The organism is Kribbella sp. NPDC020701 (genome assembly GCF_055562215.1).
The window spans coordinates 290,992-401,911 of record NZ_JBVHFT010000004.1; the positions used below are offsets into that span (position 1 = coordinate 290,992).

116 protein-coding genes and 1 riboswitch (2 of these 117 running past the window's edge) are annotated in these 110,920 nt (G+C 68.0%); of the genes, 52 read left to right on the forward strand and 64 right to left on the reverse strand.

The genetic code is table 11. The features are described 5' to 3' along the window. Together ACZ3HV_RS11570 and ACZ3HV_RS11575 are read right to left on the reverse strand one after the other, a co-directional pair. Nucleotides 1-550, reverse strand: partial view of an AraC family transcriptional regulator gene (locus ACZ3HV_RS11570; RefSeq protein WP_465683315.1) — the 5' portion only. The gene continues 332 nt to the left of window position 1, outside the view; the window shows 550 of its 882 coding nt (coding positions 1-550); it begins with the start codon at nt 548-550; the stop codon falls past the left edge of the window. Between the two features lie 4 nt (nt 551-554). Then, on the reverse strand, nt 555-875 hold the full coding sequence (locus ACZ3HV_RS11575; RefSeq protein ID WP_465683317.1) for a nuclear transport factor 2 family protein: 321 nt from the start codon (nt 873-875) through the stop codon (nt 555-557). A 79-nt stretch (nt 876-954) separates the two neighbouring features. Between ACZ3HV_RS11575 and ACZ3HV_RS11580 the strand changes: the two genes are divergently transcribed. Continuing rightward, entirely contained in the window at nt 955-1,764 is an 810-nt protein-coding gene (locus tag ACZ3HV_RS11580) for a MerR family transcriptional regulator (RefSeq protein ID WP_465683319.1), read from the forward strand. Nucleotides 1,765-1,766: 2 nt separating this feature from the next. Here the strand turns inward: ACZ3HV_RS11580 and ACZ3HV_RS11585 are convergent, their stop codons facing one another. The 4 genes from ACZ3HV_RS11585 to ACZ3HV_RS11600 are packed head-to-tail and all read right to left on the reverse strand — an operon-like array spanning nt 1,767 to nt 4,366. Next, nucleotides 1,767-2,219, reverse strand: coding sequence for a GNAT family N-acetyltransferase (locus ACZ3HV_RS11585; protein ID WP_465683321.1), 453 nt, complete (start codon nt 2,217-2,219; stop codon nt 1,767-1,769). Continuing rightward, nucleotides 2,209-3,000, reverse strand: coding sequence for an alpha/beta fold hydrolase (locus tag ACZ3HV_RS11590; RefSeq protein ID WP_465683323.1), 792 nt, complete (start codon nt 2,998-3,000; stop codon nt 2,209-2,211). The genes ACZ3HV_RS11585 and ACZ3HV_RS11590 overlap by 11 nt, the downstream gene beginning before the upstream one ends. Beyond that, on the reverse strand, nt 2,997-3,416 hold the full coding sequence (locus ACZ3HV_RS11595; protein WP_465683325.1) for a VOC family protein: 420 nt from the start codon (nt 3,414-3,416) through the stop codon (nt 2,997-2,999). The genes ACZ3HV_RS11590 and ACZ3HV_RS11595 overlap by 4 nt, the downstream gene beginning before the upstream one ends. Before the next feature lie 11 nt (nt 3,417-3,427). Then, nucleotides 3,428-4,366, reverse strand: a complete 939-nt coding sequence (locus ACZ3HV_RS11600) for a helix-turn-helix domain-containing protein (RefSeq protein ID WP_465683327.1) — start codon at nt 4,364-4,366, stop codon at nt 3,428-3,430. A gap of 71 nt (nt 4,367-4,437) precedes the next feature. On the opposite strand from ACZ3HV_RS11600, the gene ACZ3HV_RS11605 reads away from it, so the two are divergent. From ACZ3HV_RS11605 to ACZ3HV_RS11615, 3 genes are all read left to right on the forward strand, one after another. Then, a complete protein-coding gene (locus ACZ3HV_RS11605) occupies nt 4,438-5,433 on the forward strand; it encodes an NAD(P)H-binding protein (RefSeq protein WP_465683329.1) in 996 nt (331 codons plus the stop codon). Between the two features lie 131 nt (nt 5,434-5,564). Next, nucleotides 5,565-6,533, forward strand: a complete 969-nt coding sequence (locus ACZ3HV_RS11610) for an endonuclease/exonuclease/phosphatase family protein (protein ID WP_465683331.1) — start codon at nt 5,565-5,567, stop codon at nt 6,531-6,533. Then, nucleotides 6,530-6,979, forward strand: a complete 450-nt coding sequence (locus ACZ3HV_RS11615) for a DinB family protein (protein WP_465683333.1) — start codon at nt 6,530-6,532, stop codon at nt 6,977-6,979. The genes ACZ3HV_RS11610 and ACZ3HV_RS11615 overlap by 4 nt, the downstream gene beginning before the upstream one ends. On the opposite strand, the gene ACZ3HV_RS11620 is transcribed toward ACZ3HV_RS11615, so the two are convergent. Next, entirely contained in the window at nt 6,976-7,374 is a 399-nt protein-coding gene (locus ACZ3HV_RS11620) for a hypothetical protein (protein WP_465683335.1), read from the reverse strand. The two genes, ACZ3HV_RS11615 and ACZ3HV_RS11620, sit on opposite strands and share 4 nt — an antisense overlap. A 62-nt stretch (nt 7,375-7,436) precedes the next feature. Here ACZ3HV_RS11620 and ACZ3HV_RS11625 point away from each other — a divergent pair, with 62 nt between their 5' ends. The 4 genes from ACZ3HV_RS11625 (at nt 7,437) to ACZ3HV_RS11640 (ending at nt 11,210) form a co-directional block, all read left to right on the forward strand. Next, a complete protein-coding gene (locus tag ACZ3HV_RS11625) occupies nt 7,437-7,880 on the forward strand; it encodes a helix-turn-helix transcriptional regulator (protein ID WP_465683337.1) in 444 nt (147 codons plus the stop codon). 10 nt (nt 7,881-7,890) lie between these two features. Then, complete coding sequence (locus ACZ3HV_RS11630) at nt 7,891-8,301, forward strand: VOC family protein (RefSeq protein WP_360374825.1); 411 nt, start codon at nt 7,891-7,893, stop codon at nt 8,299-8,301. An 80-nt stretch (nt 8,302-8,381) separates the two neighbouring features. Beyond that, a complete protein-coding gene (locus tag ACZ3HV_RS11635) occupies nt 8,382-10,763 on the forward strand; it encodes an ATP-binding cassette domain-containing protein (protein ID WP_465683340.1) in 2,382 nt (793 codons plus the stop codon). Between the two features lie 105 nt (nt 10,764-10,868). Beyond that, nucleotides 10,869-11,210, forward strand: coding sequence for a VOC family protein (locus tag ACZ3HV_RS11640; RefSeq protein ID WP_360374821.1), 342 nt, complete (start codon nt 10,869-10,871; stop codon nt 11,208-11,210). A gap of 140 nt (nt 11,211-11,350) precedes the next feature. On the opposite strand, the gene ACZ3HV_RS11645 is transcribed toward ACZ3HV_RS11640, so the two are convergent. Together ACZ3HV_RS11645 and ACZ3HV_RS11650 are read right to left on the reverse strand one after the other, a co-directional pair. Beyond that, nucleotides 11,351-11,989, reverse strand: a complete 639-nt coding sequence (locus ACZ3HV_RS11645) for a TRM11 family SAM-dependent methyltransferase (protein WP_465683342.1) — start codon at nt 11,987-11,989, stop codon at nt 11,351-11,353. Nucleotides 11,990-12,009: 20 nt separating this feature from the next. Further along, a complete protein-coding gene (locus ACZ3HV_RS11650) occupies nt 12,010-12,729 on the reverse strand; it encodes a VOC family protein (RefSeq protein ID WP_465683344.1) in 720 nt (239 codons plus the stop codon). Between the two features lie 110 nt (nt 12,730-12,839). Here ACZ3HV_RS11650 and ACZ3HV_RS11655 point away from each other — a divergent pair, with 110 nt between their 5' ends. Next, on the forward strand, nt 12,840-13,475 hold the full coding sequence (locus ACZ3HV_RS11655) for an HAD family hydrolase (protein WP_465683346.1): 636 nt from the start codon (nt 12,840-12,842) through the stop codon (nt 13,473-13,475). Nucleotides 13,476-13,485: 10 nt separating this feature from the next. Here the strand turns inward: ACZ3HV_RS11655 and ACZ3HV_RS11660 are convergent, their stop codons facing one another. Continuing rightward, nucleotides 13,486-14,130 carry a maleylpyruvate isomerase mycothiol-dependent enzyme family protein gene (locus tag ACZ3HV_RS11660; RefSeq protein ID WP_465683348.1) on the reverse strand — a complete coding sequence of 215 codons (645 nt, stop codon included), beginning with the start codon at nt 14,128-14,130 and terminating at the stop codon, nt 13,486-13,488. Between the two features lie 96 nt (nt 14,131-14,226). Between ACZ3HV_RS11660 and ACZ3HV_RS11665 the strand changes: the two genes are divergently transcribed. Then, on the forward strand, nt 14,227-15,465 hold the full coding sequence (locus ACZ3HV_RS11665; protein ID WP_465683350.1) for an MFS transporter: 1,239 nt from the start codon (nt 14,227-14,229) through the stop codon (nt 15,463-15,465). Between the two features lie 227 nt (nt 15,466-15,692). Here ACZ3HV_RS11665 and ACZ3HV_RS11670 read toward each other — a convergent pair whose 3' ends face one another. Then, the gene (locus tag ACZ3HV_RS11670) at nt 15,693-16,511 is read right to left on the reverse strand and encodes an LLM class flavin-dependent oxidoreductase (protein ID WP_465683352.1); all 819 of its coding nucleotides are present in this window, start codon (nt 16,509-16,511) and stop codon (nt 15,693-15,695) included. A gap of 457 nt (nt 16,512-16,968) precedes the next feature. Between ACZ3HV_RS11670 and ACZ3HV_RS11675 the strand changes: the two genes are divergently transcribed. Next, nucleotides 16,969-17,691, forward strand: a complete 723-nt coding sequence (locus tag ACZ3HV_RS11675) for a DUF4386 domain-containing protein (protein WP_465683354.1) — start codon at nt 16,969-16,971, stop codon at nt 17,689-17,691. Nucleotides 17,692-17,745: 54 nt separating this feature from the next. Here ACZ3HV_RS11675 and ACZ3HV_RS11680 read toward each other — a convergent pair whose 3' ends face one another. Beyond that, entirely contained in the window at nt 17,746-18,522 is a 777-nt protein-coding gene (locus ACZ3HV_RS11680) for a hypothetical protein (protein WP_465683356.1), read from the reverse strand. Between the two features lie 80 nt (nt 18,523-18,602). On the opposite strand from ACZ3HV_RS11680, the gene ACZ3HV_RS11685 reads away from it, so the two are divergent. Beyond that, the gene (locus ACZ3HV_RS11685; RefSeq protein WP_465683358.1) at nt 18,603-18,791 is read left to right on the forward strand and encodes a hypothetical protein; all 189 of its coding nucleotides are present in this window, start codon (nt 18,603-18,605) and stop codon (nt 18,789-18,791) included. 439 nt (nt 18,792-19,230) lie between these two features. On the opposite strand, the gene ACZ3HV_RS11690 is transcribed toward ACZ3HV_RS11685, so the two are convergent. The 7 genes from ACZ3HV_RS11690 to ACZ3HV_RS11720 form a co-directional block, all read right to left on the reverse strand. Next, on the reverse strand, nt 19,231-19,410 hold the full coding sequence (locus ACZ3HV_RS11690) for a hypothetical protein (RefSeq protein WP_465683360.1): 180 nt from the start codon (nt 19,408-19,410) through the stop codon (nt 19,231-19,233). Nucleotides 19,411-19,576: 166 nt separating this feature from the next. Then, on the reverse strand, nt 19,577-20,371 hold the full coding sequence (locus ACZ3HV_RS11695; protein WP_465683362.1) for a hypothetical protein: 795 nt from the start codon (nt 20,369-20,371) through the stop codon (nt 19,577-19,579). Nucleotides 20,372-20,767: 396 nt separating this feature from the next. Beyond that, nucleotides 20,768-21,886 carry a tyrosine-type recombinase/integrase gene (locus ACZ3HV_RS11700; RefSeq protein ID WP_465683364.1) on the reverse strand — a complete coding sequence of 373 codons (1,119 nt, stop codon included), beginning with the start codon at nt 21,884-21,886 and terminating at the stop codon, nt 20,768-20,770. A 337-nt stretch (nt 21,887-22,223) separates the two neighbouring features. Continuing rightward, entirely contained in the window at nt 22,224-22,577 is a 354-nt protein-coding gene (locus tag ACZ3HV_RS11705) for a helix-turn-helix domain-containing protein (protein WP_465683366.1), read from the reverse strand. Next, on the reverse strand, nt 22,570-23,697 hold the full coding sequence (locus ACZ3HV_RS11710; protein ID WP_465683368.1) for a tyrosine-type recombinase/integrase: 1,128 nt from the start codon (nt 23,695-23,697) through the stop codon (nt 22,570-22,572). The genes ACZ3HV_RS11705 and ACZ3HV_RS11710 overlap by 8 nt, the downstream gene beginning before the upstream one ends. A gap of 246 nt (nt 23,698-23,943) precedes the next feature. Further along, a complete protein-coding gene (locus ACZ3HV_RS11715; RefSeq protein ID WP_465683370.1) occupies nt 23,944-24,591 on the reverse strand; it encodes a DEAD/DEAH box helicase family protein in 648 nt (215 codons plus the stop codon). A 225-nt stretch (nt 24,592-24,816) separates the two neighbouring features. Continuing rightward, nucleotides 24,817-25,599, reverse strand: a complete 783-nt coding sequence (locus tag ACZ3HV_RS11720) for a class I SAM-dependent methyltransferase (RefSeq protein ID WP_465683372.1) — start codon at nt 25,597-25,599, stop codon at nt 24,817-24,819. 292 nt (nt 25,600-25,891) lie between these two features. Here ACZ3HV_RS11720 and ACZ3HV_RS11725 point away from each other — a divergent pair, with 292 nt between their 5' ends. After that, complete coding sequence (locus ACZ3HV_RS11725; protein ID WP_465683374.1) at nt 25,892-26,761, forward strand: phosphotransferase family protein; 870 nt, start codon at nt 25,892-25,894, stop codon at nt 26,759-26,761. A 37-nt stretch (nt 26,762-26,798) separates the two neighbouring features. Here the strand turns inward: ACZ3HV_RS11725 and ACZ3HV_RS11730 are convergent, their stop codons facing one another. Then, nucleotides 26,799-27,455: a GNAT family N-acetyltransferase gene (locus tag ACZ3HV_RS11730; protein WP_465683376.1), complete on the reverse strand. Its 657-nt coding sequence runs from the start codon at nt 27,453-27,455 to the stop codon at nt 26,799-26,801. Between the two features lie 198 nt (nt 27,456-27,653). On the opposite strand from ACZ3HV_RS11730, the gene ACZ3HV_RS11735 reads away from it, so the two are divergent. From ACZ3HV_RS11735 to ACZ3HV_RS11745, 3 genes are read left to right on the forward strand one after another with little or no spacing between them, the layout of a single operon-like run. Beyond that, the gene (locus tag ACZ3HV_RS11735) at nt 27,654-27,977 is read left to right on the forward strand and encodes a YciI family protein (RefSeq protein WP_465683378.1); all 324 of its coding nucleotides are present in this window, start codon (nt 27,654-27,656) and stop codon (nt 27,975-27,977) included. Then, entirely contained in the window at nt 27,974-29,197 is a 1,224-nt protein-coding gene (locus ACZ3HV_RS11740) for an RNA polymerase sigma factor (RefSeq protein WP_465683379.1), read from the forward strand. Before ACZ3HV_RS11735 ends, ACZ3HV_RS11740 begins: the two co-directional genes overlap by 4 nt. 9 nt (nt 29,198-29,206) lie before the next feature. Continuing rightward, complete coding sequence (locus tag ACZ3HV_RS11745; RefSeq protein WP_465683381.1) at nt 29,207-29,668, forward strand: NUDIX domain-containing protein; 462 nt, start codon at nt 29,207-29,209, stop codon at nt 29,666-29,668. On the opposite strand, the gene ACZ3HV_RS11750 is transcribed toward ACZ3HV_RS11745, so the two are convergent. Next, the gene (locus ACZ3HV_RS11750; protein ID WP_465683383.1) at nt 29,660-30,430 is read right to left on the reverse strand and encodes an SAM-dependent methyltransferase; all 771 of its coding nucleotides are present in this window, start codon (nt 30,428-30,430) and stop codon (nt 29,660-29,662) included. The genes ACZ3HV_RS11745 and ACZ3HV_RS11750 overlap by 9 nt on opposite strands. 43 nt (nt 30,431-30,473) lie before the next feature. Continuing rightward, nucleotides 30,474-31,307 carry a phosphotransferase gene (locus ACZ3HV_RS11755; protein WP_465683385.1) on the reverse strand — a complete coding sequence of 278 codons (834 nt, stop codon included), beginning with the start codon at nt 31,305-31,307 and terminating at the stop codon, nt 30,474-30,476. Between the two features lie 71 nt (nt 31,308-31,378). On the opposite strand from ACZ3HV_RS11755, the gene ACZ3HV_RS11760 reads away from it, so the two are divergent. Beyond that, entirely contained in the window at nt 31,379-32,314 is a 936-nt protein-coding gene (locus ACZ3HV_RS11760; RefSeq protein WP_465683387.1) for an aldo/keto reductase, read from the forward strand. A 74-nt stretch (nt 32,315-32,388) separates the two neighbouring features. On the opposite strand, the gene ACZ3HV_RS11765 is transcribed toward ACZ3HV_RS11760, so the two are convergent. Next, nucleotides 32,389-32,898 (reverse strand): cysteine dioxygenase family protein, encoded by a 510-nt coding sequence (locus tag ACZ3HV_RS11765; protein WP_465683389.1) that lies wholly within the window; start codon nt 32,896-32,898, stop codon nt 32,389-32,391. A gap of 74 nt (nt 32,899-32,972) precedes the next feature. Between ACZ3HV_RS11765 and ACZ3HV_RS11770 the strand changes: the two genes are divergently transcribed. Beyond that, the gene (locus ACZ3HV_RS11770) at nt 32,973-33,839 is read left to right on the forward strand and encodes a LysR family transcriptional regulator (protein WP_465683391.1); all 867 of its coding nucleotides are present in this window, start codon (nt 32,973-32,975) and stop codon (nt 33,837-33,839) included. A gap of 61 nt (nt 33,840-33,900) precedes the next feature. Here the strand turns inward: ACZ3HV_RS11770 and ACZ3HV_RS11775 are convergent, their stop codons facing one another. The 4 genes from ACZ3HV_RS11775 to ACZ3HV_RS11790 all read right to left on the reverse strand — a co-directional run bounded on the left by ACZ3HV_RS11775 (nt 33,901) and on the right by ACZ3HV_RS11790 (nt 36,745). Continuing rightward, nucleotides 33,901-34,773, reverse strand: a complete 873-nt coding sequence (locus ACZ3HV_RS11775) for a metallophosphoesterase (RefSeq protein ID WP_465683394.1) — start codon at nt 34,771-34,773, stop codon at nt 33,901-33,903. A gap of 26 nt (nt 34,774-34,799) precedes the next feature. Beyond that, a riboswitch (ZMP/ZTP riboswitch) is annotated at nt 34,800-34,876 on the reverse strand. An 11-nt stretch (nt 34,877-34,887) separates the two neighbouring features. Beyond that, nucleotides 34,888-35,442 (reverse strand): cysteine hydrolase family protein, encoded by a 555-nt coding sequence (locus ACZ3HV_RS11780; RefSeq protein ID WP_465683396.1) that lies wholly within the window; start codon nt 35,440-35,442, stop codon nt 34,888-34,890. Nucleotides 35,443-35,499: 57 nt separating this feature from the next. Further along, nucleotides 35,500-35,802, reverse strand: coding sequence for a DUF1905 domain-containing protein (locus tag ACZ3HV_RS11785; protein WP_465683398.1), 303 nt, complete (start codon nt 35,800-35,802; stop codon nt 35,500-35,502). Further along, nucleotides 35,795-36,745, reverse strand: coding sequence for a helix-turn-helix transcriptional regulator (locus tag ACZ3HV_RS11790; protein ID WP_465683400.1), 951 nt, complete (start codon nt 36,743-36,745; stop codon nt 35,795-35,797). The genes ACZ3HV_RS11785 and ACZ3HV_RS11790 overlap by 8 nt, the downstream gene beginning before the upstream one ends. Nucleotides 36,746-36,800: 55 nt before the next feature. Here ACZ3HV_RS11790 and ACZ3HV_RS11795 point away from each other — a divergent pair, with 55 nt between their 5' ends. Together ACZ3HV_RS11795 and ACZ3HV_RS11800 are read left to right on the forward strand one after the other, a co-directional pair. Next, on the forward strand, nt 36,801-37,358 hold the full coding sequence (locus tag ACZ3HV_RS11795) for a DinB family protein (protein WP_465683402.1): 558 nt from the start codon (nt 36,801-36,803) through the stop codon (nt 37,356-37,358). 74 nt (nt 37,359-37,432) lie between these two features. Next, the gene (locus ACZ3HV_RS11800) at nt 37,433-38,353 is read left to right on the forward strand and encodes a helix-turn-helix transcriptional regulator (RefSeq protein ID WP_465683404.1); all 921 of its coding nucleotides are present in this window, start codon (nt 37,433-37,435) and stop codon (nt 38,351-38,353) included. A gap of 13 nt (nt 38,354-38,366) precedes the next feature. Here the strand turns inward: ACZ3HV_RS11800 and ACZ3HV_RS11805 are convergent, their stop codons facing one another. Further along, nucleotides 38,367-38,801 (reverse strand): GNAT family N-acetyltransferase, encoded by a 435-nt coding sequence (locus ACZ3HV_RS11805; protein ID WP_465683406.1) that lies wholly within the window; start codon nt 38,799-38,801, stop codon nt 38,367-38,369. A 137-nt stretch (nt 38,802-38,938) separates the two neighbouring features. Next, nucleotides 38,939-39,268 carry a hypothetical protein gene (locus ACZ3HV_RS11810; RefSeq protein WP_465683408.1) on the reverse strand — a complete coding sequence of 110 codons (330 nt, stop codon included), beginning with the start codon at nt 39,266-39,268 and terminating at the stop codon, nt 38,939-38,941. Nucleotides 39,269-39,286: 18 nt separating this feature from the next. Here ACZ3HV_RS11810 and ACZ3HV_RS11815 point away from each other — a divergent pair, with 18 nt between their 5' ends. Further along, nucleotides 39,287-39,811, forward strand: a complete 525-nt coding sequence (locus tag ACZ3HV_RS11815; RefSeq protein WP_465683410.1) for an LppU/SCO3897 family protein — start codon at nt 39,287-39,289, stop codon at nt 39,809-39,811. Nucleotides 39,812-39,830: 19 nt separating this feature from the next. On the opposite strand, the gene ACZ3HV_RS11820 is transcribed toward ACZ3HV_RS11815, so the two are convergent. Together ACZ3HV_RS11820 and ACZ3HV_RS11825 are read right to left on the reverse strand one after the other, a co-directional pair. Further along, the gene (locus ACZ3HV_RS11820) at nt 39,831-40,256 is read right to left on the reverse strand and encodes a nucleoside deaminase (protein ID WP_465683412.1); all 426 of its coding nucleotides are present in this window, start codon (nt 40,254-40,256) and stop codon (nt 39,831-39,833) included. Next, nucleotides 40,253-41,101: an LLM class flavin-dependent oxidoreductase gene (locus ACZ3HV_RS11825; RefSeq protein ID WP_465683414.1), complete on the reverse strand. Its 849-nt coding sequence runs from the start codon at nt 41,099-41,101 to the stop codon at nt 40,253-40,255. The genes ACZ3HV_RS11820 and ACZ3HV_RS11825 overlap by 4 nt, the downstream gene beginning before the upstream one ends. A gap of 94 nt (nt 41,102-41,195) precedes the next feature. On the opposite strand from ACZ3HV_RS11825, the gene ACZ3HV_RS11830 reads away from it, so the two are divergent. The 3 genes from ACZ3HV_RS11830 to ACZ3HV_RS11840 are packed head-to-tail and all read left to right on the forward strand — an operon-like array spanning nt 41,196 to nt 43,315. Next, on the forward strand, nt 41,196-41,657 hold the full coding sequence (locus tag ACZ3HV_RS11830; RefSeq protein ID WP_465683416.1) for an Lrp/AsnC family transcriptional regulator: 462 nt from the start codon (nt 41,196-41,198) through the stop codon (nt 41,655-41,657). 18 nt (nt 41,658-41,675) lie between these two features. Further along, nucleotides 41,676-42,512 (forward strand): C40 family peptidase, encoded by an 837-nt coding sequence (locus tag ACZ3HV_RS11835; RefSeq protein ID WP_465683418.1) that lies wholly within the window; start codon nt 41,676-41,678, stop codon nt 42,510-42,512. Beyond that, nucleotides 42,509-43,315 carry an SDR family oxidoreductase gene (locus ACZ3HV_RS11840; RefSeq protein WP_465683420.1) on the forward strand — a complete coding sequence of 269 codons (807 nt, stop codon included), beginning with the start codon at nt 42,509-42,511 and terminating at the stop codon, nt 43,313-43,315. Before ACZ3HV_RS11835 ends, ACZ3HV_RS11840 begins: the two co-directional genes overlap by 4 nt. Here the strand turns inward: ACZ3HV_RS11840 and ACZ3HV_RS11845 are convergent. After that, the gene (locus ACZ3HV_RS11845; RefSeq protein WP_465683422.1) at nt 43,289-43,735 is read right to left on the reverse strand and encodes a MarR family transcriptional regulator; all 447 of its coding nucleotides are present in this window, start codon (nt 43,733-43,735) and stop codon (nt 43,289-43,291) included. The genes ACZ3HV_RS11840 and ACZ3HV_RS11845 overlap by 27 nt on opposite strands. A gap of 68 nt (nt 43,736-43,803) precedes the next feature. On the opposite strand from ACZ3HV_RS11845, the gene ACZ3HV_RS11850 reads away from it, so the two are divergent. Continuing rightward, the gene (locus tag ACZ3HV_RS11850; RefSeq protein ID WP_465683424.1) at nt 43,804-44,607 is read left to right on the forward strand and encodes an alpha/beta fold hydrolase; all 804 of its coding nucleotides are present in this window, start codon (nt 43,804-43,806) and stop codon (nt 44,605-44,607) included. On the opposite strand, the gene ACZ3HV_RS11855 is transcribed toward ACZ3HV_RS11850, so the two are convergent. Together ACZ3HV_RS11855 and ACZ3HV_RS11860 are read right to left on the reverse strand one after the other, a co-directional pair. After that, a complete protein-coding gene (locus ACZ3HV_RS11855; protein ID WP_465683426.1) occupies nt 44,591-45,055 on the reverse strand; it encodes an OsmC family protein in 465 nt (154 codons plus the stop codon). The two genes, ACZ3HV_RS11850 and ACZ3HV_RS11855, sit on opposite strands and share 17 nt — an antisense overlap. A gap of 30 nt (nt 45,056-45,085) precedes the next feature. After that, nucleotides 45,086-45,739 (reverse strand): SDR family oxidoreductase, encoded by a 654-nt coding sequence (locus ACZ3HV_RS11860; RefSeq protein ID WP_465683428.1) that lies wholly within the window; start codon nt 45,737-45,739, stop codon nt 45,086-45,088. Between the two features lie 42 nt (nt 45,740-45,781). Here ACZ3HV_RS11860 and ACZ3HV_RS11865 point away from each other — a divergent pair, with 42 nt between their 5' ends. Then, complete coding sequence (locus ACZ3HV_RS11865; RefSeq protein WP_465683430.1) at nt 45,782-46,564, forward strand: alpha/beta fold hydrolase; 783 nt, start codon at nt 45,782-45,784, stop codon at nt 46,562-46,564. Here the strand turns inward: ACZ3HV_RS11865 and ACZ3HV_RS11870 are convergent. Continuing rightward, nucleotides 46,511-48,442: a propionyl-CoA synthetase gene (locus ACZ3HV_RS11870; RefSeq protein ID WP_465683432.1), complete on the reverse strand. Its 1,932-nt coding sequence runs from the start codon at nt 48,440-48,442 to the stop codon at nt 46,511-46,513. The two genes, ACZ3HV_RS11865 and ACZ3HV_RS11870, sit on opposite strands and share 54 nt — an antisense overlap. A 25-nt stretch (nt 48,443-48,467) precedes the next feature. Between ACZ3HV_RS11870 and ACZ3HV_RS11875 the strand changes: the two genes are divergently transcribed. Next, nucleotides 48,468-49,388: a threonine/serine dehydratase gene (locus ACZ3HV_RS11875; RefSeq protein WP_465683434.1), complete on the forward strand. Its 921-nt coding sequence runs from the start codon at nt 48,468-48,470 to the stop codon at nt 49,386-49,388. Here the strand turns inward: ACZ3HV_RS11875 and ACZ3HV_RS11880 are convergent. Beyond that, nucleotides 49,381-49,995, reverse strand: coding sequence for a rhomboid family intramembrane serine protease (locus ACZ3HV_RS11880; RefSeq protein ID WP_360379616.1), 615 nt, complete (start codon nt 49,993-49,995; stop codon nt 49,381-49,383). The two genes, ACZ3HV_RS11875 and ACZ3HV_RS11880, sit on opposite strands and share 8 nt — an antisense overlap. A gap of 82 nt (nt 49,996-50,077) precedes the next feature. Between ACZ3HV_RS11880 and ACZ3HV_RS11885 the strand changes: the two genes are divergently transcribed. Beyond that, complete coding sequence (locus ACZ3HV_RS11885) at nt 50,078-51,307, forward strand: Cmx/CmrA family chloramphenicol efflux MFS transporter (RefSeq protein ID WP_465683436.1); 1,230 nt, start codon at nt 50,078-50,080, stop codon at nt 51,305-51,307. Here ACZ3HV_RS11885 and ACZ3HV_RS11890 read toward each other — a convergent pair. Next, a complete protein-coding gene (locus tag ACZ3HV_RS11890) occupies nt 51,249-52,661 on the reverse strand; it encodes an APC family permease (RefSeq protein ID WP_465683438.1) in 1,413 nt (470 codons plus the stop codon). The two genes, ACZ3HV_RS11885 and ACZ3HV_RS11890, sit on opposite strands and share 59 nt — an antisense overlap. A 292-nt stretch (nt 52,662-52,953) precedes the next feature. Between ACZ3HV_RS11890 and ACZ3HV_RS11895 the strand changes: the two genes are divergently transcribed. Then, a complete protein-coding gene (locus ACZ3HV_RS11895; RefSeq protein WP_465683440.1) occupies nt 52,954-53,901 on the forward strand; it encodes a transcriptional regulator TrmB in 948 nt (315 codons plus the stop codon). 8 nt (nt 53,902-53,909) lie between these two features. Here ACZ3HV_RS11895 and ACZ3HV_RS11900 read toward each other — a convergent pair whose 3' ends face one another. The 3 genes from ACZ3HV_RS11900 to ACZ3HV_RS11910 form a co-directional block, all read right to left on the reverse strand. After that, a complete protein-coding gene (locus ACZ3HV_RS11900; RefSeq protein WP_465683442.1) occupies nt 53,910-54,569 on the reverse strand; it encodes an HNH endonuclease family protein in 660 nt (219 codons plus the stop codon). A gap of 106 nt (nt 54,570-54,675) precedes the next feature. Further along, on the reverse strand, nt 54,676-55,437 hold the full coding sequence (locus tag ACZ3HV_RS11905) for a YaaA family protein (RefSeq protein WP_465683444.1): 762 nt from the start codon (nt 55,435-55,437) through the stop codon (nt 54,676-54,678). A gap of 115 nt (nt 55,438-55,552) precedes the next feature. Next, a complete protein-coding gene (locus ACZ3HV_RS11910; protein WP_465683446.1) occupies nt 55,553-56,497 on the reverse strand; it encodes an aldo/keto reductase in 945 nt (314 codons plus the stop codon). 34 nt (nt 56,498-56,531) lie between these two features. Between ACZ3HV_RS11910 and pepN the strand changes: the two genes are divergently transcribed. The 3 genes from pepN to ACZ3HV_RS11925 all read left to right on the forward strand — a co-directional run bounded on the left by pepN (nt 56,532) and on the right by ACZ3HV_RS11925 (nt 61,359). Next, nucleotides 56,532-58,988, forward strand: coding sequence for an aminopeptidase N (gene pepN / locus ACZ3HV_RS11915; protein WP_465683448.1), 2,457 nt, complete (start codon nt 56,532-56,534; stop codon nt 58,986-58,988). A 189-nt stretch (nt 58,989-59,177) separates the two neighbouring features. Next, complete coding sequence (sepH, locus tag ACZ3HV_RS11920) at nt 59,178-60,578, forward strand: septation protein SepH (RefSeq protein ID WP_465683450.1); 1,401 nt, start codon at nt 59,178-59,180, stop codon at nt 60,576-60,578. A gap of 367 nt (nt 60,579-60,945) precedes the next feature. After that, entirely contained in the window at nt 60,946-61,359 is a 414-nt protein-coding gene (locus ACZ3HV_RS11925; RefSeq protein WP_465683452.1) for a hypothetical protein, read from the forward strand. Between the two features lie 613 nt (nt 61,360-61,972). Here the strand turns inward: ACZ3HV_RS11925 and ACZ3HV_RS11930 are convergent. Next, nucleotides 61,973-62,359 carry a winged helix-turn-helix transcriptional regulator gene (locus ACZ3HV_RS11930; RefSeq protein ID WP_465683454.1) on the reverse strand — a complete coding sequence of 129 codons (387 nt, stop codon included), beginning with the start codon at nt 62,357-62,359 and terminating at the stop codon, nt 61,973-61,975. Between the two features lie 92 nt (nt 62,360-62,451). Here ACZ3HV_RS11930 and ACZ3HV_RS11935 point away from each other — a divergent pair, with 92 nt between their 5' ends. After that, on the forward strand, nt 62,452-63,366 hold the full coding sequence (locus ACZ3HV_RS11935) for an NmrA family NAD(P)-binding protein (protein WP_465683455.1): 915 nt from the start codon (nt 62,452-62,454) through the stop codon (nt 63,364-63,366). Here the strand turns inward: ACZ3HV_RS11935 and ACZ3HV_RS11940 are convergent. Next, complete coding sequence (locus ACZ3HV_RS11940; protein WP_465683457.1) at nt 63,359-63,919, reverse strand: TetR/AcrR family transcriptional regulator; 561 nt, start codon at nt 63,917-63,919, stop codon at nt 63,359-63,361. The genes ACZ3HV_RS11935 and ACZ3HV_RS11940 overlap by 8 nt on opposite strands. 93 nt (nt 63,920-64,012) lie before the next feature. On the opposite strand from ACZ3HV_RS11940, the gene ACZ3HV_RS11945 reads away from it, so the two are divergent. The 4 genes from ACZ3HV_RS11945 (at nt 64,013) to ACZ3HV_RS11960 (ending at nt 70,377) form a co-directional block, all read left to right on the forward strand. Continuing rightward, complete coding sequence (locus tag ACZ3HV_RS11945) at nt 64,013-64,738, forward strand: MFS transporter (protein WP_465683459.1); 726 nt, start codon at nt 64,013-64,015, stop codon at nt 64,736-64,738. Between the two features lie 213 nt (nt 64,739-64,951). Then, nucleotides 64,952-65,377 carry an MFS transporter gene (locus ACZ3HV_RS11950; protein WP_465683863.1) on the forward strand — a complete coding sequence of 142 codons (426 nt, stop codon included), beginning with the start codon at nt 64,952-64,954 and terminating at the stop codon, nt 65,375-65,377. Nucleotides 65,378-65,453: 76 nt separating this feature from the next. Further along, nucleotides 65,454-69,281, forward strand: a complete 3,828-nt coding sequence (locus ACZ3HV_RS11955) for a discoidin domain-containing protein (protein WP_465683461.1) — start codon at nt 65,454-65,456, stop codon at nt 69,279-69,281. 7 nt (nt 69,282-69,288) lie between these two features. Beyond that, a complete protein-coding gene (locus ACZ3HV_RS11960) occupies nt 69,289-70,377 on the forward strand; it encodes a Gfo/Idh/MocA family protein (protein ID WP_465683463.1) in 1,089 nt (362 codons plus the stop codon). 19 nt (nt 70,378-70,396) lie between these two features. On the opposite strand, the gene ACZ3HV_RS11965 is transcribed toward ACZ3HV_RS11960, so the two are convergent. From ACZ3HV_RS11965 to ACZ3HV_RS12005, 9 genes are all read right to left on the reverse strand, one after another. Then, the gene (locus ACZ3HV_RS11965; protein WP_465683465.1) at nt 70,397-70,954 is read right to left on the reverse strand and encodes a GNAT family N-acetyltransferase; all 558 of its coding nucleotides are present in this window, start codon (nt 70,952-70,954) and stop codon (nt 70,397-70,399) included. Continuing rightward, nucleotides 70,951-72,213 carry an ROK family transcriptional regulator gene (locus ACZ3HV_RS11970; RefSeq protein ID WP_465683467.1) on the reverse strand — a complete coding sequence of 421 codons (1,263 nt, stop codon included), beginning with the start codon at nt 72,211-72,213 and terminating at the stop codon, nt 70,951-70,953. Before ACZ3HV_RS11970 ends, ACZ3HV_RS11965 begins: the two co-directional genes overlap by 4 nt. Before the next feature lie 56 nt (nt 72,214-72,269). Then, the gene (locus ACZ3HV_RS11975; protein WP_360378454.1) at nt 72,270-73,523 is read right to left on the reverse strand and encodes an enolase C-terminal domain-like protein; all 1,254 of its coding nucleotides are present in this window, start codon (nt 73,521-73,523) and stop codon (nt 72,270-72,272) included. Beyond that, nucleotides 73,524-74,399 (reverse strand): NAD-dependent epimerase/dehydratase family protein, encoded by an 876-nt coding sequence (locus tag ACZ3HV_RS11980; protein ID WP_465683470.1) that lies wholly within the window; start codon nt 74,397-74,399, stop codon nt 73,524-73,526. It lies immediately after the preceding gene. Then, complete coding sequence (locus ACZ3HV_RS11985) at nt 74,396-75,289, reverse strand: carbohydrate ABC transporter permease (protein WP_465683472.1); 894 nt, start codon at nt 75,287-75,289, stop codon at nt 74,396-74,398. The genes ACZ3HV_RS11980 and ACZ3HV_RS11985 overlap by 4 nt, the downstream gene beginning before the upstream one ends. Continuing rightward, entirely contained in the window at nt 75,286-76,212 is a 927-nt protein-coding gene (locus ACZ3HV_RS11990) for a carbohydrate ABC transporter permease (RefSeq protein WP_465683474.1), read from the reverse strand. The genes ACZ3HV_RS11985 and ACZ3HV_RS11990 overlap by 4 nt, the downstream gene beginning before the upstream one ends. Before the next feature lie 3 nt (nt 76,213-76,215). Continuing rightward, nucleotides 76,216-77,598 (reverse strand): ABC transporter substrate-binding protein, encoded by a 1,383-nt coding sequence (locus ACZ3HV_RS11995; RefSeq protein ID WP_465683477.1) that lies wholly within the window; start codon nt 77,596-77,598, stop codon nt 76,216-76,218. A gap of 200 nt (nt 77,599-77,798) precedes the next feature. Beyond that, on the reverse strand, nt 77,799-78,617 hold the full coding sequence (locus ACZ3HV_RS12000) for a sulfurtransferase (protein ID WP_465683479.1): 819 nt from the start codon (nt 78,615-78,617) through the stop codon (nt 77,799-77,801). Then, nucleotides 78,614-79,267 (reverse strand): thymidine kinase, encoded by a 654-nt coding sequence (locus ACZ3HV_RS12005; protein ID WP_360378470.1) that lies wholly within the window; start codon nt 79,265-79,267, stop codon nt 78,614-78,616. The genes ACZ3HV_RS12000 and ACZ3HV_RS12005 overlap by 4 nt, the downstream gene beginning before the upstream one ends. A gap of 99 nt (nt 79,268-79,366) precedes the next feature. Between ACZ3HV_RS12005 and ACZ3HV_RS12010 the strand changes: the two genes are divergently transcribed. Then, complete coding sequence (locus ACZ3HV_RS12010; protein ID WP_465683481.1) at nt 79,367-81,022, forward strand: S8 family peptidase; 1,656 nt, start codon at nt 79,367-79,369, stop codon at nt 81,020-81,022. Nucleotides 81,023-81,029: 7 nt separating this feature from the next. Here ACZ3HV_RS12010 and ACZ3HV_RS12015 read toward each other — a convergent pair whose 3' ends face one another. From ACZ3HV_RS12015 to ACZ3HV_RS12040, 6 genes are all read right to left on the reverse strand, one after another. Next, nucleotides 81,030-82,238: an amidohydrolase gene (locus ACZ3HV_RS12015; RefSeq protein WP_465683483.1), complete on the reverse strand. Its 1,209-nt coding sequence runs from the start codon at nt 82,236-82,238 to the stop codon at nt 81,030-81,032. 36 nt (nt 82,239-82,274) lie between these two features. Further along, nucleotides 82,275-83,405, reverse strand: a complete 1,131-nt coding sequence (locus ACZ3HV_RS12020) for an alkaline phosphatase family protein (protein ID WP_465683485.1) — start codon at nt 83,403-83,405, stop codon at nt 82,275-82,277. A gap of 5 nt (nt 83,406-83,410) precedes the next feature. Further along, nucleotides 83,411-84,022, reverse strand: a complete 612-nt coding sequence (locus tag ACZ3HV_RS12025) for a DUF5998 family protein (RefSeq protein WP_465683487.1) — start codon at nt 84,020-84,022, stop codon at nt 83,411-83,413. Between the two features lie 58 nt (nt 84,023-84,080). Beyond that, on the reverse strand, nt 84,081-85,730 hold the full coding sequence (locus ACZ3HV_RS12030) for an FtsX-like permease family protein (protein WP_465683489.1): 1,650 nt from the start codon (nt 85,728-85,730) through the stop codon (nt 84,081-84,083). Next, a complete protein-coding gene (locus tag ACZ3HV_RS12035; protein WP_465683491.1) occupies nt 85,727-86,491 on the reverse strand; it encodes an ABC transporter ATP-binding protein in 765 nt (254 codons plus the stop codon). Before ACZ3HV_RS12035 ends, ACZ3HV_RS12030 begins: the two co-directional genes overlap by 4 nt. A gap of 108 nt (nt 86,492-86,599) precedes the next feature. After that, nucleotides 86,600-87,655, reverse strand: a complete 1,056-nt coding sequence (locus ACZ3HV_RS12040) for a P1 family peptidase (RefSeq protein ID WP_465683494.1) — start codon at nt 87,653-87,655, stop codon at nt 86,600-86,602. A gap of 59 nt (nt 87,656-87,714) precedes the next feature. Here ACZ3HV_RS12040 and ACZ3HV_RS12045 point away from each other — a divergent pair, with 59 nt between their 5' ends. Beyond that, complete coding sequence (locus ACZ3HV_RS12045) at nt 87,715-88,224, forward strand: DUF2087 domain-containing protein (RefSeq protein WP_465683496.1); 510 nt, start codon at nt 87,715-87,717, stop codon at nt 88,222-88,224. Here the strand turns inward: ACZ3HV_RS12045 and ACZ3HV_RS12050 are convergent. Then, nucleotides 88,221-90,923, reverse strand: a complete 2,703-nt coding sequence (locus ACZ3HV_RS12050) for a bifunctional acetate--CoA ligase family protein/GNAT family N-acetyltransferase (protein WP_465683498.1) — start codon at nt 90,921-90,923, stop codon at nt 88,221-88,223. The two genes, ACZ3HV_RS12045 and ACZ3HV_RS12050, sit on opposite strands and share 4 nt — an antisense overlap. Before the next feature lie 36 nt (nt 90,924-90,959). On the opposite strand from ACZ3HV_RS12050, the gene ACZ3HV_RS12055 reads away from it, so the two are divergent. The 4 genes from ACZ3HV_RS12055 (at nt 90,960) to ACZ3HV_RS12070 (ending at nt 95,011) form a co-directional block, all read left to right on the forward strand. Continuing rightward, complete coding sequence (locus ACZ3HV_RS12055; RefSeq protein WP_465683501.1) at nt 90,960-92,012, forward strand: ArsB/NhaD family transporter; 1,053 nt, start codon at nt 90,960-90,962, stop codon at nt 92,010-92,012. A 10-nt stretch (nt 92,013-92,022) separates the two neighbouring features. Then, on the forward strand, nt 92,023-93,732 hold the full coding sequence (locus ACZ3HV_RS12060) for an AMP-binding protein (RefSeq protein ID WP_465683503.1): 1,710 nt from the start codon (nt 92,023-92,025) through the stop codon (nt 93,730-93,732). Nucleotides 93,733-93,759: 27 nt separating this feature from the next. Continuing rightward, a complete protein-coding gene (locus ACZ3HV_RS12065; protein ID WP_465683506.1) occupies nt 93,760-94,527 on the forward strand; it encodes an ABC transporter permease in 768 nt (255 codons plus the stop codon). A 235-nt stretch (nt 94,528-94,762) separates the two neighbouring features. Then, the gene (locus ACZ3HV_RS12070) at nt 94,763-95,011 is read left to right on the forward strand and encodes a DUF2630 family protein (protein ID WP_465683508.1); all 249 of its coding nucleotides are present in this window, start codon (nt 94,763-94,765) and stop codon (nt 95,009-95,011) included. On the opposite strand, the gene ACZ3HV_RS12075 is transcribed toward ACZ3HV_RS12070, so the two are convergent. The 4 genes from ACZ3HV_RS12075 to ACZ3HV_RS12090 are packed head-to-tail and all read right to left on the reverse strand — an operon-like array spanning nt 95,008 to nt 97,775. Beyond that, nucleotides 95,008-95,430 carry a TIGR03667 family PPOX class F420-dependent oxidoreductase gene (locus tag ACZ3HV_RS12075; RefSeq protein WP_465683510.1) on the reverse strand — a complete coding sequence of 141 codons (423 nt, stop codon included), beginning with the start codon at nt 95,428-95,430 and terminating at the stop codon, nt 95,008-95,010. The genes ACZ3HV_RS12070 and ACZ3HV_RS12075 overlap by 4 nt on opposite strands. A gap of 19 nt (nt 95,431-95,449) precedes the next feature. After that, nucleotides 95,450-95,851, reverse strand: a complete 402-nt coding sequence (locus tag ACZ3HV_RS12080) for a CoA-binding protein (RefSeq protein WP_465683512.1) — start codon at nt 95,849-95,851, stop codon at nt 95,450-95,452. 14 nt (nt 95,852-95,865) lie between these two features. Next, the gene (locus ACZ3HV_RS12085; protein WP_465683515.1) at nt 95,866-96,519 is read right to left on the reverse strand and encodes a response regulator; all 654 of its coding nucleotides are present in this window, start codon (nt 96,517-96,519) and stop codon (nt 95,866-95,868) included. Beyond that, a complete protein-coding gene (locus ACZ3HV_RS12090) occupies nt 96,501-97,775 on the reverse strand; it encodes a sensor histidine kinase (protein WP_465683517.1) in 1,275 nt (424 codons plus the stop codon). Before ACZ3HV_RS12090 ends, ACZ3HV_RS12085 begins: the two co-directional genes overlap by 19 nt. A gap of 109 nt (nt 97,776-97,884) precedes the next feature. On the opposite strand from ACZ3HV_RS12090, the gene ACZ3HV_RS12095 reads away from it, so the two are divergent. From ACZ3HV_RS12095 to ACZ3HV_RS12125, 7 genes are all read left to right on the forward strand, one after another. Further along, nucleotides 97,885-98,652 (forward strand): ABC transporter ATP-binding protein, encoded by a 768-nt coding sequence (locus tag ACZ3HV_RS12095; RefSeq protein ID WP_465683519.1) that lies wholly within the window; start codon nt 97,885-97,887, stop codon nt 98,650-98,652. Beyond that, nucleotides 98,652-100,589, forward strand: a complete 1,938-nt coding sequence (locus ACZ3HV_RS12100) for an FtsX-like permease family protein (RefSeq protein WP_465683521.1) — start codon at nt 98,652-98,654, stop codon at nt 100,587-100,589. The genes ACZ3HV_RS12095 and ACZ3HV_RS12100 overlap by 1 nt, the downstream gene beginning before the upstream one ends. Nucleotides 100,590-100,722: 133 nt before the next feature. Next, nucleotides 100,723-103,173 (forward strand): DNA gyrase/topoisomerase IV subunit A, encoded by a 2,451-nt coding sequence (locus tag ACZ3HV_RS12105; protein ID WP_465683524.1) that lies wholly within the window; start codon nt 100,723-100,725, stop codon nt 103,171-103,173. 5 nt (nt 103,174-103,178) lie between these two features. After that, on the forward strand, nt 103,179-103,889 hold the full coding sequence (locus tag ACZ3HV_RS12110) for an LppX_LprAFG lipoprotein (protein ID WP_360375327.1): 711 nt from the start codon (nt 103,179-103,181) through the stop codon (nt 103,887-103,889). Beyond that, nucleotides 103,886-105,583: an MFS transporter gene (locus ACZ3HV_RS12115; protein ID WP_465683527.1), complete on the forward strand. Its 1,698-nt coding sequence runs from the start codon at nt 103,886-103,888 to the stop codon at nt 105,581-105,583. Before ACZ3HV_RS12110 ends, ACZ3HV_RS12115 begins: the two co-directional genes overlap by 4 nt. 45 nt (nt 105,584-105,628) lie before the next feature. After that, on the forward strand, nt 105,629-106,570 hold the full coding sequence (locus ACZ3HV_RS12120; RefSeq protein WP_465683529.1) for a sucrase ferredoxin: 942 nt from the start codon (nt 105,629-105,631) through the stop codon (nt 106,568-106,570). Continuing rightward, nucleotides 106,567-107,064, forward strand: a complete 498-nt coding sequence (locus ACZ3HV_RS12125) for a beta-class carbonic anhydrase (RefSeq protein WP_465683531.1) — start codon at nt 106,567-106,569, stop codon at nt 107,062-107,064. Before ACZ3HV_RS12120 ends, ACZ3HV_RS12125 begins: the two co-directional genes overlap by 4 nt. A gap of 437 nt (nt 107,065-107,501) precedes the next feature. Here ACZ3HV_RS12125 and ACZ3HV_RS12130 read toward each other — a convergent pair whose 3' ends face one another. Further along, the gene (locus tag ACZ3HV_RS12130) at nt 107,502-107,795 is read right to left on the reverse strand and encodes an antibiotic biosynthesis monooxygenase (RefSeq protein WP_360375337.1); all 294 of its coding nucleotides are present in this window, start codon (nt 107,793-107,795) and stop codon (nt 107,502-107,504) included. 60 nt (nt 107,796-107,855) lie between these two features. Between ACZ3HV_RS12130 and ACZ3HV_RS12135 the strand changes: the two genes are divergently transcribed. Further along, nucleotides 107,856-108,497, forward strand: a complete 642-nt coding sequence (locus ACZ3HV_RS12135; RefSeq protein WP_465683534.1) for a TetR/AcrR family transcriptional regulator — start codon at nt 107,856-107,858, stop codon at nt 108,495-108,497. On the opposite strand, the gene ACZ3HV_RS12140 is transcribed toward ACZ3HV_RS12135, so the two are convergent. Further along, entirely contained in the window at nt 108,490-109,233 is a 744-nt protein-coding gene (locus ACZ3HV_RS12140; protein WP_465683536.1) for a carbonic anhydrase, read from the reverse strand. The two genes, ACZ3HV_RS12135 and ACZ3HV_RS12140, sit on opposite strands and share 8 nt — an antisense overlap. Before the next feature lie 57 nt (nt 109,234-109,290). Between ACZ3HV_RS12140 and ACZ3HV_RS12145 the strand changes: the two genes are divergently transcribed. After that, on the forward strand, nt 109,291-110,920 hold the 5' portion of the coding sequence (locus ACZ3HV_RS12145; RefSeq protein ID WP_465683538.1) for an RHS repeat-associated core domain-containing protein. 698 nt of this gene lie beyond the right edge of the window; only the first 1,630 of its 2,328 coding nucleotides appear in the window; its start codon is at nt 109,291-109,293; its stop codon lies beyond the right edge, outside the window.

A 110,920-nucleotide genomic window follows, 5' to 3' on the forward strand; every position in this document is an offset into this window, starting at 1 on the left:
ACAGGCTGCTGTCCGCGAGCCCGATCTCCCGGATGGCGGCGCCCTGCGGACTCCGCAGCAGTCGCCAGAGGATCTCGCGTTCGACGAGTGGCGCGAGTACGCGGGCGTCATCGGGTTCGTCGACCAGGCGCAGCAGACGGATCACGGCGTCGACGAGTTCCTTGGGCGCCTGGCTGATGGTGAGCCCGTGAACGGACGCGCCCGGCGTCTGATCGTCGGCCGACTCCAGGAGGAGCTCGGCGATCCGATCCGGCCGGAGCTCGAGGCCGACACCGAGACACGGCTCCTGTTTCGATGCCTCGACGAAGTGCCCGGTAACCGGGAGATCGACCGATACGACGAGGTAGTCGCCGGCGCCGTACTCGAAGACCTGGTCGCCGACCGCGAGCCGCTTCCGGCCCTGCGCGACGAGCGCGAAGACCGGTGTCGCCAGGGAGGACATCGGCGGAGTGGGCGCGTCGACGATCGACAACAGCAAGCCGTCGACCGCCTGCTCACGCCCAGCCGCGGCAACAATCAGCTCCCGCAACACCGCCAGTGCCTGCTCCACACCCTCAGGCTATGACGAGCCTCCTGATCACGTCGCCCTTGAGGGTGAACGTGAAGTCGAGGTCGACGCTTCCACCGGGGAAGTCGCCCTCGAGGTGATGGGTGGCGACGTAGGTGTTGTCGTCGACTTGCCGGTGGCCGATCAACTCGGTGGTGTAGGTGTACTCGCCGGCTGCGCGACCGAGCCAGTCGCGGATCTCGTCGCGACCGCGGTACGTCTTGCCGTCATCGCTGACCTCCGCGTCGTCGGCGTACCACTGCATGGCGGAGTCGAGGTCGCGTGCGGTGTGGGCGGTCAGGTACTTCGTGATGGTGTCAGGCAACATGCCGACCACGGTGCCGGCTCCTCCGGGGAGAGGGTCAAGGAATTGACTCTCTCGCAGGGGGAGGGTGCACAGTGGCCGGGTGAGTCGGGGACTGACGATCGGTGAGTTCGCGCAGGCGACGCATCTGAGTGTGCGTACGCTGCGGCGGTATCACGAGAGTGGTCTGCTCGAGCCCGCCTCGGTCGATGCGGCGAGCGGGTATCGGTACTACACGACCGAGCAGATTCCGTCGGCTCAGGTGATCCACCGGCTGCGGGAGCTCGACGTACCGCTGGCGGAAGTCGGGAAGATCCTCGCCACCGACGATCCACAGGTCCGCGCGGACATGATCGCCGCCCACCTCGACCGGTTGCAGGCTTCACTTGACCGGACCCGGGCGGCGGTGACTTCACTCCAGCGACTGCTCCGCCCCGATCCCGGCGACCTCGTGGTCGAACTGCGCTCCGAGCCGGCCCGGATGGTTGCCGCGATCACCGATGAGGTGGACCTGGCCGACGTACTGACCTGGTACGACGGCGCCATGGCCGAACTCGACTCCGCCGTGGCCGCTCAGCATCGCCTAGGCCCACCGGGCGGCCTGTACGACAACTCCCTCTTCACTGCGGGCCGCGGCACAGTCCTCGTCTACCACCCTGTCGCCGCCCCACGATCCACCGGCCGGGTCCATCCAGTTGAACTCCCCGCCACCGACCTGGCCGCGACCATCCACCACGGCCCTCATGACGACATCGACGTCACCTACGGCCGCCTCGCGAGCTGGACGCACAACCACACCCTCGCCGTCGCCGGGCCTGTCCACGAGACCTACACCGTGGGACCCCGAGACACGCTGGACCCCGCCGCCTGGCGCACCGAACTAGCCTGGCCCGTCTTCCGCCTCAGCACCTGAACTCACCGATCCGGCCGGGCGGTGTACCCGGTCTTCTCGTGCGGGCTGAATCCACACCGCTCGTAGAACGCGTGCGTGGCCGGAGTCTTGGACCCGGTCATCAGCATCACCTTGTAGCAGCCCGCGTCCCACGCCGCCTGCAAGGTGCCGGCCATGATCTCTTTCCCCAGTCCGGTCCCGCGCCGATCCGCATCCACAACCACGTTCTCGATCAAGGCGTACGGGGCCGCGCCACGGGTGAGGTTGGGAATGAGATTGAGGTACGTCGTCGCGACCACGACCCCGTCGACCTCGAGCACGTACAGGCGCAGCCCCGGCGTCCCGAGGATCTGAGCGAAGACATCCCGCCCGTCCAGCACCACCGGATCCCCAGGATGCAGCTGCCGATACAGCCCCATGACCGCGTCGAAGTCAGCATCTCCAGCCTCGCGGAAGCGGAACACGTCAGTCGACATCGAGGAAGGTGGTGACGGTGTCTTGGACGAGGTTGGTGCGGGTGAGGCCGTTGAAGTGGGTGGTGCCGGGGAAGATGGCTAGTTGGGAGGTGGGGACGCCGGTGAAGTCGCCGTTGACGTCGCCGCCGCGGAGTTGGAGGAAGCGGACGACATGGTCGAGCTTGACCGCGTCGCAGTCGCCGAAGGTCAGCAGGGTGGGAGCGGCGATGCCACGGATGTCGTCGTCGGACCAGCCGGCGGTGCCACGGTCGTAGCCACCCAGCTTGTCGAGCAGGGCCTGCAGGTGCTCGAGATCCGGGTGCGGCGACTTCGCCAGGTACTCCGCTTCCATCGGCGTACCGGCGATCATCTCCACCTTCATCTCACCGACGGCCGCGTTCTCCGGGCGGTCGCCGTCGGGGTGGAACGACACCGACGAGATGACTGCCTTCCGGACCAGCTCCGGATGCTTGATCGTCAGGTACAGCGCAACCGCACCACCGACACTGAACCCGAAGAGATCCACCTGCGGTACGTCGAGATGCCTCAGCAACCCGACCACATCGGACGCCAGCGCGACCGTACCCAACGGCCGGTCGATGTCATTGGTGTAGCCATGCGCCTGGAAGTCGGTCGCGATGACCTGCCGCTTCTCGGACAGACCGGGCAGCAACGCGCCGAACTGCAGGTCGATGTTGAACAACCCGCCGTGCAACAGCAGCAACGGCGTCCCACCCGAGCCGTGGATCTCGTAGTACATGCGGAGTCCGTTGACATCGGCGTACCCGGTTTGCTTGCTCATGCGACCCCCACCAGGAGACAGAAAGGATGTCCGGCTGGGTCGGCCAGGACGTAGAGGGGCTCGGACTCCTCGGACGTTCGGTCCAGGAGGAGCGTGGCACCGAGTTCTTCGGCGCGCTGCCGGTGTCGCTGCAGCTCGTCGACGGACGGGACGGCGTAGTCGATGTGCAACTGCTTCGGTACGCCGGGCTCCGGCCACGTCGACGCCGGCAGCTCATCCACCCGCTGAAACGCGAGCTGCCGACTCCCCGCCTCGTCCACCAGCACCAGCCAGTCAGCGTCATCCTCGACACCATCACCCGGCGGCTCGTCACCCTCGCGATACCGCAACCCCAGAAGTTCCCGGTAGAACTCCGCCAACCCCCGCGCATCCGTAGCATCCAGCGCGGTATGCATCCGCTTCGGGTAGCTCGTCATACCGGCAGAGCCTACGTGGTGTGGAAGGACCTTCTGTAGGTGTCGGGTGGGACGCCGACTACTCGTTTGAACTGGCGGCGGAGGGTGGTGGCGGTGCCCATGCCGGTGGCTATTGCGACGGATTCGATGCTGTTGTCGGTGGCCTCGAGCAACTGTTGGGCGCGGCGGACGCGTTGGGTCAGCAGCCATTGGAGTGGGGTCTGGCCGGTCACCGAGCGGAAGAGCCGGCCGAGGTGGCGGGGACTGGTGTTCGCGTGCCGGGCCAGGTCGGTGACCGTCAGCGGCTGGTCAAGGCGTGCCTGCGCCCAAGCCAGCAGATTCGCGAGCGTGTGGTCACCGCTGACCGGGACCGGCGTGGAGACGAACTGCGCCTGACCGCCGGCCCGATGCGGCGGTACGACGAGGCGCCGCGCGACCGTGTTCGCGATCGTCGCGCCGTGGTCGAGGTGGATGAGGTGCAGACACAGATCGACCGCAGCGGCCTTGCCCGCAGACGTGAGCACGCTCCCGTTGTCCGTGTACAGCACGTCCGGATCGACCTCGGCCTGTGGATAACGCGCGCTCAACGCGGCGGCGTGGCCCCAGTGCGTGGTGGCCCGTCGACCGTCCAGCAGGCCGGCAGCGCCCAGTACGAACGCGCCCGTGCACAGCGACGCAACCCGGGCTCCGGCTTCGTGGGCTGCCCGGACTGCCTCAACCAATGCGGCCGGCGGCGGCTCGTCGACATCGACGCAGGCCGGCACGATCACGGTGTCCGCGCGGGCCAGCCGATCCAAGCCGTCGTCGGGCTCCACCATGAACGGCCCGACCTGGACCGGACCCGGGCCACAGAGCACAACGTCGTACCAGTCCTCGACGGCGTCCAGCGGCGGATTGCCGAGGATCTCGTACGCGATCGCGAACTCGAAGTGGAGCAGGTGCCCGGCGGTGGCCAGCGCGACGGTATGCATGTCCGAAAGTGTACGCATGGTGTCGTTCCGGACTCTCACGATTCCGGTCGATGGACGGCAAGACTCGTCGCATGAACTCAGTGGTGGTTTACGGAGCAACCGGGCACACAGGCCGTTTTGTCGTCGAGGAGCTGCTGCGGCGCGGCTTCCCGACCGTCGTCTCGGGCCGCGACGCGACGACCCTCGAGACCCTGGCTTCCAAGTGGGGAGCGGTGGACGTCCGGCCGGCCGCAGTCGACGATCCGTCGGCGCTCGACCGGGCGCTGCAGAACGCCGCCGCGGTCATCAACTGTGCCGGTCCCTTCGCCTCGACCGCCGACCCGGTGATCGACGCAGCAGGCCGGGTGAGGATCCCGTACGTCGATGTCGCCGCCGAGCTGGAGGCCAACGTGTCGACCTTCGGCCGGCGCAGCGAGTCGCTGATCCTCCCGGCGATGGCCTTCTACGGCGGCCTCGGCGACCTGCTGACGACCGCGGCGCTGGGGGAGCGGACCACCGCCGACGAAGTGCACGTCGCCTACGGCCTGAGCAGCTGGCACCCCACGCCCGGTACTCGCGCCGCCGGACAGGTCTCGCACGACCGCCGGGCCGGACGCCGGGTGAGATTCAGCGGCGGAGCGCTCCAGTACCACGACGACAAGCCGGTCCAGCAGGACTGGATCTTCCCGGCGCCGCTCGGCCCCCGACGCGTGATCGCCGAGTTCACCATGGCCGACGTCATCACCATCCCGAGCCACATCGCCGTACCCGAGGTCCGCACCTACATGACGCTCGAAGCCGCCGGCGACCTGGCCAACGCGGACACACCGGCGCCCGTGGCCACCGATGCACAGGGCCGCTCCGACCAGACCTTCGTCGTCGACGTCCTGGTCCGCACCGGCGACGACGAGCGCCGGGCAACGGCCCGCGGGCAGGACATCTACGCGATCACGGCTCCGCTCGCGGTCGAAGCAGTACGACGGATCCTCGCCGGAGAGACCCGGACGACGGGCGTGGCCTCCGCAGGCGCGTTGTTCGACGCGGCCGACTTCCTGAAGAACCTGCCCCTGGACGTCGACCTGCCATAAGCCGCCTGCTGCCGAAGACTGTGGTCTAGCCAGCAACACGTCAGACTCGTCCTCCACCCGTTTGTTCATGCGAAGCCGGTTTCGATCCGCTGGAAGCCGACATAGCCTGGCCGTGGGTGGGGGGAGTCGACATGCACGTGGGGAATCGAACGTCGTCGCGAGTGCGACGCTACGCCGGGGTTGTGGTGGCCGGTTTGCTGCCGTGGACCTGGTTCCTGCTGCGCGACCAACTCGGCGTCGTGACCGACGTCGTGGCGATCGTGTTGCCGATGCTGGCGTTGGTGACCGCGCTGCTCGTGGGATTCGTCGGTCGGCGACACAAGGCAGCGCTTGCCTTCGCGGTGTCGACGCTGGTGGTCGCGATCGTCGCGACGGTACTGCCGTGGGTTCCAGACGGCGTCGGGACCGTCGACCGGTCGCGCGCCTTCCGGGTCGCGGCGGCGAACATCGGCAGCGGCGAACTCGACGGCGCCGACAACCTGCTCGCGCTCGGCGCCGACGTGCTCGTCGTCTCCGAGATCGGGCCGCCGCTGACCGAGCGACTGTCCCAGTCGTACCCGGTGCACGTGGCCGATTGGGACGGACCTGCGATCGGCATCTTCAGCCGGTGGCCGCTGACCGTGCTCGAGCGGCCGGGGCCGGACCTGCCCGGCTACGTGCTCCGGGTCCAGGCTCCCTCGCAGACCTTCGACCTGATCGCGGTCCATGTGCCGCGTCCGTGGTGGACGTCGGGCGGGTCGTCGTACCGGACAGTCGAGGACAGCGGAGTGCCGTACCAGACGACCGTCGCCGACCACCACCGGCTGATCGAGCAGATCGCGGCCCGGGTCGAACGAGACGACCGTCCGGTAGTAGTCGCCGGCGACTTCAACACCACCGACCGCGGCCGCGACTACCGGCTGCTCACCAACGACCTTGACGACGCGATGCTCGACACCTGGGGCCGGCCGTCACAGATCGGCAGATGGACGACGCTGCTGGTCCGGATCGACCATCTCTTCGTGAAACCGGGCTGGTGCGCCGACGACAGCCGCTGGTACAAGATTCCTGTGTCGGATCACCACGGCCTCATCTCCACTGTCGGACCCTGCATGCCATGACCACCGAGCTCGAGCAGCTGCGCGCGACCCTCGACGGGCTGCGCGCGGGCGTGTTGAAGAAGCTGGCCGGTCTCAGCGAGGCCGACGCCCGCCGCAGCACGGTTCCCTCGGGTACGAACGTCGCCGGCCTCGTGCAGCACCTCACCTTCGCCGAGTCCAACTGGTTCGAGGAGGTCGTCGCGGGCGGCAAGGCCAAGCGCGGTAAGCGCTCGATGCAGGTCGATCCCGAGGTCAGCCTGAAGACGCTGCGCGCCGACTACCGCGCCGCCTGCGAGGCCTCGAACGAGATCATCGACGCCATTGGCGATCCCGACGCTCCGGTCACCCGCAACGGCAAGACCCACGACCTCCGCTGGGCCATCCTCTCGGTCATCGGCGAGACCGCTCGCCATGCCGGCCACGCCGACATCATCCGCGAGCAACTGGACGGCACGACCGGCCGTTAGCCACCCGCGAACGCCGCGTAGAGCCGCGGCGGCGGTGTGGTGGCGTCGGGCCAGCGGTCGCGCATCGCGGTTGCCACGGAGGTGGCCCAGTCGGTGAGCGCCTGGAGCGTCGCGGCTTGGGTGGTCAAGCGGGCGAAGGCGGAGATCCGCTCGACGGTTCGCAGCCCGGCGATCTCACGCCGCAGGTACGCCGGCCCGCCGTGCCCCTCACCGTCGACGCGCGTCGTCTTCACGATCACGGTCCGTGCGTCCTCGAACGTCACGCGGCTGACCGGAGCCCAGTCATGACCGACCGGGTGCACCGCGGCGACGACCGGTCGCGCGCCCCACACCGAACCCAGCCCATCCAGCACCAGGTCGAGTCGCTCCGAGGTCAACGGGTGCTGGGCGGTCACAAACGCCGAGGCTACAGGTGTGGTGAATGACTTCCTTGCCGCGACGTGGCACGATTTCAGGGATGACCGGCAGTCCGACTGATGCGCAGCGCTTGGGGGACCTCGCGCGGCTGCGGCGTGTCAAGGACCGGATCGATCGGGAGTTCGCGCAGCCGCTCGACGTCGACGCACTGGCTCGCGGTGCCCACATGTCGTCCGGGCACCTGAGCCGGGAGTTCAAGCGCGCTTACGGAGAGTCGCCGTACGGGTACCTGATGACGCGCCGGATCGAGCGCGCGATGGCGTTGCTGCGGATCGGGGACATGAGCGTCACCGACGTCTGCTTCGCGGTCGGCTGCCAGTCGCTCGGCACCTTCAGCACCCGGTTCACCGAACTGGTCGGCATGCCGCCGAGTGCCTACAAGGAGCGCGCGACCGACGCGACCGCCGGCATTCCGTCGTGCGTCGCGAAACAGGTGACCCGACCGGTCAGGAATCGAGAAGCTTCCCCGGCGACCAGCACGTAGCGTGACGTCCATGGACATCAAGATTCTCTCGAGCTTCCTCCCGCACACCGATCCGGAGGCGTCGCTGGCGTTCTATCGCGACGTCCTCGGCTTCGAGATCCGCACCGACGTCGGGTACGGCGGCATGCGCTGGATCACCGTCGGCCCGGTCGACCAGCCGGACACCTCCGTCGTGCTGTACCCGCCGGGCGCCGACCCGGGTGTCACCGACGACGAGCGCCGTACCATCAGCGAGATGATGGCCAAGGGCACCTATGCCACCCTCGTGCTGGCGACCAAGGACATCGACGCCCTCTTCGAGCGGCTGCAGGCCACCGACGCCGAGGTCATCCAGGAGCCCACCGACCAGCCGTACGGCGTGCGCGACTGTGCCTTCCGTGATCCCGCCGGCAACCACATCCGCATCAACCAGGTTTCCTGAGCCCAGCCCTGTTCGACCGCAGCCCGACCGTGCCGAACGGAGACCGCGCAGCCGGCTCCGCCCGACAGATGGAGACACCGATGAGCAAGGCCCCGACGTCGGCGAAGCAGCTCGCCGACAGCCACGACCTGATTCGCGTCACCGGTGCGCGGGTGAACAACCTGAAGGACGTCAGCGTCGAGATCCCGAAACGCCGGCTGACAGTGTTCACCGGGGTCTCCGGCTCGGGCAAGAGCTCGCTGGTGTTCGGCACCATCGCGGCGGAGTCACAGCGGCTCATCAACGAGACGTACAGCGCGTTCGTCCAGGGATTCATGCCGACGCTGGCCCGCCCGGACGTCGACGTACTCGACGGCCTGACCACCGCGATCATCGTCGACCAGGAGCGGATGGGCTCGAACCCGCGCTCCACCGTCGGCACCGCCACCGACGCGAACGCGATGCTGCGGATCCTGTTCAGCCGGCTCGCGAAACCGCATGTCGGCGGGCCGACGGCGTACTCGTTCAACGTTCCGAAGCGGACGGCGACCGGCGCGATGATCGCCGACAAGGGCCAGGCCGGCGGCGAGCGGACCGTCGTACGCAACGTCGTCTACGCGGGCGGCATGTGCCCGCGCTGTGAGGGCATGGGCTCGGTCACCGACTTCGACCTGACCGCGCTGTACGACGACAGCAAGTCGCTGAACGAGGGCGCGCTGACGATCCCCGGCTACAGCATGGAGGGCTGGTACGGGCGCATCTTCCGCGGCGCCGGCTACTTCAACCCGGACAAGCCGATCAAGATGTACACCAAGAAGGAACTGCACGACCTGCTCTACCGGGAGCCGACCAAGATCAAGGTCGAGGGCATCAACCTGACCTACACCGGCCTGATCCCGCAGATCCAGAAATCGTTCCTGTCCAAGGAAGTCGACGCGATGCAGCCGCACATCCGCGCCTTCGTGGAGCGGGCGGTGACGTTCACGATCTGCCCCGACTGCGGCGGCACCCGGCTGAGCCAGGAAGCGCTGTCGTCGAAGATCAAGGGCAAGAACATCGCCGACCTCTGCGCGATGCAGATCAGCGATCTGGCCGCCTGGATCCGCGAGCTCGAGGAGCCTCGGATGGCGCCGCTGATCGAGGCCATCGGCGACACCCTCGACTCGTTCGTCGACATCGGGTTGGGGTATCTCTCGCTCGAGCGTCCCGCGGGCACGCTGTCGGGCGGCGAGGCGCAGCGGACGAAGATGATCCGCCACCTCGGATCCTCGCTGACCGACGTCACCTACGTCTTCGACGAGCCGACCATCGGTCTGCACCCGCACGACATCCAGCGCATGAACGAGCTGCTCCTGCAGCTGCGCGACAAGGGCAACACCGTCCTCGTCGTGGAGCACAAGCCGGAGGCGATCGCGATCGGCGACCATGTCATCGACCTCGGGCCGGGGGCCGGTTCGGGCGGTGGCGAGGTGGTCTTCGAGGGCACCGTCGAGAAGCTCCGCGCCAGCGGCACGCTCACCGGCCGGCACCTCGACGACCGGGCGTCCTTGAAGCCGGCCGTGCGTGCGTCGTCAGAGGCGCTGGAGGTGCGTGGTGCCTCGACGAACAACCTCCAGAACGTCGATGTCGACGTACCGCTCGGTGTTCTCGTCGTGGTGACCGGGGTAGCTGGTTCGGGCAAGAGCTCGCTGATCCACGGGTCGGTGTCCGATCGCGAGGGTGTCGTTGCGATCGACCAGGCCGCGATCCGCGGCTCGCGGCGGAGCAACCCGGCGACGTACACCGGGCTGCTCGACCCGATCCGGAAGGCCTTCGCGAAGGCGAACAGCGTGAAGCCGGCGCTGTTCAGCGCGAACTCCGAGGGTGCGTGCCCGGCGTGTAACGGTGCCGGCGTGATCTACACCGAGCTCGGCGTGATGGCGACGGTCGAGTCCCCGTGTGAGGAGTGCGAGGGCCGGCGGTTCCAGGCGTCCGTCCTCGAGTACACCTTCGGCGGCAAGAACATCGCCGAGGTGCTCGCGATGCCGGTGTCCGAGGCTCTCGAGTTCTTCGCCGACGGCGACGCGCGTACGCCGGCCGCCCACAAGGTCCTCGAGCGCCTTGCGGACGTCGGACTCGGCTACCTGAGCCTAGGTCAGCCGCTGACCACGCTGTCCGGGGGAGAGCGGCAGCGGCTCAAGCTGGCGACGCACATGGGGGACAAGGGCGGCATCTACGTCCTCGACGAGCCGACCACCGGCCTGCACCTGGCCGACGTCGAACAACTCCTCGCCCTCTTGGACCGCCTCGTCGACGCCGGCAAGTCGGTGATCGTCATCGAGCACCACCAGGCCGTGATGGCCCACGCCGACTGGATCATCGACCTCGGGCCAGGCGCCGGCCACGACGGCGGCAAGGTCGTCTTCGAAGGCACCCCCACCGACTTGATCGCCAAGCCCACCACTCTGACCGCCAAGCACCTGGCCGAGTACGTCGCCAAGTGAGCTCGAACCGGTCAGGAATCGAGAAGCACCGGGGCTGAGCCGGGAATAGCGTGGGAGTCAGTAAACGTCGGGGGCTGCGAGGCCCAAGAGTTCTGGAGTGACGAAATGACTTCCACGCAAGGCATCAAGACCGTTCTGCACCCGGTGACGGACCTGGAGAAGGCCAAGCCGGTGTACGCCGCCCTGCTCGGGGTGGAGCCGATGGCGGACTCGCCGTACTACGTCGGCTTCGAGGCCGAGGGACAGCAGATCGGCCTGGTTCCGAACAGCGACGACAAGGGCCCGGTCACGTACTGGCACGTCGACGACATCGAGGCCAAACTCGCCGAGGTCACCGCGGCCGGTGCCACCGTGAAACAATCCCCCCGCGACGTCGCCAACGGCCGCCTGGTAGCCACCTTCACCGACCCCGACGGCAACGTCCTCGGACTCGTCCAAGACAGCTGACAACCTGGCGGGGGAGAGGATGCTCTCCCCCGCCAGTTATCGTCGGGCGGTGCATTTCACCGAGTACAACACGCGGGTAGCGGCGTACGCGCAGTGGGTGCCGCTGGACGAGGCGCCGTCGCTGGAGCCGCGGGCCGACATCATCGATGTGGCACTTGCTGGAACACGAGGCAGTAGTCACCGCTGATGAAGTCCGCCGGCCGATCCCACTCGAGGTACGTCTCGCCGCGAAAGGCGAAATGGGGGCGGAGCCCGCGAGCGAGGTCCCACGCCAGCGGCGTGACGAGGTCTCCGGTGCGGATGTTGGCGGCATTGATCACCAGGTAGCCATCAGGTCGCAGGCAACGCTTGACGGCGCAGAACACCTCGATCAGCTCATCCAGGTAGGTCGCATAGTCGCCGTCGAGGGTCGCGTATCCCGTCAGCGGGTTCTCCGGGTGATCCACGGAGCTCATATACGGCGGCGACGTCAGGCACAGATCCACTGACCCGATCTCCAACCGATCGAGCTCCCGCGCATCCCCTTCTTTCAGGATCGCATCCGACCCGAGCCGCCCTCTGATCAGCCGGGCCCGCTCCGGCAGCAGTTCAACGCCGATCGCCTTCCGCCCGAGCTGCTCGCTGACCACCAACGTGGTGCCGAACCCGGCGAACGGATCCAGGACGACGTCACCCAGCGCGGAGTACTGCTGCACAACCCGACGTACGAACGCCTGCGTGAAGTGCACGTCTTCCAACGCGCCAGCAGGCCGCTCGGCAGCAAGTTCGTCAGCCGACATCCGCCACACTCGGTCCACGGCTACCGAGGCTTCAGTACACAGAACTCATTGCCGTCGGGGTCGGCCATGACGACCCAGCTGGTCTCGCCCTGGCCGATGTCGAGCCGGGTCGCGCCGAGGCCGATGAGACGCTCGACCTCCGCATCCTGATCACCGTCGGCCGGGGGAGCGAGATCGAAATGCAGCCGGTTCTTCCCGAGCTTCGGGTTGAACGGCGGGCCGCCCCAGGTGATCTTCGGACCGCCGTGCGGCGAGCGGATCGCGGTCTCCTGGTCCTGGTCCCAGACCAACGGCCAGTCCAGCGCCTTGCTCCAGAAGTACCCGACATCCTGCGAACCGTCGCTCGACACCGCCCCGATGAACCCGCAGTCGGCCAGGAAATTGTTGCCCGGCTCAATCACACAGAACTCGTTGCCCTCGGGGTCGGCGAGCACCACATGCTCCTCTTCCGGGAGCTGCCCGATGTCGATGTGCCGCCCACCGAGCTCCAGCGCCCGCGCCACCGTCGCCTGCTGCTCCTCCAGCGACTGGCTCGTCAGATCGAAGTGCATCTGGTTCGGGCCGAGCTTCTCGTTCTGACTCGGCACAAACCGAAGCCGGAAACCGGTGTCATCACTCGGCACCAGGCCCACGCCGTGCGGATCGTCGTGGAGGTCCCACCCCAGAACGCCACCCCAGAACCGCGCCAGCCCGGCCGGATCATGCGCATCAAAACTGAGTGCGAAAAGCCGAGAAGTCATCCGCGCCACATCTCCGATCCACGACCTGCCCTAAGTAACGCCACGCTAGGGCGGCCCGCTCACACAACGCAACGCGATTAACTGCTGCCCCTTGCGGCATGATCTTCTCCATGGGTGTTCGCCACGTGCTCTTGGACGCCGACGGCGTACTGCAAGACCTGCCTGGTGGCTGGTACGCGGCCATGGAGCCGTACCTCGGTGACAAGGCCCGTGAGTTCCTCCATCAGACCTGGAAGGACGAGCTCCCGATGCTCGCCGGCTCGGGGGACTACATGCCGGTACTCGCGGCGACGCTCCAGGACTACGGCGTCGTCACGCCGGTGGCCGAGGTGTACGACGCGGTCTGGAAGAACATCGTGATCATCGAGGAATCGTTCGGCATCGTGCGAGCACTCAAGCACAACGGGTACGGCGTACACCTGGGCACGAACCAGGAGTGCTACCGCGGCGGACACATGCGCACAGCCCTCGGGTACGACGACCTGTTCGACGTCAGCTGCTACTCCTACGACCTCGGCGTCGCCAAGCCCGACCCGGCCTTCTTCACTCGAGCAGCCCACCGAATCGGCGCCGACATCCGGACGATCCTCTTCATCGACGACAACCCACGAAATGTCGAAGGCGCCCGAACAGCCGGCATGCCCGCCGAACAATGGGACTTCACCCAAGGCCACAACCACCTACGCGCCCTCCTCACCGAACACGGCGTCGCCGCAACGATGACGGCTGGCAAGCCCAGGCAGTAGCCGGCTGCTATCAGTCGGCGAGAGGTGCGCTGTGCCACCGCCAGTTGCTGCCGACTGTCGGCTGACCTGGTAACGCGATTCGGCCGGTCGCATGTTGTAGGACAGTCCACGGGGAGAGGTCTGCCGACACGAGTTCGGCGTACTGGTCGGGGAACATCCTCGCCAAGATCCAGGCACAGATGTCCGGCGGAGGTTCGAACGGTAGCCCGAGGCCGGCCGCGATATCCCCGGCGTGGACAAGCAATTCAATGCAGCCCATACCGGCGAAGCCTTCCGCGTCAGCCATCCCGAACGGATGGAAGCCGCGATCGGTCGGCTTGGCCGCTCGCACTGTCGCCGAAAGCAGCCGCCCACTCGCCTCGAGCAGCTCCAGCACCTCGCCAGTACCGGCACTCTCCAGGGCGCGGGAGAAGAAGCTCACGTAACGCGCCGGCGCCCCGCTAGCAAGCTGCATCGCATACGCCTGCAGACAATGCGCAGCATGCTCCGCAGTAAACCGGCAGCTCCATTCAAGCAACCCCGCCGAGACCTGCCAGTCCTGCTCGGCGCCCGGCCCAAGCGCGCCAACCACACAGTCGATCGCCCGATCGAGCTCATCAGCTGGTTGCAAGAAACCCTCCGCGTGCCGGCTGACGAGCAGCCTACGAGCCTTCATATCTGAAGGAAACCGACATATCTGCCCGACAACGCCAGGGGTCGAGGGTCGCGGCGGGTCCGGGAGTCGTGCGGCGTCAATGCGAGACTGACGGGCATGTCGAGCAGTGGCGTCTTTATTTCGAGACCATTCTTGCGGTACTGGAGGGCCAGCGCGGTGTCGGGACTCGGCACCTACGTCACGCTCTTCGCACTGCAAGCGCTGGTGATCCTCACCCTGCACGGCTCGGCCGCGGATGTTGGTTGGCTCAACGCGGCGCGATGGTTGCCGTATCTCGTTTTCGGACTTGTCGTGGGCGCGATCGTTGACGGGAGGCGTCGGCTCCCGCTCATGGTGGGCACCGATCTGGTGCAGGCGGTAGTGCTGTTGGCCATCCCCCTGATGTGGTGGCTTGATCTGTTGTCGCTGCCGGCACTGATGCTGGTCGTCATTGCCTATGGCACCGCCTCCGTAGTGAACGGCGCTGCCTCGATGTCGCTCCTGCCGCGATTGCTCGAAGCCAAGGACCTCCAACCGGCACACGCCCGCATCGACGGGGCCGACGCGGTGGCCTCGACGGGCGGCCCAGCGCTTGGCGGGCTATTGGTCAGCGCGGTCGGTGCCCCGCTGGCCGTTCTCCTCGACTCCCTCACGTACTTGTACTCGGCGCTCACGTTGCGCCGGATCGATCTTGACGAACCGCCACCGCGCACGGGTGTCACCGTACGAGGACTTATGAGGGAGATCGCCGACGGCGTTCGGTGGGCCTACCACGGCTCCGGTTTGGCCACGCTCGCGCTCGCGACTCACGCATGGTTCGTTGGCAACGCGATCGTGGGCGTCGTACTCGCTCCCTATGCGCTCAGTACGCTCGGCCTCACCGCCTTCCAGTTCGGCATCGTTGGTGCCGCCGGCGGAATCGGTGCCGTCATCGGCGCCGCAGTCACCACCTGGGTAGGTCGACGTCTCGGCACCGGTCGCACCATCATCGTCAGCCACGTCATCACCACCCTCGCGGTGATCGCGATGGTGCTCGCTGGGCAGAAGCTCCCGGCGGTCGGGACGCTTGCCGTTCTCATGGTCGGGCAGGGCCTCTACGGTCTGGCGATCGGGATGAGCAACTCCCACGAAATGAGCTACCGCCAGTTGGTGACGCCAGACGAGCTTCAGGCCCGCACCAACACCACGCTGCGTTCGCTCAACCGGGCGGTCATCGTGGTCGTCGCGCCAATCGCAGGAGTGCTCGCCGACGCCTGGGGGATGCGTCCCACGCTGTTGCTGGCGGCCGTGATCTTCGCACTCGTCGCGGCCGGCCTCGGTTCGACATCCTTCCGCGACGTACAGGCCCCGGCATAGATGGAGCTGCACGCCTCTGCCGGACAGTTGCTTGCGAGGTCGATCACGCAGAGTCACCGCGTTGATGTTATGGCCCGGGGGAGAGGCCTCAGAACATTCAGTTGCTGTTCGGCCTAGCCCGCCGTTTGGAACGGATGTCCGCACCGGTTTGGCTGAGGTGGACGAGACCGGTTCGGGACTGGCGATGCGATCGCTGTCGCCTGTTTGACCTGCGAGGCATGCGCCGCCTACTGTCCGGCCAGCTTGGTCACGACCGGCGCGAGTGTGTCGGCAAAGTCGGCGCCGATGACGAAATAGGAGAAGCCGATCTCCTCGCGACGTCGTTGGATTTCCTCCGCGGCTGCCGCGGGGTCACTCGGAAGGATGACGAGCGAGTCAGCCGCGCGGAGCACTGCGGTGTCGAGGTTGGGCGGCGCCATGAACGGAGCGACACCGTCACCGACAGCGGCGACGTGCTGGGCGAGTTCGATGTCCCGGCGCCCGGCAAAGTCGCGTACCCGGTTCGTGGTTTCGACCCGATCGTCTTCGGGTGAGAGTACGAACGTGACTGCGTCAGCGACTTCGAGCGCCAGCGCCTGCGCCTTCGGTCCGCTCACCGCCATGACAACCGGCGTGTGCAGATCGGGGCCGTCGAACCTACGCAGGGCGGCCACGGTCTCGCGCATCCTGGCACGACGCTCAGCTGGGGAGACGGCAGGCCGCCCCAGCTCGACTTCGATCCCGGGTCGGCCGGCGCCGATGCCCATTTCGAAGCGGCCTTCTGTGAGTACTGAGAGTGAGTGGGCCTCCCATGCTGTGCTCCATGGTTCGCGCAGCGCGGCGGCATAGACCCACGAGCCGATCCGCAGGTCAGCGAGTGCGGCCGCGGTTGCCAGCGTGGGGCCAAGTGCTGGTTGCCACGTAGGCACGTCGGGCATCAGCAACGTTGAGTAACCGCTGTCGGCGATGCGGCGCACGCGGTCTCGCCACGCCCGCAGGTCAGAACCGATCGGCGCAACGACCCCGAATCGGAATGGTCTGGTTGCTCGCCTGGTCTGGTCGTTCATCGTGGTTCTCCTTCAGTCTGGGACCTTGTCCGGTCCGGTTGCCCTGTCCACGAACCCGACACCCAGAATTCGACAGCCCCGCCCAAGAACATCGACGCTTCGATCGGAGATGAACCGCCGTGGTCGGCGATCAGTCCGCAGATCGCGAGATCAACCGCGCCCCTTCCGTCCCGGAAACCTACCCGACGAACGATCCCATCCACTCCCGTACTTAACTGGCAGGAACGGGAGTTGATGGGCCGGGAGTGGCCCACTTTGAACCCCGATAGGGGATCCTGCTACGGCAAACCGCGTGACTCGCCAGAACACCGGCCGTTCGACGTCTCAGCGGTGGGTCTTTCGCCTCTGACCTCACAGCGCAAGCCGTTGAACGATGCAGAGTGGAGGTGTGTGGACCATGTCAGTTACGAAGTCGTATCCACCACGTGTTCAAGGCGATTCTCGTTCCCGTAGCACCGTGCGTGAGCACAGGGCCGCCGCCACGACGGCCGGGATCCTCTACATCATCGGGACGGTAGCCGGCATCCTCAGCAAGACCGTCACCTACTTCCCGGTGCACAACGCGGACGACCCCCTCGCCTACGCCGCGAAGCACTCCGGCACCGTCGCCACAGGGGCGCTGCTCGTGCTCGTCATGGGCCTGTCGCTCGCGCTTGTTCCGGTGGTGCTCTTCCCCGTGTTGCGCCGGCTGGACGAAGTGCTGGCCACGGGCTACCTGATCATCCGGGGCGCGGTCGAGGCGACCACCTACGTCATCGTGGCCACTGCATGGCTGATGCTCGTGCCACTGGCCGACACCATGGCGGCAGGACCGGGCACGGCCTCACGAGCGGGCGAGCGTCTGGGCAAGCTCGTGATCGACTCTGATGGCGCCAGCGTCATCATGTCGTTGGTGTTCTGCTTCGGTGGCGCCCTGTTCTACGTCCTGCTCTACCGGTCGCGCATCGTCCCCCGCTGGATCGCGTCATGGGGTCTCATCGGGGTCCCGCTCTACGCCGCCGCCTACCTGCTCGCGATGTACGGGGTCGTCGGCATCAACTCCTCACAGGTGAACCTCCTTTCCCTACCCCTGGCCGTTCAGGAGATGGTGCTGGCGGTCTGGATGATCGCGCGCGGCTTCCGTCCAGCGGCTGTTTCACCTACCTCGGACCTGAAAGTCCCATCGCTAGCCGGTTCCTGATCGCCACCGGCCCGCATTGCACACAACTAGGCACGAGCGTGCCGCAAGACTTGGTCACGTGGACCGCTTCTGGTCCCGAGCCGCTGCGACGTACTGCGCATAGGTGCTCGCCGAGCCAACAGCGTGGCGTTCGATCGTGGATGGGTGGTATCCGAGCGCGTCGGCGATGATCGGCACAGGGCCGAGCTTGGTGAGCTCGTGCAGGTTCCCGAGTCGGGCCGCGCGCGTGCTGAAGACGGTCTTGAGTCGGCCGCGCAGGCTGGCTCCGTGGATGTGCCTGCCGGGGGAGTAGCCGCGGAAGACCCAGTTGCTGTTGGGGTGCGACGCGGTGAGGTCGTGGCCTGGCGATGCAGCCAGCTGGCGCATGGGCTCGTCCAAGGGGGAGGGGAGTGCGAACTCGGTCTTCCCCAGCCGGATGGTGACGAGTTCGTCCGTCACGGTGACGTCCTCCCAGGTCAGCCGAATGACGTCTTCCATGTGCTGGCCGAACACGATGACCAGGATGGCGGCGGCGCGGTCCCGCACGGTGAGCTCATCGGTGTGCGCAACACGCTCGACGGCTGCGTCCTGCTCGGACCTGGACAACTTCGGGCTGGTCCCGCGGCGGTGGCGCGTAATGGCGAGCTCGGGGTCGACGAGTTTGCTCTTGATGGCCCAAGGGATCAAGCGGTCGACGAACCGGCGGGTGCTGGGCCCGTGGGCCGGCCAGGCGTCGAGGTGTTCCTGCTGAAGCTCATCGAGTGTGATGTCGTGGAGCCAGTTCAGGAACTCGATGGCCACGGTGACTGTCTGATTCGATCGGAGGAACGTACCGTGCGGCACCGTGTCCATCTGATTCATGCTCGGCCAGGAGGCCACGGACGTAGTTGCGCGTGCGGGCAGCTCCCGGCAGCTCGTCGAGCATCTCGTGGGTGATCGTCGGCGCGACAGCCAGTTCCTTGAGGAAGGCCGTGACGTGGCGCTGTCTGATCCAGGTCAACCCGCTGTTGGATCGCTTCATCGATTTTCAGCGCCGTGGCGACCGGGACCAGCTCTGCGGCCATCAGACCCGTTCCGGGGTTGGTGGGCAGCTGCTCGACGAGCGCTGCGAGCTCGCATGACCAGCATCGACTGCCGCGGTAGAGCTCGCCTTCGGCGCCACAGGTCTTGCAGTCGATGTTGAGTTTGACGGCAGACCTGGCTCTCGGACAGGTTGATACTCCGGTTGCTTAACTGGCAGGAACGGCAGTTGATGAGCCGGGAGTAGCGCCCGGTTCGCGGCAGATGCGGATGTTCGAGAGCTGCGGCGGCTCTGCATAGTTATGCAAGACGAACGGGCGCAGGGCCGTCGAAGTCACGTCCTCGACCGACCGACAGAGCACCCGTCTCTGCCTTCGGCCAGGGTGTGCCGAAAGGGGATCCGGATCCGGGCTCGGCAAAATGGATGGACGGGCGCCCGGTGATCACGCAGCAGGGCTCCTTGACCGGGCGGCTCGCGGGCGGCCCCGACCGGGCGGGCCGGCGACCGGCTTGCGCACTGGGTGTCCGGACACGGATCAGTCATCCCGATGGCAGCGACTGGGTGCCGGCTAGTTGCTCGGAGAACAGCTCGGCGAAGCGGCCGGACCGCTGCAGCAGCTGGTGGTAGTCGCCTTGCTGCACGATGTGGCCCTGGTCGAGGACGTAGATGCGGTCCACGTCACCAAGCTCGTACGCAACGCCCGCGACGGCGTTGCGCACGCAATCCGGGACCCCCTACTGCCCCAGGACGCTGGCAAGTCCTACTACGTCCTCGAGATCAACATCATGTTCGTCAGCCTTGTGCTGATGGCCCGCATTGGCGTTCCTGCCGAGGTTCAGCGAACAGGCGAGCTGTCGGCCCTCTCGTTCGGCCCCGACCTGCCTGTCACCGAAGTAGTCGGTAGCGAGACAGTCTGGTGTCAGGGAACCGCCATGAGTTGACGGCTTCTCGCACGGTGTAGATCAATCGGGGACTCGACCAGGACTGTGACGGCTTGGTGAGCATCCAACCGCCACCGATGGTCACGGTCGCGTGGGCGAGGTCTCCGTGCTCTGTCCAGACGAACACGACGCCCGGGTCGTCATCGCACTCGGTGCTGTTGATGGGTTCGGTGTGCTCGTCCAGCCAGACCCGAAACCTATCTGGGGCAATCAGGCCGTCGGCGACATCGAGGCCGGCGGCGGCCAGCACGGTGCCGAAGCAGTTGGGTCCTGAACCGCTGGTCGGGAAGGTACCGGCCAGTCGCTCGGCATGTGGCAGTACCGCCTGAGCGCGACCCCACACTCCGCCGGGCACATCTCGGTGCCGACTCGGTCGGACCGCCCCCGACGCAACCCATCGGAACATCAGATCGTCGCCGAGTCGGGCCAACTCCGACGGCCATACGGGCATCAACTTGGGGTGCACCGTTCGCCGCCGAGCGGCCAGCAGGCTGCGTCGAAGGCTCGGGCGAAGCGAATCGAACTCTTCCTCGCAGAGCCACGTCCAGGTTCCGCTGTACATGAAGAACGTGTCGGTCCACTCCGGTGTCGGCTCGACCTGCCTGATGGGGACAGCGGCAGCGACTTGAGGCGGAAGCACGTCGGTCCGGAAGGGCTGTACCGACGGAGCGAACCAGTCGCGCCACCGGTCGATCAGGGCCTCATCGACACCAATCCCGAGCACCTCCGCCGACATCACCCGACGGAGTCTGCCAACGCCGGCACCCGTGGACCACCCATTTTTCTGTAAAAGCGCGCCCATCGTTCCCCGCCGACGCTGCTGATGGTCAATCCAGCAGAGTCAGCTGAGCTACGCCGAGTGTGCGGGATGGGATCCGCTTACGCGATGCCGGGTGGCCGGCACCGGACCTGGTGGCTCCAACCTAGACCTCGAGTTCGATGGCTCGCCGGACCGAGCCGCACTGGTCTGCGAAGTTAGGGCCACGCTTGGTGCCCTGACAGTTGTCGGAGCAAGCATGCGTTTCGAGGCGCTGCCGAGGCCATCACGCTCTAGATACCAGTGACCCGCACGGCGGGAGTGTCACTGACATCGGCATGATCGAGCGTTCTGCGTGGAGACAGCGCGTGCGGGCGATCAGGCCATCTGGCGTCTGGCTGCGATGTATTGGGAGTACACGCTGGACGAGCCGATGGCGTGGCGCTCGATGGTGGACGGGTGGTAGCCAAGCGCGTCGGCGATGATCGGCACCGGGCCGAGCTTGGTCAGCTCGTGCAAGGTGCCGAGCCGCGCCGCGCGCGTGCTGAAGACCACCTTGAGCCTTTCCCGCAGGCTGGAGCCGTGAATGTGCCGGCCGGGGGAGTAGCCGCGGAAGACCCAGTTGCTGTTCGGGTGCGATGCGGTGAGGTCGTTGCCGGGCGCGGCAGCGAGTTGGCGTATGGGCTCGTCCAAGGGGGAGGGGAGGGTGAATTCGGTCTTTCCCAGGCGGATGGTGACGACGTCGTCTGTCACGGTGACGTCGTCCCAGGTCAGTCGGATGACGTCTTCGATGTGCTGACCGAAGATGATCACCAGTATCGCGGCGGCCCGGTCTCGGACGGTGAGCTCGTCAGTGTGCACCACACGTTCGACGGCTGTGTCCTGCTGGGACTTGGACAGCTTCGGGCTGGTGCCGCGGCGATGGCGGGCGATGATGAGCTCGGGGTCGACGAGCCGGCACTTGGTCGCCCAGGGGATGAAACGGTCGATGAACCTGCGGGTGCTCGGGCCGTCCGCCAGCCAGGCATCGAGGTGTTCCTGCCGGAGTTCCTCGAGTATGAGACCGTGATCGTGGAGCCAGTTCAGGAGCTCGATCGCCACGGTCACGGTCTGCTTCGATCGCAGGAAGGTTCCGTGGGGCACGGTCTCCATCTGGTTCATGCGCCGCTGTAGATGCCAGCGGATGTAGCGGCGTACGACGTCACGATGCTCGTCGCTGCTCACGCGCTCGAGTGCACCAGCCGTCCATCGGCTGTAGCGGACGGCAAGTTCGTCGCGGCGCGGCAGTGCGCCGTGCTCGACCAGGAGGCCGCGGATGTAGTCACGTGTTCGGTCTGCTCCCGGCAGCTCGTCGAGCTTCTCGTGGGTGATCGTCGGTACGACCGCCAGGTCCTTAAGCAAGGCCGTGACGTGGCGCTGTCGGATCCAGGTCACTCCACTGTTGGATCGCTTCATCGACTTCAGCGCCCGAGCCACTGGGACCAGCTCTGCGGCCATCGCACCGGTGTCAGGGTTGGTGAGCAACTGATCGACGAGGACTACGAGCTCGCACGACCAGCATCGGCTGCCGTGGTAAAGCTCGGCTTCGGTGCCGCACGCCTTGCAGTCGATGTTGAGCTTGAGGCCGGAGCACCGCCTGCACGCTGGGTGCCCGTCGATGCGGCCGGGGAGGATCCCTTCGTGGCCACAGGCACAGGTGCCACGCGTTCGCTTGGCTTGCTGGTAGCAGTAGCCGCACACGCCGCCGTCTGGCCAGTTGGCAACGATCTGGTGGTGTTCGCTGCAGCGGCCGCAGGGGACCGGCCACCGGGTCGGATCGCTCGTTTTCCGGGGTCTAGCCATCTTCGTCGTCCTGGACGAGCCGGACGCGGCGCGCGATCGGGTTCCGCGGTTTCACTCCGAGGTCCTCGGGCCGCTTCGGCGCGTCCGCGGTCTTCGCTGCGCGCATCTCGACGTACGGCTCGAACAGGTCGTTGGGCTCGCAGTCGAGGATGTCGCACAGGGCGGCAAACGTGCGCGCCGGGATGCGCTCAGGGGTGCCGGTGACGAGTCGATAGACCTGGCTCTCGGACAGGTTGATGCCGCGCGACTTGAGCAGCGGCATGAGCTCGGTGCTCTTCCAGAGGTTCCGCTGCGCCATCAAGGTGCGCAGGTTCCACTTGTAGCCGATGCGGCGTTGCTCAGCCATCGGGATTCGCCTCCTCGGGACGCGCAATGCGGCGGGCGATCATCTTCTGGATGGTTTTCTGCTTGAAGTCGTCACCGACCGATGTGTAGACGCTGGTGACCGACGCGTAGGCGTGGCCAGCCTGGGTCTGCACGAATGCGGGGTCGTAGCCGGCCTCGATCAGGTGGGTGATGTAGGAGTGGCGCAAGCAGTGCAGGCCGAGCTCCTTGGGAAGGTCGACCGCATCGCGAGCTGCTGCGAAGGAGTCCCCGAGGCTGCCGAGCGTGATCCGGTCGGCACGTTCGCTGGGCCAGAGTGCAGCCGAGCGGTCGGCAGTGGGGAACCGGTTACGACCGCCTTCGTGGATCCAGAACCGCAGGAGGTCCACGACCCATTCGAACTCGGGAACCGTCAGGACGGTGCGGCGGCGCGGTCCGGATCCTGCGGTGCCTTTGGCCCACCGGATCGTGACAGCGCCGTACTCTCCATACGCGGGCACGTGTGGGTTCGGGCCGAAGTCGTGCAGGTCGAGCATCGTGACCTCGCGGCGACGTAGCCCGTAGCCGTAGCAGACCTTGAACGCGATTGAGTCGCGCAGCGCAGGGAGCCAGCGCTTGCTGCCGGCGGCGTACTCGCGGTCGACAAGGTCGTCCATGTAGTCGAAGAGCTTCTGCAGCTCGTTCTGCTTGAACGCCCGCCGCCCTGGCGGCACTGCGTCATCAGTCGTGTGGCGCGGGGTGTTCCAGTCGAAGGCGATCTGAGCGGGCATGTCGCCGAAGGTCTGCTCACAGAACTCGCCCCACCCGTAGGTCGGCGAGGAGGCGTACGCACAGAACATCGCGATCGCGTTGCTGTCCGACCGCAGGGTCGTGAGGCTGATCGGCTTCTCGCCGGAGCGGCGCTCGGCCATGTAGTCGTCCAGGTCGACGGGCCGCCACGTCCATGGGTACGTGGCGGCGTACTCCTGGAAACGGCGCAGGACGCGGCACCGGCCCTTGATGGTCTGGGTGGTCAGTCCGCGAGCCAGCATCTGTGCCTTCCAGCCGTCGAGCATCGCGTCGAACACGCGGTCTTCGGCTCGAAACAGACCGACCTCGGCGTCTCGAAGAACCCGAGGAACGAAGCCCGGAACGCCCTGCACAACGCACCTCGCATCCGTGGAAACCTGCATCTAATGCAGGAAACCTACGGCGACCTGCGCAGACATGGCGGGATGCCGGCCCAGCGTGTCGCTGCCTATCGGCGGCGACGTGGTGCTTGACCTGCAGGAACACGGGCGATGTCGAGGGACGGGAGTAGTCGCATCTACTTCTACTCCCGTTGGTTAAGCGCCGATAAGCGACATTATGTCAACTAAAGGCCGAAGAGGTGCCTCCAGTGCGACAACTCATCGCTCCCAGCTGCCCCCTCCCTCCTGCCGTGCAGGTCGTCGGCTATCGAGTTCGTCTGCTTCTTGGTCAAGCCAGGCAAGTGCGATTGGGGCGACCTCGGCTGCAGTCAGATTTCGGGTGTCGAGGCGAAGATGCCGATTCCGGGTGAGGAATCCGTCGGCCGGAGTCGGTGTGGATCCGGTCGGATCCGTATTCATCTGATGGCCTTCTTCCATGCCACGGACGTTGCCATCAGACCATTCCACATTCCGCTTGCTCGGTTTGGCAGCCAGCCGAGTTTCGCCCCGGTTGCGCAAGAGGCGCGTCTCAAGGTCAGCGGTCAGCTCGAGCACGCATACCTCACCACCGGCCTCCTCTACCGGCGCGACGAGCTGTTCAACGTAGGCGGTATCAGCTGGGTCCCGCAGATCCCAGACCAATGTGAAGATCAAATCCACATTGTTGCGTGCGGCTTCTTCGATCACTCGCCGACGGAACTCGATGTTCAAGACGTTGAGTGGTGCGGTGCCGTAACCGAAGACCTCAACCAGCGGCTCAATGGTGTGGTGATTGTGGAACAACCTGAAGTCACTGTGTGCGGCGATCTCTCGGCCCACCGTCATCTTGCCGACAGCCGGTGGTCCAATGATCAGAAGCAGCCTCATGGTCGGCAACAGTCCCAGACACCCAGTCTCATGTGCAACTAAGTTCGCATCCGACCCGCAGCGCTGGCTGGCCGGCATCCAGCACGCCGGCACCATCCTGATGGGCCAATGAACACCCCCCCCCCGACGGTGCGGAAACGCTGCGACGATACGGCCTTGCGGGCGCTGTCGGCGCCCCGTGCCGGCCGGTGCATCAGTAGTCCGTCGCCAGCGCTCAGGACGCGACTACTGGCCGGGATGGGGCCGGAGCTTGAAGATCAGGATGCCGAGGTACTTGTTCATCCACGCCTGCTTGTGCGGGTAGCGGCGTCGCGCGTCCTCGGATAGCTGAGGCTCGATCGCAGTCTCGATCCACAGCCCTGCCGCACTGAACACGTTGATCAGGTCAGAGATGGTGTATGGACGCTTGGTGAGGGTGATCTGGTCGTTCCAGCCGCTGAGGTAGGAGAACGGGGCGGTGGAGAAATACTCTTCGCCCAAGGACGTCCCATTCTGTTCGGCCCGTTCGACGGCATATCGGATCGGTTGCGTCTTGGTCAGCAAGATGAATCCATCGTCGGCCAGCATCGCGCGCGCTGCCTGCAGGGTGCGGACCGGATCCTTCGCGTAGCCGAAAGACTGCAGGAACAAGATCCGGTCGAACCTGCGACCGGCGAGCCCAGGCACAGAATCCAGCTCCGAGAGATCACCTCGGATGAACTCCAAGCCAGGCGGCCGGGCACTGAGGAAGTTGCCACTGACATCGACACCTACGGAGGCGGTCGCACCGTCTCCGACCAGCTCAGCGAGCTTGGCGCCGTTGCCGCAACCGACATCGAGCACCGACCGTCCGGTGACATCACCCAGAATGTCTCGTTGCGCAGGCCACTCGACAAGCCGATCCAGCGAGTCCTCCCTGGCTCGGGCCCGCTCGTAGTCCGGAGCGAGTTCTAGCCACGCCTCGCTCGCATCCCCACGAGTGTCCGTGTGAGAACTCGTCGCCTCCCGTGAGTCGCCTGACATCGCCATGAGACAGACCATAGTCGTCCCCTTGGGACTCCCCCGACCCCAGGGCGATCGTGGCTCTCGCGCCCCTGTGCCGCTTAGCCCGGCGAATACGACCAGTCTTGATAGGCAGGGTGTCCAGCAGTCGTCATCCAGACCGTGATCCGCCTCCTCGCCATGCTCTGGTGCACTGCGTTTGGCGGGCTTCTCTTTGATCCTTTCCTGGGGCGAGCGGCGGATATATTGGGTGGCCCGGTCAGGATCGCTGGACGAGACTTGGGCGATGGTGACAACCCCTCGCCCGATCATCGGCTCGGTGGTGCGGTCGGTCTGCGGCCGCGGCGTCGAGTGCCTCGTTCCGCTCGCCGGTGGCGGGATGAATGAGACCTACCGGGCCGAATTTGCCGGCGATGTCGCTGTGGTCGTCCGGATCGCGCGTCAGCCTACGCCGTGGTTCATCGATGAGGCGCACCTTATGGCGCAGGCGCGTGACGTAGGTGTGCCGACAGCAGAGGTGCTCGGCCTCGAGCACCTGGATCACGACGGCGAGTTGCTGTCCTTCTCGATCCAGCAGTTCCTTCCGGGCCGCTCGCTCAACGAGTTCATCGGCGAACTTCCTGCCGCTGATCTCGAGCGGTTGGTCATCGACGCCGGTGAGATTTTGGCCCGGGTGCACAGCGTGGTCCCGGACGACGAGCGAGGCATCCGGCACGAGCTGCGGTTGCCCGAAGAGCACGAAGTCACCCGGGTCGCAAGCATTGTCAGACAGACACTCGGCCCGGCGGCAGCCGCGGTCGTCGAGCGCGGTGCTGACTTCCTGCGCCACGAGGTGACGACCCGTCCGGCGCCCCCGTCCTCGCTCGCCCAGGGCGATTTCATGCCCAAGAACCTCCTGATCAACGACGGGACGGTCGTCGGTGTCATCGACTGGGAGTTCGCGGGCCCAGCATCACCGGCATTCGATCTCGCCCGATGGGAGGTGTCTGCCGGCGATCCCTTGCACGACCGCGCTGACCTGGTGCGCCGCGGGTACGCGCGGATCACTGATCCCGAGGCGGCCGATGGCGGCTTCACGCCGGCCTTCGCCATCGACTGGACACTTGAGCAGCTCGGTTGGAAGAACCCTGCTTCGCAGGCGCAGTTCCGGCGCTGCGTGGACGTGATTGCCCGCTATACGGCCTCTTGACCAACTCGAGCACTGGTACTAGCTGCGTAGTACCGCGTCAGGACAAGGGCAAGGACGTTCGACAGGCCTCGATGTTGTGGAGTTGGATGTTGTCTCTGCGCTGCTGTTCCCAGTTGGCTCTGGTCAGGCGCCAGCGGTTCAGCAGGGCGGGTTCGCCTTGGCGTGTGGCCCAGTCTGAACCGTTGGGCTCGTAGCCGAGGCATCGTGAGATGGCGTTGGAGCCGTGGTTGTCCACGAAGGCGTCGCTGCCCGCTTCCTTCGCCCCGAGCCCGTCGAACGCGAGGTGCAGGATCGCTGCTCGCATCTCATGTCCGAGCCCGCGGCCGCGCTGATCGTTGGCCAGCCATGAGAAGCTCGTGACTGTGCCGAGGGTGGAGAAGTTGACCCCGATGAGGTCCTGCATCCCGACCGGGCGCCCATCCACGACGACCGCGAAGTACAGCCGCCAGGCCTCGGGCTCAACTTTCCCTCTGCCGCGCCAGATCGCCCGGAGCCACTTGGCCACGCGCACGTCAGGATCTGGCTCGTAGAACGACATCGGATCGTCGTACGGCGGCGCTGGGTCGGCGTGCGTCTTACCCTCGCGTACGGCATCCGCGAGCTCGTCCAACAGGTTGTCGGTGGCGCCGCGCAACTCCAGAGTCGGCGTAGTGACGCGCACATCAAGAAGTGGATAGCTCGTCGTGATCGACATGCGACGATTCAACTTCACACTCCCCTGACAGCGCACATAGTTTTCACAGTCTTGCCGCCCGACAGCGGTGGGTCGCTCCCCTGGCGTGGCGGGCTTGAAAGAAAGCTGGGTGGTGGTGTCGGATCGAGGCTGAGGTGTTCGTAGAAGGGGTGAACGGCGGCCGGCGAGGGGCGCCCGAAACACTGGAGATGATCTGAGATGCGGTATCTGGTTTCTGTGATCGATGACAAGAGCAATCCCGGCAGCACGGACAGGCAGCCTGCCATCGACGCGTTCAACGAACGACTGATCGCCGAGGGCTATTGGGTCTTCGCGGGCGGACTCGCAGACACCGCCGCGGCCACGGTCATCGACAACCGGGGCGAGCAGGCGGTGTTCACCGACGGGCCGTTCGTGGAGTCGAAGGAGTACCTTGCCGGCGTCTGGGTGTGGGAGGCCCCCGATCTGGATGTGGCGCTCAAGCTCGCCACCGAGGCGTCGAAGGCCTGCGATCGGAAGATCGAGGTGCGGCCATTCCAGTGAGTGACATCGAGGAGGCGATCACCCAGGCCCACCATGAGGAGTGGGCCCGGGTGGTCGCGTCCCTGACCCGGCGTTTCGGTGATCTCGACCTCGCCGAGGAGGCTTCGGCGGAGGCGTTCGCGACCGCCGTCGAGCGGTGGCCGGCCGACGGCGTACCCCCCAATCCCGGCGCCTGGCTGACCACGACCGCCAACCGCAAGGCCATCGACCGGATCCGGCGCGAGAACAAGCGTGACGACAAGCAGAAGGAGGCTCAGATGTCGTACGACGATCCGCCCGAGCCTCTCGGTGCCATCGACGACGAGCGGCTCCGGCTGATCTTCACCTGCTGTCACCCTGCCCTCGCGATGGAGACCCGCGTGGCGCTGACGATGCGCATGGTCGGCGGTCTGACTGTGCCCGAGATCGCCCGTGCCTTCCTGGTGCAGGAGACCGCCATGGGTCAGCGGATCACCCGCGCGAAGGCCAAGATCAAGGCTGCCCGGATCCCCTACCGGGTGCCGTCCGCGGAGGATCTCCCCGGACGCGTTTCCGGCGTACTCGCGGTCCTTTTCCTTGTTTTCAACGAGGGCTACCTGGCGACCGGACCCGACACCGATCCCCTGCGCCACGACCTGACCGCCGAGGCGATCCGGCTCACTCGCCAGATCCGTGCCCTGATGCCGAATGACGGCGAGGTGGCCGGGTTGCTGGCGCTGATGCTTCTCACCGAGGCCCGCCGTACCGCTCGGGTTTCGGCGAGCGGCGAACTTGTCACCCTCGACGAGCAGGACCGTGGAGCCTGGGACACGGCACTGATTGCCGAGGGTCATCAGCTGGTGCGCGAGCGTCTGGCCACCGGAGTGGCTCCTGGGCGCTACCAGATCCTCGCGGCGATCAACGCCGTCCACACGTCCGCTCGCGATGTACGCGACACCGACTGGTCGCAGATCGTCGCGCTCTACGACCAACTCAGCCGCCTCGACCCCTCGGCGATCGTTGCTCTCAACCGGGCCATCGCGGTTGCCGAGCTTGACGGCCCGGAGGTGGCACTGGCGACCGTCGACCGTCTCGAGGACAAGTTGGCCGGCTATCACGCATACCATGCGACCCGCGCCGAATTACTGCGCCGGCTGGGCCGCAGCCAGAAATCGCGCGAGGCGTACGACAAAGCCATCGAGCTAGCCGGCAACACCGCCGAAACCGCCCACCTAACCCGCCGCCGCGACCAACTGGGGTAATGCCTTCAAATGTTGATTCCACGAGCCGCCGCGGTAGTACTCGACGCGAACAAGGTGCTCGTCATCAAGCGGTACCTGCACCTGGATCGCGCCGTCGACTGCGTGATGTGCGAGAACGCCGCCGTACCAGGACCCGACTGCATCGGACACCGGTACGCCGTCCTGCCGGGCGGTCACGTCGAACCAGGCGAAACCCCCGAGGACGCCGCTTTGCGTGAGCTCAAAGAGGAAACAACCCTCACCGCCACCATCGACCGACTTCTCTGGACGGGCAGCCACAACCGGCGGCCGGCGTACTACTTCCTGATGACGAACGTCGAAGGCACCGCCCAACTCTCCGGCGACGAAGCAGTCGAGCACTCCCCCAACAACAGCTTCACATTACAATGGACAGATTTGGTCGACCTAGAATCATTAGGCATCTATCCATCAGAGATCCGCGCGGAGTTGGCCGCAAGAGTATTACGCTGAGTTTTCGGTGAGCCTGCTGCGGGCCACGAGTCTGGTTAGGCCTAGATGGGTGCCTTGGTCGGCGCGGAGTAGGTTTTCGTCTGGGGTGTAGCCGCGGTTGACTTTGGCGCAGGTTTCTAGCCAGTGGAGCCAGTCGTCCCAGCCGTGCGGGACCATGTCGGCGGTTTCGATGGTGACGAGGCCGGTTCGTTCCCAATGGGTGCGCCACCAGTCCGGAGGGAGCCAGGTGCAGAGGTCGGGACCCCAGCGTTCGGCGAGGTACGGCGGTAGCGAAGGGCCGGGCGTGTTGCGAATGCCGGGGGCGATGACTCCGATGGAGCCGGTTGGGCGGAGGAACTCGGTGCAGTAGCCGAGATAGTCGGCGCCGGTCCCGAAGTAGTTGTACGCACCGATGCTGACGATCGCGTCGAAGAAGCCATGGGAGAACGGAAGTTTGTGGGCGTCAGCCTGGATCGGGTGCACCTGACCTTCGGCGCCGGCTGCTTTGATGCGTTCCCAGTTCTCGGTCGGGTCCACCCAGAGGTCGGTCGCCCACACCTCCACGTCGTACTCGCGGGCCAGAAAGATCGACGTGAGCGCCGTACCGCAACCGAGGTCGAGGACACGCATACCGGGTCGAAGGCTCATCACTTCCATCAGAGCCTCGGTCGACCACAGCGGATGTGGGCCCATCAGATTGTCGACAATCCACTGCTGGTCGTAGGTATTGGACCGTGGATAGCGGTCCAGGGTGAGCGCCTCGCGCAGGAGTTCTGGAGTCATGCGGGAGACCATTCCACTGGGCCTGAGCGGTCACAACGGAGTTTCAGCTCTCTCCCAGCGCTGCCGCGATCATGCGATGCCCCTGCTGTTCGAAGGCCGAATCGCCGACCTGATGTGCCCAGACAGCAGTGTTGACAGCCTCGCGGAGCCGGACGCGCTGCCAGGTGTCCGGGTCACGCGGATCGCCGCCGTAGCCTTCCAGGAACGCCGGCTCCAGGGCGGGTGCGGACTGGAACTGCTGAGCGGCCAGCCGAGCGAAATCCGTGTACGCCGGCCGGAGGTCCGCGCGGCCGAAATCGATGATGCCGACGACGCCATGATGGATGAGCCAGTTGCGAGGCTGCCAGTCACCATGAGTCGGTACAAGTACCGCGGGCGGCGTCGGCCACGATTCAACCTGTGAGCGCAACCGGCCCGCGAGGTCCGCGTCAATCGTGTGCGGCTTACTCAGGTAATCAAGAGTCCGCTGGTTTTCCCGGCGCTCATAATCCGCGTCCGGTACGGCGAGCTGACCGTGAAACTCGGCGAGTAATTCACCGGCCTGGCGATAGGTGTCCGGATCCCCTTCGGCCGGCGTACCTTCCACCAGCTCCCCCGGCAGGAATCGCGTCAGGATCAGCTTGGCGTCGTCGTCGGCACGGACGAGTTGCGGTGCTCTCCCCCGTGTCGTCCACGGCCCCAGCCAGTTTCGGTGGGCGTGCAACTCGCGCGCGAGGTGATGGTCGGCCGCGTCGCCGGCCTTGGCGACATAGCGCTCGCCGTCGACGTCCAGCTCGAGCACGACGGTCCCGATCAGACCCCAGCTGTGGTCCGTCACGATCTCGGCGCCGGGGAGCCACTCCTGGAGGAGAGCTCGCTGCTGCTCGGTGAGGTCCACGAGCTGAGAGTAACGCAGAAAAATGCCACGAAATACTGGACGGAATTCCCTGCAAGACTTATCCTGGCCGAATGCAGAATTCGCAAAAGAATGTCACTCTACCAACAAACTTATCAGAGGAAATTCGCGAAAGCAAGTCGGCGGAATTCTGGCAACTGGGCGATCGCGCGATCCGGCGGATCGGGTTCGGGACGAAGCGGCTCGCGGGCAGCGACGGCGACGAACCGGACGCCCAGGAGCGGGCGATCGCGCTGCTGCGCCGGGCGGTCGAGCTCGGCGTCAACCACCTCGACACGGCCGAGTTCTACCCGAGCTACGCGCCGCCGAGCCGGCCCCGGGACTTCACGTCGCTGGGCTGGGCGAACGACGTGATCCGTCGCGCGCTGGCGCCGTACGCGGATGAGCTCGTGATCGCCACCAAGGTCGGGCCGACGCCGACTGGATTGGCTCGCCCCGATCAATTGCGAGCGTTGGTCGAGGCTGATCTGCGGGCGTTGGGGCTGGAGACGCTCGACCTGGTCTATCTGCGCCAGGCCCGCCTCGACTCGATCGCCGAGCACTTCGGGGTCCTGGCGGAGCTGCAGGCCAAGGGGCTCATCCGGCATCTGGGGCTGTCGAACGTCCGCACCGAACACCTCGCGGAGGCCCAGAAGATCGCGCCGGTGGTCGCCGTCCAGAACAGGTACGGCGTCGGTTTCGGTCGCGTGAACGACGCCATCCTGAGCTCCTGCGGCGAACAGGGCATCGCGTTCGTCCCGTTCTTCGCCCTGACCGCGGATGCTCGGGAGGCCGGTGGTGTCTCGGTCAACGACGCGATCCAGGAGATTGCCGACAATCAGAACGCCACACCGGCGCAGATCCGATTGGCATGGACGTTGAGCCTGGGCGACCACGTCCTGGCTATCCCGGGGACGTCGAGCCCCGATCACCTGCGGCAGAACCTCGAGGCCGGCTCGATCCACCTCTCCTCCAACGAACTCGCCGTACTCGACGCCTTCGTCGACTAGCGGCGCGTCAACTCGACTAGTGGCGCGCTGGATCGGCTAACGACTAGGGCGGCGGCCTCGCGTGGTCGCCGCCCTCAGTCGTAGTACCGGCGGACGCTCGAGCCGATGCGGGTGACGTCGGTGCCGTAGATGTGGATGGAGATCGCCGTGCCGTCGGAGGTGTTGTTGACCCGGTGGATGTCGCCGGGCGGCGCGAAGCCGCTCACGTCGCCGACGTGGTTGTCGCTCTGCCCGATCAGCCGCAGGTCGGCGTCGTACAGGTCCTCGTGTTCGACGCCCTGGATCACCCCGAACACGCACCAGGTCACGTGGTCGTGGATCCGGGTCACCTGCCCGGGCCGCCAGACCAGAGCGATGATCGAGAACGAACCGTCAGGCTCGACATGCAGGGTGTGACTGCGGTAGCGGTCCGCCGAGCCGACTCGCTGCCCGGCGGTCAGTACGTCGGGAGTCGGCAGGTGCCGGCGCAGTTGCTCGGCCACGAGTTGCGCCGTGCCGTTCCAGTCGGCGTGCTGGTCGATGGCGGTACGGACGCCGTCGATCAAGTCGGTCAGTTCATTAGTGGAGATCGATGTTGTCGTCATGTCTTGAGCGTGCGCCGGTCAACCCATAACGTCTAATGCCAAGTTTCGTGCTTACTCATAGATGGATTTGATACATGCTCGATGTCACGAGGCTGCGCGTCATCGACGCAGTCGCCCGTCACGGCTCGGTCACCGCCGCTGCTCGCGAGCTGCACTACTCGCAGCCGTCTGTCACTCATCACCTCACGCGCTTGGAGGCTGAGACCGGCGCGCAGCTCCTGCAGCGCGCCGGTCGTGGCATCAGGCTGACCGAGGCTGGTCGCCTGCTGGCTGCTCGAGCCGCCGAGATCATCGGCCGGATCGACGCCGTCGACGCCGAACTCGCCGCTCACGTCGGTCTGAGCGCGGGCCGGATCCGCCTGGCCGGCTTCTCGTCGGCGATCGGGTCACTCGTGCCACGGGCCGTGGCGGCACTGGCCGACAAGCACCCGGGCCTCGAGATCAACCTCCTCGACGCGCATCCGCCTGAGGCGCTCGAACTGCTTCGCACCGGCAAGATCGACGTCGCGATCGTCTTCCGGTACGACGAGACCGAGCCGGAACCGTCCGGCATACGACTGCATCATCTGCTGGACGATCCGCTCTACGTGCTGTCGACCGATCAGCCGGTCGAGCTGCCCGGGCTCCGCGACGCGACCTGGATCGCCGGCTGCGATCGTTGCCGTAGGCACCTGGTTTCGCTGTGCGCCGCCGAGGGCTACGAGCCGCGGATCAGCTACACGTCCGACGACATGGTGGTCATGCAGGCGCTCGTCGCGGCCCGCCTCGGGGTGACGACCATGCCCGGTCTCGCCCTCCGCGCCCACCACGCCGAGGGCATCATCGCCACCGAGCTCCCCGGGTCCCGCCGCCACGTGTACGCCGCGACGTACGGCGAACCGCCCGACCCACCCGCGATCGGCGCCCTCCTCACTGCCCTCGCCGACACCGCCGTTCTGTGAGCTGGCCCGCCCATGCTGAATCGCGCGGGCCCGAAGCTGAGCCCCGGGTGCCGCGCCTGGTTCAGGAGTTCTCGGCCGCGTCTGCTCCCGTGAGTGGGTCGTAGACGTAGACCTCGGTGCCGGCTTGGGGGGATCTGGCGTGGAGGGTGTGGAACATCGGGGCGAAGGGGCCGCCCAGGTCGATGATGGTTGCACCGGCGCCGAGGACGCCGCGGACCAGGGTGCTGGGGGCCGTGAGGTCGACGCGGGTGACCACGCCGGGCGTCACCCACACGGGAACGTCCCCGAGCCGGCCGGACAATTGGTGATGCAGGTGGCCGCACAGAACCGCTTGTACGTCGGTCCCGGCGACAACTTCCGCCAACTTCTCGGGCTCTTGCAGGACGACAGACTCGAGGTACGGAATTGCGTCGACGGATATCGGCGGGTGGTGGAGTACGACGATCGACCCGGCCGGCGCGGGTGTTGCCAGCTCCGCGGCCAGCCAGTCGAGTTGGTCGTCGCCGAGCACACCGTGTGTCTCGTCGGGGATGAGGCTGTCGAGGGTGATGACCCGGAGGCCCGCGACCTCGCTCACCGCCGCGATCGCACCGGCGACGTCGGCGCAGCGGCCGATCGACGAGCCGTCGGGTCCGAGGTGTCCCGAGCCGAGCGCGGCCGTGAAGCCCTCGCGACGGTCATGGTTCCCGGTGCAGTAGACGTGCGGAATGCCGCGCTCAGCGGCGAACTCACCCACGGCCGTGCGGACCGCGGTGCAGCCCTCCTCGGACCCGTCGTCGGCGATGTCCCCGCTGACGACGATCAGATCCAGCTCCGGGACCCGGCGTACGTCGTACAGCAGGCCGTTGAGCGCGGCGAGGCCGTCGACGCCGTCCTCGTCGGGGCCGATGCGGCTGACGTGGGTGTCGGACAGGTGCAGAACACGATGTGCCATGACGAGCTCTCCTGGGATGTCGTTGCCGTCGGCACCCAGGCGGTCGATGCCCGTCGCGTCACTCCCCGGTGGTAGCCCACCCTCGCCAGTCGTGTGAGACCAAACTACCCAAGCTCAGTCGGTGAAGGTGACCTCCGCGGTGGGTTGGACGGCGGCGGTACGGCCGGGAGCCTGGTGGTTCTCCCAGTAGAGGTTGGTGTGGGCGATGACCTTGTCCGGGGTGGGTGCGCCGTACTCGGACAGGTCTTCGGTGGTGTGCGCGTCGCCAACCAGGGTCACGTCGTACCCGCGGACCATGGCGCCGTGGATGGTGGAGCGGATGCACTCGTCGGTCTGCGCGCCGCTGACGAAGAGGCGGCCGATCCCGGCTGTGGCGAGGACGTCCTCGAGGTCGGTGTCCTCGAAGGAGTCCGCGAAGGTCTTGTGTAGGAGCGGCTCCGAATCGTCACGTTTGAGCTCAGGGACGAGCTGCCACTCGTCGCTGCCCTTCACGAGGTGCTCGCTGGAGTGCTGGACCCAGACGACCGGCACTCCGCCGGCGCGGGCCTTGCCGACCAGGGTGCTGATGTTGGACACCACTTGATCGCGCTCGTGTGCCGCACTGACGACACCGTTCTGGACGTCGATCACCACAAGTGCCGTGTTCGGCCGATCTGACAACGTGGACATGCCGTTCCCTGCCTTTCCCGGGTATACGACGAACGCTAGACCCGCTCGCCGACAGTTTCAGGAGACCTTCCAACTCCGTAGCCGCAGACGCACCGTCGGTACGTCGCCGTCGTCGAGATCCTCCGCCCGCCGCACCGCCGCCTTCACCGGCAGGATGTACCGCCCGTCCTTCGGGAACATCGAGGTGTCCCACACGCTGTCCCCGATCTCGGCCTGCACCGGGATCATCCCCCACCCGTATGTCACGAAGTTCGACTCCGCCTCGAAATACGCGCACTCGTCCTCCGGCACCGTGACGAAATACCAAGGCGCCGGGCCCCGCCAGTACCACATCTCCGCCGCAAACTCGATCTCATTCACTGTTACTTGCCTCCAGCAAGCGTTGGGCTATGTTGCGGGCCGCGGTCTTCAATTCCGGGGATTGGAGGATTCGGTAGGGGGCGGGGAGGGAGGTCAGCTGGCCGGCGTACCAGTAGGGCTCGTCGGTGCTGGCCAGGAGGCGGGTGTGGGTGTCATCGATGGGTTCCAGGCGGCCCATGCTGCGGGAGATCCAGTGGGCGACCTCGTCGCGCGGGGCGTCGATGATGACCTCGATGGGGTATTTCCAGCCCATGGCCAGGTGTTCTTCGACGGCGGCCAGTGGGTCGAGGTCGGTGGGTGCGGTGAATTCCTCGCCTTGCGGCTCGACTTTGGTGATCCTGTCGACGCGGAGCACGCGGCGGGAATTCTTCGTGTGCGACCAGCAGAGGAGATACCAACGGCCTCGGCGTACGACGACCGCCCACGGGTCGACGTCCATCGGCCACTCCTCGCCGTGGTGGCGACGGTAGTGAATGATGACGCGCCGGCCGGCGGTGCTCTGGGCGACCAGGGCTGCGGTGATCTCAGGGTCCGGCGTACGGACGCCGGGGTCGGGAGCGCGCGCACGGACGCGGCGGATGGCGTCGGTGGAGCGGGCGATGTGTTCGGGCAGGACCCGGATGATCTTGCCGAGCGCGTTCTCGACCGGGTCGGCGGCGCCGCGTGGTCCTTCGAGCACGGCCATCACCAGGCCGAGCGCTTCGGTGGTCGTGAACATCAGTGGGGCCAGCCGCAGTCCGCGACCGACCCGGTAGCCGCCGTACGGACCGCGGACGGACTCGATCGGGATGTCGGCCTCGCGCAGGATCGCGACATACCGCCGGGCCGCCCGTTCGGAGACACCGAGCTTCTCGCCCAGCTGGTCGGCCGTGATGCCCGGGCTGTTCTGGATCAGCTCCAGCACCATCAACGTCCGCGCCGTCGGACTCACGTCGTACGCCACAGGTCCTCACCATTCCGGAAGTGAACCGTCCGGAACCGAGCGTAGCGTGCCGGCCATGGACTACAACACCGTGATGGAACTGCCCGCAGCGGGCGACGAGGTCGAGACGATGCTGGGCGTACTGGAGCGCAATCGCCGGACGTTCGCGTGGAAGACCAGCGGGCTGGACGCGGCCGGAATGAACGCCCGGCTCGGCCCGTCGGCGATGACGCTCGGCGGTCTCGTCAAGCACCTGGCCCTCGTCGAGACCGACATGTTCTCGCACCGACTGCACGGCCGGGACCCCGGCGAACCGTGGAACAAGATCGACTGGGACTCCGACCCTGACTGGGAGTGGCGGACCGCGGCTGACGACTCCCCCGAGGAACTCGTGCAGCTGTGGCGAGACGCGGTCACCCGCTCGCGTGCCTCGGTGGCGGAGGCGATCGCGGACGGCGGTCTCGATCAGACCGGCAGCCTCGTCTGGCCGGACGGCCGCTCACCGAACCTGCGCCGGCTCCTGGCCGACATGATCGAGGAGTACGCGCGGCACACCGGCCACGCCGACCTGATCCGAGAGTCCATCGACGGCCTGGTCGGCGAAGACGCACCCCAGGAGGTCGCCGCACCGTAAGCACCAGGTAGCAAAAGTGCGCACCGGGTGAGCGGTTTGTCTGCGACGATCAGCAGGTGCGAGCGGATCGATTGGTGGCTGTGCTGCTCCTCATGCAGGCCCGTGGCCGGGTGACCGCCGCCGAGGTCGCCGAGGAGCTGGAAATCTCCGTCGCCACGGCGCGCCGTGATCTCGAGGCGCTGTCGACCGCCGGCATCCCGGTCTACCCACAGCCCGGACGCAACGGCGGTTGGCAGCTCATCGGCGGCGCGCGCACCGACCTTAGTGGTCTGAGCGCCACCGAGGCCCAAGCGCTGTTCCTCTTGGTCGGTCCGGCGGCGTCCATCGCGCCGGACGCGAAGGCCGCGCTCCGCAAGCTCGTACGCGCGCTGCCCGACACGTTCCGCGAACACGCCCAAGCGGCCGCCGAGGCGGTCGTCATCGACCCGGCCCGCTGGGGCGAGCACGTCAAGGAACGCCCCGAGCTCGTCCGCCGGCTGCAGGATGCCGTCGTACGCCGTCGGACAGTGCGACTGGTCTACCAAGGCCGGGGCCGGGAGGAGTCGGAGCGACTCGTGGATCCGCTCGGGCTCGTGGACAAGGACGACATCTGGTACCTGATCGCGCTCACCGACAAGGGCCAACGGACGTTCCGGGTCGAACGGGTGGTGTCGGCCGAGGTGACCGAGGAGTCGTTCGAGCAGCCGGCGGATTTCGACCTATCCGTCGCGTGGGACGAGATTGTCGACCGGATGGAGGAGCGGCGCTCCGGACTGACCGCGACCGTTCTGATGGACGAGCGGTTCGTGTGGGTGATGCAGGACCGGCTCGGTCGCAACTGCGAGGTCGACGGGATGGACGGCGACCGGGTGCGACTCAAGGTCACCGCACCAACGCCGCTGATGATCGCTCAGCACCTGGCCGGCTGGGGTGGATCGATCGACGTGATCGACCCGCCGTCGGTCCAGGCCGAGCTCGCCCGCCTCGGCCGCGAACTGGCCGACCGCTACAGCTGAATCGACCGACCGCTCACAGCGGGATCGTGTAGAGGATGAACCCACGGTTCTCGGCGACCTGGTCGTAGAGCCGGCGAGCAGTGGCATTGCTCTCCTGCGTAGACCAATAGACCCGTCCGCAGCCCCGCTCTTTCGCCCAGTCGGTGACGGCCGCGATCAACGCTCGGGCCGCACCCATGCCGCGGGCCTCCGGTGCGGTGAAGAGGTCCTGCAGATAACAGGAGTCCGGCGACGTCGTACTCGCGTGTGTGAGGAAATGCGTGATGCCGACCAGGCGGCCGTCGAGGCGCGCACCCAGGGCGTGGATCTCCGTGTCCTGCTGAAACCTGGTCCAGGCCTGATCGAAGAACTCGTCCGGCATCGTTCGGCCGTAGAACTCGTTGTAACCGGCAAACAAAACCTGCCAGGTGTCACGGTCGGTAGGGTCCAGCGGGCCGATGGTGAGCATAGGGGCACGCTGCCATACCGGGACGGCGAAGTGGACCAGTGGGGTGAGTAAGGTGCGGTGGTTCAGCTTGTTCCGACATCGAGCTACAGGAAGCGTCCGTGACCACATCCCCTCCCCAGCCGCCGCAGAACCCCTACTCAGGTCAGCCGGGCGCTTACGGTCCGCCCCAGGAGCAGTTCCCGCAATACGCCCAACCACAGACCCAGCCGGGCCAGCAGCCACAGCAGCCGGGACAGGGGTACAGCGGTCAGCCGGGCCAGCAGCCTCAGCAGGCGCCGTACGGACAGCAGTCGTTCCAGCAGCAGGCGCCGTACCAGCAGGGACAGTCGTTCCCGCAGCAGGGACAGGGCTACCCGCAGCAGGGACAGGCGTTCCCGCACGGTCAGCAGGCGTTCGCACCGCAGGGTCAGCAGCAGTGCCGGTTCTGCGGTGGCTACCCCGCGGTCGACGCGACCGTGCGTGGGCATCAGGGCATGATCATCCTGATGCGGTGGCTGAAACTGCAGGGTCCGTTCTGCCGCACCTGCGGGATCGCCTCGGTGCGGGACATGACCTCGAAGAGCCTGTGGCAGGGCTGGTGGGGTATCGGGTCGGCGATCATCAACCCGATCATCATGCTGACGAACATCGGCCCGATGCAGAAGTTCAAGAGCCTGCCCGAGCCGGCTCCGGGACCGGGCCGGCCGATGGACCCGGGCAAGCCGCTGTTCCAGCGCCCGGTGATCCTCGGCCTGCTGATCCCGGTCGCGGTGCTCGCGCTGATCATCTTCGCGAACCTCAACTCGACCTCGAACGCCGATGTCGGTCAGTGCGTGCAGAACAAGGGCACCTCCAGCAACCCGGACGTGAGTGTCGTCGACTGCGGCTCGTCCGACGCCGAGTACAAGATCGTCGGCAAGCTGGACGACTCCACCGACGACACCCAGTGCGACCAGTTCGCCGGCTCCGAGGCGTCGTACGTGTACGAGCGCGGCTCCACCAAGTACACCCTCTGCCTGTCCCCGGTCTGACGACGGCGGGCGTGCCGGTCTACGCGTAGTACCCGTCGACCGGCACGCGCGCCTCGTCGTACAGCGCAGGTCCTTCCAGCGGTACGTCGGGGAACCCGACGGTGGACTTGAGTCCGTCGAGCTGCTCCCCGGATAGCGCGAAGACGACCTGACCGAGCCCTGAGCGTGCGAGAGCACCCGAGCACATCCCGCACGGCTGGCAACTGGTGTACATCGTCGTGCCCGCGGCCTGCTCCGGCGACAGCTCTCGCGCTGCCCAGACCGCGAGCTTGAGCTCGGGGTGGAAGCTGATGTCGCGATCGGTGATGGTGGTGTTCTGCTCCTCGGCCAGGACGGTCCCGTCCGGTCCGACCAGCAACGAGCCGAACGGCGGGTTGCCGGCCTCACGCGCGGCCGCGGCCAGCTCGATCGCGCGCCGGAGGAATCCTTCTGCTTCGGGGGTCACATCGTCTCCTGTCGTCGGTGCGCGGCGATCGTCGCCAGCGCCTGCCAGGCCACCTCGGGCCGTTCGGTCTCGGTTGGATCGCCGATGAAGGGATCCAGTACGACGCTCTGCGCGCCGAGCTCACGCAGTACGTCGAGGTCCGCCAGCACCTGCTCGAGCGAACCCTCACCCGCGACCCGCGAGTCGTCGGGCAGCGGATCGGGGGTCAGCCGCAGCAGGATCCGGGGCGCGAAGCCGGGCACCGGCCGGTCCTCCGCGGCGGCGATCGCCCGCAGTTGATCCATTGCCGTGCGCAACCAATCGACGCGCTCTCGGAGCGGGTGCCAAGCGTCCCCGAACCGCACGGCCCGGCGCATCCCCGCCGTACTGCGGCCGCCGACCCAGATCGGGATATCACCGCCGCCGTAGTCCTTGTCGTCCGCCCAATAGCGCCGCAACTCGGCCAGCACGTGATCCGTCTGGCTGCCGCGCTGGTGGAAGTCAGCGCCGAGCGCTTCGAACTCCTGACGAGCCCAGCCGACCCCGACACCGAGGACGAGCCGGCCGCCACTGAGTTGGTCGAGGTTCGCCGCCATCCTCGCCACCAGCAAGGGGTGACGGTACGGCGCGATCAGCACAGTGGTCCCGAGCCGGATCCGATCGGTGACCCCGGCCAGCCAACTCAAGGTGGTGAACGGTTCGAAGAACGGCGCCGGGTACTGGCTCGCGACATCGTCTGTGATCGCGACATGGTCCGACACCATCAACAGGTCGTAGCCCAAGCCCTCGACTACCCGCGCCCACTCGCGCAATCGCGCCGGACTCGTGCCGGGGCCGAAGTTCGGGACGTTCACTCCAAGTTCCACGGGATTCAGGCTATCCAGGCAGACCGTCGGTTCTGAAGACATTCCTCCCGGCGTACGGCGATCTGCACCGGGGATTCACCGGTAGATTGGCGCTATGACCGAGAGTCTCGATCCGACCGACTGGGCCATCCTGTCCGCGCTCCAGAACGACGCCCGGATGTCGCTGACCGAGCTCGGCCGCCAGGTGAACCTGAGCGCCTCCGCGACGACCGAGCGAGTGCGGCGACTGGAGTCGGTCGGCGTGATCACCGGTTATCGCGCGGACGTCGACCTGACGAAGGTGGGCTACCCGGTGCTGGCCGTCGTACGGCTGAAGTACCCGGGCAACAAGCACGGCCCGCTGCACCGGCTGCTCGCGGACCGGCGGGAGATCCTCGAGTGCCTCCGAACCACGGGCGACGACTGCTACACGTTGAAGGTCGCCGCGGCGTCGATGCCGCACCTCGAGGAGCTCGTCAACGAGCTGACCGAGTTCGGCAGCACGACCACGAACCTCGTGTACTCCCAGACGCAGCCGTATCGCGGACCGGAAAAGCCGGTGACCGAACACCGCTGAGTCTGGGAGCGTTACCGGGTGCTGACCGTCCTGGGCATCGACGTCTTCCCCGACTTGCTCGAGCGATGGGTCGATTGGCTGGCACCCGATGAGCAACCGTTCTTCCTGACGAAGAAGCAGACCGCCGAGTGGAGCCTGACGGTCGACGACGACCGGGAGCCGACGGCGGAGCAGCGCGACACCTATCGCACGTACGGCGTTGCCGGTGAGGCTGTGCGGGTCAGTTGGCTGAGCGAGGCGGCGTACTCGGATCTGCCGAAGGCGACCAGAGCGGCGCTGGTCCGCGCCCAGGTGCGCCACGATCGCGCCGCCGTCCCGACGGTCCGCCGATGGTCGGGCCTCCTGGACGTTCGGGGGCAGGCAGACGGCCATCGGTTCGTCTGGTGGAAGTCGCTGCTGACAAAGCCCGGCCTCGTGCTGCCGGCGATCGTCAGCGAAGACCTCGGCCCGAGTCGGCACGCTGAGGTTCGCAGCTGGCCGCCCGAGTTCCCGCGGGTTCGTGAGCTGGCCGGGACGTATCCGGACGGCAGTGGGCCGAACTGCTTCGGGACGGTGATGGCGGCGTGTGGGGTCGACGGCGCGGACGCAGTGTGGATGCAACGGGAGCCGTTCGAGCAGTGGCTGGCGGAGAACACAGTGACGGGTGGGCGCGACGACGTACCAGGCACGGTGTTTGTTTGGCGCGACGGCGGGCAGATGGTTCAGCATGCGGCGATCACGATTGGCGACGGGTGGATGCTGCACAAACCGTCGCAGTCGTGGATGACGCCGCGGAAGGTGCGCACGGTCGGCGAGGTCAAGCGCAGCACGCGGACTGCCGGGTGGCGGCTGGAACGACGTAAGGTGAATGCGTGAGGGTGCTCGTCACTGGGGCCGCTGGGCTGCTGGGGAGCGAGCTGCTGCACTTGGCTGAGCACGAAGTGATACCGACGTACCACTCCCAGCCAGTGCCGGGCGGAATTCAGCTGGACATCCTGCGACCGGATGACGTGCGCGAGGTGATCCGCAGGGTCCGTCCGGACGGCATCATCCACACCGCGTTCAACCAGTGGGACTGGGCGACGACGGCCGACGGAGCCGCCAATATCGCGGTCGCCGCGCAGGGTGCCCGGTTGGTGTTCGTCTCGAGCGATGTGGTGTTCGGTGGGCGCGATACGCCGTACGACGAGGATGAGCCGCCCTGCCCGGTGACGCCTTACGGCGCGGCCAAGGCGGCCGCCGAGACTGCCATCCGGGCGATCGATCCGTCGGCCGTCATCGTGCGTACGTCGATCATCGTCGGACATGACGGCCGGTCGTCCACCGAGCGCTTGGTCCACGAGTTGGCCGCCGGTGAACCCGGAGCGCTCTTCACCGGCAACATCCGCTGTCCGGTCCACGTGACCGACCTGGCCGCCGCGCTGCTCGAGCTTCTCGTGTCCGACGTCAGCGGGGTGGTCCATGTGGCCGGGCCGCGAGCCCTCAACCGCCTCGAGCTCGGCCGATTGGTCGCCGAACGCGACGGCCTCGACCCCGACTCCCTCGCGTTCGTCCCCGGAAGCCCGTCGGACGTGCGCCTCGACAGCCGCCGCGCCGAGAAGATCCTCAAGACCCGCCTGCGGGCACCCAGCGAATACCTTGCGCGCGGCGTCCTACAGGCCGCGGTCGGGCAGGAGTGAGCGGGCCAGTTGTTCGAGGGCCTGGGCCACCTCGGCCACTCGCGCCGGGTCGTCGGTGCCCAAGGCTGTGGCGAGCGCGTCCTCGATGCCCGTCGCACGAACCTGCGCCAAGCGGTCCGAGGTACCGGGCGCCTGGCTGACGAGAGCTCTGCGCCGGTCGGCGGGATCGGGTGTGGTGAAGACCGTGCCGGCTTCTTTCAGCCGGGCGATCGCGGTAGAGACCTGGCTCTGCGGGAGGCCGGTACGGGTGGCGATCTCCCCCACCGCGCTCTCCGGGTGCTCGGCGATGTCGCTGGCGACGATCAGGACCATCCGGGCGCTGCCGGCGTACTTCCCCGATCCCCCGGGCGGTTCCGGGAGTGCGTCCTCGCCGATCTTCATCAGCGCGCGGCCGAGCAGGAACAGGTCGACTCCATTCACGGTCGCCAATCTACATCAACCTAGATGCATCTTGAAGGATGCATCGAACGCGATGTAATCTCGACGACATGCCAACCCTCGACGTTCCCGGAGCCGTCCTGCACTACCAACTCGCCGGCGACGGTCCGCTGCTGCTGATCTCGCAGAGCGGTGAAGGCGATGCCGATCGCAGCACGGACCTGGTCAGTCACCTCACCGATGACTACACCGTGCTCACCTACGACCGCCGCGGCCTGTCCCGCAGCCGGCTGCAAGATCCAGCCGCCATCGCCGACCACGCGGACGACGTCCACCGGCTGCTCGCCAACGTCACCGACGAGCCGGCCCTGATGCTGGGTTGCAGCCTCGGCGCCGTGATCGGGGTGCACGTCGCGGTCCGCCACCCCGACCAGCTCAGTACGCTCGTCGCCCACGAGCCGATCGCCCCGTGGCTGTTACCGGATCCCGCGGCCAAGCAGCACCGCGAAGAACTCGGGATCATCCGCGACCGCTATCTCGCTGACGGACTCCAGGCCGCGATCCCGGAGATCGTCCGTACGCTCGGAATCGACCCGGCGACCGCTGAGGCCGAGCCGGACCGGACCGAGTTCCCGATGGATGGCCGGCGGATCGCCAACTTCGACTACTTCATCCGCCACGACTTCGCCGCTGCGATCGAAGATCACCTCGACCTGGCAGAACTCAGCACCCACATCATTCCCGCCGCGGGCACGACCACCCCACGGACCGTCTTCGACTACCAGTGCGCCGAGGCGCTGGCGACGCTCCTCGAGCAGGAGCTCGCTGTCTTCCCCGGTGGTCACAACGGCAACCTCAGCCACCCGCGGGCGTACGCCGTCCGCCTGCGAGAGCTCCTCAGTCCGCGTCGTTGACCGTCGTCGTGACCGGAGTTCCGAGCTCGACCGTGCGGCTGACCGTGCACAGCCGGTCGTGGGACATCTTCACCGACCGCGGCAGCACCTCCCGGGCCTTGTCGCCGTCCTCGCCCTCGGGGAAGCGGATGGTGAACTCGACCGCGAGGTTCTCCATCCGATTGCCCTCCTCGGCGTCCCGGATCTTGTCGCCGCGCACCACCGCGCTGAACTCGGTCGGCTCGGACCGGCGGCTGACGACGATGTCGACGTCGATCGCCGAGCAGGTGCCGATCGCGGCCAGCAGCAGTTCGACCGGGGTGAAGTCGGTGTCGGCGCCACCGGAGCCGACGGTGATGCTGCCACCGCGCGCGTTGTGGACCCGGTAGCTGCTGTTGGCGATGCGCTCGAAGTGCACCTGCCTGCCCGGACGCGATGAGCTGTCCGAAGCGGATGGAGAGTCAGCCATAGCCGTCACATTCTGTTGCCAGCGGCAACGTCAGAGATTCTTCAGAGCCTCGCTGACCGGGGTGTCCCCGGCCACGAGTTCCAGGGTCCGGCCGATCGCGGCCGGGGTGTCGCAGAGGCCGGCCAGCACCAGCGCCACGTCGTCGCGGCTGATCCGGCCGTTACCGGTCTTGTCCGCCAGCAGCACCTCGCCGGTGCCGGGGTCGTTGGTCAGCCCACCCGGCCGCAGGATCGTCCAGTCGAGGCCGTCCCTGGACCGCAGGTCCTCCTCGGCGGCCCACTTCGCCTTCAGGTAGACGGTGAAGATGTCGTCGTCGTCCAGCGAGTCGGCCCGGTCCGCGCCCATCGATCCGACCTGGAGATGACGCCGTACGCCGGCCTGCTCGGCCGCGTCGGCGAACAGCGCGGCAGCGGCCCGATCGACCGTGTCCTTGCGTGCCTTCCCGCTGCCTGGTCCCGCGCCGGCGGCGAAGATCGCGACATCCGCACCGGAAAGTACGCCGGCCACCGCCGCGACATCGGCCTGCTCGAGATCGAGTACGGCGGCCCGCCCGCCGGCCGCGGCCAGATCAGCCTCGTGATCAGGGTTCCGCACGAGCCCGACCACTTCGTGACCGTCACCACTCAGCAGTCTGGTCAACCGCAAAGCGATCTGCCCATGTCCACCCGCAATCACGACTCGCATACCCCGAGCCTAACCCTCGGGAGAATCAGGCAGACTGCTCCCGTGCCACACGCTACGGCTGCCGACGGGACCCGGATCGCCTATCAGGTTCGTGGCGAGGGGCAACCGCTGGTTCTGCTGGCCGGGCAGTCCAACAATCACCACTGGTGGGACCCGATCCACGCCGACTTCGAGGCGGCGTACCGGACGATCACGCTGGACTGGCGCGGGACCGGGGACAGTGACAAGCCGGACGAGGTCTACAGCACCCCCGGCTTCGCCGACGACGTCGTCGCGGTGCTCGATCACCTGGGGCTGGACCGGTCTCACGTCTATGGCACCTCGATGGGCGGCCGGGTCGCGCAGTGGATCGCGATCAACCATCCCAGCCGCGTCAGGGCTCTCGTTCTCGGCTGTACGTCGCCTGGCGCGGCGCACGGGTACGAACGCAGCAAGGAGATCCGGCGTGCTCTCGCCGACCCGGCGCGCACCGGCGCCGTCCTGCTCGACCTGATGTACACCCCGGCCTGGCGGGCCGCGAACCCCGGCCCGTACCCGGTCCTCGGTGACAAGAGCATGCCGTCGTACGCGAAGGCGCGGCACCTGGTCGCGAGCAACAAGCACGACGCGTGGGACGGCCTGCCCGGCATCACCGCACCGACGCTCATCCTGCACGGGACCGACGACATCTTCAGCCCGGTCGCCAACGCGCAGGTCCTCGCCGACCGCATTCCGCACGCGCGAGCCGAGCTCATCGGCACCGCCCGGCATGCGTACTTCCACGAGTTCCGGTCAGTCGCCGGGCCGCTGGTCCTCGAATTCCTCGCTGCGCAGGACCGGGCGTAGGGCATCGAGTACGGCGGGGTCCTCGATGGTCGACGGGACCGGTTCGTCGCGGCCGTCGGCGATCCCGCGCATGGTCTTGCGCAGGATCTTGCCCGAGCGGGTCTTCGGCAGCCCGTCCACCACGGACACGTCCCGGAACGCCGCCACCGGTCCGATGTCCCGCCGTACCGCGGCCACCAACTCCTCCCGCAGCACCTCTTCGGGGATGTCGACGCCGGCCTTGAGTACGACGAGACCGCGCGGCAACTGTCCCTTCAACGCGTCGCGGACGCCGATGACCGCGCACTCCGCCACCGCCGGGTGCGCCGCGAGTACCGCTTCCATGCTGCCGGTGGACAAGCGGTGGCCGGCCACGTTGATCACGTCGTCGGTGCGGCCCATCACGAACAGGTAGCCCTCGTCGTCGCGGTAGCCGGAGTCACCGGTCAGGTAGTGGCCGTCGTACTGGCTGAGGTAGTTGTCGATGTAGCGCTGATCGTCACCCCACAGCGTCGGCAACGCACCCGGCGGAAGCGGCAGCTTGACCGCGATCGCGCCCTCCTCGTGCGGCCGCAGCTGCTTCCCCTGGGAGTCGAGGATCTGCACGTTCCAGCCCGGCATCGGAACCGTCGCCGATCCAGGCTTGGTCGGCAGCGGTTCGAGCCCGCGCGGGTTGGCGGCGATCGACCAGCCGGTCTCCGTCTGCCACCAGTGGTCGACGACCGGTACGCCGAGATGCTCGTGGGACCAGTGATAGGTCTCGGGATCGAGGCGCTCCCCCGCGAGGAACAGCGTGCGGAACGAGTCGAGCGGGTACTTCGCCATCTCGGCGGCGGACGGGTCGAGTTTCTTGATCGCGCGGATCGCGGTCGGCGCGGTGAACAGCGCCTTCACGCCGTGTTCCGAGATGACCCGCCAGAACGCACCCGCATCCGGCGTACCTACGGGCTTGCCCTCATAGAGAACAGTGGTCGCGCCGACGAGAAGCGGCCCGTAGACGATGTAGGAGTGTCCGACGACCCAGCCGACGTCGGAGGCGGTCCACCACACGTCGCCCGGCCCGATGTCGTAGACCCCTCTCATCGACCACGACAGCGCGACCGCGTGGCCGCCGTTGTCGCGGACCACGCCCTTCGGCTTTCCCGTCGTACCCGAGGTGTAGAGGATGTAGAGCGGATCGGTCGCCGCAACCTCCACCGGGCCGGCCAGTTCCGCGCCGGCGGTGACCGCGGTCCAGTCGAGATCGGTGTCGCCGAGCTTGGCGGCGGCGGCCTCGCGCTGCAGGACGATCGTGTGATCGGGCTGGTGCTGCGAGATCTCGAGGGCGGCGTCGATGATCGGCTTGTACTCGACCACGCGGGCGGGCTCGATCCCGCAGGAGGCCGCCACGATCACGCGCGGGGTCGCGTCGTCGATCCGGGCGGCGAGCTCCTTGGCCGCGAACCCGCCGAACACGACCGAGTGGATCGCGCCGAGGCGCGCGCACGCCAGCATCGCGACCACGGCTTCGGGGACCATCGGCATGTAGACGATGACGCGGTCGCCCTTGCCGACCCCGAGCGACGCGAGCCCGCCGGCGAATCGGGCGACCTCGTCCCGGAGCTCCGAATACGTGTAGCTGCGACCCGTGCCGGTGACGGGCGAGTCGTAGATCAGCGCGGTCCGGTCCCCGTGACCCGCCTCGATGTGCCGGTCGAGAGCGTTGTACGACGTGTTCAGCGAGGCGTCCGGGAACCAGCGGTAGAGCGGTGCGCCCGAGTCGTCGAGGGCTCGCTTCGGTGGCCGGATCCAGGAGACCGCCTCCGCGGCCTCGAGCCAGAACCCTTCCGGATCTGCGAGACTCCGCCGGTAGCTCTCGTCGTACGCACCCATTCCCAGGCCTCCAGGTTCAGTCGGCACCGTCCCATCGTGGCAGGGTTGAGGCATGACGGTAAGTCTCGACGAGGTGCGGGCAGCGGCGGAGCGGATCGCCGGCCGGGTACGGCGTACACCGGTGATTCAGGTGGCCCCTGGGCTCACGTTCAAGCTGGAACTGCTGCAGCACACCGGATCCTTCAAGCCACGCGGCGCGTTCAACCGGCTGCTCACCGCCAAGGAACGCGGTGAACTCACCGGGCCGGGCGTGGTCGCGGCGTCCGGCGGCAACGCGGGACTCGCGGCGGCCTACGCGGCCCGCGAGCTCGGCGTACCCGCGCGGATCTTCGTACCGGTGAACGCACCCGCCCCGAAGGTCGCCAAGCTGCGCACGCTCGAGGCCGAGGTGGTCCAGGTCGGGAACGAGTACGCCGAGGCCTACCAGGCAGCCGTCGAGGCGCGGGACGCATCGGGCGCGCTGCTGCTGCACGCCTACGACCAGCCCGAGGTCGTCGCCGGTCAGGGCACCCTCGGACTGGAGCTGCTGGAACAGGCCGGGAGGTTCGACACGGTCCTGGTCGCGGTCGGTGGCGGCGGCTTGATCGCGGGCATCGCGACGGCGATCGGCGACAACGCCCAGGTCGTCGGTGTCGAGCCGGAGCTGGCACAGACACTCCACCGCGCTCTGGAGGCCGGCGAGCCGGTTGACGGTCCGGTCGGCGGGGTCGCGGCGGACTCACTCGGTGCGCGACGGCTGGGTGACCTGGCGTTCGCGGCGGCTCGGGCGCACGACGTACGGTCACTGCTGGTTGACGAGGAAGCGATCGTTGCTGCTCGCAATGAGCTGTGGCGCGAATACCACCTGGCCGTCGAGCATGGCGCGGCCGTCGCGTACGCCGCGCTGACCGCCGGCGTCTACCGGCCGGCCGCCGGGGAGCGGGTGGTCGTGGTCGTGTGCGGAGCGAACACGGACCCCTCGACACTTACCTGATCGAGCCGCGTTTCGGCTTGTCGTCGGTGAGGATCCAGGCAGCCAGGATGCCGGCGATCCCGCCGAACAGGTGGCCCTGCCAGGAGATCCCGTCCTGCGGTAGCAGACCGCCGAACAGCGCGCTCCCCCAGACCATGATCACCACGATGCCGACCAGGACCTGGCCGAGCCGCCGGTTGAACAGGCCGCGCGCGATCAGGTAGGCGGCGTACCCGAAGACCAGGCCGCTGGCGCCGATCGTGATCGTGTTCGGCGGCGAGATCAGCCAGGTCCCGAATCCGCCGACCACCGTGACGATCGCGGTCACCGCGAACAACCGGGTCGCGCCGCTGACCGCGATCAGCGCGCCGAGGGTGACCAGCGGCAGCGTGTTCGAGATCAGGTGACCGAAGCCGAGGTGCAGGAACGGCGCGGTGATCACGCCGATCAGCCCTTGGGGATCGCGGGCGATGATCCCGTACTGATCGAGGCGCCCGTTCAGCGCGGTGTCGATGACCTCACTGAGCCACATCAAGCCGACCAGCGCGACCAGCAGCTTGATCCCACCCCCGATCCGAGCGGTGTCGACCGTCCGCCCGGTGCGCTTCGCGGGTATCTGCGAGCTCATACCCCAACGATGCCGTATCCGCTCAAATCTCAGCCTGTGACTGGCGCGGCGACAGCACACAGTGATCTCTGGGATACTCCCCGTGGCTGTCGAGGTGAGCTGGGGGAACGCGATGCCGATCGCTGTCTATGTGCTGGGCTTGAGCATCTTCGCGCAGGGGACGTCCGAGCTGATGCTGGCCGGTCTGCTGCCTGAGCTGTCAACCGATCTCGGGGTCTCGATTCCCGCGGCGGGCCTGCTGATCTCCGCGTTCGCCGTGGGCATGCTCGTCGGTGCGCCGGTGCTGGCCGTGGTCACGCTCAACTGGTCCCGGCGTACGTCGTTTCTGCTCTTCCTCGGCATCTTCGCGCTGACCCACATCGCGGGTGCGCTCACCCCGAACTACTCCCTCCTCCTGGTCACCCGGATCGTCGGCGCCTTCGTGTACGCCGGTTTCTGGTCGGTCGCGGCGGTCACGGTCGTGGGGCTGGTGCCGGCCAACAGTCGCGCTCGCGCGATGAGCATCGTCACCGGAGGCCTCACCGTCGCCACGATCGTCGGCCTCCCGATCGGGACCGTGATGGGTCAGAATCTCGGCTGGCGTGCCGCCTTCTGGGCCGTCGCCGGGCTGTGTGTTCTCGCGATGGCCGGCGTCCTCGCGACTGTGCCCGACCGGCGACCGGATCCGGCGAGCGCTCCGCGGCCGGCCGACGAGTTGCAGGCCCTCGGAAGTGCCAGGTTGTGGCTGGCGTTCGGCACCACCGCGTTGGTGACGGCAACCATCCTGGTCGTCTTCAGCTACCTCGCTCCCCTGCTGATGGAGACGACCGGACTGATGCCGGACGCGGTGCCCGGCGTACTCGCGCTCTACGGCCTCGGCTCGTTCATCGGCATCACCCTCGGCGGCCGGACCGCGGACGCGCGGCCGTTCCACACGCTGTTCACCGGCATCACCGGTCTCGTCGTCCTGTCCGCCGTACTCGCGCTCACCGCGACGAGTCCCGTGGTCACAATCGCGGTGGTCGTGCTGCTCGGCGGCTTCGGTTTCGCGGTCAACCCGGCCCTGAACGCCCGCGTCTTCAGCCTCGCCGGCGACGCTCCCACGCTGGCGACGGCCACCAACTTCTCCGCGTTCAACGTCGGCATCATCGTCGGGCCGTGGCTCGGTGGCCTCGCGATCGACGCCGGTGCGGGCTACCCAGCACTCGGCTGGATCGCGGTCGCCACCGGGTTCGCGGCCCTCGCAACGGTCGTCGTCGCGGCGTTCGTGCCGGTCAGTTCACCGGACCACTCGGGTCGAGGTGGCTCGGGTCGAAGTCGGCGTGCCGCTTGAAGACGTACTTGTTCAGCAGCCACGTGATCGCCCACAGCACGACACCGACAACCATCAGCCAGCCGGCGATCTTGTAGTCGGCCGAGTCGCGTCCGGACAGCGGGCTGGCCAGGTAGACGCACAGCACGGCACCGATCACCGGCAGCGCGGTCGGCGCGTTGAAGTGCTTGTGCTCCACCCGGTCCCGGCGCAGCACCAGCACCGCGACGTTCACGATCGCGAACACACACAACAGCAGGAACGCCGTCGTCCCACCGAGCGCCGCCAGATCGGCGTACCCGATCAGGAAGAACGCGAGCAGCGTGGTGAACAGGATCGCGATGTACGGCGTCCGCCGCGTGCGCAGCACCCGCCCGAGCGGACCGGGCAGCACCCGCTCGTGCGACATGCCGTACAGCAGGCGGCTGGCCATCAGCATGTTGATCAGCGCCGAGTTGGCGACCGCGAACATCGTGATCCAGGCGAACACTTCGAGCGGGAAGCCCGGCGCACCGGCCTGGACGACCTTCAGCAGCGGCGTCGCGCCCTTGTTCAGCTCGTCCGGCGAGACCAGCGCGACCGCGGAGATCGCGACCAGCACGTAGATGACACCGGTGGCGCACAGGCCGATCAGCATGATCTTCGGGAAGATCTTGACCGGGTCCTTGGTCTCCTCGGCCATGTTCACCGAGTCCTCGAAGCCGACCATTGCGAAGAACGCCAGCGCGGTCGCCGCGGTGACCGCACCGAACGGCGACTCACCGGTCGGGACGTTGAAGTCGGTCAGCCGCGAGGTGTCGCCGTCGCCACCGAGCAGCGCCCAGGCGCCGATGCCGATCACGATCAGCAGACCGCTCAGCTCGACACAGGTGAGGACGACGTTCGCCTTCACGCTCTCGCCGACGCCGCGCAGGTTGACCAGCGCGATCAGGGTCATGAAGCCGAGGGCGGTGATCATCAGCAGCGACCCGCGCTCGGGGTCGATGTCGGCGGCGGTGAAGAAGTTCGCCGCGAACGCCTTCGACGCGCTCGAGGCCGAGGTCAGACCGGAGCACATCACCGCGAAGGTGAGCAGGAAGGTCAGGAAGTGGATCCCGAACGCCTTGTGCGTGTAGACCGCGGCACCGCCGGCCTTCGGGTACTTCGTGACGAGCTCGAGGTAACTGGTCGCGGTGAGCAGCGCCACCACGAACGCGCACAGGAACGGCAGCCAGACCGCGCCGCCGACCTCACCGGCCACCTTGCCGGTCAGTGCGTAGACGCCGGTGCCCAGAATGTCGCCGACCACGAAGAGCAGTAGCAGACCCGGGCCCATGACCCGTTTGAGTTCAGGACGCTCACCGGTCTCCGGTGTCGCGGCGGTACTCTCACTCATCGTGCCTCCCTGGGATCAGCGCGTCACGTAACTGACATGCTGCCATCTCAGAGAGACAGGCGCTCCTGTTCAGGAGGGGCGGGCGCGCGCGTTGAGGCTTGACCGGGCGTCCCCTGTCCGGTCCGCGCGCGCCCGGCAGAGACAGGCTTACCCCACTCCGGGGGCATTCGCACCTGACAACGGCCTGACGTATCCCGGACATGGCGCGAAGTCGCCACAGTTGGGAAAAGGATTCCAGCTGCTTCCAGGAGACGAGATAGCCTGTCCAGGATCCGGGCTGCGGGAGGGTTGGATGCTGGAGTCGGTCGGGGTGGAGCGACCCGATGAAGAGGCGTACCGAGCCCTGCTGACCGCGCCCGGATGCGCTCTCCCGGAGCTCGCCAAGCTGCTCGATCGCGACGAGCGGGAGGTCGTCGCGTCGGTCGGCCGGCTGGAGGAGCTCGGTCTGCTCACCACCACGTCCGACCACCCGGTCCGGCTGTTGCCGACCCGTCCGGACGTGGCCGTCGACGCACTGGTCGCCGTACGTCGGGCCGAGCTCGACCGGGTCCGTGCGGAAGCCCGGGTGCTGCTGACGGAGCTGCGCGCCCAGGAGCAGCACCGGCCCGAGAACCTGGTCGAGGTGATCGTCGGTCAGGACGCGATCGCGGCCCGGTTCGCGCAGTTGCTCACCGCGACTCGTGAGCACTTGATGGTGCTGGACCGCCCGCCGTACGCCTCGAGGCCCGGCGAGTCCGACCCCCGGGTCCGCGGGCTGCTCGACGACGGTGTGGTTGTCCAGGGCATCTACTCGCCGGACTCCCTCGGCGTTCCGGGCGGTGTGGACGAGGCGTACAGCGCGGCGGATGCCGGCGAGATGTCGCGGGTGCATCCGCAGGTGCCGATGAAGCTGGCAGTGTTCGACCGCCGGATCGCGTTGCTCCCGCTGTCGGTGGACCAGTTGGTCGACAGTGCGCTCGTCGTCCATCCCTGTGCGCTGCTGGATGCGCTGATCGAGATGTTCACGCTGCTGTGGGACCAGGCGGTGCCGGTCGTGCCGTCGGTCAAGGCCGATCCGACCGACGCCCGGCTGATGACGCTGCTCGCCGCGGGGTTCAAGGACGACGCGATCGCGCGACAGCTCGCGTTGAGCAGCCGCACGGTCGGACGCCGGGTCGCCGAGCTGATGGAGTCGCTGGGGGCGCGGACGCGGTTCCAGGCCGGCATCCACGCCCAGCGCCGCCAGCTCCTCGAGGACTGAGCTCCTGTTCAGCAGGTGCCGAGCATCTGCTGGAGCGCGGTCTTCTCCGCCGATTGCAGCGACAGGCCGTAGGTGTACTTCACCCAGATCCACTCGCGCGCATAGATGCAGTGCACAGATGTGTTCGTCGGCTTCCAGGACGCAGGGTCCGAATCACCCTTCGAGCGGTTGCTCGACGCCGACACCGCGATCAGCTGGGCGATGGTCAGATTGTTCGCGAACTCCTGGCGGCGCGCAGTAGTCCAGGCGTTCGCACCGGACTTCCACGCCTCGGCCAACGGCACGATGTGGTCGATGTCGATCCCGGAGGACTGCTCGATCCAGGTCGCGTCGTACACGCTGTACCAGCGGCCTGCGGTCGGCTGGCAGCTGCTGTTGACGGTGACGCCGGTGCCGTCGCGTTTCAGTACCTGTTCGCGGGTGTCGCAGGTGCCGGACTGGTTGATCCAGTGCGGGAACAGGTCCCGGCTGTAGCCGCTCGTCGAGCCTTCCGCTTTGACGGTCAGACTCGCGAGCTCGGTGGCCGCCGTACTGGCCGACGGTGGCGTCGGCGGGTAGGCCAGGGCTGGGCCGGCACTGAGGGTCCAGGCCGCCGTCGCGGCGAGGGTCGTGATGGCAGCAGTGATCGACCGGGGCGGTGGGGCGGGGAAGGTATTGGGCAGTCGCATGAGTCAGGCCTCCGAGGGTAGGGCGGATCCCCCCTGACTTGCTGCCCTCAGCCTTCCCCGATCACGCGCTGTAGGAAACCACTCACCAGTTACAGTCGCGTGAACGTCAGTCGTGTTCGACGACGGTCAGCGTCCAGCCGTTCGCCGCGCGATCGAGCTCGGCGTTCCAGCGCTCACCCACCAGCTTGTGCAGCGCCTTCGCCGTACCGGGATCCTTGCCGGACTCGAGCAGGTGCCGGGCGACCAGGCCGCGGGTGTGCTTCGCGTTGTGCGACACCACCGAGCGGACACCGTCGCGTTCGCGGACGACGTTGACCGACACCCACTTGGCCGCTTGGTCACCGGTCGGGCGCCAGGCCGCGACGTACGTCGACGACCGGCAGTCGACGATGACTCCGTCCGCGTCCGCGAGGGCGGTGGCCAGCGGGTCACGCCACACCGATGCGAGCGGCCCGAGCCCGGGCAGCGTCGTACCCATGGACAGCCGGTACGGCGGGACGCGGTCGGCCATCCGCAATGCGCCCCAGGCCGCGGACACCACAAGCAGGCGGTTTCCCGCGCGGCGCTTGCTCCCCGCTGACAAGGTCGCGTAGCCGAGAGCGTCGTACAGCACTCCCGAGTACAGCTCCGACACCGGCACGGCGGGCTCGGTGCGCCAGCGGGTGTTCCGGTCGACCTCACCTTGGAGGGAGGCACCGACGCCCAGGACGTCGTACGCGTCGGACGTCGACGAGACCTTAGCCAGTGTCTCGAGGACCTGCTCGCGGACGGGATTGAGCTCCGGAAACGACAGCGCCGAATGGTCGACGGCGCGCCCGCGACGCCGGCCGGTCTTGCCTTCGGACGGCGGCAGGAGGATCAGTGTCATGGGGCCTCCCGGCCTGGACTGAGGAGAGGAGGGAGCGCAGCGACCGGATTGACGAGGGAAGGCCGGGAGTCAAAGCCCCATGACACCCGCGCCGGAGGCGCGGCATTCAATACAGTCACGTGAGTTCGTCCAGGGCGGCCAGGTCCGCGGCGGTCGGGTCCCACGTGCCGGCGGCGACGTTCTGTGCGATCTGCTCGGGCGTGGTGGCGCCGGCGATCACCGAGGCGACCGCGGGTTGCGCGGCCAGGCCGCCGATCGCGACGTCGATCAGGGTCAGGTCCCGCTCGGACGCGAACGTCTCGAGGGCCTCGATCTTGTCGAAGTCGGCGCGGGCCAGCCGGTCCGGCTGGGTCGCCAGCCGGCTGCCGTCGGGGGCGTCCGCGCCACGCTTGTACTTGCCGGTGAGCAGCCCGGAGGAGAGCGGGAAGAACGGCAGGATGCCCAGGCCGAGGTGCTCGCACGCGGGCGCCAGCTCGTCCTCGACCTCGCGCTCGAGCAGCGAGTACCGGTTCTGGGCGCTGATGAAGTGCTCCAGCCCGTTGGACCGGGCGGTCCAGTCGGCGTCGACCACCTGCCAGGCCGCGAACTGCGAGCTGCCGATGTACCGGACCTTGCCCTCGGCAACGAGTTCGGTCAGGGCCGCGAGGGTCTCCTCGATCGGCGTGACCAGATCCGGGACGTGCAGCTGGTAGAGGTCGATCCAGTCCGTGCCGAGCCGCTGCAGGCTCGCTTCGACCGCCTTGCGGATGTACCGGCGGGAGCCCCGGACACCCCAGTCCGGCCCGTTCGCCCCGTGCATGTCGCCGCCGAACTTGGTCGCGATCACCACCTCGTCGCGGCGGCCGCTGAGGGCCTTGCCGAGGAGTTCCTCGCTGAATCCGTGCTCGCCGTGGTAGACGTCCGCGGTGTCGAACAGCGTGATTCCCGCGTCGACCGCGGAGTTCACCACCGCGTCCGTCCGGGCCGCATCCAGCCGCCGCCCGAAGTTGTTACAGCCCAGTCCGACCACGCTCACGGTCAGACCCGAGTCGCCCAGCTGCCGGTACTCCATCTCGCTCATGTGATCACCCTAGACACCGCATAGAGTTGCCGACATGCCGAGTCTCACCGTCGACGGCGCCCGTACCCGGGCCGCCGCGCTCTCCGTCCACTCGTACGACGTCGACCTCGACCTCACCCAGGGCGAACGAACCTTCGGATCCACCACGACGATCACGTTCGCCGCGTCGAGTCCGGCCACCTGGCTGGACGTGAAACCCGATGAGCTGACCTCGGTCACGCTGAACGGGACGGCGGTCGACGTGGCCGGTCTGAACGACGGGCGGCTCGAGCTGACCGGCCTGCAGCCGGAGAACGAGCTGGTCGTGGTCGCGTCGATGCTGTACTCGAACGACGGTGAGGGCCTGCACCGTGCGGTCGACGCGGCCGACGGTCTCGCCTACACCTACGCGATGTCGTTCCTCGACGCCGCGCCCCGGATCTTCGCGTGCTTCGATCAGCCTGACCTCAAAGCGCCGTACCGGATGAAGGTCACCGCGCCGCCGGAGTGGCTGGTGCTCGGCAACGGAGCCGCGACGCAGGTCTCCCCCGGTCGGTGGGAGCTGGCCCAGACGCAGCCGCTGTCGACGTACTTCGTCACCGTGGTCGCCGGGCCGTACCACCAGCTCACCGACTCCCACGACGGCATCCCGCTCAGCGTGGTGTCGCGGCAGTCGCTCAAGGAGGCGCTGGACCGGGAGGCCGAGGACATCTTCACGGTCACCAAGCAGTCCTTCGACGAGTACCACCGGATGTTCGGGTACCGGTACCCGTTCGGCGAGTACCACCAGGTGTTCGTACCGGAGTTCAACGCCGGCGCAATGGAGAACCCGGGCTGCGTGACCTTCCGTGACTCGATGGTGTTCCGGTCCGCCGTGACCGACGGCGAGCGCAGCTCCCGGGCCCGCACGATCGTCCACGAGATGGCGCACCAGTGGTTCGGCGACACCGTGACGATGAAGTGGTGGAACGACCTCTGGCTGAACGAGTCGTTCGCCGAGTACATGGCCCACCGGGTGTCGACGGACGCGACGCAGTACACCGACAACTGGATCGACTTCGCCTACATCCGCAAGTGGTGGGGCATGCAGGCTGACCAGCGCTCGTCGACCCACCCGGTCGCCGCCGACGCGGTGAAGGACGCGCTCGCGTCGCTGGACGACTTCGACGGCATCTCGTACGCGAAGGGTGCGGCAGTCCTCAAGCAGCTCGCCGCCTACCTCGGTGACGACGTGTTCCTGGCCGGCGTCAACGCGCACATCGCCGCCCACGAGTTCGGCAACGCCACCTTCGGCGACCTGCTGGCCAAGTGGACCGAGGCCGGCGCTGTCGGCTTGGACGACTGGGCCGCCAACTGGCTGCGTACGCCCGGCCTCGACACGATCAGCGCAGTCCGCACCGAGACCGGCATCAAGCTGCGTCGCGTCGCGCCGGTCGCCTACCCGGCTGCTCGCCCGCACAAGCTGACCGTCGGAGGGTACGACGCGGACGGTCGGAGTACGACGGTCGACGTACTACTGGATGCGGACGAGGTGGACGTCGCCCTCGACCCGTCGGTGGCCGTGGTGATCCCGGACGCGGGTGACGACAGCTGGGCCAAGATCCGGCTCGACGCGGACAGCCTGGCCAACCTGCCGTCGGTGCTGCCGAAGATCGAGGACGGTGTGACACGGGCCGTCGTACTGAACAGCCTGCGGGACGCGATCGCCGATACCGAGCTCGACCCGAAGCTCGGGTTCGACGTACTGCTCGGAGTGCTGCCGACCGAGACCAGCGACATCGCGGTCGCCACGATGGTCGGCTGGGCCACAACGCACCTGCTCGGTGTCTACCTGCCCTACGAGCCGTACCGCGGACTGTTGGCCGACGCCCTGGCTGCCCGGCTCGAGACGGTTCCGGCCGGGTCGAGTGTGCAGCTCGCGGTGGCTCGCGGTCTGGCGCGGTTCAGCGATGACGTCGACGTACTCAAGGGTTGGCTCGCGGGCGACGGCGTACCCGAGGGTCTCGCGATGGACGCGGATCTGCGCTGGACCATGCTGTTGCAGCTCGCCCGGCTCGGCGCCATCGGTGACGCCGACATCGACGCTGAGCTCGAGCGGGACTCCTCGTCCGAGGGCATCGTGCACGCGACCCGGTGCCGGGCCGCGCTGCCGACGGCCGAGGCCAAGGAGCGGGCGTGGACGCAGATCACCACGGACGCCGAGCTCGCGAACTACGAGCTGTACGCCGCGTGCGAGGGCTTCTGGCATCCCAGCCAGGTCGAGCTCACAGCGCCGTACGTCGACCGGTACTTCGCCGAGATCGCGGGCACCGAGAAACTGCGGTCGGGCTGGGTCGTCGCATCCAGCGCGAAGCTCGCGTTCCCTCGCTATGCCGTCGAGCAGCGGGTCGTCGACCGAGCCGCCGACCTGGTCGTGGACGAATCGGTCGCGGCCGGAATCCGGCGGTCGGTCGGCGACAGCGTCGACGACCTGAAGCGTGCTCTTGCGGTGCGTTCGGCGTACGCCGGATGACCAACTGAGTCGCGGTCACACCGTGTTGTGACTACTGTGACTGGTGTGATCAGGAGGACCCTGATGACCAGGCAAAATGTGATTTCGTGACGTAACCTCCACAATGACCGGGCGGCACGGCGCGCCGGTCTTGGTCAGGCAGCACGTCACGGGAGAGACTGTCGAGAACCGCACAGGAGAACAAAGGCAATGCGCGAGGCGAGGCTCGTCGGTCTGAGCCAGGATGGCAAGCAACTCATCCTGGCGCTGGCAGAGACGGGTGAGGAGTTCGCCATCCCGGTCGACGACCGGTTGCGTGCGGCCCTCCGCGGCGACCGTGCCCGACTCGGCCAGCTGGAGATTCAAATGGAGAGCGCCCTGCGCCCACGAGACATCCAGGCTCGTATCCGCGCCGGCGAAAGTCCCGAGGCGGTCGCAGCCGTCGCCCAGATGCCGATGGAACGCGTGATGGCGTTCGCCGGCCCGGTCCTCGCCGAGCGCGATCACATCGCCAGCCTCGCGCAGCGCGCTTCCGTTCGTCGTCGTGGTGGTGGCGATGCCCCGACCCGCAACCTCGGCGCGTGGGTGACCGACCGGCTGCGGACCCGCCAGGTCGATCCCGCCACGGCCGAGTGGGACGCGTGGCGACGCGAAGACGGTCGCTGGGCGGTCCGCATCTCCTACTTCGTCGAGACCGACGACGAGGCGGAGCAGAAGGACGAGAAGATCGCGATGTTCGCGTACGACGCTCCCGGTCGCTACGCAGTCCCCGACGACGACGAGGCCCGCTGGCTGGTCGGCGAGCAGGCCCAGGTCATGCCGCCATCCGTCCAGCCCACGCACCAGCCCGGCGAACGCCGCCTCACCGCGGTCGCCGACATCGACCCGACCATCGCCCCCGACCACGGCGCCGACAGCTACGAGGCCGGCTTCGAAGACACCATCAGCCTCCCCCGCCGAAACCACCCAGTTTCCCGCTCCGGCCACGACACGTCCCGCGACACCGGCCGGCCCACCTTCGGTCGTGACGTCTCCCCCGAGACCGGCCAGGACACCGCCCGCCCAGGCTTCGGCCGTGACATCGAGCCTCCGGCTGCCCGCGAGAGCGGCCCGCGCCGAGTCCATTCGGTTCCGAACCCGGACGACGAGCCAACCCTGATCGACGTACCGATCGACCAGCCCCCGGCCCTACGCCCCGCCGTCCGCGCAGTCGAGCGCCCCACCCAACCGCCGGCCGAATTCGCCCCACCAGAACAACGCGCCCCCGAACGCCCCGTCACCGGCCGCCGCCCCACCCCCGACCGAGCCCCAACCCCACCCCGCCAGGCCCCCGAGTCCCGCGGCTCCGACACCCGCCACCAGCCCGAGAGCGAGGCACCTGCCCAATCGCGCACCGACCACGACGTCTCCGCCAGGTCCCTGCAGCCGGAGCCCGAGGCGCCTGAGCAGCCAGCGACGCCCGCCCCCAAGGCCCCCGCAGCCGAGCTCACCTCCGAGTCGGCCGCCGAGGAAACCCCAGCCGAGCCCAAAAAGAAGCCGGCCCGCCGAAACTCCAAGCGAGCCAGCGTCCCCAGCTGGGACGAAATCATGTTCGGCAAGAAAGCCGACTAACCGCCCTCGCCCACCCACCCTCACCCCGGCCATCCAACTGGCCGAGTCGTGGTGCCCGCGCCACCCCCCGGAGCCTGTCGAGTCGTGTGCTCTGGTTGCCATCACCGCGATCGAGTCGTGAGCTTTGATTGCGTTCCGGGTGATTTCTTGACCTCGATCCACGACTCGGCGGGTGTTGGTTGACGGATGATGGACAGGCGTCCCAGATGGCGGACGATGTTTGGCAGGATGGGTGTGCTCTGTCATGATCTTCCGCATGCAGATGCTGTGTTGTTGCTGTCGTCGCTGACGCGCGCCGTCTCCGGCGCACGAGGCCCTGTCCTTTCCATGGCCCGCCCGCCGACACAGCACTCACAGGATCTTTCCCATGAATCTCCCGGCTTTCGCCGACCTCCTCGCGTCCCGCGGCCTCCGCCTGCTCCCCGGCTCACACGCCGTACCGGTCGAGCTGCTGGTTCAGTTGCCTGACGCAACAATCGTGCGCTTCACCGCCCAGGGCACCACGCTCCGGCTGCGCAGCTACTCCCCCGACGCCCTCACCACGATCACCATCCCCGCCGAGTGCGGCTGCGGCGACCACCACCCCCAGACCGGTCCGACCCGAGTCACCCTCAGCCGGTACGCCGTACCGTCCGAAGAGCGCATCATCGACGGCGAACTCCTCTTCGGCTGGCAAACCCACGAAGCCGGCCTCCTCCCCCTCCCCGACGCCGCCGCCCACTTCTTCACCCTCCTGGAAACCCTCCAGACCCCCACCCGCCAACTAGCAGGCGTCGCCTAACCCCACCCGGCCCGACGACCCCACGAACAGCTCAACCGCCTAGCCGCCCTCACCCAGGCCGCCGCGAACACGCCAGTCGCCCACCCTCGCCCACCACCCGCGGCCATCCGGCGACCACCCAGCGAATGTCCTACGCCCGGCCCGCCCGTCGCCGCACCACCTCACGGATGCGTCGTTCGCCTGCCCAGGCCCGCCGTCGCCGCACCACCTCACGGATGCGTCGTTCGCCTGCCCAGGCCCGCCGTCGCCGCACCACCTCACGGATGCGTCGTTCACCTGCCGAGGCCCCGCCGTCGCCGCACCACCTCACGGATGCGTCGTTCACCTGCCGAGGCCCCGCCGTCGCCGCACCACCTCACGGATGCGTCGTTCACCTGCCCAGGCCCCCACCCGACACCCGACCACCCCGCGAATATTTCAGGGGATAGCCCCCGAGCTGGAGGGTTGCCCGCTCAGATTCTCAGTAGGCAACCCTCCAGCTCGGGGGTTATCCCCTCGAATCTGTCGGTACGCGCGGGCGACGAGGCCACGTTGTGGGGGCGCGGTGGAGCGTCTGGCGCTCGACCACCAGCAGGAGCTTGAGGGGTTGAGGGATCGGAGTCGGGGGTGAGGGTTAGGGGCGGCGGTGGGGTGGTTGGTGGGTGTCGTAGTGGGAGCGGGCCGCTTCGACCTTTTCGAGGTTGGGGGACCAGGTGGCCAGGGAGTGGAAGAGGGGCGCGAGGCTTTGGCCCAGGGGGCTGATTTCGTATTCGACTCGGGGTGGGACTTCTGGGTAGTAGGTGCGGAGGATCAGGCCGTCGCGTTCTAGTTGGCGTAGGCGCTGGGTGAGGACCTTTGGGGTGATCGCGCCGATTTGGCGCTGGAGTTCTACGAAGCGCTGGCGGCCGTATTCGTTGAGGGTCCAGAGGATTGGGGTTGTCCAGCGGCTGAAGACCAGATCTACGACCGGGGCGATCGGGCAGGCCTGTACTGGATCCACTGGTGCTGTGGGCTCGATCACAAAGGTCCTTTCGGCCAATACTTTCCTCTAGGTACCTACTATCCCATGGCAAGTAGCGTCCTCGGTAGATCAATCGAACGAGGAGCAAACACATGATCGTGGTCACCGGAGCAACCGGAAACGTAGGACGCCCGTTGGTCGAGGCGCTGGCTGCAGCAGGCGAAGAAGTGACGGCGGTATCTCGCAGCATCGCGGAAGGGGCGCCAGGAGGCGCGCCAGCGGGATCGCGCGACGGGCGGGGCGGCGCGCTGGCGGGATCGCGTGACGGGCGGGGTGGCGGGGCGGTCGAAGGGTGGGGTGCTGGGGTGCGTCGGGTCCGGGGGGATCTGGCTGAGGCTGAGAGCCTCAAGCCGGCGCTGGATGGGGCCGATGCGGTGTTTCTGTTGACGGCCGCGGGCTTTCTGGCCGGCGGGGATCTTGGAAAGGTGATGGAGGTCGTCAAGGCGGCCGGCGTTGAGCGGGTTGTGCTGCTTTCTTCTCAGGGGGTTGGTACGAAGCGGCACCCGGCGGATCTCGAGGAGGCCGTGACGCGGTCCGGGGTTGGTTGGACGATGCTGCGGCCTGGGAACTTCGCCAGTAATGCCTTGCAGTGGGCCGAGTCGATTCGTACTCAGCGGACGATGGCGGCGCCGTTCGCGGACGTTGCCCTGCCGGCCGTGGACCCGGACGACATCGCCGAGGTGGCAGCCGCCGCGTTGCGCGATCCGAGCCATGTCGGCCACGTCTACACGCTGACTGGACCAGCCGCGATCTCGCCCCGGCAGCAGGCCAAGGCGATCGCGCAAGCCGTCGGCGAAGCTGTGCAGTTCGTGGAGCTCAGTCGCGACGAGGCGAAGAGCCGGATGCTGACCTACATGCCCGAGCCGGTCGTCGAGGCCACCCTCGGCGCACTCGGTACGCCGTCAGCCGCCGAGCAGGAGGCGAGTCCCGACGTGGAGAAGGTGCTCGCGCGCCCGCCGCGGACCTTCACCGACTGGGTCACTCGCAACCTGCGCGCGTTCAAGTAGCCCGGACGAGTGGGAGGAAGACGTCGTCGACCAGAGAGGTGAGGGTTGACGACGGGACCGGCTCGTGGGTGAAGAAGATTTCGTGGCGCAGGAGGTTGGTGGGCGCGGTGAGGACTCGGGCGGGAACGTCCGCTGTCGGGATCTCACCGCGGGCCGCGGCCCGCTCGACGACGGTCGCCATCACGCCGGTCATCCGGCTGTACACCTCCGGATCCAGATCCGGAGCTTCGGCCATCAGTCCGTGGATGGTGTCGGGGCCGAGGAGGGCGAACCGATCGGCCATCCGCTGCAGAACCCCGAGTACGTCGCCGCGCAGCGTCCCGGTGTCCGGGATGTCCTCGACGATCGAACCGGTCCGGTGCCGCATCGCCGCGATCACCAATTCCGCCCGGTTCCTCCACCGCCGGTACAGCACCTGCTTGCCGGTGTGCGCCCGCGCGGCGACCGCCTCCATCGTCAGCCGCGCGTAGCCGGACTCCACCAGTTCGTCCCAGGCAGCGTCGAGCAGCACGGCCTCCAACTCGGCGCCCCGCCGCCGCTGCACCTGTTCCATCGCCACCCCCAAAAAAGAGACATTGCGTCTCTTAACAACCCGAGCCTACCCTGAGAGACGTAAGAGACGCAACGTCTCTAAGGAGATCTCGGAATGACCACAACCACCCCCGACCGCCTGGATCGCGCGGTCCTCAAACTCGCCGCCGTCCTGGTCCTCGGCGCCCTCGCCCCGCTGCTCGACAGCACGATCGTCACGGTCGCGATACACACCCTCGGCACCGAGCTGCACGCGCCGGTGTCCACGGTCCAATGGGTCAGTACGGCGTACCTGCTCGCGCTGGCGATGGCGATCCCGATCACCGGCTGGTCCGCGAATCGCTTCGGCGCCAAACGGATGTGGATCGTCGCGCTGGCGTTGTTTCTGGCCGGCTCGATGCTGTGCGGACTCGCCTGGAACATCGGCTCGCTGATCGCGTTCCGGGTCATCCAGGGCATCGGCGGCGGACTGATGCTGCCGATCCTGCAGACTATCCTGCTGCGCGCGGCCGGGCGCGAACGCATCGGTCGGCTGATGGCCGTCGTCACCTTGCCCGCACTGATCGGCCCGATCCTCGGCCCGGTGATCGGCGGGCTCCTGGTCGGCCACCTCAGCTGGCGCTGGATCTTTTGCGTCAACGCACCGATCTGCATCCTCGCGATCGTGCTCGCCATCCGCACCCTCAAGCCCGACCCAGAGCCGACCGCCGCGGCACTCGACCTCCCCGGACTGCTTCTCATCTCCCCCGCCCTCGCCGCATCATCTACGGCCTCACCCAGGTCGGAACTCACGGCGGCTTCGGCCACGTCGCAGTACTGGTACCGATCGGCGCCGGCCTGATCCTCCTGCTCGCCTTCATCCTCAGAAGAAGCCCGCTGATCGATCTCACCCTGTTCCGGACCAGATCGTTCGCCGCATCGACCGCGCTGCTGTTCCTCACCGGCTTCGGCCTGTACGGCGCGATGTTGCTCCTCCCGCTCTTCTACCAACAGGCCCGCGGTCAGACCGTCACCGCCCGCCGGCCTCCTGCTCGTCCCGCAAGGCATCGGCAGCCTGCTCGCCCGGGTCGCGGGCGGACTCACCGACCGGTTCGGCCCGCGACCGGTCGTCCTGACGGGCCTGGCCCTCACCACACTCGGAACGATCCCGTTCGCCTTCGCCGGTACGTCGTACGCACTGCTGGCAATCGCTCTCGTCATCCGTGGCGCCGGACTCAGTGCGGTCAACCTGGCGGTGATGGTCGGCGCGTTCCGGGAACTCGAGCCGCAGCAGATACCCGACGCCAGCAGTACGACCCGGATCATGCAGCAACTCGGAGGTGCGTTCGGCGTCGCGACGCTGGCCGTGATCCTGCAGAACCAGTTGACCGGCCACCAGGCACCAGACGCCTATGCGCACAGCTTCGCCTGGGCGATCGGCTTCACCGTGCTCGCGACCATCCCAGCCCTCTTCCTCCCGAAGCTCCGGGCTCTTGAATAAGTAACACGCTTGGTTTAACTTATCCGCGCAGCTGCTGTCGCGTGTACTTCCGGCCCGCCACCTGGAGGTTTCCAGCATGTCCAGACGCCTGCTCGCGCGCGTCCTCCCCGCTCTCCTCCTGACCAGCGTCATCGCCGTACCGACGGCCCACGCCGCCACGATGTACCCGAGCGGAGTCGGCACCGACCTCGGTCCGACCCCGACCACGCTCGGCGTCAAGCCGGCAGCCGGCGACGATCCCGCCGGGCTCCGGACCGGCACCGAACAAGGCCGGACCTACTGGCAGACCAACCAGGCCGCCAACACCGGCTACCTCGAGTTCGACGTCGACCGTGACTACGTCGACGAGATCGGCACCGACGACGTCCTGGTGACGGTGACCTATCTCGACAACGGCTCCGGCACGCTTGAGCTCCAGTACGACGCCGCGACCGATCCGCAGGCGGACGCGACCGACGTCCAGCTGACCAACACCGGCCAGTGGAAGACCGGCACCTTCGAGCTCACCGATATCGGGTTCACCAACCGCCTCGGCGACGCCGACGTCAGGATCTTTGGCAGCGCCGACATCACGATCGCCGGCCTCCGGATCAGTACGGCGGGTGCCTCGGTGCAACTGGGGTCGTCGCCGATCCAGAACGGCATCAGCCCGCGTGCCGGGGACGACGCATCGCATCTCATCACCGGTGTGCAGGACGGTCGCCCGTACTGGCAGACCGACCACACCGCCCCGGCGCCGGGCACGAACTTCTTCTACATGAACGTTGCCGACACCTACCTCTACGACAACCACAGCCTGGTGCTGATCAGCGTCGACTACTTCGACGCGGGCAACGGCCAGTTCGGTCTGCACTACGACTCGCCCGGCGAGACGATCCCGGAGAAGTTCAAGAACTCCGAGGTCGTCCAGTACGGCGACACCAAGACCTGGAAGACCCACACCTTCGCCCTGCCCGACGCGGTGATGACCAACCGCTCGAACGGGGGCGACTTCCGGATCCACAACGGCAACGGCTCGGTCGACCTCAAGGTCGCCGCCGTCCGCGTCGCCAAGGTCGCGACCACGCTCGACGTCACCGAGGGTCTCGTCGACCTGATCGACCAGGCGGCGCGGACCGAGAAGGCCGCCCGGGAAGGCACTCGCGACGGCCAGTACCCGGCCGGCAGCCGAGCGACCCTGCGTCAAGCGATCGACGATGCGCGCGCAGTCGCGGCCACTCCGGGCGTCACCGACGTACAGGTCAAGGCGGCGCTGCAGACCCTGCAGGCCAAGCTGGATGCGTTCACACCGATCGATACGAACTTCGCATCGGAGGGTACGGCGACCGCGAGCAGCGGATCCAATGCCGTGAGCGTCAACGACCGCAACCACGACACCGCGTGGACCAGCGGGCCGGGCGACTCGTGGTTGCAGCTCGACCTCGGCAAGCCGCGACCGGTCAACGACGTACGAGTCGAATGGGCGCAGGCCTACTCCCCCGACTACTCCGTCCAGGTCTCGAACGACGGCACGAAGTTCACCACCGTCGGCCGGACAGGCTCGCCCGGCGGCAATCAGGTCAGCAAGACCCGCTTCGCGACCACCTCCGCGCGCTACGTCCGGGTCGCGATGACCGGCGCCGACTCCTTCATCGTCAAGGAGCTCGAGCTGCGGCAGTCCCCGGTCGTGACACCGAAGCCGCGGCTGGTCCAGACGGTCAACCCGACCGAGGACGGCGTCGTCGCCGACTTCGACGCCACCGAGTACGGCGCCGACCGCACCGGCCGGCGTGATTCCACCACGGCGATCCAGCAGGCCATCTACGCCTGCCAGGACGCGGGCGGTGGCACGATCTGGCTGCCCGCCGGCAAGTACAAGGTCACCGACACGATCGAGGTGCACGCGTTCTGCACCGTCCGCGGTGACCACGGCCAGGCGCCGGACTACGGCACGGTGATCATCGCGGATCTCCAGTCCGGTGACGACGGACCCAGCTTGTTCCGGATCGGCGGTAGCGCCGGCGTCCTGGGCGTCACCACCTACTACCCGAACCAGAATGCGACCGACCCGGTCCCGTACAACTACACGTTCGAGATCCCCGGCGGCGCCTGGATCGGCAACGAGAACTACATGATGTCGACCGTCTCCGACGTCACCATGCTGAACTCCTACCGCGGTATCGGCGTCAGCACGATGCCGAACGACCATGGCAACGCCCCCAGCTCCGGCCAGGTGCACGAGTCGACCACGATCCGGAACATCCAGGGCACGGCACTGCTCGAAGGCGCCCGCGCGTACAACGGTGCCGACGTCGGCACCTGGGAGAACGTTGTCTTCAGCAACTCCTACTGGGCGAACGCGCCCCGGGCCTACCAGCCACCGGCCCGTACGGCGCTCGACGCGTGGACCCGTGCGCACGGCACCGGCCTGGTTCTCGGTGACCTGGAGTGGGATCAGTTCCACAAGATCGCGCTCTCCGACTACCACGTCGGCATCCACGTGGTCGCCGGCCAGCGAGCCCAGTTCACCGGTAGCTTCCTCCAGCCGGACGTACGGCGTACCGACATCGGAGTGCTCGTGGATGTCATCGACGACCGCTGGGGCATGACGGTGACCGGCGGCCGGATCGAGGGCAGCGACCATGCGATCCAGAACAACGCCCGCGGGTACGTGAAGATCACCGGGACAGCCCTCTCCGGCGCTCTCGACGGCATCATCCACCGCATGTCCGGCACTGCGCCGAGCTACACCCACAGAGCGCTCCCCAAGCCGGCGCAGAAGCTCTACGTCGTGAACGCACCGCACGGCGTCGGGTACCTCCCGGCCGCCGACGCGACCTCCGCCGTCCAGAAGGTGCTGGACAAGGCGGGCCGGGACGGCGGCGGCATCGTCTACCTGCCAGCCGGCTGGTACCGGATCGCCACCCATCTGACCGTCCCGGCGAAGGTCGAGCTGCTCGGTGCGTCCGCCGTACCGAACCGGGATCAGGGCGGAGCGAGTGGTGGCACAGTCCTGCAGGCGTTCGAGGGGCGAGGGGCTGCGGACACCGCGACGGCACTCGTCACGCTGGACGGGAAGCGCGCAGGCCTTCGCGGATTGCGGGTTTTCTACCCGGACAACAACCCCGGCTCGAGCGACGGTGTCGTTCCCTACCCGTACGCCGTCCGCGGTCATGCCGGTGGGAACTACGTGATCAACGCCGGCTTCCCGAACGCCTGGAACGGGATCGACCTCAGCGGTGACGACGTCGTGGTCCGCAAGGTCGCCGGCGCGTTCTTCGACCACGCGATCGCGATCGGGCCGGGCAAGAACGGCCGCATCGAGGGCGTGCTGTCGAACGGGAACGCGGTCACCCGGGTCGGCTACCAGCAGCCGTACTGGATGAACGAGGGCAGCATCTTCGAGCTCGTGATCGACAAGTACATGCGCAAGACCGCGAAGATCGTCACCGTCGACGGTGCTCGCGGACTCACGCTGCTCAACGTGTTCGCGTACGGCTTCCACGACGGGCTCGTGGTGAACTCCGGGCAGGTCGACGCCTTCAACCTCGGCACCGACAACCTGGGCACCGACGGTCACACCGTCAAGGTGGTCAGCGGTGCGGTTGAGGCGACCAACCTCGCCCGCTACAACGGTGCCACCCTCGAAGGCCCGGCGACGCTACGCAACGTGATGGTGATCAACGTCGTCCAGCGCAGCATCAAGGTCCAGGCCAGTGGCCCCGGCACCGTGAAGATCGCCGGAAACGAGTCCGAACCCGGGACGTACGAGGTCGGCGCGCAGGTGACCGTGACTGCGGCGCCAACATCGGATAGCGTTTTCCAGAACTGGACCGTCGACGGGACGGTGGTCTCGACCGAGCCGTCGTACTCCTTCACCGTCGCCACGGACCAGGTTCTGACCGCGAATTTCCAGGCGAAGTAGGAGCGAGATGGCTGACACACAACAGCAGGTCGCGATCGTGGGCTGCGGCATCATCGGCCGCACCCACGCGGACACCATCGCGGCACGGCCGGACGCGACCGTGACCGCCCTCGTCGACTCCGACGCCGGTGCCCGGGAGGCGCTGGCGGCCCGGTTGAAGGAGGCGGGCCAGCCGGAACCGAAGCTGTACGACGACCTGACCGCGGCGCTGAGTGGGTCCGACGTCTCGCTGGTCGCGATCTGCACCCCGAGCGGGACGCACGCCGCGCTCGCCGAGCAGGCGCTGGAGGAGAAGAAGCACGTCGTGATCGAGAAGCCGCTCGACGTCGACCTGACCCGGGCCCGCCGTCTCGGCGCGGCGGCCACCCGGGCCGCGAGCCACGGCGTGGTGTCCTCGGTGATCAGCCAGCACCGGTTCGACGGGGGCAGTGCGGTGGTCAAGCAGGCGATCGACGCCGGCCGGTTCGGCCAGCTCACGTCCTCCGTCGCGACGGTTGCCTGGTGGCGCAGCGACGAGTATTACGCCTCCGCGGGCTGGCGTGGCACGTGGGCGCAGGACGGCGGTGGCGCACTGATGAACCAGGGCGTGCACACCGTCGACCTGATGCTGTGGTTCATGGGCCGGCCGGTGAGCATCCAGGCCCAGGCACTGCGGGCCGCGCACCACGCGATCGAGGTCGAGGACACCGTGGTCGCGACGATCACGTTCGAGTCGGGTGCGGTCGGTACGCTGCACGCGACGACCGCGGCCTTCCCGGGAGGCCGGACCCGGGTGGCGGTCCACGGCACCGAGGGTGGCGCCGAGGTGGAGAACGACCGGCTCAGCCGCCTCAACGTCGACGGGGTGAAGGACGACGCCCCGATCGATGACAGCGGGCCCGGCGGCCACAAGGCGCAGTACGACGACATCTTCGGAGCGATCGCGGGCGGTCAGCAGCCGGGGATCACCGTGCAGGACGCGATCGACGCGCTGGCCACGGTCCGCGCGGTCTACATCGCGTCGACCCTGCAGCGTCCGGTCAAGTTCCTCGACGTCCTCGAGGGACGCTACGACGACGTCGAGGTCTCCCGCGGCGTCGGCCTCCCGCCGAACTGACAGCAGGAGCCCGGCGCCGCTAGGCGCCGGGCTCGCGGTTGTTGAGGATCCGCTGGTAGAGGTTGCAGTCCTGCCAGACGCCGCCGATGTGCAGGTACGTCGGGGCGAAGCCGATCTGGTCAAAGCCGGTGCGCTGAAGGACGCGTTGCGACGCGACGTTGTTCGTCAGCGTGCTGGCCTCGATCCGGTGCAGCTTCAGTTCGCTGTCGGCGATCTGCGCGACCATGTCGACGGCGCGCGTGGCGAGGCCACGGCCGAGGGCTTCGACGGCGAGCCAGTACCCCAGACTCGCGCTGCGGAACGGACCGGGCACCACATCCTGCAGGGTGAAGGCCCCAACGACGCGGTCGTCCTCGATCAGCAGCCACGGCACGACCAAGTCGTTCTTGTGGCGCTCGAGCGTGCTGGTCAGCTTCTCGAGCTGACCGGCCGGAGTGAACCAGTTCTCCGGGCGCTGGGGTTCCCACGGGCTGAGGTGATCCCAGCTGCGGGTGTAAGCGTCGGCCAGCGCGGGCGCGTCGTCGAGGGTGGCGATCCGGAGCCGGACTTCAGGTGTGAGCTGGCGCGGCGAAATCACTTCGGCAGCCTACGGGCCTGACTGGAGCCACTGACGCGAGGGGTGAAAGCGTCGTGGAATATCGTCGACGCGGCACCGACCGCGGCCGCGTCGGTCTGCAGCATCGACTCCTCGACTGCGACCGGACGGGTCTCCCGAGCGACCGGATGCGCGTTCACCGCGCGGCCGATCTCGGTCAGGACGATCTCCGAGATCTCCTTCCCGAACGCCGGCCCGCCGACCACCAACAGGTCGATGTCGAGCAGATCGACCAACCCCACGGCGCCCTGGCCGATCACCCGGGCGACCTGGGTGACCGCCTTGACGGCTGCATCGTCACCGTCGGCCGCCGCCTTGCAGACAGCCTTGTATCGCTTCGCCTCGTCGATCGCGCCCGGGTCGGTCTCGACGTACCCGAACTCGGCCGCGATCACCGGAAGCGACGCGGTCGGGTTGCACTCGGGCACCATCCGCGGGCCGTCCTCGGGTGACCACTCCCCCATCCCGAGCGCCGCGATCTGGCCGAACTCACCGGCGTTCGCAGTACCGCCACGGTAGATCGAGCCGTTCAGGATCAGGCCGCTGCCGACGCCCGTACCCAGGTACAGATAGGCGAAGTCGCGAGCGCGGGCCGAGCGGCCGATCCAGCGTTCCCCGAGGGCGGCCGCCGTACCGTCCTTCTCGACCAGGACCGGGTGGTTCAGCTTCTCCTGGAGGAGCTGACGGATCTTCAGACCGCGCCAGGCCGGCTGCAGCGGAAGCGCGAGCAGTGAGCCGTCCGCATCGATTGGCCCCGGTACGGCGACGCCGACGCCGAGCATCGAATCGAGGTCGACCTGGCTGATGCTGAGCGCCGCGGTCACCGTCGCGGCGGTCAGATCGACCAGCTTGTTCGCCTCCAGATCGTCGGCGAGGTCGACCGTCTCCCGGCGCACGATTGTGCCGTCGAGGTCGACCACCGCGACGGTGAGCAGCTCGGGGTCGATGTGGATGCCGACCGCGTGCGCGGCGTTCGAGCGCAGCCGGACCGGAGTGCGCGGCTTGCCGAGCCGTTCGGCGCGCTCCTGCGCCTCCTCCACCAGCAGCCCCTGCTGCAGGAGGATGCGCAGGATCCGTGACACCGATTGCTGGGTCAGGCCGGTCCGGCGGGAGATCTCGGTCCGGCTGATGATGCCGGCCAGCCGGATCGTCTCGATGATGACGGCCTCGTTGAACGAGCCCAGGTCGTACTGGTTCGCGCCCGCGCGCCGCAGCTCAGATTCCGCACCCGAGTCGTCCATCGCCACCTCCCCGTCAGTTCCCGATTAGCCGCGATCGTACTGCGCAGAACCCGTTGTCACGGTGCTTCGAGGGCCCCGTCGATGCGTCGTACGCCGGCTGCCCACTCGTCGTGTCCGGACAGTTGCGCGGGATAACGGGCGGCCGCCTCCAGGTCGATCTCGATGCCCCAGCCAGGAGCCTCGTTCGGCCGCAGCCAGCCGTCCTCGATCCGCAGCGCGCCGGGGAACACCTCGTAGGTCTCCTCGTTGTAGAGGTGACCCTCTTGGATGCCGAAGGCAACGGAACTGACGTCGAGCGCGACGTTCGCGGCCGCGCCGATCGGCGAGGTGTCGCCCGGCCCGTGCCACGCCGTGCGGACGCCGGAGATCTCGGCGAGGTCGGCGAGCTTCCGGGCCGGCGTCAGACCGCCGATGTCGGACACATGCGACCGGATGAAGTCCACACCGCCATCCCGGATCAGGCGCACGGCGTCACCGAAGGACGTGGTCAGCTCGCCGACGGCCAGCGGCACCGGCGACGCGGCCCGTACCTCGGGCAGCCGGTCCCACAGCTCGGGAGCCAGCACGTCCTCGAGGAAGAACAGCCGGTGCTGCTCCAGCGAACGGGCTAGCAGCACCGCTTCCTTCGGCGTGAGCCGTGAATGGACGTCGTGCAGCAGCTCGATGTTGTCCGGAAGCGCGTGCCGCGCCTCGGCGAACAGCTCCGGCGTGGTCCGCAGGTAGTCCCGCGCGGACCAGCCGTTGTGGTACGGCGCGTCCGGGTAGAGCGTCGGCACCCGCGGAGCGCCGTACCCCCCACCTCCTGGCGTCGACATCTGCAGCCGGATGTGCCGCCAACCTTGCGCGATCAGCTTCTGCGCGTGGTCGATCGTGTCCTCGATCGTCTGACCGCTGGCGTGGATGTAGGTGTCGGCGGCCGCGCGGACCTTGCCGCCGAGCAACTCGTACACCGGCATGCCGGCGCGCTTGCCGGCGATATCCCACAGCGCCTGGTCGATCCCGGAGATCGCGTTGTTCGTCACCGGTCCGCCCCGCCAGTAGCCGGAGAATCCGGCCAGCCGGGTCAGGTCGCCGATGTCCCCCGGGTAGCGGCCGACCAGCAGCCGGGCCAGGTGCTCGTCGACGAACGTCTGGACCGCCTTCCACCGCTGCGTGAACGTCGCGCACCCGAGCCCGTACAGGCCCGGTTCGGTGGTGTCGATCTTCACCACCACCAGCGGGATGCCTTGCGGCGCGGTGACGATCGCCTTGACCTCGCGGATCCGGACGTCGTCCCGGACGGGCCACGGCTGGTCGAAGTTCGAGGGCATTCACAGCTCCAAAGAAAGGGTAGGGAGGTCGAGCTCGTACTGGGCCTGGAAACCGAGCACGGTCCGGGCCGCGGTCAGGTCGATCGGGACCTCACGGCCGATGAACCGGCGCAACCGCGGCACGTCCGGCGCGAACGCATCCAGCAGTGCCTCGGTCTCGTACGGCGCCCGCGTGGTCCCGGCGGCGACGAAGAAGACATGGGCACCGGACAACGGCGCCGTCAGTCCCAGTTCGATCGCACGCGCCGAGTCTCGCAGGTCCAGGTAACTCCACGCCTCACGGAGTCCATCGAGTGGATCGCGGCGGGCGTGGTCGGCCTGGCGCTGCAGGATCTCGGTCGTGTTCACGTGCGGGAACCGGAACGCGACCACGTCGATCCCCCACCGGCGCCAGGCCATCCGGGCGGTGTTCTCGTCGTTCTGCTTGGACAGCGAGTACGGGTCGGCGACGTCGACCGGGATCTTCTCGTCCCACGGAAAGTACGCCGGCAGGATCTCGTGCGGGTTGAACGGGATCCCGGTCGCGTTGATGCTGCTCGCGACCACCGCCCGTTCGATGCCGAGGGCACCGGCCTGGTGGAGCACGTTGAACGTCGACACGACGTTGATCGAGTACACGTCGTACGGCGTCCCCGCCGAAGGGTGCGCGAGGGCCGCCAGGTGGACGACGGACTCGACACCCTCCAGCGCCCGGGCGACGTCGGTCTCGGACCGGGTGTCGCCGATCAGCACGCGGTCGGCCTTGAGGTCCGGGTGCTCGACGTTGGACAGCGCCGTCACCCGCGCCCCGAGCTCGGTCAGGTGCTGGACCGTGGCCAGCCCGATCCGTCCCGCCGCCCCCGTGACCAGCACCCGCCGGCCGTTCAGTTCACTCACTCCTTGATTCCTCCCGCCATCCCCACACCGCGCAGGAATTGTTTCTGGAACAACAAGAACAGCACTACAGGTATCAGAACCGCGAGGAACAGGGCGCTCATCTGCAGCGAGATCTCCGTGGTCTTCTGCACCCGCGGCAGGGCGACCGAGATCGGCTGCAGGCGCGGGTCGGGCAGCACGAGCAGCGGCCAGAGGTAGTCCTTCCACGAGCCGATCACGGTCAGTAGCGCGACGACGCCGACGATCGGCTTCGACAGCGGCAGGATCAGCGCCGTGAACAGCCGCAGGTTGTTCGCACCGTCGATCCGGGCGGCCTCGATCAGCTCGCGCGGGATCGAGTCGAAGTACCGCTTCATCACCAGGACGTTGAACGCGCCGGCCGCCGACGGCAGCCAGACCGCCCAGAACGTGTTCTGCAGGCTGATCCCGAGCAGCGGCATCTTCAGCACGGTCATGTACAGCGGGACCAGCGAGATGACACCGGGCAGGAACAGGGTCGCCAGCACGGCGCCGGTGACGATCGGTCCCCACTTCGGCCGCAGGATGCTCAGAACGAACGCTCCCGTCGTACAGACGAACAGCGTCGAGATCATCGAGCCGATCGCGATGAACGCAGTGTTGCCCAGGTACGCGCCGATCTGCACGCGGTTCCAGGCGTCGGGGATGTTCTTCAGCTGGATGCCCGACGGCCACAGCTGCATCGGGCCACTCAGGATGTCCTGGCTCGTGGAGACGCCGGACTTGAGCAGCCAGAGCAGCGGGCCGACGCCGGCGATCAGGACACCGATGAAGATCAGCACCTGGATCGCCGGCAGGCCATAGCGGACCGCGCCGCGCTGCCGGTCCTTGGTCGAGATGATTCCGCGCTCGTACGCAGTGTCACGGGTCATGTGGTGCTCCAGCGGCGAGTGACGAAGTGGTAGACGACCGACAGCACGCACAGCACCCCGGCGAGCAGCACGCTGAGCGCGGTCGCGGCGCCGAAGTCGCCGTTGATGAACGCGTACCGGTAGATCAGCAGCAGGATCGTCATCGTGGCGTTGTTCGGGCCGCCGCCGGTGAACAGGAACGGCTCGGTGAACACCTGGAACGTCCCGATCAGCTGCAGCAGCATCATGATCAGGATGATTCCGCGGATCTGCGGCAGCGTGACGTGCCAGACGCGGCTCCAGATTCCCGCGCCGTCCAGCTCGGCCGCCTCGTACAACTCCGTGCGTACGCCGGTCAGCGCCGCCAGGTAGATGATCGACGTGGCACCCGCGCCGGCCCAGGTCGCCTCGAGCACGATGGCCGGCATCGCCAGCGTCTGCGAGTTCAGCCAGGCGAACGGACCGATCCCGAACCAGCCGAGGATCGAGTTGAAGACGCCCGCACCACTCGGGTCGTAGAAGAACGTCCACAACAGGATCGCGGCCACCGGCGGTACGACGGCCGGCAGATAGGAGAACACGTTGTAGAGCCAGCCGGTCCGGCGCAGCTCACTGATGAACACGGCCAGGAACAACGGCACCGGGAACCCGAAGATGAGGGCCAGGAAAGCGAAGTACAGCGTGTTGAGCGCCGCCTGCGGGAGCTGCGGGTCGGTCAGCACATAACTGAAGTTCGACAGCCCGACCCACTCGGCGGGCAGGACCAGGTTGTTCTTCTGGAAGCTGAGCACCAGGCCGCGGACGATCGGGCCCCAGGAGAAGTACAGGAAGATCAGCACCAGGGGCAGGACGAAGAAGATGCTGCTGAGCCCGCCGGAGCGGTACCAGGTCGCGACGGACCTGGCACTGCTCCGGCTCTGCTTCGGCGTACGTAGCTGGAACATCGGCTACCGGGCCAGGCGTGCGTCGATCTTCGAAGCAGTGTCGCTCAGTAGCTTGTCGATATCCGCGTCCTTCTTCGTGAGCACCTGCTGGACCACCGGGTCGAGCAGCGAGTAGACCTCCTGGCCCTTGTTCGACGGCTCGGGCAGCAGCTTCAGCGAGGTGGTCGAGTCGATGTAGCCCTGGAACTGCTTGACCGGGACGTTCACGTACGGCTCACGCCACTTGTTGAACTGTTCGTACGTCTCCTGGCTCAGCGGGCTGATGCCGGGACGGCCGACGAAACCCTTGTCGGCGATCGTGGTCTTGGCGTCCTGGACCGCGACCGACTCGGTCGTGTACTTGTCGAACTGGTCGAACTTGATCCACTTCAGCGCGGCAACGACCTCGTTCTTGGTCGCCTTCGGGCTGATCATCTTCAGCGAGCCGCCGGTCAGCGTGCCGTACGGGCCACCGTCCTGCGGCAGCGCGCCCTCACCGAAGTCGGCGGGCTTCATGCCGAATTGCTTCACGCTCATGTCGTAGGCGTCCGGCGCCTGCAGGACCATGCCGATCTTGCCGGCCGCGAAGTCCTGGCGGACCTCCTCCTGGTTGTACAGGAACCGGCTGCCCATCGAGTTGTCGGTCCAGCGCATGTCCTTGAGCAGCTGTAGCGCCTTCTTGGTCGGCGCGTCGTTGAACGTGCTCTTCTTGCCGTCCGCACTCTCGACCGTGCCGCCCATGCTGTAGGTCATCGTGGTCAGCATCCAGCCACCGGTGTTGTTAGTGGTCAGCTGCGCGTACCCCGCCTTGCCAGTCTTCTCGTGGATCTGCTTCGCGTACTGACGGACCTCGTCCCAGGTCGTCGGCGGCTTGTCCGGGTCCAGGCCGGCCTGCGTGAACAGCGCCCGGTTGTAGGCGATGCCGACCGAGAAGACGTCGATCGGCACACCGTAGATCCGGCCGTTCGCGTCCTGGACGATCTTCAGGACGTTCGGGTTCAGGTCCTTGGTCAGGTCGACCAGCTTCAGCTCGTCGGTGATGTCCGGCAGCTGCTTGTTCGGGATCATGTTGGCCGGCTCGGTGAAGCTGATGTTCATCACGGTCGGCAGCGTGCCGCCGGCCACCTGGGCCTGGAAGGTCTGTGCCTGCCAGCTGGTCTCGGTCGACTTCACCGTGATGTTCGGGTTCTTCGCGGTGAAGTCGGCGATCTTCTGGTTGAACGCCTTCAGGTCGTTCGGTTTGTCGGGGGTCGGGCGGTCCCCGATCGTGATGGTGACCGGGGCGTTCTGGTCGATCTCGCCACCGGCGCCGGTGGACGACGAGGGCGTCGTACCCTTCGCGCAACCGGCCGCGAGCACCAGCCCGGCCACGCCCAGGGCGGCGCCCCACCTGCTCACTCTCGTCATCGGAACTCCTCAGGTTTCCGGATGCCGCCGATGTGCTCTGAGCCACACACCGGCCAGGTCCCGAGTAAGTTAAACCAAGCGTGTTACTAATTCAATGCCTAGAAGGGTGTCAATTGCTGCAGCGGTTTCGCTCAGGCGTTGAGGTCGCCCATCGGCATGAACTTCGGCGGCCGTACAGCTGCGCGACGTGGTTGCCGTCCCTAGTTTGTCCCGGTGGTTACTGGGCGGGTGGGGTCGGTGATCCATTCGGACCAGGAGCCTATGTACACGGTGACGGGGAGGTTGGCGATCTCCAGGGCCAGGGCTTCGTGGGCGGCGGTGACGCCGGAGCCGCAGTAGACGCCGACCTCGGTGGTGTTGTCGACGCCGAGCTTCTCGAAGCGTTCGCGGAGGTCGGCGGCGGGGAGGAAGTGGCCGGTTTCGTCGACGTTCGCGGTGGTGGGGGCGTTGGTGGCGCCGGGGATGTGGCCGGCCACCGGGTCCATCGGTTCGACCTCGCCGGCGAAGCGTTCGGGGGCTCGGGCGTCCAGGAGTACGCCGGACGCCGCGACAGCAGCCGCGCCTTCGGCGTCGAGCATGGGGATATGGCCGGGCGTCGCGGTGAAGGTTCCTGCCGCATCGGCCGGGACCTCAGTGCTGACCTCTCCACCAGCCGCCTGCCACGCAGCCAGCCCACCGTCGAGGACGCGTACGTCGGCCACCCCGAAGTACCGGAAGATCCACCAGGCACGTGCCGCGGCCATCGAGTTCGCGGCATCGTAAACAACCACCACACTGCCTTCGGAAACCCCGGCCCGGCGAAAGGTGGCCGTTACGGTGGTTGCGGTGGGCAACGGGTGGCGGCCGGGGCCGGGTGGGGCGGCCAGTTCGGTGTCGAGGTCGACGAAGTGGGCTCCGGGGAGGTGGCCGGCGGCGTACGCCTCCCGACCGGCCGGACCGGCCAGGTTCCAGGTGACGTCGATCAGCACCGGCGGCGTAGCCAGCGCGCGCAGTTCCTCGACGGTGATGAGTGGACTCATGACGCAGCTCCTCCGAACGGCAGGACCTCGGGTGAGAGGGTGGCGCGAGCTCGGGCCTGGGTGAGGCGGCGGCGGTGGTGCCGGCGGCAGAGGACCTCGTACGCGGGCTCGTGGTCCCGTGTCTCCATGTCACCCACCACCAGCTGCTCGCCCTCGGTCACCATCTCCCCACCGATCGTACGGGCGTTGTGCGTGGCCCGTTCACCGCACCAGCACAGCGCCTCGACCTGGAGCAATTCCATCCGGTCCGCGAGCTCGACCAACCGGGCCGAACCGGGGAACAACGTGGCCCGGAAGTCGGTCAGGATGCCGAAGCAGAAGACATCGATCTGCAGTTCGTCGACCAGCCGGGCGAGCTGCTCGATCTGCAGCGGGCTGTAGAACTGCGCCTCGTCGCAGACCACGTAATCGATCCGCCCGCCGTGCGTGAGCTCACCGACGACGTAGTCCCAGAAGTCGAACTCCGACCGCACCTCGACCGCCGAGGCCGCGAGCCCGAGCCGGGACGAGAGCACCGACTCACCGGCCCGGTCGTGGCTGGTGAAGATCCGCCCGAGTCGCCCTCTCGCCTTGTGGTTGTGATCCATCTGGAGTGCCAGCGTCGACTTGCCGCAGTCCATGGTCCCGGTGAAGTAGAGCAGGTCAGCCACGGGCGCACATCCTGCCAAGTCAGCGGTCCACGCCGCACTTCGGGGTGTGTCGCAGGGGGTCGGCTTGGGTTCTGGGCCCTCGGGCGGTTTGAATGGAACGTGCGCAAAGCTCTGCTCCTGTTCCTCGCGGCGTGTCTGACCGTTGTCAGCGGCACCGCCACCGCAATCGTGCCGGCCGCGGCGACGCCGGTCCGGGCCGAGGCCGGGCTCCGCGCGTACTTCGTTATCACCGAGCCGAACCAGACCGGCAAGGTCACCGGTGCGATCACCTCCAACGGTGGCACCGTCTATGCGACGTACGACGCCATCGGCGTGATCGTGGCCCACTCGACGGCCACCGACTTCGCCACCAAGATGCGCAGCGTCGACGGCGTTCAGAAGACCGGCGCCACCCGCACCTCGGACCTGCCGGCCGACGCCACCAACCCGGCCATCCCGCCGGCGGTTCCCGAGACGGCCACCAGCACGCCGGAGATGGACCGCGGCGACATGACCCAGATCGGTGCGGACCGCGCCTGGGTGCGGAACCGGGGCTCGAAGAGCGTCACCGTCGGCGTGCTCGACACCGGCGTCGATGACCAGCACCCGGACCTGAAGGCGAACTTCGACACCACCAAGTCGGCGTCGTGTGCCTACGGTAAGGCCGACACCCGGCCCGGCGCGTGGCGGCCGGTCGGCGAGCACGGTACGCACGTGGCCGGCACGATCGCCGCGGCCCGGAACGGCGTCGGCATGATCGGCGTCGCGCCCGGCGTGAAGGTGTCGTCGATCCGGGTCGCCGAGGCCGGCAGTCAGCTGTTCTTCCCGGAGAACACGGTCTGCGCGTTCATGTTCGCCGCCGACAAGGGCGTCTCGGTCACCAACAACAGCTATTACGTCGACCCGTGGCTGTTCCTCTGCCCGTCGGACCAGGACCAGGACGCGATCGCCGAGGCGGTCCGTCGCGCGGTCAACTACTCCGACGCCAAGGGTGTCGTGAACGTCGCCGCGGCCGGCAACGAGGACTACAACCTGGCCGTGAAGTCCAACGACGTCTCCAGCCCGAACGACTCGACCGCGGAACCGCGGAACGTGACCGACGACTGCATCAGCCTGCCGACCGAACTGCCGAACGTGGTCGTGGTGGCCTCCGTCGACCCGAGCGGCCTGAAGTCGCAGTTCTCGAACTTCGGTGAGAACAAGATCAACCTGGCCGCGCCGGGTGAGGACGTCTACTCGACCGTCCCCGGTGGCGGGTACAAGCTCCTCGAGGGTACGTCGATGGCCTCGCCGCACGTCGCGGGTGTCGCGGCGCTGCTGCGAAGTGTGGATCCGAAGCTGACCCCTGCGCAGGTACGCGCCCGGCTCGCTGAGCAGGCCAACGATCTGGCCTGCCCGGCCGGTTCGTCCGGCGAGTGCATCGGCACCGCCGGGAACAACTCCTTCTACGGCGAAGGCATGGTCGACGCGGCCGAAGCGGTCGGCGCCGCGGCCGCGCAGCCGCAGGGCCCGATCTCGATCACCGAACCGGGCGAGCAGCTCGCGTTCGGCGGGATCCCGGCGATTCCGCTGCTGATGAAGGGAACCGGCGGCACCGGCGAGATCAGCTACACCGCCGTCGGCCTACCGCCGGGGCTGAGCATCGATGCCGAACGCGGCTGGATCACCGGCGTCGTCACCCCTGGCTCCGGGCGGTACAAGGTGACGGTGACCGCGCGGGACGGCGAGGCCAAGACGGCCCACACCAGCTTCTTCTGGGACGTCTGGAGCTTCTGAGCCCGACTCAACCGAGCCAGTGGCGGGCCGCCGCGGCGAGTGCCGCTACGCCGACTTCGATGGTCGGGCTGGGGACCGGGTGGTAGTGCGGCGAGTGGTTGGACGGGAGGTCGGCGACCACCGCGGCGATCTGCTCCATCGACGCGGCGCCGGCGAAGTCCGCCGGGTCGGCCCCACCGAGCAGCCAGAAGACGATGGGTGCGCCGGCGGCTTGGGCGAGCACGCCGACATCTTCGCTTCCGGTCACCGGCCCGGGCGTGACCACACGTTCGGTGCCGACGACGGACACCAGCGCCTCCAGGGTGCGTTCGGCGGCGGCGGGATCGTTGATCAGGGCGGGCGCGGCCTCACTGCGCTCGATGGTCGGTGGCCGCGGAGCCCCGGCAGTCTGGGCTTCACCGGCCACGATGCGCTCGATCGCCCCCAGGACCCGGGTGCGAACCTGTTCGGAGTAGGTCCGGACGCTGAGCAGCAGCTCGGCGTGATCGGGGATGATGTTGGCCTTCGTCCCGGCGTTGAGCGCGCCGACCGTCACCACGGCGGTGTCGCCGCCGGCCACCTCCCGCGAGACCACCGTCTGCAGCCGCAGCGTGGTCGCGGCGGCGAGAACGACCGGGTCGACGGTCGCTTCGGGGCGGGAGCCGTGACCGCCGCGGCCGAACAGGGTGACGCGGAGCGAGTCGTTCGACGCGAAGGCCGGGCCGGGTTGCAGCCCCAGCACGCCCGCCGGAATCGGGGCCACGTGCTGACCGAGAACGATGTCGGGCTTCGGCACCTTCTGGTACAAGCCGTCGTCGATCATGCCCTGAGCGCCGGACGCGGTCTCCTCGGCCGGTTGGAACACCACGACCAGGGTCCCGTGCCACTCGTCCCGTGCGGCGGCCAACTCGACGGCCGCGCCGAGCAGGCAGGTGACGTGCATGTCGTGGCCGCAGGCGTGCATGACCCCGTCGACAGTGCTCGCATACGCCAGCCCGGTCTCTTCGGCAACCGGCAAGGCGTCCATGTCGGCACGCAGCAACACCGTCGGTCCGTCACCGTGACTCAGCACTCCGACGACACCGGTACGACCGACGCCCTCGGACACCTCGAAGCCGAGCTCTCGCAACCACTCCGCGGCGATTCCCGCCGTACGGCGTTCTTCGCCCGACAGCTCCGGATGGGCGTGCAGATCCTCGTAGGTGGTTCTCAACCGCGCCTGCAACGTCGCATCCATGTCGGCACTGTAGACACTTCGGCCGGGGTCGACACCCTAGACACTTCGGCCGGCGTCGATGAGAAGCGGGATCGCCATCTCGTCGTCGGTGAGCGAGCCGTGCTGGCCGATCAGCCCGGCCTCCTGCGGATACCGGCGGCTCGCGACGAGCCCGACCGGCCCGAGCGCGGCGACGATGACATCGCCCAGCCTCGGCGAGACCCGCTCCTCGACGGGACCGAACCATCCACGGGCGACCGCCTCCTCCCGGCTGAGCACGAGTGCCTTGTCCCCCAGCCGCTCCTCGTACGTCGCGATCACGTCGGCGTCCGCGCCCTCGACGCAGTACAGATGCCTGAACCGTGACTCGCCTCCGATGAGTCGCAGGCCCTCGGTCAGCGGCGGCTCGGCGTCCAGGTCGATGCGGTACTCCGGCGCCACGTCGACCATCCCGTGGTCGGCGACGACGAGCAGTACGGCGTCGCGCGGCAAGGCGGACCGAACTTGCTGCGCGAAGGTGTCGGCCGCGGCCAGCTCCTTCTGCCACTGCCACGACTCACAGCCCTGCTGATGACCGATGTAGTCCAGCTGCGAGTCATAGACGTACACCAACGACGAACTGCCTTCCCGGCTCGCGAACCGCGTCGCGTCCAGCCGATCCTCGACGGTGTCCGCACCCCGGTGCTTGCTCCCGCGGAACGCTGCCGCCGTGAGGCCGGACGAGTCGAACCGTGCCTTGCTCACGTTGCGCGTGGCAACACCGGCAGCGGCAACTCGATCGAAGACTGTTGCGTACGGCTGCCAGCGACGCGGATCGACCGGAGCGTCCCAGGACAGAGCGTTCAGCAGCGCACCGCTCTCCGGCACGATCGACGTGTAACCGACGATGCCGTGCGCACCAGGCGGCAGCCCGGTCCCGAGGCTGGTGAGACTCACCGCGGTGGTCGACGGCACGCCGGCGGTCAGACTGCGACCGGCCGGCATCAGCGACGACAGGTACGGCGCGACGTCCGCGTGCCGCTTCAGCAGGTTCCAACCGAGTCCGTCCAGCAGCAGTACGGCGTACCGCGGAGCCGATGGTAGTCCGAGGCCGTTGTGCTCGCCGGGGACCGACAGGGCGCCGGCGACCGACGGGAGCACGTCGGCGAGCGATCCGCCGCCGTACTGCGGAGCTACCGGCACGATCACGGCGTTTACCTACTGGTCGCGAACGACAGGGCCTGCGCGAAGTCGAGCACCTGCTGGATCCCGGCCGGACCGTCCGCGGCGGCGCTGATCCGCAGCGAGATGTCGTCGGCAGCCACGGACCCGGTGTAGCCGTGGTCGGCCTCGCAGTTCGGGTCTGCGCAGACGGCCGGCTCGAGGTCGATCCGATTCACCATGCCCCAGCCGATGGTCAGCACGACCTCACCGCTGCCGGCCACCGCCGGGTCGGCCTTGCCGGAGGCGTAGCCTGCCGGGTTGGGAACCACGCGGTTCACGACCACCGCGTTCACCCGGTTCAGCGGGATCGCCTCGGTCGAGGTCGACGCGTACGGCGCGCGGATCAGTTCGTCGGCGGCGTGCTCGTCGGTGTGCCCGACGATCAGCCGGGTCGGGGTCAGCGCCAGGATCGTGATGTGCCGCCGGACCTCGTCACGGTCGAACGTCGGTTCGTGCTGCAGGACGAACGCGCGGATCGGTTCGCTCGCGATCGCGACCGCGAGCGAATCCGTCACGACATCGGGGTAGTAGCCACACCGGTCGATCGCCTCGCGCAGGGCAGCGGACGCGTCCGCGAGTTCCGGGGCATTCAGGTCACGCATGCCCACATCCTTGCACGGACCCGGATCGGTGCGTTTTCACCTTGTGGACAACCGCGGCTCAGTTCGCACTGGCCTTCCGCAGCACCGGCGCGCCCGCGGTGCCCGCCGCCGCGACGAGGACGAGCCCGATGACCACCTGCCCGATCAGCAGCAGTACGCCGGAGTTCCCCTGCGTGATGATCTTTCCGCCGCTCAGCGCCAGCCCGGACAGCGCACCGAACCCGACCACCGGCAGTCCGACGCCGATCACGGGTACGACGGCCGCGAGCCGCGACGACCGCTCGATGACACGCAACGGCACACCAGACCGCCGCAACGCCCGCGCCGGAGACGCCTGGTCCAGCGCCGTACCGACAGCACCGGCAGCGGTCGACGCAGCCACGGTCAGGAAGACCAGAGTCATCAGCAACGCCACACCGATGCGCAGATCGTGGAACGTCGAGTCGTCCTCTCCCGAAGGCATGAACACCGAGATGAACCCAGTGACAAACCCACTCAGCACCAGCGCCGCGACTGGGCGGAACGCGGCCTTCGGGTCGTCCGCCAGCCGCCGGCCGGCCAGCAACGCCACCGGACCGTTGGCCAGGTTCGCCATCGTCTTGCCGATCACCTGCACCGCCCACGGCCCGATCACCCGTACGGCGAGTGCAGCGAAGCCAACACCGATCAGCAAGGGGATAACAGCAGCCTGCATCCCGTAGTACGCCAGAACGACCGGACCGATCAGCAACAGTCCCAGCCGGACCGCGCTGGTCGCCTTCCGGGTCTGACCGCGTACGACGCCCAGCGGGGTGATGCTGACCCGACCGAGCCCGATCAGTGCGCTCACGACCGACAGGACCGGCACGGCAGCGAGTACGACGAGCACGTTCCACCAGCTCGCGGTGATGTCGTGCACGTACCAGCGTCCCCCGCCCAGCGGGATGCGTGCGATCAGCGGACTCAGCAACGTGTAGCCGACCAGACCGATGACTGCACCGGCCAGACCGAGCACCGCCTGCTCCACGGCACTCAGCCAGAGCACCTGCGTCCTGGTGGCTCCAGCGAGGCGCAGTGCGGCCAGCCGATGTTCACGACGCTTCGCAGCGACGCCGGCGGCCTGCCCGACCAGACTCAGGATCGGGAACAGTACGAGCGTGATGCCGAAGGCCACTGCGATCAGCAGGCCCAGCATCCGGCTGTCCCAGACATCCTCGTTCCAACTGCTGACGTACTGCGGATGGTCGTCGGGTCGGAGTGACTCGACCCCACGGATGACTACGAACTCCTCCGGCGAGGACAAGCCCTTGTCCGTGATCACACCTGTCGGCCGCTCGACGCCGTACTGCTTCGAGAGGCTGGACCAATGCTTGGCAGCCTCAGGAGAGACGAAGACCTCGCCGGGCTTCGGCGTGTGGTCGAGTCCGGGCGGTGGTGGCGACTGGTTGTCGCGCAAGGTGGCCAGGTCGATCTGGAGCATCGGCAAGCCGGCGACCTTCTCGTCGTCGGTCTGGTCGATGGCACCGATCGCCGTCGCCGGGTCGGCCCGGTCGGCACTGCGCCAGCCGATCCGGTCGGAGCGATGAGCCAGGCCGAGCGAGCCTGCAATCAGGAAGGTGACGAGCAGTGCGACGACCGCGGTCGCGCCGAGGGCCGCGAGGTTGGCTGCCCGGCCGCCGGGACCCGGCCGGCGCACGAACCGCACGCCGAGATCAGTCATCGGATTCATCGACCAGTCCCCCAGCCGAGATCGTTCACCGGCTGACCGCCCGGCCCGACGGTGGACTCGTGGCCCGCCGCCCCGGGCGTCTCGCTGACCCGGCCGTCGACGATGCGGAGGACCCGGTGGCAGCGGGCGGCGACGGCGTTGTCGTGGGTGACGACCACCACCGCGGCGCCGCGATGCGTGGCGGCCCCGACGAGCAGGTCGATCACCTGGGAACCAGTGGCCGCGTCGAGAGCACCAGTGGGTTCGTCCGCGAAGACCGCCTGCGGCTCGCCCACCAGCGCGCGGGCGATCGCGACCCGCTGCGCCTGACCACCTGACAATTCGCCAGGGCGGCGCCCGGCTTCGGCGGCCAGCCCGACCTGGGCGAGCATCATCCGGGCCCGGCCGATCGCGTCCCGCCGGCTCAACCCGTCCACCATCAGCGGCAGGGCCACGTTCTCGTCGGCGGGGAGCTCGGCGAGCAACTGATTGTCCTGGAAGACGAAGCCGAGCCGGCGCCGGCGCAGTACGGTGCGGGCGGCGTCGTTCAGCTGGTCGACGCGTTCGCCGCCCAGCCACACCTCGCCCTGGTCCGGCGTGAGGATGCCGGCCAGGACGTGCAGCAAGGTGGTCTTGCCGTTGCCGCTCGGGCCCATGACCGCGAGCGCCTCTCCGGAACGGACTGCGACATCCACTCCGGCCAGGCCGACGACTTCGCCGTAGTACTTGACCAGGCCGTGACCGCTGAGGACGACCTGTGGTTGGGGACTCTGGAAGCTCATACCGCAGAGCCTGTCGCGATCGGCGCTCCCGATCGTCGGCCCGCGGACCGGTCTTGCCGTCGTCTTCCGGCGCTTTTCGGCGACCGCGCGTACGACTGGGGTCGTAGGTCAGTCGGTCCGGAAGGCCGACGGATACGCGTCGCGGTAGCTGGGGATGGCGCCGGCCGGGGTCTCCACCGACTCAGCGTTGAGGATCGCGTGCACAATCGCCCGGGACAGCGTCCGGGCGCCGGCCGCGTAGACAGTCTCCAACTGGCCGATCGCGGTCGGATCGGTGACGCTCAGCCGCAGCCGGTCGTCGTCGGCCGTCCGGGTCGACAGCGCGAAGATGCTGTCGCCGTCGACCAGCGTGTGGATCGGGTCGATGGCCCGGGCCAGCCCGTCGTGCGCGATCATCGCCATCCGCTTCGTCGCCGCCTTGTCCAGCGGTACGTCGGTCGCGAGCACAGCGATCACGGTGTTCATCGGGGGGCCGGGGATCAGGTTGCGTCCAGGTGCGGCAGGCGGCGGTGGCTCGACCGGTGTGCGGAGGTGGGCGAACTCGTCGCCGAGGCCGTAGCGGGCGCCGTACAGGTTGCCGTCGGCGTCGACCGTCGAGCCGGCCGCGTTCACGATCACCAGCGCGCCGACCGTCGTATCGTCGTCCAGCCGGACGCTGGCCGAGCCGACACCACCCTTGAGCGACCTGGCCCTGGCCCCGGCGCCGGCCCCATGGTTGCCTAAGGCAACCGGGCCGTCGGAGGCGGCCGCGATGGCGTCGGCGCCCCAGGACGACTCCGGCCGGGCGCGGAAGTCGCCGCCGCGGCCGAGGTCGAAGATCACCGCGGTCGGGACGATCGGGACCACGTCGTGGTCGCGCTGGCCGACCCGCACGCCCTGGCCGCGTTCTTCGAGCCAGCGCATCACACTGCCGGCGGTGTCCAGCCCGTACGCGCTGCCGCCGGTCAGCACGATCGCGTTCACTCCGGAGTTCGAGTTGACCGGATCGAGGAGGTCCGTCTCGCGGGTGCCGGGTGCACCACCGCGGACATCGACACCGGCTATGGCGGTGGCCGGCACGTGGACGACCGTCGTACCCGTCAGGTACGGCGCGTCGACGCGCTCGACCTGACCGACCAGCACGCCAGGGACATCGGTGATCGCGTTGTGCGGACCAGGCTCCATGCGTCAGATCCTGTCATGCGGACCGAAATCCGGTTGCGGCCCGAACTAGCGTGAAAGTCATGAACGCCGATCAGCTCTGTGGACTGCTGGCCGAACCGTCGAGGCTGCGGACGTACTCCGCCGTCGTCCTCGGCGCCACCACCCCCGAGCAGGTTGCCGGGAGCACGGGACTGCCCGCGGCTGTGGTCGTGAAGGCGTTGCAGAGGCTGACCAAGGGCGGACTGCTCAACGCGAGCGCGGCTGGGCTGAGCGCGGACGAGGGTGCGTTCAAGGACGCGGTGCGCGAGAGTCGCCCGGAGTGGGTGCCACTCGACCCCGATCCGGCGCGGGACAACGTGCTGAAGTCGTTCATCCGGGACGGGCGGCTCACGCACTTCCCGACGTTCCCGGAGAAGCTCCGGATCGTCCTGGAGTACCTGGTGCAGAGCTTCGAACCGGGTCGCAGCTACCCGGAGTCCGAGGTGAACGAGATCCTCAACCAGTGGCACCCCGACCACGCGGCGCTGCGCCGGCAGTTGGTGGACGCCCGGCTCCTCGACCGTACCAACAGCATCTACACCCGGCGCTAGGTCAGGCGGCGGGCCGGCGCGTCTTGGCGAGGTTTCTCGTTGGGGGCGATCCGGATGCTGGTGTCGAGCACGGTCGCTCCCTGGGCCGCGACCAGGACCGAGCGGAGGTCCAGCCGCACGACTTCCTCCAGATCGAGGGTCAGCCGGGAGACGCGATGCAGCAGGTCCTCGATCGCGGGGATGTCCACCGGATCCGATCCGCGGTAGCCGTAGAGCAGAGGTGCCGCGCGAACCTCGCGAACCATCTCCGCGGCGTCGCGGGTGGTCAGCGGCGGCATCCGGTACGAGCGATCGCCCAACAGGTCGGTCGCGACCCCGGACAGGCCGAACGTGACCACCGGCCCGAACGAAACGTCCTCCAAAGCTGAGATCACCACCGGCACCCCGGTCGGCGCCATCTTCTGGACGACCAACTGCGCCCGCGCCGGATCCGACGCAACCCCGAACGACTGCGTCATCTCCGCCCAGGCCGCGCGCATGTCGTCCTCGTCATGGATGTGCCGCCAGATGTCCGCGAGGTCCGGGCGCATCCGCCACTGCTCGGCGGTCGCCTTCAGGATCACCTCGAAGCCGAGGTCCGCGGCCCGCGCGACCGCCTCGTCGGCGCTCAGGACCGGGAACGCCGGCAGCACCGGGATCCCGTAGAAGCTGAGCAGCCGTTGCCGGTCGGCATCGTCCAGGTCGGCGCCGTTCGGGTGCCGTTGCAGGTACTCCGCGACGAAGTCCTCTCCCCCGGCGGTGTCGATCTCCGGCAGGTCCGGGATCCGGCTGTCCGACCGCCGCCGCCACTCCGCGTACTGTGTCGCCTTCGCCAGCGCGCCGACGGCGTACTGCGGGTTCAGGAACGAGGGGATCGATCCACGCGCCGCGCCGCCCTCGTCGTCCGGCACCCGCAGCTCCGCGGGCACACTGCGGGACGCGAGGAAGGTCGACACGACGGGCTTGTCCGAACCGGTCGCCGCCGCGGCCAGGACCTGCGCCACCTCGGCACCATTGGCCTGCACCGGTGGTGTGTAGATGACGACGACCGAGTGCACCCGGTCGTCCGCGAAGACCTCGGACAGCGCCGCGCCGAAATCCGCCGCGGTCGCGTCCGGACTGAGGTTGCGCGGCTCCCCCGCCACGTCCAGGCCGCAGCCGGCCATCGTGTCCAAGGCGAGCAAGGTCAACGCGTCGGAGTTGCTGACGATGGCCACGCGGCGTCCCTTCGGCAGCGGCTGGTGCGCGAGCAGCTGGGCGACGTCGAACAGTTCGCCGGTGGTGTCCACCCTGATCAGCCCGCTCTGCCGGAACAACGACTCGATCGATGCCGGGGGCAACTGACTGCGCCGGACCATCTGCCCGACCGGCACGCCCTGGGTGGCCCGGCCCGACTTCAGCGCGACCACCGGCTTCCGTCCGGCCAGCCGCCGCGACACCCGGCTGAACTTGCGCGGATTGCCCAGCGACTCCAGGTAAAGCAGCACGACCTCGGTCGCCTCGTCGGAGTACCAGTACTGCATCAGGTCGTTGCCCGAGACATCCGCCCGGTTCCCGGCCGACACGAAGCTCGACAACCCGAGGCCACGGCCGGCCATGTCGGCCAGGATCGGCACCCCGAGCGCACCCGACTGGCAGAAGAACGCAACCCGGCCCCGGCTCGGCATCAGCGGCGAGAGCGTCGCGTTGAGCGAGACCCCTGCGGCGGTGTTGATCACCCCGAGCGCATTCGGCCCGATCACCCGCATCCCGTACGACCGGGCGAGACCGACCAGGTACCGCTGCCGCTTCCGACCCTCGTCCCCGATCTCGGCGAACCCGCTGGACACCACGACGAGCCCGCGCACGCCCTTGGCCGCGCAGTCCAGGATCACGTCGGCCACCATCTCAGCCCGGACGGCGACCACAGCCAGATCGACCGTGTCGTCGACCTCGCGGATCGTCGGGCACGCCGGTACGCCCTCGATCTCATCCGCCTTCGTATCGGTGTTGACGGCGTACAAGCGGCCCGGGAAACCGCCGTCACGCAGGTTGCGCAGCAGCGCGTTGCCGATCGTGCCCTCGCGCCGGCTCGCGCCGATCACCGCGACACTCGACGGGGTCAGCAGCCGCGCGATCGACAGCGCCTCGGAGCGCTGCTCGCGGGCCTGCATCACCCCGAACGACGTGTCGGTCGGCGCGATGTCGAACTCGACCACGATCACGCCGTCCTCGAACTCCCGGGCGACCTTGTACCCGGCCTCGGTGAAGACGGTCATCATCTTCCGGTTGTCCGGCAGCACCTCGGCGACGAACCGGGTGATGCCGTTCTCCCGGGCCGCCTGGGCCAGATGCTCGAGGAAGAGCTGCCCGAGGCCGCGGCCCTGGTGGGCGTCCTCGATCAGGAACGCGACCTCCGCCGTCCGCCGTCCGGTCCGCTCGTACCGGCCGACGCCGATCATCTCGCTACCGACGGTGACGATCAGGGCCAGCCGGTCGTGGTAGTCGACCTGTGTGAACCTCGCCACGTCCCGATCGGACAGTTGTGGGTACGGGGCGAAGAAGCGGTAGTACTTCGATTGCTCGGACACCCGGGCGTAGAACGCGACCAGCAGCTCCGCGTCCGCGGACGTGATCGGCCGCAGGTGCGCGGTCGCACCGTCCCGCAGGACGACGTCGGCCTCGAACTCGGCCGGATATCCGTCCTGCTGGTGCGGGTCATACTGGTCCGGCGGTCTCACCGGGCCAAGCCTACTCAAACAGGTACTTCGGAGGTCGTGAATTTGGTCGCGCGGATCGCGCCGGTGCTGGTCTTCCTGATCGCGGTGACCGTCATCGCCGAGCTGGCCGACAAGGCCAAGGTGTTCGACGTCGCGGCCCGCGAGGCCGCGCACCTGGCCCGTGGCCGGGTCTGGCGCCTCTGGCTGCTCGTCGTCGTGCTCGCGACCGGCCTGACGATCGTCCTGTCCCTCGACACCTGCGCGGTGCTGCTGACCCCGGTCGTTCTCGCGATGGCCCGCCAACTCGACATCCCGCCGAAACTGTTCGCGTTCACCACCGTCTGGCTGGCCGCGACCGCATCGCTGCTGCTCCCGGTGTCGAACCTGACCAACCTGCTGGCCCTGCACCAGTTCCGCAAGCTCGACGTGAGCTACCTGTCGGTGAGCTGGCGGCCTGCGATCGCGGCGATTCTGATCACAGTCGCCGTGCTGGCGGTCTTGTTCCACCGCGATCTGCGCCGGACGTACGTCGTACCGCCGACACCGCCGGTGGAGGACAAGGTGCTGTTCTGGGGCTGCACCGCTGTCTGTCTGCTGCTCGGACCGGCCTTCGTGTCCGGGATCGAGGTCGCCTGGCCGGCCGGCGTGGGCGCGATCGTGCTGGTCGTGTTGTTCGCGGTCCGGCGGCGGAGCGTGCTGCGGTGGTCGCTGATCCCGGCGAAGCTGGTGATCACGGTCGTCGTGCTGTTCACCGTCGTCGGCTTCCTCACCGCCCACGGACTGGAAGACCTGCTGCGATGGGTCGCCGGGACCACGTCCGAGCTGCGGTTGAGCGCGACCGCGGCAGTCGGCGCGAACCTGTTCGACAACCTCCCGGCGTACCTGGCGATGGAGCCGGTCGCCTCGAACGACGCACACCGGATGATGGCCCTTCTGATCGGCGTGAACTGCGGCTGCCTGCTCACCCTCTGGGGCTCGCTCGCGACCCTGCTCTGGCGCGCCCGTTGCGACGCCGCCCGCGTCGACATCTCCTGGTGGTCCTTCCTCTGGCGCGGCCTGATCCTGACGCCGCTCGTCGTGGCGGGATCGGTTCTCGCACTGACTGGGTAATGTGCGGGACATGGCTACGGAGCAGAGCACTTCGGAGGTCACGCGGGAGTTCCGGACGGCGCGGGACTTCCTGGTCGCGTACCGGGACGACTACGAGACGGCGTACCGGGACTTCACCTGGCCGGCGTTCGACCGGTTCAACTGGGCCTGCGACTGGTTCGACGCGCTGGCGGTCGAGCAGCCCGAGGTGGCCGCGCTGACGATCGTCGAGGAGGACGGCCAGGTCACCTCGCGGACGTACGCCGAGATGGCCGAGCGGTCCCGCCAGGTCGCCGGCTGGCTGACCGAGGCCGGGCTGCAGCCGGGCGACCGGGTGCTGATCGTGCTCGGCAACCAGGTCGAGCTGTGGGAGACCATGCTCGCCTGCATCCGGGCCGGCGCGGTGATGATCCCCGCGACCACGCTGCTCACCGACGCCGACCTGGCCGACCGGATCACGCGGGGTGGCGTCCGGGCCGTGGTCACGAGCAGTGCGGACGCCGGGAGGTACGCCGGTATCGCGGACCACTGCCTCCGCGTCGCAGTCGGCCCCTCGGTGGAAGGTTGGCTGCACTACGACGACACAGCGTCGTACGACGGACCCGTGCCGGACGTCGACACGGCGGCTGCCGACTCCCTGCTGCTCTACTTCACCTCGGGTACGACGAGTCAGCCCAAGCTGGTCGAACACACCCAGGTCAGCTACCCGGTCGGCCACCTGTCGACGATGTACTGGATCGGTCTCCAGCCCGGCGACGTCCACCTCAACGTGTCCTCCCCCGGATGGGCCAAGCACTCCTGGAGCAACGTCTTCGCGCCGTGGAACGCCGGAGCGACGGTCTTCCTCTACAACTACACACGCTTCGACGCCGAGAAGATGCTGCAGGTCCTGCAGACGTACGGCGTGACCACGTTCTGCGCGCCGCCGACGGTGTGGCGGATGCTGATCCAGGCCGACCTGTCCGCGGTGAAGGTCCAGATCCGGGAGTGCATCTCGGCCGGTGAGCCGCTCAACCCCGAGGTGATCGAGCAGGTCCGGAACGCCTGGGACGTCACCATCCGAGACGGGTACGGGCAGACCGAGACGACCGCGCAGATCGGCAACACACCAGGTCAGCCGGTCAAGCTCGGGTCGATGGGCCGCCCGTTGCCCGGGTACACGATCGCGCTGATCGACCCGGCCTCGGACGAGGTCGGCGACGACGGTGAGATCTGCATCGAGCTGGCGCCGGCGCCGGTCCCGCTGATGCGCGGGTATCGCGACGCCCGCGAGCTGACCGAGGAGGTCATGCGCGGCGGTCACTACCACACCGGCGACGTCGCGAGCCGGGACGCGGACGGTTACATCACCTACGTCGGGCGCTCCGACGACGTGTTCAAGGCCAGCGACTACCGCATCTCGCCGTTCGAGCTCGAGTCGGTGCTGATCGAGCATCCGGCGGTTGCCGAGGCGGCCGTCGTACCGTCGCCGGATCCGGTCCGGCTCGCGGTCCCGAAGGCGTACGTCGTCCTCGCTGCCGGGCACCAGCCGTCCCGCGAGCTGGCCGGCGAGATCCTGCAGTTCTGCCGGGAGCACCTGGCGCCGTACAAGCGGATCCGGCGGATCGAGTTCGCCGAACTGCCGAAGACGATCTCCGGGAAGATCCGGCGGGTCGAGCTGCGCGAGGACGAGGCGGGCAAGGTCGCGAGTGGCTCGGCCACCCAACACGCCTACGACGAGGCCGACTTCAAGCAGGGGTGACGGGCGCGGGCGTGCTCAAATAGCTGGATGTCCTTCGACACCGGTCTAGGTGTGTCCGCCGTTGTCGTCTTGCCGCTGCTGATCGCGATCGGCGTCGGAGCCTCCCGGTACGCCGGTCTCCGGCACGACAAGGGGATCGTCACGGCGGCCCTGCGGGCGATCGTCCAGCTCGCCGCGGTCGGTGCGGTGGTCGGAGTCGCGCTCCAGCACACGTTCGGGGCGATCGCGTTCGTACTGCTGATGTTCGTGGTCGCGACCTTCACCAGCTCCCGGCGGCTCCACTCCACCGCGGTGATCCGCGGGCAGTGGATGTACTGCGGGATCGCGATCGGCCTCGGGGCGCTCGTCGTACTGCTGCTGCTCATCGGCCCGGGCGTGGTGCCGCGCAACCCGGCGACGATCCTGCCGATGGGCGGCATCATCGTCGGCGGGGCGATGACGGCGACCACGCTGGCCGGGCGCCGGATGCTGAGTGAGTACGGCACCCGGTTCGGCGAGTTCGAGGCGGGACTGTCGATCGGGCTGCTCCCGCCGGACGCGTTCAAGCTCGTGGTCGGTTCGGTCGCCGGTGACGCACTGTTGCCGGCGCTTGATCAGACCCGGACCGTCGGGCTGGTATCGCTGCCCGGAGCGTTCGTCGGGATGGTGCTCGGCGGAGCCTCGCCGACCGAGGCGGCCGCGTTGCAGCTCGTGGTCCTGATCGGGCTGATCGCCGCCGAGGCGATCGCAATCCTGGCCATCACCGAGCTCCTGGCCCGTGCACCGCTACCGGACGGGCGTACCGTTTCCCCATGACCGTATCGATGCCACGCCTCCGGCGCGGCGGGCCATGGGGCTTTGACTCCCGGCCTTCCCTCGTCGCTCCGGTCGCTGTGCATTTGGCCACGCCTCCGGCGCGGCGGGTCATGGGGCTGGTACTCCCGCTCTTCCCTCGTCGCTCCAGTCGCTTCGCTCCCTGCGCTCCTCAGTCCAGATCGGGAGGCCCCATGACCGGGCTCCCTCCACTCCTCAGTCCAGGCCGGGAGGCCCCATGACCAGTGACAAGCCCCTCTTCAGCCGGATCGACGAGCTGGTCGCCGAGGAGCACGAGCTCCGCACCAAGCACGCCTCCGGCGGGATCAACGACACCGACGAGCGCGCTCGGCTGCGGGCCCTCGAGGTCGAGCTCGACCAGTGCTGGGACCTGCTCCGCCAGCGCCGGGCCAAGCGCGAGTTCGGCGAGAACCCGGACACCGCGGCAGCCCGCTCAGCCGACACCGTCGAGGGCTACCTCAACTAGAAACCGCGCAGTTTCTTCGGGGTGATCCGGATCAGGACCGAGTAGTCGGCGTGGAACTGGTCCGTGGTCATCCCGAGGGCGACGATGGCGTCGGCGTACTTCGCGTTGTAGGCGGCCAGGGCCGCACCGGAGATCGGTGACTCCTCGACGACCGCCGTACCGGAGATGACGCCGACGTCTCCGCCGGAGTGGGTGGCGTTGAAGTTCACCGCCACCTGCGGGTGGTCGGCGATGTTGTGCAGCTTGGCCTTGGCCGGCTGGCTGCTGATCAGGATCTCGTCGTCGTGCCACAGGAACCACACCGGGTTCGGCGCCGGCGTACCCGACGTGCCGACGGTGGTCAGCCACACCACCACCTCGTCGTCCAGCTGCCGCACGATCCGCTTGCCGAAGTCGGCGGACGTGTCGATCGTGATCATTCAGGCCCCTTCGAAGGTCTCAGGACGGACCCAGCCGGCCCCACTCGATCGCCGGGCAGTGGTTCATCACCATGGTCAGGCCTGCCGCGGTCGTGCGGGTGTAAGCGTCCTGGTCCACTACATCCAGCTGGAACCACACCGCCTTGGCGTTGATTCCCACCGCCTGGTCCGCGATGTCGCCGGCCAGCTCGGACCGGACGAACACGTCCACACAGTCGACCGGGAACGGGATGTCCGCGAGCGTCGCGTACCCCTGCTCGCCGTGCACGCTCTCCGCCGACGGGTGCACCGGCACGATCCGCTTCCCATGCCCCTGCAGGAACCGCGCCACGCCGTACGCCGCCCGGCTGGTGTTGTTGGACAGTCCCACCACAGCCCATATCTGGCAGTCCGCCAGGATCTTGCGGATATCAGCATCCATACGTCGATCCTCTCTCAGCTACGCAAGTAGGTGAGCACGGCCGACACCCGGCGGTCCAGCCCGTCGTCCAGCTGGAGCTTGGCGAAGATGTTCCCGACGTGCTTGCGTACGGCGGCCTCACTCACGACCAACTGCTCTGCGATCGACGCGTTCACCCGTCCCTCGGCCATCAGGGCGAGCACCTCCAGCTCACGCGGTGTGAGCGCCGCCAGCGGTCCGTCGTTCCGCCGCCTGGCGAGCAGCTGCCGGACCACCTCCGGGTCGACCACCGTCCCGCCGTCGGCGACCCGGTCCAATGACTCGAGGAACTCCGCGACGTGCCCGACCCGGTCCTTCAGCAGGTACCCGATCCCGCCGGTCGTTGTCTCGAGCAACGACGAGAGGTACGCGTCGGCGACGTACTGGGACAGCACCAGGATGCCGATCGACGGCAGCTCGGCCCGGATCGCCGCGGCCGCCCGCAGGCCCTCGTCACTGTGCCCGGGTGGCATCCGCACGTCGGTGATGACGACGTCCGGCGGCTCCTTGCGTACGACGGCCAGCAGCGTGTCCGCATCGCCGACGGTGTCGCGTACTTCGTGCCCGGCGTGGTTCAGGATGCTCGCCAGTCCCTCCCGCAACAGCAGCGAGTCTTCGGCCAGCACGATGCTCAGTCGCCGAGTCGGCACGGGCACTCCATCCTCAGTCGTGTCGGCCCACCGGGTGGGCTGTCGATGACGAGTGTGCCTCCCAACGCGTCCAACCTGGTCACCAAGCCGGTGAGCCCGCTCCCCGCGCCCAGCTTCGCGCCGCCCCGGCCGTCGTCGGTGACGCTGATGACCAGTTGGTCACGGTCGATCCGTCCGCTGACCTCGCAGCTGGACGCCTGCGCGTGCTTGGCGACGTTCGCGAGCGCCTCACTCACGACGAAGTACGCCGCTGCCTCGATCGGCGGCGGCAACCGCGACGGCAGGGCCAGTTGCACCGTCACCGGCAACGGCATCCGGTCCGCCACCTCCCGTACGGCGGCCTCCAGCCCGTGGTCGACGAGGACACGCGGGTGGATCCCGCGCACCGCCTCGCGCAGATCGGCCAGCGCCGCCTCGGCCTCGGCGTGGGCCTTGACCACCAGCCGCCGCCCCTCCCCCTCCGGCAGATCCAGCTCGGCCAGCCCGAGCGTCATGGTGAGTCCGACGAGCCGCTGCTGGACACCGTCGTGCAGGTGCCGCTCGATCCGCACCCGCTCGGTCTCGAACGCGTCCACCAGATCCAGCCGTGACCGCCGCAGCTCGGCCACGTTCCGCTGCAACTCCTCCTGCCGAGGACCCAACATCGCCTTCGCCAACGAAGCCTCCGCTCCCGCGAGGACGCCCAGCAGATAGGAGCTGACCACGTAGAACACCGGGCCGAACAGGATCAGGAAGGCGAACCCTTCCCGAGCGGAGTCCAGCGTCCAGGGCCCCATCCCCATCTCTTCGTTGTCGGCGATTGCCGGCGCGGCCAAGGTGATGCCGAGGATCGTCGCGCTGAGTCCGGCCAGCAACGCACTGAACGGCCAGACGAAGACACCCAGCACGAACCCGTACCCAAGTGCGCGCAGCGACGCCTGCTCGCGGCGGCGGAACTTCAGCTTCTCGCGCAGCGACAGTGTGGTCGGCAGCTTCGCGTGTGGGCTGCTGATACCGCCCAACAGCACCAGCCCGGCCCGCCACCGCTCGACCCACCCGATCGCTCCCCCGATGAGCGGGAACGCCGCCAGCATCAGGATGCCGATCAGGATCGGACTGAGCACTGCGCTGAGTGCTGCCAGGCCGACGAGGACTCCGATGGACAGCACACCCATCGGCACGGAACTGAACAGATAGGCGTAGCTGCGCCACGGCCATGACGACACCAGGTAGCGCCGCGATGCCAGCGCGGCCCATGCCGTCGTAGGTCTCTCCACCCTGCCAACCCTAGGTCGAGAACAGCCCGCTCGACGGTAGCGTGCGCGCTACTCCGGGACTCCTCCGTGGGCCAGGGTGCGGAGCGGCGTACGACGGTTGGCTGGGACCATGACCGCTACCGCGCCGACGTACCCGAGCGTCGTACCCACCGAGCCGCCTGCTCTGCTGCTCGACGGCATCACCAAGACCTACCGCTCCAAGGCCGGAGCGGTCGACGCGCTGCGAGGCGTGACCCATCACTTCGCCAGGGGCTCGTTCACGGCCGTGATGGGCGCATCCGGCTCCGGCAAGTCCACGCTGCTGCAGTGCGCCGCCGGACTCGACCAGCCGACGCGCGGCACCGTCGTACTGGGCGGGGTGAACCTGAGCGGCCTCAACGAGGTCGCACTCACCAAGCTCCGCCGCTCGGAGATGGGCTTCGTCTTCCAGGCGTACAACCTACTGCCCTCGCTGACCGTGTACGACAACGTGGCGCTCCCCCTGCGGCTGACCGGTCGCCGGCCGAGCCGAGGCGACGTACTCCAGGTGCTGGACCAGGTCGGTCTGCAGGGCAAGGCCAAGCGCCGGCCGGCCGAGCTGTCCGGTGGTCAGCAGCAGCGGGTCGCGATCGCGCGGGCCCTGATCACCAAGCCGTCGGTCTTCTTCGCCGACGAGCCGACCGGCGCCCTGGACAGCGGGACCAGCCGGCAGATCCTCACGTTGTTGCGGGAGGCAACGGACCGCGCCGGGCAGACAGTCGTCATGGTGACCCACGACCCGGTCGCCGCCGCGTACGCCGAACGCGTCCTGTTCCTGTCCGACGGCCTGATCGCAGGCCACCTCGACCGGGGTACGCCGGGCCAGATCGCCGCCGCGATGAGTGAGCTGGAACGCTGATGTTCTACCTGAGCCGGCAGACGGTCAGCCGCCACCGATCCCTGTACGCCGGGTCCTTCGTGGCACTCGCGGTCGGGGTGTTCCTCCTCGGTCTCGCAGCCACCGCGACCGCCGCAACCATCGCCTATCGCGGACCCGCCGCCGCGAGCATCATGGTGACGACGCTCGGCGGAGATGGCGCTGCCCCGCGATCGATCCGCGTCCCGATGTCGGACGCCGACGTCTCCGGACTGCAGACGGTACTCAGCCTGGTCGGGACGATCTGCGGGTTCATCACGATCTTCGTCATCGCGAGTACGTTCGCCTTCGCCGTGGCGTCACGCCGTCGCGAGCTCGGCCTGCTGCGCCTGATCGGCGCCACTCCCCGCCAGATCCGCCGCATGATTCTCGGTGAGGCGCTGGTGGTCGCGCTCGCGGCCTCGATCACGGGTGCGGTGTTCGCCCAACTGGCGACGCCGCTGCTGCTGCGGAAGGCGTCGTACACGGACTTGGCGCCGGTGAAGCTCGAGACGGCCTCACCGTGGGTGCCGCTGTCGATCGCGGTTGGCGCCGGAGTGCTGGTCGCGATGCTCGGTGCGCGGTCGGCGGCCAGGCGGGCTGGCAGGGTCGGTGCGATCGACGCGTTGCGTGAGGCAGCGCTGGAGCCGCCGCGGATCGGGCCGGTGCGGGTGGTGTTCGGTCTGCTGTTCCTGGCGGGGTCGATCACGATGCTGGCGCTCATCCGGCCGTCGACCGGTGAAGGCGCCGTACCGCTGGCGATGTTCACTCCGATGCTGCTCGTGATCGCGCTGACGCTGCTCGCGCCGCTCGTGGTGCCATGGATCAGCCGGCTCTGGGCGCTGCCGCTGGTGGCGTGGACGCAGGTGTCCGGCCGGCTCGCGCGAAGCAATGTGGTCGCGGCACCGCGACGGAGCGCCTCGCTCGCGGCGCCGATCCTGTCCATCTCCGCGATCGCCGGTTCGATGGTGCTCAGTCTCAGCTTCGCCGCCGACAGTGCCGCCGCCACGATCCGTGACGCGGTCCGCGCGCCGATCGTGGTCACCGGAGCTCCTGATCTGTCAGCGATCCCCGGCGTGGGGGTTGTGGATGCCGGACTGCCGATCCAGCTGGTCCGGATCGATAGAGACGACGCCCAGCTCGAGGACGCCGAGGGCATCGACCCGGCGATCGCCACCCGGACCCGCGACCTCACCACGCTGTCCGGGGACCTCGGCCGGCTGACCGGCAATTCTGTTGCCATCAGCAAGGAGATGTCCGGTCTCGAGCACTACCGGGTCGGCGACGAGATCCCGGTGACATTCCTCGACCGGACCGCGGCCAAGCTCCGGGTGGTCGCGATCGTCAAGGACGCGTTCGGCGTGAATCCGTCGCTCCTGCTCCCGCTTCCCCTCGTCCGCGAGCACGCTCCGAAGGCCGAGCCAGAGCGGCTCTTCGTCCTGCCGACGGAAGGGGTCGCCGCGACCGAGCTCCTGGCCCGGCTCCCCCAGGCTCAGCCGGCGACCGACTGGGAGGACGAGCAGGCCGAAGGTGTCCGCAAGGGGAACCAGTTCGGGCTGATCCTGCTGCTCGGCCCGGCCGCGCTCTACAGCGCGATCGCCATCGCGAACACGCTTCTGATGGGCAGTCTGCAGCGGCGGCACGAGTTCGTCACTTCACGGTTGCTCGGCGCGACGCCGGCCCAGATCCGCCGGATGGTGCTGTGGGAGTCCTCACTGGTCGGAGCCGTCGCGCTCACGCTCGGTACGGCGATCACGGTGACGGTCGGGATCCTGATCCGGCACGCGCTGACGGCGGGGGTGGCCGACGTACCGGTGACCGTGCCGTGGGCGATCCTGCTGGGGATCGCGGGAATCTGTCTGCTCCTGGCGGTAGGGTCCGCTCTGGCCCCGACGACGTACATCCTGCGCCGGTCGCAGCCGTCCGCAGCGGTGGAATAGACCGGTATCGGGCGGATCGACCGGCGCAAGGGTGGGTCGTGGCCGGGGAAATTGCCGTTCACCAGGGACAATAGGCACAGCGTCGGACCGTCGCGGCGCCGCACCGGCTTGATCGAGGAGTTCGTAGACCCGCATGGCACGCCGTACCAGCACCACCGCCGAGCCCGAGGACTTCGAGGAGCACATCCTCGACGTCGATGTCTCCGACGAGATGCGCACCAGCTACCTGGAGTACGCCTACTCGGTGATCTACTCCCGAGCGCTGCCGGACGCACGGGACGGGCTGAAACCGGTCCAGCGGCGGATCCTGTTCTCGATGGCGGAGAACAACATCCGCCCCGACCGCGGGCACGTGAAGTCGGCCCGCGTCGTCGGTGAGGTCATGGGTAAGTACCACCCGCACGGCGACGGTGCGATCTACGACGCCCTGGTCCGGACCGCGCAGCCGTGGTCGATGCGGGTCCCGCTGATCGACGGGCACGGGAACTTCGGCTCCCTCGACGACGGCCCCGCCGCGATGCGGTACACCGAGTGCCGGATGGCACCGCCCGCGGTGGCGATGACCCACGGCCTGGACGAGAACGTCGTCGACTTCCGGCCGAACTACGACGGCCAGGAGGAAGAGCCGTCCGTGCTGCCGGCCGCCTTCCCGAACCTGGTGGTCAACGGCGCCACCGGGATCGCGGTCGGGATGGCCACCAACATGGCCCCGCACAACCTGGTCGAGGTGATCCAGGCGCTGCGGCACCTGATCAAGACCCCGGGCGCCGACCTGGACGACCTGATGCGGTTCATCCCCGGCCCGGACCTGCCGACCGGCGGCAAGATCGTCGGCCTGGAAGGCATCAAGGACGCGTACGCGACCGGCCGGGGCAGCTTCAAGATGCGCTCCACCGCCCGGATCGAGAACGTCACCCCGCGACGCAAGGGCATCGTGGTCACCGAGCTGCCGTACGCGGTCGGCCCGGAGAAGGTGATCGAGAAGATCAAGACCCTGGTCCAGGCCAAGAAGCTGCAGGGCATCGCCGACGTCAAGGACCTGACCGACCGTACGCACGGCACCCAGCTGGTGATCGAGGTCAAGAACGGCTTCGTCCCCGAGGCCCTGCTCGAGCAGCTGTACAAGCTGACCCCGCTCGAGGACTCGTTCCACGTCAACAACGTCTGCCTGGTCGACGGCCAGCCGCGCACCCTCGGCCTGAAGGAACTCCTCGAGGTCTACCTCGGCCACCGGTACGACGTGACGCGCCGGCGCAGCGAGTTCCGCCGGAAGAAGGCGCAGGACCGGCTGCACATCGTCGACGGCCTGCTGATCGCGATCCTGGACATCGACGAGGTCATCCAGATCATCCGGTCCAGCGACGACGCGGCCGCCGCCCGGACCAGGCTGATGGACATCTACGACCTGACCGAGGTGCAGACCAACTACATCCTCGACATGCCGCTGCGCCGGCTGACCAAGTTCTCCAAGCTCGAACTGGAGACCGAGAAGGGCGAGCTCGAGCGCGAGATCGAGCGGCTGACCGCGATCCTCGAGGACGAGGCGCTGCTGAAGAAGACGGTCTCCGACGAGCTGGCCGAGGTCGCCAAGACCTACGGCACACCGCGGCGGACCGTGCTGCTGGAGTCGTCCGGCGCGACCAAGACCGCGGCCGTGCCGCTCGAGGTCAGCGACGACCCGTGCTGGATCCTGATGAGCTCGACCGGTCTACTCGCTCGGACGAACGGTGTGGAGCCGTTCGGCACCGGCGACACCCGGGCGAAGCACGATGCGATCGTCTCGGCGGTGAAGAGCACGGCGCGTGGTCAGTACGGTCTGATCACCAGCGCCGGTCGCTTGATCCGGCTCGAGTCGCTCGACCTCCCCGCCGTGCCGACGACCGCGAACGCGCCGAACCTGCAAGGTGGCGCGCCAGTGGCGGAGTTCGTGTCGCTGGAGCCTGGTGAGAAGGCGCTCGCGCTGACCACGATGGATCCTGACTCGGTCGGGGTCGCACTCGGTACGACGGGTGGCGTGGTGAAGCGGGTCGTGCCGGACCACCTGAGCAACCGGGACTCGTGGGAGATCATCCGGCTGAACGACGGCGACGAGGTGATCGGTGCGGTCGAGCTGGCCACGGGTGAAGAGGCGCTGTGCTTCATCACCTCGGACGCGCAGTTGCTGCACTTCTCGGCCTCGGCCGTGCGGCCGCAGGGTCGGACCGCGGGCGGTATGGCCGGTGTTCGGCTGGCCGCCAAGGCGAAGGTCGTCTTCTTCGGTGCTGTCGACACCAACCGCGAGGCACAGGTCGTCACGATCGCCGGCTCGTCGTCGGCGCTCCCGGGGACCGAGGTCGGTGCGGTGAAGGTGACGCCGTTCTCGGAGTACCCGGGCAAGGGTCGTGGCACCGGCGGTGTGCGGTGCCAGCGGCTGCTGAAGGGTGAGGACGGGTTGCTGCTGGCGTTCGCCGGTTCGGCGCCGGTTCGAGCCAGCGCGAGCAGCGGCGCTCCGGTCGAGTTGCCGCCGATCGATCCTCGGCGCGACGGTTCCGGCGTACCGGTGGCTCAGCCCATCGCCGCGTGCGCTCCCGATCTGGCAGGCTGACCCCCGTGAAGAGACTGCTCGCGCTCGGCGCGGTCCTGGTGCTGGCGCTCGCGGGCTGCAGCGACAAGAAGGATTCCGGTGGCAGCGACGGCGGTCAGTCGGGTGACGACGCTGCCGCGCTGCTGACGGCGGCGAAGAAGTCCATCGACGACGCGGCCAGCGTGCACATCGTGCTGGCCGGGCGGGACCTGCCGGACAACGCGCAGACCCTGGCGAGTGGTGACGGCGTCGCGACGCACGCGCCGGCGTTCAAGGGCAAGCTGACCGTGCGCTCGGGCGGCTCGCCCATCGATGCCGATGTGGTGGCGGTCGGAAGCAAGGTCTACGCCAAGCTGCCGTTCACGCCGGGCTTCATCGAGCTGCCGCCGTCGCAGCTGGCCGGCCTCGGCGCGCCCGACCCGGCGATCCTGCTCGACCCGGCGAAGGGTCTCACCGCGGTGCTGCCGACGGTGAAGGACCCGAAGGTCAAGGGCGAGAGCCGTGAGGGTGCGAAGGTCCTCACCGAGATCACCGGCACCGTCCAGGGCAAGTCGCTGCAAGGCATCTTCCCGAAGGCTCCCGCCGACCAGGACTTCCCGAGCACCTTCAAGATCGACAAGGACACCAAGCAGCTGGTCTCCGCGACCATCACCGGCCCCTTCTACGCCGGCGCGACCAGCAGCTACGACATCACGCTCGACAAGTACGGCGAGAAGGTCGAGATCACCAAGCCGTGAGCGAGGACTCGCCCGTCGGCCGCGCGGTGCCGGTGAGCAGCCCGAGGACCCGGCTCACGCTCGCCTCGATCGCCGTGGCGTTCGCAGCCGCGGATACGTACGTCGTCGTGCTGGCGCTGCCGAACATGATGGCCGGGGTCGGACTGTCGGCCGATGAACTGCAGCGGGCGGCGCCGATCATCTCGGGGTTCCTGCTCGGATACATCGCGGTGCTGCCGCTGATCGGGCGGATCACGGATGTGGTCGGGCGGACGCCGGTGCTCGTGGGCGCGCTGGTGCTGTTCGCGGTCGGGTCGTTGATCACAGCCGGCGCGTACGACCTTCCGCTGGTGGTAACCGGTCGGTTTCTTCAGGGTGTCGGCGGCGGTGGGCTGGTGCCGGCGACCCTGGCGCTGGTGGCTGACCTGTGGCCGGCTGACCGGCGAGGGTTGCCACTGGGAGTCGTGGGCGCGGTCCAGGAGCTCGGCTCCGTACTGGGACCGCTGCTCGGCGCGCTGGTGCTCGCGGTCGCCGACTGGCGGTACATCTTCTGGCTCAACCTCGTCGTGGCAGTCGTGCTCGCGGTGTTACTGCGGGGCTTGAAGCTGCCGCCTTGGTCCGCGGTCGTCGGGGTGCTGGCGTGCGTCGCGCTCGGGCTCACTCTCACCGCACCCGAGCGACTGGCGACCGGTGTGACGCTCGGTCTGCCCTTCGTGCCGTTCACCGGTTCGTCCCGGCTGCTCACGCCGATCGGAGTCGCCACGCTCGTACTGGCGCTCCTCTGGCTCGGCCTGGTCCTGTGGCGGAGTCGTGGTCACCTGGCAGCCGTGTTGTCGCGGGTCGATCTCGTCGGGGCTGTCCTGCTGGCTCTCGCCCTCGCAGGCGTCGTACTCGCGTTCGCCACCGCGGATCCCGAGCGTGAGTTGATGGCGCCGGCCGGTCCGTGGTTGCTGGTCGCCGCTGCTGTCTTCGCGATCGCGTTCGCGGCGTGGCAACGCCGTACGCCGCGGGCGATCGTGCCGCGCGGACTCCTGGGTGCGCGGCCGGCTTGGGGCTCGCTGGTCGTCAGTTTCCTGGTCGGCTGCGCGCTGATCGCCGCGCTGGTCGATGTGCCCGTGTTCGCTCGTACGACACAGGGCGGCGGACAGTTGGCCGCAGCGCTCGTACTGCTGCGGTTCCTGATCGCGCTCCCGGTCGGTGCGGTCGTCGGCGGCTGGCTGACTCGGCGCTACGGCCTCGGCCTGATCACGGGCGCCGGCCTCGCGTTGTCCGGCGCGATGTTCGGGCTGATGGCGTTCTGGAGTCGTACGGCGCTCGACCACTGGCCGGCCACGGTCGTACTGCTGCTGTGTGGCTTCGGCTTCGGACTCGCCCTGTCACCCGTCAACACCGCCATGCTCGGCGCAACGCCGGCCGACAGCCACGGCTTGGTCAGTGCACTGGTCGTGGTCGCGCGGATGGTCGGCATGCTGGTCGGCGTCTCCGCCCTCACCGCCATCGGACTCCGCCGGTACTTCGCACTCGCCGACGACATCCCATCCCCGAACGAGCTGTGCCCGTCGTCCCCCGGCAACTGCCGCCCGTTCGTCGACGCCCTCCGCGACGCCGCCGTTTCACAAGTTCACGCAATCTTCGCCGGTGCCGCCATCTCCGCCTTCCTGGCCGCCACCCTCGCCGTCCTACTCCTCGGCCGACGTGGTGTTGTGCACAGATGATGATCATCATGCGGGAACCTGTCTCATCTCGCGTACCGTGATGCTGTGACCCGACCTCCCGACGCCACCGGCCGCGCTGGCCTGTGCTCGACGTTCTGCCGGGAGTTGCGTGAGCCGCTTCCTGGTACGGCGGTCGTGGCCGCGGGATGGGTGGTGCTCGAGCAGCCCGGCCCGTGGGGTGCGAAGGCGCCGACCCAGAGCCACCTGGACCCGGAGTTCGGCGGTGACTTCGACGACGCGTGCAAGAAGGTCGACGTGCGCTTCGGACTGATCCGCTCCCCCGGTCGGCACTCGGACGCGACCGAGCGGTCACACCAGGTCTTCGTCGCTTCGACCGCGCCAGGGCGGACGTGGCTGCTCGGCGGCAGTGTCGGTGATTCCACCGAGCTGGATCAGCTCGACCTCGACGCGGTGGGTCGCGGTGACCTGGGCGCGGTGATGGCATCGCTGCCTGCCCTCGCTCCGGTCGAGGGTCCTGTGGTGCTGGTCTGCACCAACGGCAAGCGGGACGAGTGCTGCGCGCTGCTCGGCCGGCCCCTCGTCTCGGCCCTGGCCAAGATCGCGCCGGGCCGGGTGTGGGAGGCCAACCACCTCGGCGGTCACCGGTTCGCGCCGACGGCGACCTTCCTGCCGGCCGGCACCATGCACGGCCACCTCACCGCCGAGACCGCCGCCACCGTCCTCGACGCGGCTGCTCGCGGCGAGACGGTGCTCACCGGCTTGCGCGGCCGGTCGACCTGGACCAAACGCGGTCAGGCCGCGGAGATCGCCGTACGCCGACTGACCGGAGAACTAGCGCTGGATGCCCTCATCGTCGCGGGCGAAGACCTCGAATCCGTGACGGTGTGGCACCGCGACGGCCGGTTCTGGACCGTGCCGGTGACCAGCGCACCCGCCGATCCACCTCGTCCGGAGTCCTGCGGAAAGGAGCCGTTCGCGATGTCGATCCTGCAAGTCGGAAACCCTGTGCCAGGTGAGGCCCGATGACCCCCGGGTTCGAGGACCTGCTGGCCGCCAACGCGGAGTACGCCGCCGACTTCCACTACGGCGGTTTCGACGGCATCGCGCACGCCGGCGTCGGTGTGGTCACCTGTATGGACTCCCGGATCCCACCGCTGGAGATGCTCGGGCTGAAGCCGGGCGACGCGAAGGTGCTGCGCAGCGCCGGCGGCCGGGTCACCGAGGTGACGATGACCGGTCTGGTGCTCGGCGTACAGCTACTCGGCGTCCGCCGGATCATGATCATCCCGCACACCCGCTGCGCGATGGCCGCGATGTCCGAGGACGCTCTGCGTGCCAAGGTCGAGCTGGCCGCGGGCAAGCCGGCCGGCTACCTCCCGATCCACGTCATCCCCGATCAGCTCGAGGCACTGCGCCGTGACGTCGCCGCGGTCCGCGAACACCCGCTGATCGGCGAGGACATCCTCGTCGGCGGCTTCATGTACGACGTGGACAACGGCCACCTGAGCCAGATCGACTGACGCCCGAGGAGACCAGCCAGTGACGGGTGGCCCGCTCGCCACGCCTGCCCTGCGGACGTTGCCGTTGGGAACCTTGCGACCAGCCGGTTGGTTGCTCGAGCGGCTGCGCCTGCAAGCCGACGGGATGGCCGGGCCAGGTCGGCGGCGAGCCACCGCACGCCACCTGGGAAGTCCACCCGACGACGGCCTGGAACTATGCGATCGAGCCCGACCACACCGCGGTCGCCCGGCACCGATCACCGACAACCCGTTCACACCGACCACAGCGCCCCTCGGTGTGCAGGTCCGCGGGCGCCGCATCCCCTGGCCCCTGGAACACGGCGCCGCGGCTGCACCTCCGTCCGGAGTTGCCTCGGCCGACGCACCTCTCGAAGACCTGACCCTGATCCCTTACGGCTGCACGAAGCTCCGCGTCACCGAACTCCCCGGACCACCGGCTAACGCTCGTCGACCACCTCGATCTCGTCGACGGCCGACGTACCTTCGCGGACCAGGGCGAAGGCGGCCTTGGTCTCGGCCAAGGTCGGGGCGAGCTCGCGAGCTGCTTTCAGGTCGTCGGCCGACTCCCAGCGCCAGACGCCGACCCACTGATCCTCGAGTCGTCCCAGGCGAGCCTCGGTCAGGCCCGGGATGGTGGCGCGGACCGCGTCCACGAGGTCGTTGTGCCGCGTGCGGATGTCAGCGGCGTCGTCGGTGGTGGCTTCGAAGCGGGTGATCGCGATGAGCGACATGACTAAACTCTTTCTCTAGAGTTGACTTATAGTGAACGAATCTAGAGATAGACTCTAGTCATGACTGTTGTCAAGCGACCTAATCGCCGGGCGGAGAAGGCCCAGGAGACCCGGCGGCGGATCATCGAGGCCGCGGCCGACCTGTTCGTCGCGGACGGGTACGGCGCGACCAACCTGCAGGATGTGGCCGACCGGGCCGGCGTCGCCGTTCAGACGATCTACTTCGTCTTCGGCAACAAACGCGTGCTCCTGAAGGAGCTGGTCGACGTCACGATCGCCGGCGACAGCGAGCCGATCGCCACCATGGACCGCCCGTGGTTCACCGACGCGCTGGCCGCGCCCACGGCCCAGGGCATGCTGACCGCATACGTCCCGGGGTCGAGCGCCATACTCGCTCGCGTCTCACCGATCATGCGCGTCCTCGAAGCCGCCGTCGCGAACGATCCCGAGGTCGCCGCCCTCTGGCCCCAGGACGAGGACCTCCGGTACGTCGTCCAACGGGCAGCCGCTGACGCTCTCGTCGCCAAGCCAGGCGCCCACAAGGAACTCACGACCGACGAAGCCGCAGACCTCCTCTACGGCATCCTCAGCCCCGAGCTCTATCTCCTCTTCACCCGCGACCGCGCCTGGCCCCACGACCGCTGGGTCGACTGGGCAACCTCAACCCTCCACAGCCAGCTCTGCGCACCAGGCGTTAGCTGACGGTCACCTTGCCGGTGTCGAGTTCGTAGTAGGCGGCGACGAGTTTGAGTTTGCCTGACTTCTCGAGCGGGCCGACCACCGGCGACTGGCGGAGTTTGGCGAGGACCAGGTAGACGTTGGCGTGGATGGCATTGGTGAGCAGGTCGCCCGGCTTGCCGGCGACCTGACGAACCGCCGGGGCGAGCGTGTCGACGAGGTAGCCGATCGCACCGGCCTCGGAGGTGCGGTGGGTCGCATCGAGCGCCTTGATCGTGGCGTCCAGGGCGCCACAGCGTTGATGACCGAGGACCATCAGGAGCGGCGTGTGCAGCTCGGCGACCCCGAACTCCACGCTCCCTATCACCGACTGGTCGAGGGCTTCACCGGCACTGCGTACGACGACCAGATCGCCGAGGCCCTGGTCGAAGACAAGCTCGATCGGGACGCGAGAATCAACACATCCGAGGACCGTTGCGAACGGGTGCTGGCCCTTGCTCACCGCGATCCGCCGGGCGATGCCCTCGTCGAGCTCTTCGTCCCGCTCCGCGACGAACCGCGCATTGCCCTCCATCAACCGCACCAGCGCTTGGTTGCCATCGACAACCAAAGGCGCCGGCACAGCTGGGTCCGGGGGTTTCGGACCACCCGTGGGCCGGCCGGTCGTCGTACCTGACGTGGTGCTGTCGGCGCATCCGGCGAGGGCTCCGGCGGCGAGGGCGGCGGCAGTCAGGAACCGCCGGCGGGATGGAGCGCTCACGGGTACTCCTCACAGAAGAGGCGGCGTGGGCGATCGCCGCCTCTCGACGGTAACGCATTGCATACTGTCTGCAATACCTGCGCTTGTTCGAATCTCTCGGAACTCGGGCTGCCGGGGCTGGCCGGCAAAACCATCACCGACGTCGACCTCGATGGCACGAACAGCGCCGGCGACATCGTGAAACTCACCCGCTACGACGCAGAAGGCCGCGCCATCGAAACCCGGCAACCGAAGTCGAATGGCGCCGACGCCGGCACCACCAAGACCATCTACTACACCGCCGACACCAACACCGGTTCCCCGGAGTGCGGCAGCAAGCCGCAGTGGGCCGGGCTGGTCTGCAAGACCCACCCCGCCGCAGCGCCCACCTCCGGACCGACCCTGCCGACGACAACAACGTCCGCCTTCAACTACCTGCTATCGCCGGAAACCGTCACCGAAACCTCGGGCACAGTCGTCCGCACCACTACAACGACCTACCTGGCCGACGGCCGCACCGACTCCACCGCGACTACAGCCACTGGCCTGACCGGGTCGATGCCGAACACCAACAAGACCGCCACCTACGACCCGGCCACCGGTCAACCAACCGTCGTGACCGCCAAGAACGCCGACAACAGCATCGCTGGCACGATCACCACCGGCTACGACACGTGGGGCCGCCAGACCTCCTACCAGCCCTCCGGCGACGCGGCCACCACGACCGTCTACAACGCGGCCGGGGACGTCGCCACGGTTACCGACCCGAACGGCACGACCACTTACACCTATGACGGCACCGACGCCAATGGAAAGGCCGAGCACCGTGGCCTGACCACCAGAGTCGACGTCTCCGCTGCCGGTATCACCTGGACCTCCACCAGTGGCTATGACGCCACCGGCGCGCTTACCACGCAGAAATTGCCCGGCGGCGTCACTCGGCACAACGACTTCGACAACGCCGGCGCACCGGTCGGTCTCAGCTACACCGGCCAAGTCACCACCGTGAACGCCGACGGTTCGACCACCGTCGATCCCGACGGTGGCTGGCTGTCTTGGTCTCTCGAGAATGACGCCTCGGGCCGGGCCACGCACGAATGGACCCCGGACGGCAACGCCTTCACCACCGCAACCGGCGGCGCGATCCCGTACGACCGCCGCTACACCTACGACAACGCCGGACGCCTCACCCAAGTCAACGACCGCACCGCCCCAACCTCCGGCGCCGACATCAACGACCCATCCATCACACCCTGCGTCACCCGGACGTACGGCTTCGACGCCAACGACAACCGGCTCACCAAGGCCACCGCACCCGCGGCCGCCGACGGCTCCTGCACCACTGCGGGCGCCACCACCAACACCCGGGCGTTCGACACCGCCGACCGGCCTGTCACCGGCGCCAACGGATCTCGCACCTACACCTATGACCCGTTCGGCCGCACCACCACTCTGCCAGCCTCCGATGCTCCCCGCCCGACCGACGGCGACATCACTCTCGCCTACTACGACAACGACCTCGTCCGCAGCATCACCCAGGGCGGCACCACCACCAGCTACACCCTCGACGCTCAAAACCGGCGCGCCACCGAAACCGTCGCCGGTGCTTCGGGATCGACGCAGACCATCCGGCACTACACCGACACCAGCGACAACCCGACCTGGACAACTACGGGACCGACCGCTCAGCGCTTGATTGACTTCGGCG

Coding starts and splice junctions, on each gene's coding strand:
- ACZ3HV_RS11585 (WP_465683321.1), bottom strand. CDS start 2,219: ATGTCGACTGACGTGTTCCGCTTCCGCGAGGCTGGAGATGCTGACTTC.
- ACZ3HV_RS11970 (WP_465683467.1), bottom strand. CDS start 72,213: ATGGACGACTCGGGTGCGGAATCTGAGCTGCGGCGCGCGGGCGCGAAC.
- ACZ3HV_RS11855 (WP_465683426.1), bottom strand. CDS start 45,055: ATGGCTGACTCTCCATCCGCTTCGGACAGCTCATCGCGTCCGGGCAGG.
- ACZ3HV_RS12130 (WP_360375337.1), bottom strand. CDS start 107,795: ATGTCGCTCATCGCGATCACCCGCTTCGAAGCCACCACCGACGACGCC.
- ACZ3HV_RS12065 (WP_465683506.1), top strand. CDS start 93,760: ATGTCCTTCGACACCGGTCTAGGTGTGTCCGCCGTTGTCGTCTTGCCG.
- ACZ3HV_RS11905 (WP_465683444.1), bottom strand. CDS start 55,437: ATGACACTGATCCTCCTGCCGCCGTCCGAAGGCAAGACCGGCCGGCGT.
- ACZ3HV_RS11795 (WP_465683402.1), top strand. CDS start 36,801: ATGGACTACAACACCGTGATGGAACTGCCCGCAGCGGGCGACGAGGTC.
- ACZ3HV_RS11955 (WP_465683461.1), top strand. CDS start 65,454: ATGTCCAGACGCCTGCTCGCGCGCGTCCTCCCCGCTCTCCTCCTGACC.
- ACZ3HV_RS11815 (WP_465683410.1), top strand. CDS start 39,287: ATGCGGTGGCTGAAACTGCAGGGTCCGTTCTGCCGCACCTGCGGGATC.
- ACZ3HV_RS11770 (WP_465683391.1), top strand. CDS start 32,973: ATGCTCGATGTCACGAGGCTGCGCGTCATCGACGCAGTCGCCCGTCAC.
- ACZ3HV_RS11960 (WP_465683463.1), top strand. CDS start 69,289: ATGGCTGACACACAACAGCAGGTCGCGATCGTGGGCTGCGGCATCATC.
- ACZ3HV_RS11995 (WP_465683477.1), bottom strand. CDS start 77,598: ATGACGAGAGTGAGCAGGTGGGGCGCCGCCCTGGGCGTGGCCGGGCTG.
- ACZ3HV_RS11660 (WP_465683348.1), bottom strand. CDS start 14,130: ATGAAGGCTCGTAGGCTGCTCGTCAGCCGGCACGCGGAGGGTTTCTTG.
- ACZ3HV_RS11975 (WP_360378454.1), bottom strand. CDS start 73,523: ATGCCCTCGAACTTCGACCAGCCGTGGCCCGTCCGGGACGACGTCCGG.
- ACZ3HV_RS11875 (WP_465683434.1), top strand. CDS start 48,468: ATGACGGTAAGTCTCGACGAGGTGCGGGCAGCGGCGGAGCGGATCGCC.
- ACZ3HV_RS11720 (WP_465683372.1), bottom strand. CDS start 25,599: ATGGCGATGTCAGGCGACTCACGGGAGGCGACGAGTTCTCACACGGAC.
- ACZ3HV_RS12070 (WP_465683508.1), top strand. CDS start 94,763: ATGACCAGTGACAAGCCCCTCTTCAGCCGGATCGACGAGCTGGTCGCC.
- ACZ3HV_RS11860 (WP_465683428.1), bottom strand. CDS start 45,739: ATGCGAGTCGTGATTGCGGGTGGACATGGGCAGATCGCTTTGCGGTTG.
- ACZ3HV_RS11680 (WP_465683356.1), bottom strand. CDS start 18,522: ATGGACACGGTGCCGCACGGTACGTTCCTCCGATCGAATCAGACAGTC.
- ACZ3HV_RS11645 (WP_465683342.1), bottom strand. CDS start 11,989: ATGTCGGCTGACGAACTTGCTGCCGAGCGGCCTGCTGGCGCGTTGGAA.
- ACZ3HV_RS11640 (WP_360374821.1), top strand. CDS start 10,869: ATGACTTCCACGCAAGGCATCAAGACCGTTCTGCACCCGGTGACGGAC.
- ACZ3HV_RS11610 (WP_465683331.1), top strand. CDS start 5,565: ATGCACGTGGGGAATCGAACGTCGTCGCGAGTGCGACGCTACGCCGGG.
- ACZ3HV_RS11945 (WP_465683459.1), top strand. CDS start 64,013: ATGACCACAACCACCCCCGACCGCCTGGATCGCGCGGTCCTCAAACTC.
- ACZ3HV_RS11765 (WP_465683389.1), bottom strand. CDS start 32,898: ATGACGACAACATCGATCTCCACTAATGAACTGACCGACTTGATCGAC.
- ACZ3HV_RS12030 (WP_465683489.1), bottom strand. CDS start 85,730: ATGAATCCGATGACTGATCTCGGCGTGCGGTTCGTGCGCCGGCCGGGT.
- ACZ3HV_RS11595 (WP_465683325.1), bottom strand. CDS start 3,416: ATGACGAGCTACCCGAAGCGGATGCATACCGCGCTGGATGCTACGGAT.
- ACZ3HV_RS12125 (WP_465683531.1), top strand. CDS start 106,567: ATGACCCCCGGGTTCGAGGACCTGCTGGCCGCCAACGCGGAGTACGCC.
- ACZ3HV_RS11705 (WP_465683366.1), bottom strand. CDS start 22,577: ATGGCTGAGCAACGCCGCATCGGCTACAAGTGGAACCTGCGCACCTTG.
- ACZ3HV_RS11935 (WP_465683455.1), top strand. CDS start 62,452: ATGATCGTGGTCACCGGAGCAACCGGAAACGTAGGACGCCCGTTGGTC.
- pepN (WP_465683448.1), top strand. CDS start 56,532: ATGCCGAGTCTCACCGTCGACGGCGCCCGTACCCGGGCCGCCGCGCTC.
- ACZ3HV_RS11760 (WP_465683387.1), top strand. CDS start 31,379: ATGCAGAATTCGCAAAAGAATGTCACTCTACCAACAAACTTATCAGAG.
- ACZ3HV_RS11615 (WP_465683333.1), top strand. CDS start 6,530: ATGACCACCGAGCTCGAGCAGCTGCGCGCGACCCTCGACGGGCTGCGC.
- ACZ3HV_RS11830 (WP_465683416.1), top strand. CDS start 41,196: ATGACCGAGAGTCTCGATCCGACCGACTGGGCCATCCTGTCCGCGCTC.
- ACZ3HV_RS11750 (WP_465683383.1), bottom strand. CDS start 30,430: ATGACTCCAGAACTCCTGCGCGAGGCGCTCACCCTGGACCGCTATCCA.
- ACZ3HV_RS11715 (WP_465683370.1), bottom strand. CDS start 24,591: ATGAGGCTGCTTCTGATCATTGGACCACCGGCTGTCGGCAAGATGACG.
- ACZ3HV_RS11990 (WP_465683474.1), bottom strand. CDS start 76,212: ATGTTCCAGCTACGTACGCCGAAGCAGAGCCGGAGCAGTGCCAGGTCC.
- ACZ3HV_RS12025 (WP_465683487.1), bottom strand. CDS start 84,022: ATGCGTGACCTGAATGCCCCGGAACTCGCGGACGCGTCCGCTGCCCTG.
- ACZ3HV_RS11735 (WP_465683378.1), top strand. CDS start 27,654: ATGCGGTATCTGGTTTCTGTGATCGATGACAAGAGCAATCCCGGCAGC.
- ACZ3HV_RS11940 (WP_465683457.1), bottom strand. CDS start 63,919: ATGGAACAGGTGCAGCGGCGGCGGGGCGCCGAGTTGGAGGCCGTGCTG.
- ACZ3HV_RS11850 (WP_465683424.1), top strand. CDS start 43,804: ATGCCAACCCTCGACGTTCCCGGAGCCGTCCTGCACTACCAACTCGCC.
- ACZ3HV_RS11575 (WP_465683317.1), bottom strand. CDS start 875: ATGTTGCCTGACACCATCACGAAGTACCTGACCGCCCACACCGCACGC.
- ACZ3HV_RS11600 (WP_465683327.1), bottom strand. CDS start 4,366: ATGCATACCGTCGCGCTGGCCACCGCCGGGCACCTGCTCCACTTCGAG.
- ACZ3HV_RS11775 (WP_465683394.1), bottom strand. CDS start 34,773: ATGGCACATCGTGTTCTGCACCTGTCCGACACCCACGTCAGCCGCATC.
- ACZ3HV_RS11925 (WP_465683452.1), top strand. CDS start 60,946: ATGAATCTCCCGGCTTTCGCCGACCTCCTCGCGTCCCGCGGCCTCCGC.
- ACZ3HV_RS12040 (WP_465683494.1), bottom strand. CDS start 87,655: ATGGAGCCTGGTCCGCACAACGCGATCACCGATGTCCCTGGCGTGCTG.
- ACZ3HV_RS12060 (WP_465683503.1), top strand. CDS start 92,023: ATGGCTACGGAGCAGAGCACTTCGGAGGTCACGCGGGAGTTCCGGACG.
- ACZ3HV_RS11670 (WP_465683352.1), bottom strand. CDS start 16,511: ATGAACGACCAGACCAGGCGAGCAACCAGACCATTCCGATTCGGGGTC.
- ACZ3HV_RS12015 (WP_465683483.1), bottom strand. CDS start 82,238: ATGGATGCGACGTTGCAGGCGCGGTTGAGAACCACCTACGAGGATCTG.
- ACZ3HV_RS11805 (WP_465683406.1), bottom strand. CDS start 38,801: ATGCTCACCATCGGCCCGCTGGACCCTACCGACCGTGACACCTGGCAG.
- ACZ3HV_RS11625 (WP_465683337.1), top strand. CDS start 7,437: ATGACCGGCAGTCCGACTGATGCGCAGCGCTTGGGGGACCTCGCGCGG.
- ACZ3HV_RS11730 (WP_465683376.1), bottom strand. CDS start 27,455: ATGTCGATCACGACGAGCTATCCACTTCTTGATGTGCGCGTCACTACG.
- ACZ3HV_RS11810 (WP_465683408.1), bottom strand. CDS start 39,268: ATGCCCACGCACGGTCGCGTCGACCGCGGGGTAGCCACCGCAGAACCG.
- ACZ3HV_RS11900 (WP_465683442.1), bottom strand. CDS start 54,569: ATGCGACTGCCCAATACCTTCCCCGCCCCACCGCCCCGGTCGATCACT.
- ACZ3HV_RS11650 (WP_465683344.1), bottom strand. CDS start 12,729: ATGACTTCTCGGCTTTTCGCACTCAGTTTTGATGCGCATGATCCGGCC.
- ACZ3HV_RS12045 (WP_465683496.1), top strand. CDS start 87,715: ATGAACGCCGATCAGCTCTGTGGACTGCTGGCCGAACCGTCGAGGCTG.
- ACZ3HV_RS12035 (WP_465683491.1), bottom strand. CDS start 86,491: ATGAGCTTCCAGAGTCCCCAACCACAGGTCGTCCTCAGCGGTCACGGC.
- ACZ3HV_RS11630 (WP_360374825.1), top strand. CDS start 7,891: ATGGACATCAAGATTCTCTCGAGCTTCCTCCCGCACACCGATCCGGAG.
- ACZ3HV_RS11590 (WP_465683323.1), bottom strand. CDS start 3,000: ATGAGCAAGCAAACCGGGTACGCCGATGTCAACGGACTCCGCATGTAC.
- ACZ3HV_RS11880 (WP_360379616.1), bottom strand. CDS start 49,995: ATGAGCTCGCAGATACCCGCGAAGCGCACCGGGCGGACGGTCGACACC.
- ACZ3HV_RS11895 (WP_465683440.1), top strand. CDS start 52,954: ATGCTGGAGTCGGTCGGGGTGGAGCGACCCGATGAAGAGGCGTACCGA.
- ACZ3HV_RS12100 (WP_465683521.1), top strand. CDS start 98,652: ATGTTCTACCTGAGCCGGCAGACGGTCAGCCGCCACCGATCCCTGTAC.
- ACZ3HV_RS12080 (WP_465683512.1), bottom strand. CDS start 95,851: ATGGATGCTGATATCCGCAAGATCCTGGCGGACTGCCAGATATGGGCT.
- ACZ3HV_RS11700 (WP_465683364.1), bottom strand. CDS start 21,886: ATGGCCGCAGAGCTGGTCCCAGTGGCTCGGGCGCTGAAGTCGATGAAG.
- ACZ3HV_RS11605 (WP_465683329.1), top strand. CDS start 4,438: ATGAACTCAGTGGTGGTTTACGGAGCAACCGGGCACACAGGCCGTTTT.
- sepH (WP_465683450.1), top strand. CDS start 59,178: ATGCGCGAGGCGAGGCTCGTCGGTCTGAGCCAGGATGGCAAGCAACTC.
- ACZ3HV_RS12135 (WP_465683534.1), top strand. CDS start 107,856: ATGACTGTTGTCAAGCGACCTAATCGCCGGGCGGAGAAGGCCCAGGAG.
- ACZ3HV_RS12075 (WP_465683510.1), bottom strand. CDS start 95,430: ATGATCACGATCGACACGTCCGCCGACTTCGGCAAGCGGATCGTGCGG.
- ACZ3HV_RS11635 (WP_465683340.1), top strand. CDS start 8,382: ATGAGCAAGGCCCCGACGTCGGCGAAGCAGCTCGCCGACAGCCACGAC.
- ACZ3HV_RS11780 (WP_465683396.1), bottom strand. CDS start 35,442: ATGTCCACGTTGTCAGATCGGCCGAACACGGCACTTGTGGTGATCGAC.
- ACZ3HV_RS12095 (WP_465683519.1), top strand. CDS start 97,885: ATGACCGCTACCGCGCCGACGTACCCGAGCGTCGTACCCACCGAGCCG.
- ACZ3HV_RS11745 (WP_465683381.1), top strand. CDS start 29,207: ATGTTGATTCCACGAGCCGCCGCGGTAGTACTCGACGCGAACAAGGTG.
- ACZ3HV_RS11655 (WP_465683346.1), top strand. CDS start 12,840: ATGGGTGTTCGCCACGTGCTCTTGGACGCCGACGGCGTACTGCAAGAC.
- ACZ3HV_RS11890 (WP_465683438.1), bottom strand. CDS start 52,661: ATGAGTGAGAGTACCGCCGCGACACCGGAGACCGGTGAGCGTCCTGAA.
- ACZ3HV_RS11665 (WP_465683350.1), top strand. CDS start 14,227: ATGTCGAGCAGTGGCGTCTTTATTTCGAGACCATTCTTGCGGTACTGG.
- ACZ3HV_RS12000 (WP_465683479.1), bottom strand. CDS start 78,617: ATGAGTCCACTCATCACCGTCGAGGAACTGCGCGCGCTGGCTACGCCG.
- ACZ3HV_RS11910 (WP_465683446.1), bottom strand. CDS start 56,497: ATGAGCGAGATGGAGTACCGGCAGCTGGGCGACTCGGGTCTGACCGTG.
- ACZ3HV_RS12105 (WP_465683524.1), top strand. CDS start 100,723: ATGGCACGCCGTACCAGCACCACCGCCGAGCCCGAGGACTTCGAGGAG.
- ACZ3HV_RS11985 (WP_465683472.1), bottom strand. CDS start 75,289: ATGACCCGTGACACTGCGTACGAGCGCGGAATCATCTCGACCAAGGAC.